Raw genomic sequence first — 111,983 nt, 5'->3', positions numbered from 1 at the left:
CGCGGGCCCCGCGCGGCCGAGGACGTCGCGGCGATGGGCGCGATCTGCAGCGAGCTGGGGGCGCTCGACGTGGCCGTGGCGTCGGACGCCACCGAGTCGGCCATGCTCATGGAGGCCCGCCGGATCGTGCACTTCGCGGTGGAGAAGCTCGGCTCCACGCTCATCGACGACGTGGCCGTGCCGCGCTCCCGGCTGGTCGAGCTGCTGGACGGCATCACCGCGATCGCGCAGGAGCACGGCGTGCTCGTCTCCTGCCCCGGCCACGTGGGTGACGGCAACATGCACCCCACCGTGATCTTCGACCGCGGCGACCCGGCCGCCGTCGACCGGGCCCAGCGCGCCTTCGACGCGATCATGCAGCTAGGCTTGGCGCTGGGCGGCACGATCACCGGCGAGCACGGCGTGGGCGTCCTGAAGCGCGACTGGCTGGCGACGGAACTGGGCGACCTGAGCCTCGATCTGCACCGGAGGATCAAGGAAGCGTTCGACCCGCAGGGCATCCTCAACCCCGGCAAGGTCCTCGCCGCCGGCTGAGGTTCAGGAAAGCCACATCCATGAACCTGCAGGACCTGAATGTGGCTTTCCTGAACTTCTGGAGAGCCTTAGCCCAGCGCCGTCACCAGGGCCTGCGTGACCTCCTGCGTGGTCGCCGTGCCGCCCAGGTCCTTCGTGCGGGTTGACCCGTCGCGCAGGGTCGTCTCCATCGCAGCCACGACGTCCGCGGCGGCGGCCGCGTGGCCCAGGTGCTCCAGCATCAGCGCCGCCGACCACACCGCACCGACGGGGTTGGCGATGCCCTGGCCCGCGATGTCCGGGGCCGAGCCGTGCACCGGCTCGAACATCGAGGGGAACTCCTTGGTCGGGTCCAGGTTGGCCGAGGGGGCGATGCCGATGGAGCCGGCGACCGCGGCGGCCAGGTCGGAGAGGATGTCGCCGAACAGGTTCGAGCCCACCACCACGTCGAACCGCTGCGGCTGCAGCACGAACTTCGCGGCGAGGGCGTCGATGTGCTCGCTGTCGAACCGGACGTCCGGGTGCCGCGCCGCGCGCTCGGCCACGACCTCGTCCCAGAACGGCAGGGTGTGCACGATGCCGTTCGACTTCGTCGCGCTCGTGACGTAGCCGCGGCGCGAGGCGGCCAGCTCGAACGCGAAGTCGGCGATCCGGCTCACCCCGACCCGCGTGAACACCGACTCCTGGACGGCCAGCTCGTCCGGGAACCCGCGGTTCACCCGGCCGCCGACCTCGGAGTACTCGCCCTCGACGTTCTCCCGCACCACCACGAAGTCGACGTCGTCGGCGCCGCGCAGCGGGCTCTGCACGCCCTCGAACACCCGGATCGGGCGCAGGTTGACGTACTGGCGGAAGGTGCGGCGGATCGGGATGAGCAGGCCCCAGAGCGAGACGTGGTCGGGCACGCCCGGCCAGCCGACGGCCCCGAGCAGGATCGCGTCGAAGCCGCGCAACGTCTCGATGCCGTCGGCGGGCATCATCGCGCCCTCGTTCGCGTACCGCTCGCACGACCAGTCGAACTCGGTGTACTCCAACGACACCGAGTGGCGGGCGCACACCGCGTCGAGCACGGCGCGAGCGGAGTCGATCACTTCGGAACCGATCCCGTCCCCGGGGATCACGGCGATTCTCTGCACGGCCGCCAGTGTCCCTCACCGCAGGGCGCCCGACGGCTCCTGCCACAGCCAGGGTCGGCCGCGCCGGTTCCACGAGGCCGCCCTGGGCAGAACTGATGATCAAGGCACCGGCGACACCGGTAGCTTCGGCTCGTGCATTTCACCGAGTACGACACCCGTATCGCCGCCTACGGGCTGCTGGTCAGTGCAGATGGGCACATCCTGCTGACATGGTTCAACGGGAGCGCTCGCGCTGAGCCGTGCTGGACCATGCCGGGCGGGGGAGTCGAGTTCGACGAGTCCATCAGTGACGCAGTTGCCCGTGAGGTGTTCGAAGAGACCGGCTACCGGGTGGACGTGGGCCGGGTGCTCGCGGAGCACCACGTCACCGCTCCACGCGCCGATCATCGTCGCCCGTTCCGTTCCCAGCGCTTCCTCCTCGCTGCCACGATCGTGGGCGGGGAGTTGGGCACCACGGAGGTCGGCGGCACGACCGACTTCGCGCAGTGGATCCCCATCCCCGAGGTCTCACGCCTCGCACCGCGGGCCGCCATCGTCGACGTCGCGATGGGCGTCCTCCCCACCTCTGTCGATCGGGGTCCGTCGGACGCCTGACGGGTCGCGTGCGAGGACCCTGTCTCGCCGTGCCTCAGGCCGCCCCGAACCCCAGCAGCGCCACCATCAGCGGCAGGATCACGATGATGAGGATCGCGCCGAGCACGTCGAACGAGAAGCCGGAGCGGATCATCGTGGTGATCGGCACCGCACCCGAGCCGTAGACCACCGCGTTCTGCGGTGTCGACACCGGCAGCATGAACCCGAACGACGCCGCGAAGGTGGCCGCGATCGCCGGCACGAACGGGTTGACGCCCGCGGCGAGGGCCACCGGGATCACGATCGGCACGACCACCGCGGCCGACGCCGTATTGCTCGTGGTCTCCGACACGACGATCGCGAGCAGCACCGCGAAGATCGTGATCGCGACGATGCTGGTGAGCCCGAGGCCGGCGGAGACCCCGTTGCCGATCGTCTCGGCGAGGCCGGTGGAGGAGAGCAGCGCGCCGAAGATGATGCCGGTGCCGAAGAGCACGATCGTGCCCCAGTCGATGTCCGCGGCATCGCTCCAGCGCAGCGTGAACTCGCGGTTCCGCCAGTCCGTGGGCAGCAGGTAGAGCAGCGAGGCGCCGAGCACGGCGACCATGCCCTCGTCGAGCCGGTCGGTGACGGCGGTGTAGAAGTCGGAGTCGGTGCCCGCGACCAGCGCCACGATGCCGGGGAAGATCCACAGCGCCACGGTGATGCCGAAGGCGATCAGCGTGTTCTTCTCCGCGCGCGACAGCGGCCCCATCTCGGCGCGCTGCCGGGCCACGTAGTCCTCGACGCCGTCGATGCGCCGGATCTCGGGCTTGTTGATCAGCAGCAGCACGACGGCGAGCGCCACGAACATCAGCAGGCAGATCGGCACGGCCATGCCCATCCACGCCGCGAAGCTGATGCGCTCCCCGGTGGCCTGCTCGATCAGGCCGCGCCCGATGAGGTTCGGCGGGCTGCCGACGGGGGTGAGCAGGCCGCCCACGCTCGCGCCGTAGGCCAGCATCAACATGATCGCCGCGCCGACGCGCAGCCGCAGCGGGTCGAAGTCGGACGCCACCAGGCCGCGCTCCTGCAGCAGCTTGGCGATCACGCCGAGGATGCCCAGCGCCGTGGGCAGCAGCATCGCGACGGTCGCGGTGTTCGACACGAACGCCGAGAGCAGCGCGGTGATCGCGCCGAACGCGATGATCACCCCGAACGTGGAGTTCCCCACCCGGGGCAACGCGAGGATCCGGAACGCGAAACGCCGCGCCAGGCCGTGCTTGAGCATCGCCTGGGCGAGGATGAACGCGCCGATGAACGTGAAGACCGTGGACGAGCCGAAGTTCGCGAGCACGTCGTCGGCCGGCTCGACCTGCAGGAACACCACCACTGCCACACCGATGAGGCCGCCGATCGGGATCGGGACGGCCTCGGTGACCCACAGGACGATCACCCCGAGCAGCACCGCGGCGAGGTTCTGCTGCTGCGGTTCGAGGCCCAGCGGGAGGGCGAGGAAGACGATCGTGACGAGCGGCGCGAGGAAGAGCCCGACCGTCCGGCGGCCCTTCTCGAACCGCTCCTCGGCCGGCGAGAGCTGCTGCTCACCCAGGCTGCGGTAGGTGGCGTGGCCGAGCAGGGCCTTGTCGACGTCGGTCCGGGGGCGAGGGCTCTCCGCGGTCATGGAACGAGGGTGACACCCGTCACCGGACCCTGCCCGGCTCGGCGGGCCGGATTCAGACCGGGTCGGGCTCGGAGACCAGATGGACGATCGCGGCCGGGTTGGTGACCCAGTACGCCGAGTCGCCGTCCAGCGGCTCGATCTCGTCGCAGCGGTGCACTCCTGCGGCCGCCAGGTGGCCCGCGGCGGCGGCGGTGTCGGCAGTGGTGACTTGCAGCCACAGCTCGGCCTGGCTCATCCCGGGCACGCGATCGATCCACAACCGGTTGGCCCCGAAGGCGAACCCCACCGACTGCGGGCCGGAGTCGAAGGGGTTGCCCAGCTCGCGAAGGCCGAGGGTGTCCCGGTAGAAGGCCACGGTCTGCGACCACTGGTGCGGCGGAACTTTCATCGCGATGTTCCGCCCACCCTCGTAGGAGGGGTGCTCGGGGTTGTCCATGGAGCTGCTCCTGATCTGGTGGTGAGGCAGGCCAGGGCGGTCGTCACCGGCGCTCCTGACCTGCAACACCAGGATTGCACATCGATGGCTCTTGTGCAATCAGTGCATTGCACCAGCGTCGTCAGAAGTACGTCTCCACGAGGTCCACGACCCGGTCGCCCTCCACGAGCGGCAGGATGCGCCACTTGTCGAACAGCGTGCACGGGTGCGAGATGCCCAGCGCCAGCAGGTCGCCGGGCACGAGGCCGGGCTCGTCGCGCAGGTAGAGGTGCTGGTCGTTGAGCTCGACGCTGCGACCGGCGGCCTGGCGCGGCGTACGACGCCCGTTCGCCCGGGGGTGCACGAGCAACGGCACCGGCAGGTCCTGGTCGAACGGGACGTCGCGGCGTCCCACGCCGACCAGCGCCAGCCCCTGCTCCGGCACCGACAACACCTGCCCCAGCACCTGGACGGCCGGGCGCAGCCGGGCACTGCCCGGGATCCGGGACCACGGGTCGGTGCGGCTGTAGAGGCCGTGGTCGTGCGCGACGTAGGCCCCCGAACGCAGCAGGACGCGCACCGGGGCGCCGCCGGGCAACGGTCCGGGGAGCACGTCGAGCACCACGTCCACGAAGGAGCTGCCACCCGCGGAGATCACGACGGGCGCGGCGGGATCGGCCAGCAGCCCGCCGGTCACCAGCTCGTCGGCGAGCTGCCGCAGCGCAGCGAGGTACTCCCCCACCCGGGCCAGGTCGTCGGGGCGGGTCGTGCCGGTGACGCTGCCCTCGTAGCCGGCCACGCCGAGCACCCGCAGCCCGGCGGCGCGAGCGGCCTGGGCGAGCGCGACGGCGTCGGCCACCGTGCGCACGCCGGTGCGCCTGCCGGGCACCCCGAGCTCGATCAGCACCCCGAGCCGGTCGCCGCGACCCGCGGCCACGCGCGCCAGCAGCTCGACCCCGACCTGCGAGTCGACGTAGCACCACAGCTGCGTGCCCTCGGGCGCGCCGACCACCCGCTCGATCAGGTCGCCCGCGTCGCCCGCGTCGACCAGCTCGTTGGCCAGCAGGACCTGCGGGGTGCCCCAGCTCAGGGCCGTCCTGGCCTGCGCGGGCGTCGCGACGGTGGCCCCCCACGCCCCGGCCGCCAGCTGGGCCTGGAGAACCAGCGGGGCCATCGTGGTCTTCAGGTGGGGGGCGATCTCCACGCCCGCCTCCGCGCACAGCCGCGCGACCGACTCGATGTTGTGCCGGAGGGCAGCGCCGTCGAGGGTGGCCAGCGGCCACGACAACGGGAGGTGGGCGAGGGCGGGCCGGTCGCGGCGGACCCGCTGGGCCGCCAGCGGCTCCGGCACCCGCCAACCCTTGGTGGTCACGGTGACGACGGGATCGGGGAACTGCAGCAGCACGGGGCAGATCATGCCGTGCCCGATCCCGCTCCGCCGGATCACGGCCGGATCAGGCCGGGCCGGGACGCACGGCGCGGCCCGGGGTGGCCCCGGTTTCCCGGCCGTCACGCAGGGCGGCAACCCCGCCGACCCACACGTCGTCGATGCCTTCCGCAGGCCGGCGCGGGTCGGCGTAGGCGGAGCGGTCGCGCACGGCCGCCGGGTCGGCGAGCACGACGTCCGCGACGGCGCCGGGGCTCAGCCGACCCCGCCCGGGCAGCCGGAACAGCGCCGCGGCCCGACCGGACAGGTGCGCGACGACATCGTCGATCGACCAGCCGCCCAGCTCGTGCACGCCGAGCGCGAAGATCCGGGCGAACGCGCCCCAGCCGCGGGGGTGGGGGCGCCCGCCCAGGTAGATCGCGTCGGAGCCGGCCAGGTGGCCGGGGTGCTCCAGCAACCGCCGTACCGAGGCCCCGGAGTTCGTCGGCGGCTGGGCGAACACGGCGCTGACCCGCAGCCCGCTGCGGACGAGCAGCTCGAGCACGGTCTCGGGCACCGGCAGGCCGAGCCGGGCGGCGACCTCGGGCAGTGTCAGTCCCTCCGCCCACGCGAGCGGGCCGGGCACCGACGCGAGGGTGGTGCGCGGCCACAGGTCGGTCAGCCCCGCGAGGTGCTCCAGCACCTCCGCGCGCCGCGGGGAGGCGAGCAGCGCCAGCGCGCGCTCCGGTTCGGCCACCGGCACCCAGCCCGGCAGCGTCAACATCGACAGGATCGTGCAGCCGCGCAGGTAGGGGTAGGAGTCGAAGGTCACGTCCACGCCGGCGGCGGCCGCGTCGGCGAGCGCGGCCTCGACGACGTCGGCCGGGCCGTGCAGGTGCGAGACGTGCGTCGCGACGCCGCTGGACCGCGCGATGTCGACGAGCTCGGCGAGCGCGGCCGGGACCGCCGCCTCGTAACCGCGCATGTGGCTGACGTGCGGCAGCCCCGCCCCGGCGACGACCCGGCACAGCGCCACCAGCTCGTCGCGCTCCGCCGCGCCGCCCGGCAGGTACTCCAGGCCGGTGGACAACCCGCAGGCGCCGTCGGCGACGGCCTGCGCCAGGAGCGCCGCCATCGCCTCGACCTCCGCGCCGGTGGCCGGGCGCAGGTCGCCGCCCACCACGGCGAACCGCAGCGTGCCGTGCGGGGCGAGGTAGGCCACGTTGACGGCGGTCGCGCCGTCGTAGGTGGCCAGCACGTCGGCCACCGAGCCGCCGGTGAAGCCGGGGTGGGCGCCGTTGATCGCGGCGAAGTAGCTCGTGGCGTACGCCGTGGCGTCGTGCGGCCCGCCCACGGGACTCGGTGCCACCGACACGCCGTCCTGGCCCAGCACGACCGTCGTGATCCCCTGGCGCAGCATCGCCAGCTGCACGTCCGGGTCGAACACCGCGGCCTCGCCGTGCACGTGGGCGTCGACGAACCCGGGCAGCGCCCATCGCCCGCCGCCCTCGACGACCTCGGCGGCGCCGGCCTCTCCCGTACCGGCAGGGGTGACGGCGGCGACGCGGCCGTCGCGCAGCAGCAGGTCGGCGGGGCCGGCCTCGGGGACGAGGACGTCGCGAAGCAGCGTGGAGTCGGTCATCCTCCGATGATCTCCAGGACCGCAACCCCGTACGCGTCGAGCACGACCTCCCCGACCGGTTGCCCGTCGAGGGTGTGCAGCGTGCCGTCGGCGACCACCGGCGCCACCGTCACCGGGTCGGCCGACTGGCTCACCAGCCACGCGTAGCGGCGGCCGTCGGCGTGCACGAGCACGTCGGCGCCGACCGCCCGGTGCTCGACGGTCACCTCGCGACGCACGCCTGCGACCTCGGCCAGCGCGCCGTAGAGCCGCACCGTGTCCTCCGGGTTCACCCGGTGGGCCTTCGCCGCCAGGTACTCCACGGGGTAGGTGCTCAGGATCGCCTCGCCTGCGCCGATGCGGTACCGCAGCAGCGCCGGGCGCCCGCGCGCGTCGCGGGCCACGACCTCGGCGCCGTCCGGCTCCACCGGCAGGTACGCGCGCGCGTCCGGGCTGCCGGCCACCGCGAACCGCAGCACCGTGCCCGCGCGCAGGGAGCCGAAGTCCCCCTCGAACCGCATCTCGACGACGTCGTCCTCGATGAGGTCCTGCACCCAGTACGACAGCTGCTGCCGCACGCCGAACAGGCCGTCGAGGTCCTGGAACCACGGGCCACGGGTCGTGCCGGTCTCCCCCGACAGGTACGACAGGTAGACGGTGGCGCCGCCGCGGGCGAGCTCCTCCAGCCGGTTGCGCGTCGGCGCGGTGATCTGGCGGGTCGAGGGCAGCAGGTACAGCCCGGCCGACGGGTCGAGCCCGTCGACCTCGCGCACGAAAGCCAACGGCAGGTCCGCGCCCCGGGCGCTCGTGTAGGCCTGGCGCAGCGCGTCGAACACGACGGGCCGGTCCTCGGGGTAGCCGTAGGGCAGGCCCTTCTCCAGGAACGCCGGCACGAGCAGCGCGGCGTCGGTGTCGACGCGACGGCAACGGGCGACGTCGACCCGGCGCAGGATCTGCGCGAACGCCGCCATCTCGCGCAGCGGCTCCTTCGGCGCACCGGTCGAGTCGGTGATGCCGAAGTGCAGCTCGAAGCCGTGGTGGTCGTACGGCGAGACGTCGGCCAGGTCGTCGAAGTCGGTGTTGTTCCAGGCGATCCAGCCGCGGGCGCCGCCGAGCAGGGAGCCGTGCAGCGCCTGGCGGTAGTAGTGGCCCGCGTTGCGGGCCGATGCGGTGTCGGTGGACAGCCCGAACTCCTCCAGCACCACCGGACGGCCGGCGACGGCGGCGAGCTCGCACTCGAACGCGGCGCGGTGGTGCTGGCGCACCACGTCGTTGTCCACGCGGTAGATGTGCGGGCCGACGAAGTCGACGAACTCGGCGGTGTCGCGCAGCGAGAAGCCGTTGTCCCTGCCTGTGACCTCGATGCCCCACGCGCCGTCGCCGAGCGAGACCGGCTGGTGCCCGCCCCCGGCCCGCACGGCCGCCACCATGAGCTGCGCCCACGCGGTCACCTGTTCGCGCGGGGCGGGCGGCTCGCCGCGCAGCCGCCCGAACACCGGCATCTCGTTGGAGATCAGCCACCCGCACACCGCGTCGTGCGCGGCGAACCGCTCGGTCATGCGCTGCACGAACCACGCCTGCCGCCCGACCATCCACACGTCGGCGTACAGGTCGCGCCCCTGCTGCCAGGACGGGTACCAGTTCTCCCCCGACATGTGCCCGACCAGGAACGTCGGGATGGTCTGCATGCCGGCCTCGCGGTGCGCGTCGAGGAAGTCGGCGTAATGGGCGCACAGCTCGTCGTCGATGCGGTCGGGCGCCGGCATGAAGTCGGGCCAGTAGAAGAACGAGCGCGTCATGGTCAGCCCGTGCTCGGCGAGCACGGCCAGCTCGCGGCGCACGAGGTGCGGGTCGTAGTTCGTCCACATCCGCGGGCCACCTGCGCGGGACCAGAAGTTCGCACCCAACCAGGTGGTCGTATCCAGCTGGGCGCTGTGGCGCTGCATCGCGGGTTCCGTTCCGTGAGGGGAAAACGTTGTAGCACGGTATCCCTGTGAGTCGACGCAACGAACGGCACTCTCATCGGCTAGGTGGCAACGAGAGTGCCGTTCGTTCGCCCGTCGCCGGCTCGTCAGGGCAGAAAACGTTGTAGCTGGGTCGGTTAGGGTCGATCCGATCTCAGCCCGCGCTCCAGGAAGGACCACCGATGACCGAGGCGAAGCGCGCCGTGCGCACCGACGACGCCCCCACCCCCATGCCCGTCTTCTCCCAGGGCGTGGTGAAGGGCGGGATGGTGCAGGTGTCGGGGCAGGGGCCGCAGGACCCGGCCACCGGCGAGTTCGTGCACCCCGGTGACGTCAAGGCCCAGACCACGCGCACCCTGCAGAACGTGCGGGCGATCCTGCGCGCGGCGGGCGCCGATCTCGACGACGTGATCATGCTGCGCGTCTACCTCACCACCCGCGACGACTTCGCGTCGATGAACGAGGCGTACGCGGCCTTCGTCGGTGAGCACTGCCCGTCCGGGGTGCTGCCGGCGCGCACCACGGTGTTCGTCGGGCTGCCGCGCGAGGAGATGCTCGTGGAGATCGACGCGCTGGCCGTGCTCGACCGCTGATCCGCCCGCCGCAACTCGCAGGTTCGGCGGCGCGCCGTCCCGAGCCTCGACGGAGGTGACCACATGACGGTGGCCATCGGCATCGTGGTCCACGCCGACCAGCGTGACGTCTTCACCGAGGCCGCCCGCCCCCTGCGCGGCGCGGAGCTGGAATGGGTCGTCTACCGCCAGGAGCACGAGATCCGGGAGCAGGTGGCGCAGCTGCTGGCCACCGGCCGGGTCGACGGGCTCCTGCTCGGCCCGCTGCCCTACGACGCCTGCGGCGACCTGCTGCCCGCCACGCTGACGACCACGGTCCTGCGCCCGGCCGCGCTCGACCTGTCGCTGGCGCTGTCCCGGGCGCAGGCCCGCCACCCCGACGCGCGGGTGCTCAGCGTCGACACCTTCGACGACGACGAGGTCGCGGAGGTGACGGGCGCGCTCGGCATGGCCGGCATGCGCATCACCACGCTGCCCTACGCCGCGGGGCAGGACCCGGCGTCGATCACGGAACGGCACCTGCGTGCGCTGGGATCCGCGGGCGGTGTGGTCGTCACCGCGCGGATGGCGGTGGCGCGGGCCCTGCGCGGGCGCGTCCCGGTCGTCCAGAGCACCCCGGTGCCCTCCACCGTCCGGGCCGAGCTGCACGGCCTCGCGCTGCGCGCGCAGTCGCACCGCGCCCGTGAGCTGCGGTTCTCCGCCGGGGTCTTCGTGGTCACCCGGCAGCCCGACGGCGTCGACGTCGACCAGGCCCGCGCCGACCTCGCGGGGTTGCTGCACCGGACCCCGGAGCTCGCGGACACCTGGATGGAGAACCGCGGCCGGCGCGGGGTGCTGGTCTTCGCCCACATGGCCCTGCTCGAGCGCGCCACCCGCAACTGGGTCGCCGTGCCCGCGCTCGGCCCGGCCGAGCAGCAGCTCGGTCTCACCGTGGCCGCCGGGTTCGGGATCGGCAGCTCCGCCCGCACGTGCGTGGCGCTCGCCGAACGGGCCGCCGCCCGCGCCGAGGCCGAGGGCCGCGCCGTGGCCTACCTCCTGGAGGACAGCGGCGTGATCATCGGCCCGATGGGGCCCGCGCGCGACGCCGCGGAGCCCGCCCACCCGGGGCACGCCACGCACCTGGAGGGGCTGGCACGCGAGGCGGGGCTCAGCGCCGCCACGCTGTCGCGGCTGCTCGCGGTCGAACGCACGCTGCGCGGCCGTCCGATCTCGCCCAGCGACCTGGCCAACACGCTCGGGATCACCGACCCGAGCGGGCGCAGGCTGGTCCGCAAGCTCGCCGCCCACCACCTCGCGGTGCCCGAGGGCAGCGCCCAGACCCACCGCCGCGGCCGCCCCACCACGCTCTACCGCCTCGCCATCGAGCAGACGCTCACCACTGCGGCCGCCGCCGGCTGATTCGGCCGCCACCCCAAACGAACCTGGATACATAAATAGCATTCTTTCGGCGTGGTGTTGACATCCGGATGGAGCGGGCGGCAGGCTGCCGAGAACGCAGGGCGGGCAATTGCGCTCGAACCGGACCAATGGGGGCGAGATGGATCGGCGGACGTTTCTGCGGGTCGCCGCCGCCGGTGCCGCGCTCCCGGTGCTCGCCTCCTGCGGTGCCGCACGCAGCGGGGTGATCCGGTTCGAGGGCTGGGACTACGAGGCCCAGCTCGTGCAGCAGAACGTCGACCTGTTCACCAGCAGGAACCCGGGCGTCGAGGTCGACTACACGCCCATCACGAGCGCGCAGTTCATCCGCAAGCTCACCGCGGAGTTCCTCGGCGGGGCCGGCCCGGACGTGCTGTACATGTACGACGACTCGCTCGCCGGATCGGTCGAGGCGGAGTACCTGCGGCCGCTCGACGACATTCCCGGCGTCGCCGAGGTGTATGACGCCATTTATCCGACGAACGCCGCGGCGATGGTGTACGGCGGAAAGCGGTACGGATTGCCGTACTACACCGACATGCAGGCCCTGGTGTACAACGAGGCGATCCTGGAGAAGGCCGGCATCAGCGCGCCGCCGCGCACCCTCGACGAGCTCGAGCACCAAGCACTGCGCATCAAGGACGCGGGGATCCTGCCGTTCCCGATCGGCCTGCCCGCACAGCTCGCCGACACCGCGGCGCTGTGGACCTGGGCCATGGTCTACGCCAACGGGCAGGACCTGTTCGACGAGCGGCTCGCGCCCGTGATGAGCGCTCCCGGCTCGGCCACCGTGGGCGTCTTCGAGTGGCTCACGCGCGTGACGCGGCAGTCGGCGGTGCTCGACCCGGCGTGCGTGCAGACGCTGCCCATCCCCATGGACAACGCGGTGATGGCCGGCCAGTACGCCTTCGTGTTCGCCCCCCGGTACGCGCTGCGCAGCTACAACGACCCCGCGAAGTCGACGGTGGCGGGCGCGATCCGGCTGGCCCCCGTCCCCAGCCTCGACGGGACGACCGAGGGCACGGTGAGCAGCACTCGCATGTACTGCCTCGGCCGCGACAGCACCCGCAGCCCGGAGGTCTCCGACGGCGCGGTCCGGCTGCTGCACCACTTCGGCGGGCTCGACGCGAACGGCGTGCCGGCCACGGCGCGGTTCTGGTTCCTCGAGCGCGGCCTGGGATTCCCGTTCCCGCAGCTGGCGCAGGACCCGGAGGTGCTCGCCACGCTGGAGACGTTCGCCGATCCGGCCATGTACTCCCGCCTCGCGGAGACGGCGCGGGCCCGCACCGTCACCGCGGCGCCCTGGTACGCGGAGTTCGAGACGGCGCTGCAGCGCACCACCCAGCAGGTGATCATCGGCGCCACCGGCCCGGCCGAGGCGGCCGCCGGGCTGGACGCGGAGACCAGGCTCCTCGCGGAGCGGTACGCATGACGCCGGGAACGCTCACCGACAGCCGCCGGGCCTGGCTGCTCAACGGCCCCGCGCTGGTCGTGCTGCTGGCGCTCGTGGCCTACCCGATCGGCTACTCGTTCTGGGTGAGCCTGCACCGGCAGAACCTGCGCCGCCCGCGAGCCACCCGCTTCCTCGGCGTGGACAACTACCTGGCCCTGTGGAGCGACCCGCAGTTCCTCGGCTCGCTGCGCACCACGGGGCTGTTCGTGCTGCTCGTGGTGAGCATGACAGTGGTGCTGGCGCTCGCCCTCGCGCTGGTGCTGAACGAGACCTTCCTCGGCCGCGGCGTGCTGCGCAGCCTCGCGCTGCTGCCGTGGGCGATGCCCGGCGTGGTCAACGGGCTGATGTGGCGCACCATCTTCGACGCCCGCACCGGCGCGCTCAACGGGCTGCTCACCCAGCTCGGGATCATCGACGAGTACCAGGCGTGGCTGTCCTCGCCGACGGGAGCCTTCCTGCTGACGGCGTTCGCGCAGGTCTGGAACACGCTCCCGTTCGCGGTGATCCTGCTGCTCGCGGGGCTCTCGACGATCCCGTCCGACCTCTACGACGCCGCGCGCGTCGACCGGGCGGGGGTGTTCTCCCGGTTCCGGGAGGTCACGCTGCCCTGGCTGATGCACCCGCTGCTGATCGTGCTGATCCTCGAGACGATGAACTCCTTCCGGGCGTTCGACACGATCTACGTGCTCACCGGCGGCGGGCCCGGTGACGCCACCGACGTCATCGCCGTGCTGAACGTGCGCACCGCGCTGACCTACACCGACGTGGGCCTGGGCAGCGCCATCTCGTGGGTGATCACCCTGATCACGCTGGCGGTGTCGGTCGTCTACATCGGCGTGCTGTACCGGAGGGGGAACTTCGCGACATGAGCTCCACCGTTCCCAGTACCACGGTCCCGCTGCGCTACCGGGTGCCGTGGAAGAAGATCGTCGTCTACGCCGTGGCCCTGGTCTTCGCGCTGTACCTGGTGCTGCCGTTCTACTGGATCGTCGCGATGAGCTTCATGCACGAGGTCGACGCGGTGGCGGTGCCGCCGCAGTGGAACCCGGCCGATCCCACGCTGGGCAACTACGCGAGCTTCCTCGACCCCGACGCCGGCGAGGCGCTCGTCGGCGGCCGCGCGATCAAGGAAACGCCCTACGCGCTGGTCAACAGCCTGGTGGTGGCCACCGCGACCGCGGCGCTGAACCTGGTGCTCGCCGTGCCCGCGGCGTACGCGTTCTCGCGGCTGAAGTTCCGCGGCTCGACGCTGCTGCTGGTGGGCTACCTGCTCACGCGCATGATCCCGAGCATCGCGATCATCATCCCGTTCTACCTGATGATGCGGTCGTTCGGGCTGCTCGACACCTACGGCGCGCTGATCCTGTCGTACCTGACGTTCTCGCTGCCCGTCACGATCTGGGTGCTGAAGGACTTCTTCCGCGCCGTGCCCACCGAGCTGGAGGACGCGGCGCGCGTCGACCGCTGCGGCTGGTTGCGCACGATGTGGACGGTGTTCCTGCCCGTCGCCGCGCCCGGCCTCGTGGCCGCCGCGGTGTTCTCGTTCATGACGGCGTGGAACGAGTTCATGTTCGCGCTGTTCATGACGTCCACGGCGGCGGCGAAGACGATCCCGGTGGTGGCCGCGAACTTCGCCACCGACATGAACACGCAGTTCACGCTGATGGCCGCGTCCGGGGTGCTCGCCGTGGTGCCCCCGCTGATCCTGGTGCTGATCTTCCAGCGCCTGATCGTCACGGGCATGGCGGCCGGCTCGGTGAAGGGGTAGCGATGGCACAGGTGCGGCTGGAGAACGTCCGCAAGAGCTTCGGCGACGCCGTGGCGGTGCAGGACCTGAGCCTGACCATCGAGGACCGGGAGTTCCTGACGCTCGTCGGGCCGTCGGGCTGCGGGAAGTCCACGACGCTGCGGATGATCTGCGGGCTGGAGCGGGCGAGCGGGGGCGAGGTCTACTTCGACGACCAGCCCGTGGGGTACCTGCCTGCCAACAAGCGCGACGTGTCGATGGTGTTCCAGAGCTACGCGCTCTACCCGCACAAGACGGTGGCCGAGAACATCGGGTTCGCGCTGCGGATGCTGCGGGTGCCGAAGTCCGAGATCGAGTCCCGGGTGCGGGCGACCGCGCGGTCGCTCTCCATCGAGCACCTGCTCGGGCGCAGGCCCAAGGAGCTGTCGGGCGGGCAGCGCCAGCGGGTGGCGCTGGGCCGGGCGATCATCCGCGACGCCGGCGCGTTCCTGCTCGACGAGCCGCTGTCCAACCTCGACGCCCAGCTGCGAGTCGACATGCGCGCCGAGCTCAAGCGCCTGCACGCCGACCTGCGCCGCACGTTCATCTACGTCACCCACGACCAGGTCGAGGCCATGACGATGTCCGACCGCATCGCGGTGCTCAAGGACGGCGTGCTGCAGCAGTGCGCGCCGCCGGAGGAGATCTACCGGCGCCCGGCCACGATGTTCGTGGCCTCGTTCATGGGCAGCCCGGCGATGAACTTCCTGCCCGGCACGGCCGCCGACGACGCCGGCACGCGGATGCTGCGCGGCGCGTCCTTCGAGGTCCCCCTGCCGGCCGACGCCGCGGCCGCCGCCGAGCGGCACCCGACGGGCCGCCTCGTGCTCGGTGTGCGCCCCGAGGACGTGTTGCTCGCGCGCTCCGGCGAGGGGCTGCCCGGCACCGTGTTCGTCACCGAGCCGCTGGGCGCCGACGTCCTCGTCACCGTCGATCTGGGCGCGGGCGCCCTGGTCAAGGCCCGCGTGCCCGCACCGTTCCGGGCCGCGACCGACAGCCCGATCACCGTGACGCTGCGCCCCGACCGCCTGCACCTGTTCGACGAGGAGACCGGGACGGCCGTGCACGCACCCCCCTACGAGGACCCGATGGAGGACCAGCTGTGACCGGCACGCTGCGCGACCCGCGCACGGCGACGATCGAGGTCGACCGGCCCGCCGACTTCGACGACTTCTGGGCCGAGACGCTGCGCCTCACCGAGGCGATCGACCCGCAGCCGCAGCGCGTGGCCCGCCCGGACCTGTCCACGCCCGACGTCGCGGTGTCCGAGCTGTACTACACGAGCTTCCAGGGCGTGCGCGTCGCCGCGTGGTGCGCGCAGCCCACCGGCCCCGCACCCGCGGACGGGTGGCCCGCGGCCGTCCACATCCCCGGCTACATCTCCGATCCGGGCGTGCTGAAGTCGTGGGCCCGGCGCGGCTACGTGACCGTCGACCTCGCCCCGCGCGGCAAGTTGCGCGCCCGCGGCGCCGTCGACCCGGGCTACCCCGGCCTGCTGGTCTCGCACATCGTCGACCGGTTCACCTACACCTACCGCGGCTTCTACGCCGACATCGTGCGCGGCCTGGACGTCGTGGCCGGCCTCGACGAGGTCGACGCGTCCCGGTTCGGGGTCTGGGGCTCCAGCCAGGGCGGCGGGCTCGGGATCGTCGCGGCGGCTCTGCGGCCCGACCTCGTGCGCTGCCTCGCGGCCGGCGCGCCCTACCTCTGCGGGATCATGGACTGCACGCGGCTCACGCGCTCCTACCCGTACGAGGAGATCACCGAGTTCCTCCGGGTGCACCCCGAGCTCGAACCGCAGGTCCGCGAGACCGTCGCCTACTTCGACGGGCTCAACTTCGCCCCGGCCGTGCAGGCGCCCACCCTGCTGCACCTCGGGATGCGCGACGACGTCTGCCCGCCCGAGACCGGCTTCGCCCTGCACGAGCGGCTCGCCTGCCCCACCCGCCTGCGCGCCTTCGACGACTGCGGCCACGACGCAGGTCTGGCCTGGGTCGGCCCGGAGATCGAACGGTTCCTCGACGAACACCTGCGGGAGGCCGCGCGATGAGCACCTGGTGGGACCACCTCGACGCCGAGCTCGCGGGCTTCCCGGCCCGCCCGGTGCTCACCCCGGTGCCGGGGCGCAGCTGCGCCGAGTACACCGGCTACGAGGTGTCGTTCAGCTCGCTGCGCGGGCAGCGCCTCTTCGGCTACCTCAGCGTGCCGACCGGGCCCGGACCGTTCCCCGGCCTGCTGGAGCTGCCCCGCCACGGCAGCGTCAACAACCCGCCCCACCACAACGAGCGCCTGCGCTACGTCGTGTTCACCGCGATGCACCGCGGGCAGCGCCGCGCCGACTCCCCCGCCGAGGCGGCCTACCCCGGCCTGTTCACCAGCGGCATCACCGACCCGGACGGCTACGTCTACCGCGACGTCGTGGCCGACTGCCTGCGCGCCGCCGAGGTCCTCGCCGCCCGTCCGGAGGTCGATCCGGCGCGCGTCGGGGTCACGGGTGACGACCTCGTGCTGCTCACCGCGGCACGCCGCCCGCTGTTCGCCGCCGCGCGGGTCACCGCGCCGCTGCTGCACGCCGCCCTGGCACGGCGGCACGCGTCGGCGGCCTACCCGTGGGAGGAGCTCTCCGACCACCTGCGCCACCACCCTGACGACGAGCCGCGCCTCGCCGCCACCCTCTCCGTCTTCGAGCCGGCGGCGCACGCAGCCGGTGTGCGGGCGCGCACGCTGCTCGTCGAGGGCTCCGGCGGCGGGACCTGGTCGCCCGAGCTGGTCGCGACGCTCGGGGCCGATACCTACCGGCGCACCGACCGCGACGCCACCGACACCGACGCCCTCGACGCCTGGCTCGCGGCGCAGCTCGGGGTGCCGGCGCTGACGCGGTTCTCGTGAGCGGCGCAGCAGGGGGTTACCGCGAGCTGGGCCTGCGTCCGGTGATCAATGCCGCGGCCACCCTCACCCGGCTCGGCGGCTCGCGACTGGCGCCCCCGGTGCCCGCGGCGATGGCGCGCGCGTCCACGGAGTTCGTCGACGTGCCCGAGCTGCAGCGCGCGGTGGGTGCGCGGCTGGCGGAGCGCACCGGCAACACGGCCGGCTACGTCACCTCGGGGGCGGCGGCCGGGCTCTCCCTCGCGGTCGCCGCCTGCCTCGACGTCGACGAGAGGGCCTTCCCGCTGCCGGGGCGCCCCGCCGTGGCGATCTGCCGCGCCCAGCGCAACGGCTACGACTACGCCGTGGAGCTGCTCGGGGTCGAGGTCGTCGAGTTCGACGACGACCCGGCCTCGCTCACCGCGGCCCTGGGCCCGGCCACGGCGTGCGTGCTGTGGTTCGCCGGCGCGCACTACGCGCAGGGGGCACCGGATCTGGTCGACGTCCTCGCCGCCGCCCGCGAGCGGGGCGTCCCGGTGCTCGTCGACGCGGCCGCGCAGATCCCGCCCGTGTCCTCGCTCTGGCACTACACCACCGGACTCGGCGCCGACGCCGTGATCGTCAGCGGCGGGAAGGGGCTGCGCGGGCCGCAGTCCAGCGGGCTGGTGCTGGGCAGCGAGCGGATCGTCGAGGGGTGCCGGCGCCACGGCTCGCCGCACCACGCCGTGGGGCGCGGGATGAAGGTCGGCAAGGAGGAGATCCTCGGCCTGCTCGCCGCCGTCGAGTGGTCCCTGGAGCGCGACGAGGCCGCCGTGCTCGCCGGCTACGAGGCAGGCGTGGCGCGCTGGGTCGAGGGCCTGCGCGACGTCCGCGGCGTCCACGTCGAGCGGGGCTACCCCAGCGAGGCGGGCCAGCCGCACGGCCGCGCACTCGTGACCCCGGCGCCGGGCAGCGGCTGGACCGCCGAGACCCTCGCGGACGCGCTGTGGCAGCGCGACCCGCGGATCGCGGTCCTCGTGCACGGCGACGCGATCGCGCTCAACCCGCAGACCCTGGATCCCGGCGAGGACGAGCTCGTGCTTGACGCCCTGCGCACGCTGCTGGAGGCAACATGATCGACGTGACTGCAGTGCCGCTGTTCCCCGTCCCCCGCTCGCTCGAGTGGCTCGACGCGCCCGGCCCGGCGCCGCGCGCGCCGCTGGCCGTGCAGCACGACCCGGACCTTCCCGAGCAGGGCTACTCCCTGGAGCGCGACGCGTCCGGCACCCGGATCGGCTACCGCGACGAGGCCGGGCTGCGCTACGCCCGCCAGACGCTCGACCAGCTGACCGCCGACCGCGAGCTCGCCGGCCGCGCGGTGCGGGTGCGCGACTGGCCCGACTTCGCCGTGCGCGGCTTCATGCTCGACGTCAGCCGCGACCGCGTGCCCACCCGCCGCACGCTGCGGCGCTACGTGGAGATCCTGGCCGATGCCCGGATGAACCAGCTCGAGCTCTACACCGAGCACACCTTCGCCTTCGCGGGCCAGGAGGCGGTCTGGGCGGCGGCCAGCCCGCTGACGGCCGACGACATGCGCTGGCTCGACGCGCTGTGCGCCGCGCACGGGATCACGCTGGTGGCCAACCAGAACACGCTCGGGCACATGGAGCGCTGGCTGGCCACCGGGCCCCACCGGGACCGCGCCGAGAAGCCGGAAGGATTCTCGATCAACGGCAGGCACCGCCCGCCCAGCACCCTGGAGCCGACCGCGGAGAACGCCGAGTTCGCGGTGGCACTGGTGCGCGAGCTCGCCGCCACGGTGCGGGCTCGCCGGGTGAACATCGGCGCCGACGAGCCGTGGGAGCTGGGCCGGGGCCGCAGCGCCGCCGACGCCGCCGAGCGCGGCGTCGGCCGGGTCTACCTCGACCAGCTGCTGCGGATCGCCACGCCGCTGCTCGAGGACGGCGTCGAGGTCGAGTTCTGGGCCGACGTCCTCGCCGACCACCCGCAGGTGGCGCAGGACCTGCCGACGTCCGGGCTCATCCCCGTGGTCTGGCAGTACGACGGCCCGGAGCACGCCCGCGCCGCGCTCGATCGCGCGAGCGAGGAGCAGCACCGGCAGTGGAAGATCGACGGCTTCGACATGGAGGCCCTCGCCGGGGGCTTCCGGAAGCGGGCCGAGGCGCTCACCGCGGCGGGCCGCCCGTTCTGGGTGGCCCCGGGCACCGGGGCGTGGAAGTCGTTGGTCGGCCGGCTGGACAACGCCGTGGAGAACGTGCTCGACGCCGCCGAGGCCGGCCTCGAGCACGGGGCCACCGGCTACGTGCTGACCTCCTGGGGCGACCACGGCCACCACGAGCCGCCGGCGATCACCTACCCGCCCCTGCTGCTCGCGGCCGCCGCCAGCTGGTGCCTGGACGCCAACCGCGAGATCGACCTCGCGGCCGCGCTGGACCGCGTGGTCTTCGCCGAGGACGCCGGGCTGGGCGCGGTGCTCACCGCGATCGGGTCGGTCGCCGCCGCGCTGGACGCCCCGATCCTGAACTCCTCGGCGCTGTTCACGCTGCTGCTCGAGGGCGGCGACGCCGCGGCCGTCCCCGCCGTGACCCCTGCCGCGCTGGCCGACGCCGAGCGCGTGCTCGCCGACGCCGCCCGCACGCTCGCGTCCGCGCGCACGGCCGGTGCGGACGGCGACATCGCGGTGCGGGAGACCGCGCAAGCCGTCGAGCTGGCCCGCTTCGCCGTCGCGCTGCTCGCCGCGGGCGGGACCGCGGCGCTGACGCCGGACGCGGCCGCGGACCTGATCACCCGCCTCGACGCACTGCTGGTCGAGCAACGGGCCTGCTGGCTTCTCAGCGCCCGTCCCGGCGGCCTGGACGACAGCCTCTCCCGGTTCGCCCCGCTGCGCGCCGTCCTCGCGGGGTGCGCCGCGCGAGCATGATGAGCGGGTGAGCCAGCAGGAACGGGCCGGCGCCGCGCCGCGGCCGACCATCCGCGACGTGGCCGCCCTGGCGGGGGTGTCCAACAGCGCGGTGTCCAAGGCGCTGCACGGCAACGGCCGCATCTCCTCCGAGACCGCCCGGCGCATCCGCGAGGCGTCGGAGGCGCTGGGCTGGACCCCCCACCTCGCGGCCAGCGGGCTGCGCAGCCTGCGCTCCCGCGCCGTCGCGCTCGTGATCTCCCGCCCGGCGGACCTGCTGGGCAGCGACCCGCACTTCACGGCCCTCATCTCGGGCATCGAGGCCGAGCTCGCCCCACGCGGCTACGGCCTGCTGCTGCAGCTCATCGGCGACACCGACCTCGACGAGGCGCAGGTCTACCGCCGGCTGGCCCACGGGCGGTCCGTCGACGGCGTGCTGCTCACCGACGGCCGCGTCGACGACCCCCGCTTCGCCCTCGTCGCGGAGCTCGGGCTGCCCTACGTCCTCATCGGGCAGCCGGCGCGCCCGGACGTCGAGCACGTGTCGGTGCCCGAGCCGGGCGCCGGGTTGCGCGACGCGGTCGCGTTGCTGGTCGACCTCGGCCACCGCCGCATCGCCTCCGTCACCGGGCCGGTCGACCGGGCGCACACCGTGCTGCGGCGCGCCGCCGTGGAGGAGGCGCTGGCCGGGCACGGGCTGGCGCTCACCGACGTGATCGCCACCGACTTCTCCCCCGAGCAGGCCGTGGCCGCCACCGACCGGCTGCTCGCCGCCCACTCCCGCCCCACCGCGGTGTTCTACGCCAACGACTCCATGGCCCTGTGCGGGATGGGCGCGATCCAACGCCGCGGGCTGCGCGTGCCCGAGGACGTCTCCGTGGTCGGGTACGACGACCTGCCGATGTCGCGCTGGCTGCAACCCGGGCTCACCACCGTCGACCAGCACGTCGCCGCCGTGGGGCAGGCCGCGGCCCGCTCGCTGCTGCGCCAGGTGGGCACGGACGCCCCGGAGGCGGTCCTGGACACCCCACCGGTGCTGGTGGTGCGCGGCTCGACGGGCCCACCGGAAGCGCGTTAGGAGGGTCCTGTTCAGGGCGCTCCCTAATAGGCCACCGCCGCGGCCGTGTACTGCTCGGCCGGGCCCTCCTCGCCGTTCGGGTAGGAGATCATGTCGGGGTTGCCGTCGGAGGTGTAGCGGCCCTCCGGGTTCGCGGCGAGCTTGTCCAGCCAGGTCGTCGACCCGAACTCGGCCTCGTCGCCGTCCGCGCCCTGGGAACGGATCCGCGGGATGGCCGCCGGCTCGAAGTCCTCGTCGAACGGCGAGGGCGCCGGGTTCGCGCCCACCAGCAGCGCCCCGGTGTAGTCGTAGCCCGGCCCGGAGACGGCCACCTGGTGGTCGCGGGGGCGCGCACCGAACGGCAGCGCGAGCGTGGTGGGCGTGTGGCCGGGCACGGCCTCGCGGATGAACCGGTCGCCGCGGGCGATGGCCTCCTGCGCGCCCTCGGCGCCGGCCGTGCGCAGGTTGGTGTGGCCGAAGGTGTGGTTGCCGACCTCGAAGCCGTTGTCGTGCAGCCAGCGCAGCGCCGCCGCACCCGCCTCGCCGCCGCCGTAGGGGTCGGCGTTGACGTACATGCTGCCCACCGCCCGGAACTCCGGGTGGGCCGCGGCCACGTCGAGCATGATCCGCACCCCGGTACCGGGGGCGGGCGTGCCGTCCGGACCGAGCGTGAGGACCGTCGGGTCACCGTCGTCGAAGGTCAGCACGACGGGGTGCTTGCCGGCCGGGATGTCGATCCGCCCCGTGGCCAGATCGGCGGTGGTGATCGGTACGTAGTCCTCGCGCGCGAGCCTTTCCAGCTCCGCGCGGAAATCCTCGGGAGTGCGGTCGTACACCGATACCGGATCGGCCACGAAACGGTGGTACATGAGGACCGGGATCTTGCCGAGCTCGTTCGCCTTCACATCTGCGGGCCGGACCGGAGCGGGCGGCGGAAGGGGCTGCGCCGGCGCAGTGCCGGCACCACCGGAATCCGATCCACAACCGGCGACGAAAAGCATGATGATCGACGCAGTGACAATGCGCAACCGAGGCATGACGCGACGCTACCCGCTGTTCGGGGATTTCAACGCTTGATCACACCATGGTGTTGTTCCCGAGCGCAAGAGCCCCGGATCCTGTCACGATGATCAGGCTTCGATCAGACCGACCCGTGCCGAAGGAGTGCCGATGACCCGCCCGGTGGTCGCGCCCAACCGGTTCCTCGTGCCGGCGGCGGTCGCGTTGATCGTTGCAGGTGTGCTGGTGCTGGTCGTGGCCTGGCTGCGACCCGACGTCACCGTCACCGGCCTGGCCGACGGCGGAGCCCTGCCCGCCAGCAAGGTGAACGAGGTCGCGATCACGACGCTCAGCGATCCTTCCCGCGTCGACGTCCTGCTCGACGACCAGCCCGCCACGGTGCGGCGCGACGGCGAGCGCATCGTGCTCGACGGGCCGCCGCTGCCCGAGGGCGAGCACACGCTCCAGATCAACTCCCCCGACGCGGCGATGCCGTTGCCCGGCCTGGGCACCCACATCGAGTTCACGGTCGACGACACGCCCCCGACGCTCCTCGTCGACAAGATCCCGCCGACTCCGATGGACGCGACGGCCGAGGTGCACGGGCGCGTCGACGGCACGGAGGAACTGCTGGTCGGCGGCGTCGCGCAGGAGTTGGAGGACGACGGCAGCTTCACACTGACGGTGCCCGCGGGTGCCGCGGACGTCGACCTGGCCGCCCGCGACGAGGCCGGCAACACGACGGCGCAGAAGGTGCCGATCCCGGTGCAGCACCCCGGGATGCGCGCCGTGCACATGACCGCATCGGCCTGGGCGGCCGGGTCGCTGCGGGAGCCGGTGCTCCAACTGGCCCGCGAGGGCCGCATCGACGCCGTGCAACTCGACATCAAGGACGAGAGCGGCGAGGTCGGCTACGCGAGCCAGGTGCCGCTGGCCGTGGAGATCGGCGCCGCCAAGGGCTACTACGACGCGCGCGCCGCGCTGGACGAGATGCATGCGGCCGGTCTGCGCGTCATCGGGCGGATCGTCGCCTTCCGCGACCCGGTGCTCGGCGCCGCCTCGTGGGAGTCGGGCAAGACCGACTGGCTGGTGCAGACCGCATCCGGGGGCCCCTATTCGGGTGGTTACGGCGAGTACTCGTTCACGAACTTCGCCCATCCGGAGGTGCGCGCCTACAACATCGCGCTCGCCGAGGAGGCGGCCGCGCTCGGCTTCGACGAGATCCTCTACGACTACATCCGCCGGCCCGACGGTGCCATCTCCGGAATGCATTTCGAAGGGCTGACCACCACCCCCGAGCAGTCGATCGCCGATTTCATGGCGGAAACGCGGCCGGAGGTGCGCAAGCACGGCGCCCTGCTCGGTGCGTCGGTGTTCGGGATAGCGGCTACGCGACCCACCCAGATAGCGCAGGACATCGCGCTCATGGCTCCGTACTCCGACTACGTCTCCCCGATGGTGTACCCCTCGCACTGGGGCAGCGGTGAGTACGGCGTGAGCAGCCCGGAGTCGCAGCCCTTCGACATCACCGCGCGCTCGCTCGCCGACTTCAAGAAGCTGACCGACGGGAGCGCCACGGCGGTGATCCCCTGGCTGCAGGCGTTCAGCCTGGGGGTCCACTACGGGCCCGAGGAGCTGCGCGCGCAGATCGACGCGGCCGAGTCCATCGGCATCGACTCGTGGATCCTGTGGGACCCGAGCTGCCGCTACCCGCAGGCCAGCGCGCTGGAGCCGGTGGCGCCGCAGTAGGACGCGCACCGGCCCGAACGCTCAGTCGCCCTTCACGTTGAGGATCTGGCGCAGCGTGTGCTCGACGCTCACCAGGTCCTTCGCGTCCTCCATGATCTGGTCGACGTCCTTGTACGCGCCCGGGATCTCGTCGAGGAACGCCTCGGCGTTCTCGGCGCGCCACTCGATCCCCGCCATGGCCTCGGTCAGCTGGGCCACGGTGAACCGCTCGCGCGCGGCCCGGCGGGAGAAGCTGCGGCCCGCGCCGTGCGGTGCCGAGTGGAACGACGCCGCGTTGCCCAGGCCGCTGACCACGTAGGACCGCGTGCCCATCGAGCCGGGGATCAGGCCGGGCCGGCCGGGCGAGGCGTCGATCGCGCCCTTGCGGGTGAGCCACACCTCGCCGCCGCCGTGCTCCTCGCGCTCGGTGTAGTTGTGGTGGCACTGCACGTCCTCGGCCCGCTCGATCTCGCGGCCCGCCCACCCGGCCAGGCTGCCGACGACCCGGTCGAGCATCTCGGCCCGGTTGAGCAGCGCGAAGCGCTGCGCCCAGCGCAGCTCCCGGATGTAGTGCCAGAACTCGTCGACGCCCTCGGGCAGGTAGGCGAGATCGCGGTGCGGCAGCGGGATCCACCACTTCTCGCACAGCTGCTGGGCCACCCGGATGTGACGCTGCGCGATCCGGTTGCCCACGCCGCGGGAGCCGGAGTGCAGGAACACCCACAGCCGGTCGACCTCGTCCAGGCACACCTCGACGAAGTGGTTTCCGCTCCCGAGCGTGCCCAGCTGCAGCCGCCAGTTGCCGACGTAGGAGGCCGGGTCGAAACCCGCCTTCTCGGCCAGGGTCTCCAGCTCGCGGACGCGCTCGGCCGCGGTGTCGGTCAGGCGCCGGTTGTAGCCGCCCTTCGAGACCGGCACGGCCGCCTCGATCGCCTCCCGCAGCGCCGCGAGCCGCCCGATCCGGGTGACGTCCGCCTTCGTCAGCTGGGTGCGCACCGCCGCCATCCCGCAGCCGATGTCGACGCCCACGCTCGCCGGCATGACCGCACGCACCGTCGGGATCACACTGCCGACGGTGGAGCCCATGCCCAGGTGCGCGTCGGGCATCAACGCGACGTGCGGGCGGACGAACGGCATCCGGACGGTCTGCAGCGCCTGCTCCCGCGTCGCGTCCTCCAGGATCGACGCCCAGCTCAACAGGCCCTTGGCGATCTGCTCCACGAGGCAGGTCTACCAGGCGGGCGCGCCCGGGGGGCCCGAATTCGCGACGCTGCACCGGCACGGCCGGTCGGGTGGTCGGAATATCAGTGGAGTGCGCGAATCTCGGTCGCCGGCCTCTCCTGGCCGGCCGCCCACGACGCCAAAAGAGCTAGACCGTCCACGGTCGCCGTGCCGGCAGGCGCGGTGTAGACGTTCAGGAGCAGGCCGGGTTCGGCAGGCATCTCCATCGACTCGACGTCCAGGTCGAGCCGGCCCACCACCGGATGGTGCACACGCTTGCGTCCGGACCGGTGGAGCCGCACGTCCTGGGATGCCCACCGCTGCCGGAACAGTTCACTGCGTGTTGATAATTCACCGACCAGGGCGATCAGCTCGTCGTCGTGCGGGTTGCGGCCGGCTTCCATGCGTAGCTTCGCAGCCACATCACAGGCGATTCGCTCGTAGTCGACGTAGAATGTTCTTGCCGCTTCGGGATCCAGGTACACGAACCGCGCGGTGTTCGCCGGCCGGCGCGTGTCGGCCAGCAACGGCGAATACAGCGCGCGGGCAAGTTGATTCATGGCAAGCACGTCATAACGGCCGTTGCAGATCCAGGCCGGCGCATCGGTGATGGCGTCGAGCACCTGCTGGAGCGCCGGACGCACCGTCCCAGCGGGTCGCCGGCGGCGTGATCCGCTGGGCACCCTGGACTGCCGCGCAAGGTGGAACAGGTGATCGCGCTCGGCCTCGTCGAGTTGCAAGGCGGAGGCCAACGCGTCGAGCACCCCGTCGGAGGCGCCGGCGAGGCTGCCGCGCTCCATGCGCACGTAGTAGTCGACCGATACCCCTGCGAGCAGAGCCACCTCTTCGCGACGCAGGCCTTTGACCCGACGGTTGCCGCCGTATGCGGGCAATCCGGCACGCTGGGGCGAGATCCGCGCGCGACGCGAGCTCAGGAATTCCTTGACCTCGGTGCGGAGATCGATCGTGGCCACCTCGTCACCGTAGGCCCTGTCCGCGGGCGAAGGGAGGTTCTGCTGGTACCCCCCACCCACGTGCCAAGGAGGCATCGGCAGTACCTGTGCCACCAGGGTCTCCCAGACGTCCAGGACGCCTGTCAACCTTTTCGAGTCAGCACATGCTTCCACGACAGAAGGAACGACGACCAATGGCGGACATCCAGTTCACCACCCACGCAGACCTTTTCGATCTGAGTGGGAAGTACGCACTCGTCACCGGCGGCACCAGGGGTATCGGGATGATGATAGCGCGCGGCCTCCTGCAGGCGGGCGCCCGCGTCGTCATCAGCTCACGCAATGCAGACGCGTGCGCGCAGGCACAGCACCTGCTGTCCGAATTCGGTGACGTCCGGGCAATCCCCGCCGACCTGTCCAGGTACGACGAGTGCCGTCGCCTCGCTGATCTCGTCAAGGTCGACTCGGAACGCCTGGACATCCTCGTCAACAACGCGGGAGCGATGTGGCGCGAGCCGCTGGAGACGTTCCCGGCCGAGGCCTGGGACGCAGTGGTCGACCTCAACCTCAAGTCGCCGTTCTGGCTGGTGCAGGCGCTGCTCCCCGCACTCCGCAGGGCGGGTACCGCCGATGATCCCGCGCGGATCATCAACATCGGCAGTATCGCCGCCATCCACGTGGCCGGTTCGCCCAACTACTCCTACGCCAGCAGCAAAGCGGCACTCCATCAACTCACCCGAGTGCTTGCCCGAGAACTGGGCCCACAGCACGTCACGGTGAACGCGGTAGCCCCAGGACCGTTCCCGTCGCAGATGATGGCGTCCACGCTCGATGCCATCGGCGACACGATCGCGGCGAAGGCCCCTCTGCGCCGGCTCGGCCGCGACGACGACATGGCAGGGATCGCCGTGTTCCTCGCCGGCCGGGCCGGGTCCTACCTCACGGGAACGATCGTCCCGGTCGACGGCGGCATCGCCACGACCGCCTCGGGTACCTAGCGTCCGTGCGAGGCTTTGCCAGCGGCCGAATGGTCCGGCGCTGAGCCGCGCACGGGTCAAGATTCCCACCGTGCGCGCGGCGAGCGCGGGCGTCGGCTGCTCCACGGTGGGGCCTACCAGCCGCGGCATGCAACCCCAGCACCTCATGCGGGTGATCTGATCGCCTGCTCGTCACACGTGCGCGTCAAGCTCTCATCAGCCGGACCCACCCGTGAAGATCCTCGAGGTGCCAGCTGCGGACTATGCGGCCGTTCTCGATCTGGTGGAACTCGTGGATCCTGATCGAACTCGGCCTGCCGGTCGGGGAGACGCCGAGGAACTCTCCGCGGTGGGTGCCGGTCAGCTCGCCTCGCACGGCCACTCGCCCCGACGCGGCGACGACGTCGTGCAGGACGACCCGAGCGTCTGCGAAGCACGCGTGGAAGTCCTCGATGTGCGGCTTGAGGCCCTCCGGCCCCGAAGGCTGACCGGGAACGCTGGGGATGTCCTCCCAGTCCGGTGCGAGTACCTCGTCCAGGAGGTCCAGCTCCCCTCCGATCGCCCGGTAGAGCGTTTCGACGATCCGTCGCTCGTCATCGGTAGCGCCGAAGACCTGGAGGTCGTCGTGTACGCCGGTCACGGTGTGCCTTCCTCAGCCGGATGAGCCTGCGAGTCGAGGCTGGGGTGGTACAGCCCCACGATGGCTTCAGCGGGTTGCGGCGGCGAGAGCATTGCGCACCTTCTCGGCATTGCCGGGGTTGGCGACCTGGATCGTTTCCCCGGCGTAGACGGAGTGGGCCGGGGTACCCGGCTGCCAGCGCCAGCCCTCGGCGAGCGGGCCACCATCCACCGTGTCGAAGCCGATGGCGTCCACGAACCGGGCTGCTTCCGCCTTGACGTCGGGGGCGTCGCCGGCGATCGGCAATGCGGTGCGGTCGGCTGCCCCTCTCGGGCGAGCGAGGGCGCGCAGCGTCTGGAAGAAGATGTTGTTGAAGACCTTGACGACGTGCGACGCATGCAGGTGTTGCTGCACCATCTCGCTGGTGGTGATCGAGGCAGCGTCGAGTTCGGGGATGTGGCCGTGGAGCCGAGGATCGTAGTTGATCGTGTCGAGGACGGTCCTGCCCTTCAACGGCTCGACCGGCACCTCGCGGTAGGCCCGCACCGGCACGGAGATCACGACCAGATCACCGGCCTCAGCTGCTTCGGCCGGGGTGGCCGCCCGAGCTCGTGGACCGAGGTCGGCAACCAGCTCGGTGAGGGTCTCGGGGCCGCGTGAGTTGCTGACGACGACTGAACAGCCGCCCGCGATGGCGAGGCGCGCGACCGTGCCGCCGACTCGCCCGCTTCCGATGATTCCGACATTCCACATTGTCGTCCCTTCCCTTCGTTCGGGACCGGTGCGTCCACTAGAGTGGAGGCACCCCTCCGCGGAGGGGTGCCTCCGAAGCTATCGGAGGGGTGCCTCCGAAAGCAACTGCTCCGTCGAGAGGAAGGCGTCATGGAGACCGACCCCGGCACGGCCGAGACACCCCGGGGCGCCGTGCCTCGACCACTGCGCGCCGGCAGCCGGCAGAAGTTCGACGCACTCATCGCCGCAGCTCGTGACGTGTTCGCCGGCGACGGCGTCCACGGATCGCTGGAGGAGATCGCTCGGCGTGCCGGGGTCGGCATCGGCACGCTCTACCGCAACTTTCCGACACGCCAGGCGCTGCTCGAGGCCGTGTACGTCGACGAGGTCGAGGCGCTCGCCCGGGTCGCGGACGAGCTCGGTGGTCTGGACCCTGGGGAGTCGCTGGCGATCTGGCTGCGCCAGTTCGTCGGGTACGCCACCACCAAGAGGGCTGTTGTCGAGGGCCTCAACCTCGACTCGCCGATGTTCGGCGCGTGCATCGCACTGATCCATCGAGCCGGCGAGCCGCTGCTCAAGGCCGCCCAAGACGCCGGGAAGGCCCGCGACGACGTCGACTTCGAGGACGTACGTCTTCTGATCAACGGCATCGCGAGCTCGAACTTCGCGGACGACGCCCAGCGGGATCGGGTCCTCGGTATGGCGCTGGACGGCATCAAGACTCCGAGCGGACGGTCGCACCTACGAGATGGCAAGCACCACTGAGGTCGTCGGCCCCACGCCCGGGCAAACCCGACGACAAGCGCGCAGGGTCAGGTGGTGTGCCCGACTGCGAAGATCCTCCGGAACGGGAACCAGGTCGTCCCATCCGTCCGCTGGGGGTAGGCCTTCCGGAGGCGGGGGGACAGGTCGGTCTCGAAGGCCGCGTAGTCCTCGGCGGCGAGCGCGTCGCGCACGGGGCGCAGCGCCGTTCCCCTGATCCACTGCAGCACCGGGTCTGCGCCGGTGAGCCGCTGCAGGTAGGTGGTCTCCCAGGCGTCGACGTCCGCCCCGGCGCCGGCGAGCAGCTCGGCGTACTCGACGGGCTGCGCGACCGTCAGCTCCCCGCGCAGCGTGACGGCGCCCCGCCACCGCGGCTCGGCCAGCAGCTCGCGGACCAGTGCGTGCGACGGGGCTTCGAAGTTGCCCGGCACCTGCATCGCGAACCACGCGCCCGGCGCCAGCGCCGCGACCCAGCGCCGCAGCAACTGCGGGTGCGACGGCACCCACTGCAGCACCGCATTGGTGATCACGACGTCGGTGTCGGGCGTCGGCGACCAGTCGACGACGTCGGCGAGCTCGGCCTCGACACCCCGCTCGCGGGCCGCCGCCACCATCTCGGGCGACGAGTCCAGCGCGGTGACAGCGGCGCCGGGCCAGCGCTGCGCGAGCAGCCCGGTGAGGTGCCCCGGCCCGCAGCCCAGGTCGACCACCCGGCGCGGTTCGGCGGCGCCCACCCGCGCGAGCAGGTCGAGGAACGGCCGGGAGCGGTGGTCGTCGAAGCCGAGGTAGAGGGCCGGATCCCAGCTCGTGCGGGTCATGACAGGCCCAGCGATCGCGCCACGTCGGCGGCGACCTGCCGCACCGCGGCCTCGTCGGTGCCCGGATCGGGACGAACCTGCAGCACGACGCCGTCGCGGCCCGGCACCTTGCGCTGCACGAACCAGGCGCCACCCCCGGGTAGCTCACGGTGGTGCCGGCTGCGGATCGAGCCCTCCACGCGCGCCTGCACGGACTCGGGCACGCGCCCGGGCCCGGTGAGCCGCAGCCGCTGCGGCGGCAGGTCGGTGATCAGCACCGCACCGCCGAGCGTCTCGATCTCCTGCGCCTCGACGAGGGTGAGCGTGCCGCCCTGCCAGCCTGCCTTGCTGACCAGGTGCCACCCGAGCAACCGCGGGCCGTCGTCGGCGGGCAGCCACATGCCGAGCGAGGTGACGACGAGGTGCCTTCCCGCGCCGAGCTCCGCGGTGGCGAGCACGCGCTCGTCGGGGGCGAGGCGGCCGGCGACCTCGGCCGGCACCTCCTCCCGCCCCAGCAGCTTGCGCCACAGGCCCCTCATCGCGCCGCCTGCTCCCGCAGCGCGATCCGGTACTGCTCCAGCGGCACGAGGTCACCGAACAGCTCGTGGTAGGCCTCGGGCTCCTCGACGGGGTTGGTGCGCTGCAGCCGGGACTTGAGGTCGGCGACCTGGGCCTCGACGAGCGCCAGCCGCACACCCGCGATCACGCTGGCGACGTAGCGCGCCTCCTCCGTGTTGCGCCGCGGCAGCTCCAGCGGCTCCACCGCGAGCTCGGTGAGCAGCGGACGCGTCTCCTGCGGGCACTCGGCGATCACCGCGTCGAGCCAGACGTGCCCCTCCCTGCCGCCGCACACACCGCCGGCCGCCTGGACGGCCCGGTGCACGGCCGCGAAGGCCGGGTGGGAGAAGACCTGCTCGGGCAGCTCGTCGTAGCTCGGACCGGCGACCGCGGGCACCTGCAGGGCCGCCTTGACCGCCTCGCGCTGCAGGTGCAGGCGCGGGTCGTCCTTCGGCGGCGGTGTGGGCGCCTGCCGCGAGCCGTTGCGGCCACCGCGCGCCGCCTCGGCCGGCGCACCCGCCGCCTCGCGCACGCGCCGGACCACCATCGCGATGTCGTCCCAGCTGGTCCACCCCGCGAGCCTGCGGGCGTACTCGTCGCGCAGCTCCTCGCGCTTGATGCGTGCCACCAGCGGCACCGTGCGCTGCAGCGCCGCGACCCGCCCTTCCGCGGTGTCGAGGTCGTGCTCGCGCAGCATGCTGCGGATCGCGAACTCGAACAGCGGCTCCCGGCGGGCCACCAGGTCGCGCACCGCGGTGTCGCCGTGGCTCTGGCGCAGCTCGCACGGATCCTGCCCGTCGGGCGCCACGGCCACGAACGTCTGGGCCGCGAAGCTCTGCTCCCCCTCGAACGCCTTCAGCGCCGCCGCCTGGCCGGCCGCGTCGCCGTCGAAGGTGTAGATGACCTCGCCGAGATCGAACGAGTCGTCGCCGATCAGCCGGCGGATCACCGAGATGTGGTCGGCGCCGAACGCGGTGCCGCAGGAGGCCACCGCGGTGGGCACGCCGGCCAGGTGCATGGCCATCACGTCGGTGTAACCCTCGACGACCACCACCTGGCGGCGCTTGGCGATCTCGCGCTTGGCCAGGTCGAGCCCGAAGAGCGCCTTGGTCTTGTGGTAGACGGGGGTGTCGGAGGTGTTGAGGTACTTGGCCTCGATGCCGTCGTCGTCGAACAGGCGACGCGCCCCGAAACCGACGACGTCGCCGCCGAGGTCCTTGATCGACCAGAGCAGCCGCCGGTGGAACCGGTCGATCGGCCCGCGGCGCCCCTCCTTGGACAACCCGGCCTTCATCAGCTCGTCGAGGGAGAACCCGGCCGCGAGCAGGTGCTTGGTGAGCAGGTCCCAGCCCGCGGGCGCGAACCCGCAGCCGAACTGCTGGGCCGCGGCGACGTCGAAACCGCGGGTGGTGAGGAACTGGACGGCCGGCGCGGCCTCGGGCGTGTGCAGCTGCGCGGCGTAGAACTCCGCCGCGCGCTTGTTGGCCTCCAGCAGCCGCGTGCGCGTGCCCCGGTCGCGCTGCACCGAGGCGCCGCCGCCCTCGTAGGTGAGCCGGAACCCGACCCGCTCGGCGAGCCGCTCCACGGACTCGATGAACCCGATGTGGTCCATCTTCATGAGGAACGCGATCGCGTCGCCGCCCTCGCCGCAGCCGAAGCAGTGGAACGTGCCGTGGCTGGGCCGGACGTTGAACGACGGTGTCTTCTCGTCGTGGAAGGGGCAGAGCCCCTTCAGCGATCCCGCCCCCGCCCGCCGCAGGGCCACGTACTCGCCGACGACCTCGTCCACTCGGGTGCGGTCGCGAACCTCCGCGATGTCACTGTCCCGGATCCGGCCCGCCACGGCACCGAGTCTAGGCGCGCCCTCCGACGACCTCCGCGCCCTGGCCCGAATGCCTCCCCCACCTCGACTCCGGCCGCCTGTGCCCGCACGCTCGCACACAGGCTCTGCGTGCTGTGCGAGGTCGCGGAGGTGTGTGCGGCGATCACGGATAGACCATCCGGCCGTGATCAGCGGGCTCGCGTCGCGCCCGGGCGGGCAACTCGACGGCCGGGCGCTCGCGTGGGCGGTGGTGGTCGACCAGCAGCGGGACCAGCGCCATCACCAGGAGGACGCCGAGCCCCCCGGCACCGGCCAGCAGGTTCAGGACGTCGACCGTGTTCGTCATGCCCCCACCCTGCGCGCGGAGCACCCCCTGCCGCCTCGGCCGGAGGTACGGGACCCGCGGGCGACCTCGGCCGATCGGCCGAGTGGCGGGGAGCCGCCAGGACGATGGCCCGACGTGCACGGGGCCACAGACCACCCCGCCCACGCACCCCGTCGATGAGGTTCGGGGGCGTGGGCGGGCACCGGGGTGCGTGAGGACTTCCTCGACCGGGCGCCGCGCCGCGTGCCGGCGTTCCCTCCGTGGGCGCTCTGCCTCGTAGGGCGAGTTGCGGTGGGCGCGCCGTTCCCGGCTCGAGAGTTCCTGTCTCACCTGCGTTCGGGTCTCACGCGCAGTCGGTCCGACGCCGAGCCCGACCCCCGCGCCGAGAGCGGCCGGGTTGGGCACAACCACGAATATCGTGGTCGTCCGGGCAGCCGTCCCCGACGCGGGCCCAGGCCTGTTCCGGACGAGACCGTCGCGGCCGGGTGCCGCGCAACTGGCTGTGGTGCCGTTCTCGAACCCCTCCGACAACGGCCTTGATCAGCAGACCAGGGACCTGAGCCGCACCGGAGCGCGTTGCCGAGTCGGAGCCCGCGGACGCGCGATGGTGATCGCTGCGAGAAGCACCTGACGTCGCCGCGACAGCACCCACGCACTGCTCGCACCGATCACCCGGCCCTGATCACTCCGACCCGTACGCCACCGTCGCCGCCCCCGCACCCAGGTACTGCTCGGGCCGATCACCTGGCCGTGATCGCTCCGACGCGTACGCCACGTCGTCGCATCCGCACCCAGGTACTGATCAGATCGATCACCGCGGGCCGCGTCGCGGCCGGCAGCGTCGATCACGGGCGGACGGCCGCGGTTGAAGATCGACCGACCACCATCTGCCCGTGATCGACGCAGCAGCCGCGGTGCGGACCTGACCGATTCGGCAACAGGCTCCCCCTGCAGCCCATGTCCCGATCCCGCCGATCATGAGAGGTGGACGCGCCTCGGACCGGCCCGATGATCTTCGCGAGGGGTGGATCGGGACCACCGCAAGGTGCGCGAGCACGCAGCAGTGACGGGCTCGTCCAGGACAGGCCTGGGCCCGCGCCGGGAACGGCCGCCCACCCAGCCACGATATTCGGCAGTTCTGCCAACCCGGCCACCCCGCCGACAGGCAGCAGCAGGGGAAACCCGGCCGACTACGCCGAAGACCAGGGGCGGGGTGTGAGGCCGTGGTCGCGAGCCGGGAACGGCCCGCCCACAGGAGATTCCACGACGACGTAGACGTGATGGGGGTTGGATCTTCCCTCAAGCCCCATCACGTCTATCTGATCATGGAACGGGCGGTCTTGATCAGCAGAAATGGTGTGAGGGCGACAGATTTGACGCCCTCACACCACTCCTGGCGATCATGACGGCGAGCGGCGCCGAGAAGCACGTGAGCGCGGTCGGGAGAGCCATGGCGTACGACTCGCGCCGCGCCCCACCGCGTGTTCGTCAGGTCGGCAGCCGGCCGAGCGCCAACCGGAACGCCTCCCCCAGCTCGGGTCCGGTCGGCGCCGCGTCGGGGTCGAGCAGCCACTGCACCAGCAGGCCGTCGCAGACGACGATCTGGAACGTGGCGAGCGCGCGGGTCTGCGGGCCGTCCGGGATCCCGAGTGCCTCGGAGATCATCGCGGCGACGGACGCGCGGCTCTGCTCGTAGATCCCGGCGAGCTGGGCGCGCAGGGTGGGTTGGCGCTCCGCCTGCGCCAGCGCCTCGGTGAACGCCACGGCGAGGCCGCGGTACTCGGCGAACGAGGTGAGCATCGCGTCCCACGAGGCAGCGAGCACCGTGGTCGGCTCGCCGCCGGGTTCGACCGCGAGCGCGAGGGCGCGCACCCGCTGCGCCCACTCCTCGAACGACGCGCCGATGGCCTCGTTGAGCAGCGCTTCCTTCGACCCGAAGTGGTAGCCGATCGAGGCGAGGTTGGTGCCGGACTCGGCCACCAGGTCCCGTGCGGTGGTGCGCGCGTAGCCGCGCGTCTCGAGGCAGCGGCGCGCGCCGGCGAGCAGATCTTCCCGGTGTCCCACGCGGTGATCCTAGCCGAGCATCTATACAGACGTTCTATACATACGTACGATCGCCCACATGGACACCGCCCTGCCGCCCGGGTCCCGCCTGCCGACACCCGTCCAGACCGCGTTGCTGTGGGGTGTTCCGCGGTGGTGGTTGGACCGGTGCCACCGCCGCTACGGCGACGTCTTCTCCGTGCGGGCCGCGCCGATGGGAACGCTCGTGTACCTGGCCGATCCGGACGACATCAGAACGGTCTTCGCGGGCGACCCCGCCGTCTACCGGGCAGGCGAGGCCAACTCCGTGCTCAGCGGGATCCTCGGCGACAGCTCCGTGCTCGTGATCGACGGGCAGCGCCACCGCGAGCGGCGCCGCCAGATGCTGCCACCGTTCCACCGCGACGCGGTGCGCCGCCAGGCCGAGCAGATGGCCGCGATCGCCGCCGCGGACGTCGCCACGTGGCCGGTGCACCGCGAGCTCGCCGTGGCGCCGCGGATGTCGGCGATCACGCTCGAAGTCATCCTGCAGGTGGTGATCGGCAGCCGCGACGAGGGCCGCCTCGCCGCGCTGCGCCGCGCGCTGCCGCCCGTCGTGAACATGGGTGCCCTGGCGACCGCCGCCATGGTCCGCCCGTCGCTGCTGGCGCGGCGACCGTGGCGCGGCGTAAGGCGCGTGCGCGCCGAAGCCGACCGCCTGCTGCACGCCGAGATCGCCGCATGCAGGGCCGACCCCGCCCTCGACGAGCGCACCGACGTGCTCGCGATGCTCGTCCGGACGACGGACGAGGACGGCCGGGGCATGACCGACACCGAGCTGCGCGACCAGCTGATGACGCTGTTGCTCGCCGGTCACGAGACCACGGCCACCGGGCTGTCCTGGACGCTGGAGCGCCTCGTCCGGCACCCTGACGTGCTCGCCCGCGCGGTGCGCGCCGCAGACGTCGGCGACGACGAGTACCTGGACGCGATCGTCCGGGAGAGCCTCCGCGTCCGCCCGGTGATCTTCGACGTGGCCCGCCGGCTGGCCGCCCCCGTCGAGCTCGGCGGCCACCGGCTGCCCGCCGGCGTGATCGTGTCACCCGGGATCGGGTTCGTGCAGAGTTCGCCACGCCACTACCCGGACCCGCTGCGCTTCGACCCCGACCGGATGGTCGGGGCCACTCTCACCCCGACCACGTGGCTGCCGTTCGGCGGTGGCGGGCGACGCTGCCTTGGCGCCACGTTCGCGCAGGTGGAGATGCGGGTGGTGCTGCGTGAGGTGCTCCGCAGCGTCGAGCTCGCCACCACCAGCGCGCCGGCGGAGCGCCAGCGGGCCAAGCACATCACCCTCGTCCCCCACCGCGGGGCCCGGATCCGGGTGCGGGCGCGTCGGCCCGACGCGCCCGGCCACGCCGAGACCACGATCGCCGGCGCGGTGCCGTCCCGCAGCAGGGCGTAGGCACGCGGCGGCTACCAGCTCCAGCGCGGGACCTCCTGGCACGGGTGCAGCTGGTCGTCCGCGGTCGCGTAGGAGTTCTGGACCGCGACCTCGGTGCCGAACTCGAGGTAGCCGTGCAGCGCGTCGCGGAACCGGGCGTCGTCGGGCAGGCCCGTCCGGTCGGCGGCCTGCATGAACAGCTCGACGAAGCGCTGCCGCTGATCCTCCCGGATCTGCAGACCCCGGTGCGCCTCGAGCAGGGCCGGGAAGCCGCCGAGCTCGTCGGTGTAGGTGCGCGGCCCGCCGAAGACCTCCACGAAGAACGCCGTGAGGTGACCGACGTGGGTGGGTCGGCCGTCCCCGAACAACGGCTTCAGGAGGGGGTCGGCGAGCACCGTCGGGTACCAGGCCTCGACGGTGCGGTGCAGCCCTTCGTACCCGCCGGCGTGCGCGTAGAGCGAGTCCGTTGTTCCGGTATCGGGATGGGTCATCCTTGACTCCTCCATGGCGGGCTGCCTCGTCGAGAAACACTGTAATCTTGCTTACTCCCGACGGGAGTACCGTCGGTGAACATTCGCCGACGAACGCGGGTGTGCAGGAACGATCTCCCGCGTAGCGTCAGGTGCGTGCCCACCGACGAGCTGGTCTTCGAGGAGCACCGGGCGCACCTCGTGCGCGTGGGGTACCGGATCACCGGGAGCGTCAGCGACGCCGAGGACGCCGTGCAGGAGGCGTGGCTGCGTCTCGCCGGGCTGGACCCGGACGGCCGTGCCGCGATCCGCGACGAACGCGCATGGCTCACCACCGTCGTCGGGCGCCTGTGCCTCGACCGGCTCCGGTCCGCCGCCGCGCGCCGCGAGCGCTACGTGGGGCCGTGGCTGCCCGAGCCGCTGCTCACCGGCGACGACCCGGACGAGCCGCTCAACGCGGTGGTGCGTGACGAGGGCGTGCGGATGGCCGCGATGGTCGTGCTGGAGCGCCTCACGCCGCCCCAGCGGGTGGCGTTCGTGCTGCACGAGGCGCTGGCGCTGCCCTACGCCGACATCGCCGCTGTGCTCGGTTGCCCGGAAGCCACGGCACGCCAGCACGCATCGCGTGCCCGCCGGATCGTGGCCGATGCCGACCCGCCGCAGCGCGCGACCACCGCCGAGCAGCAGGACGCGATCGCGAAGTTCGCCGATGCGATGGCGCGAGCCGACGGCGCGGCGCTGGTCGCGCTCCTGCACCCCGACGCCGTGTGGGTCAGCGACTCCGGCGGGCGGTCCAAGGCCGCCCGCCGCGAGGTCGTGGGCTCCGACAAGGTCTCGCGCCTGCTGCTCGGCCTGCTCGACCGGTACGGCGCGCAGATGCTCGCGGGATGGAGCCCCGTCATGGTCAACGGCGAGCTCGGCATCCGCTCCTCCGCGTTCGCCGACACCGCCGCCGGCGCCGCCGTGTTCTCCCTGCGCGACGGCCGGATCGCCGCGATCTACCAGGTGGTCAACCCCGACAAGCTCCCGGACGGAACACCTCGTTGATCACCCGCGCGCAGGAGCGGGGTCGAGGCGCACCCGGCACGCGGCGTCGAAGCCCTGGTCGCTGACGCCGAGGGCGTGGTTGAACCGGCCGCGCATGTTCTCCAGCGCGATGGCGTGGGTGAGCTCGACGACCCCGGCCCGTCCGAACTCGGCCTCCAGCTCGGCGACCTGCGCGTCGGTCACCGTCATCGGCTGCCCGGTCATCGCGTCGGCGTAGGCGATCGCCAGCCGCTCGGCGGGTTCGTAGAGCGGGCTCGTCGCGTACTCGTCGATGTGCTGCAGGCGCTCCACGTCGAGGCCGTCGAGGCGCTGCAGCATCGTGCCGAAGTCGACGCACCACGAGCAGCCGACCACCGTGGCCGTCCGGTACGCGGCCAGCTCGAGCAGCCGCTTCGGCAGCACCCGTGGAGCCCACTCGTTGACCGACTCGGACAGGAGCGAGCTCCAGAACAACCGCCGGTGGTGACGGATCACCGCGAACGGCTCCGGGACGGCGCCGAAGCGCCACCGCGCGATCCGGTAGGCGAGCCGTCCGGCGAAACCTGCATCGGACTCGGGAACTGCGGGGATGCGGAGCATGTCGTCCTCCTGGATGTCGACCTTCACACCGGGGACGAGACGGCGAGCCGATCCGTGACGCCGCAGCTCAGCGGGCGAGCGCGCGGTGGCGGGCCACGGCCTGCTGGTCGGTGAGGATCGCGACCTGGTCCAGCACCACCCGTAGCCGGGCCGCGTCGTCGGCCGCGGCCGTCCAGTCGCCGGCGAACACCGGGTCGAGCGACTCCGGTGCACCCTCGCGCAGGGCGGTGGCCAGCTCGACGAGCAGTTCGCGCTGCCGGGCCTGCATGGCGAGCCGGCCCGGGTCGCTCATCACGTACCGCACGGCCACCGCCTTGAGCAGGGCCACCTCCGCGGCCGCCGGCGCCGGGACCACGAGGTCGGCCGCGTAGCGCTGCAGCGGGTGCTCGCCGTGGGTGTCGCGGGCGGCGGCCAGGGTGGCGTCCACGGCCGCCAGCACGAACCGGCCCACCAGCTCGCTGGTCAGCCGCTTGAGCGCCACGTGGGCGGACGTGGGCGCGCTGCCGGCGGCGAAACCCCGCACGGCGGCCACCACGGGCAGCGCGAGCAGCGCGTCGGCCGCCTCGCCCAGCGCGCCGGCCTCGCCGCCGAAGTGGCGCACCGCGAGCTCCACCACCGCGGACCGCTCCGCCGGTGAGCCCAGCGCGGCGAGGTCGATGCGGCCGGCGAGGATGCCGTCCTCCACGTCGTGGACGGAGTAGGCGACGTCGTCGGACCAGTCCATCACCTGCGCCTCGATGCAGCGCCGGCCCGGCGGGGCACCCTCGCGGACCCACGCGAACACGTCGGCGTCCTCGGCGTAGGCGCCGTACTTGCGGTCACCGGGCCGCCGGACCCACGGGTACTTGCAGGACGCGTCCAGCGACGCCCGGGTGAGGTTGAGCCCGACGCCGTCGATCTTGGGTTCGAGCCGGGTGAGGATGCGCAACGTCTGAGCGTTGCCCTCGAAGCCGCCGCACGCCGCGCCGAACTCCTCGAGCGCCCGCTCCCCGTTGTGGCCGAACGGCGGGTGCCCGATGTCGTGCGCGAGCCCCGCCGTGTCGACGACGTCGGGGTCGCACCCCAGCTCCTCGGCGATCCCGCGGCCGATCTGCGCGACCTCCAGCGAGTGGGTGAGGCGGGTGCGCGGCACACCGCTGACCTCGGCGCCCTCGCCCGGGCCGACCACCTGGGTCTTGCCGGCGAGGCGGCGCAGCGCGGCCGAGTGCAGCACGCGGGCGCGGTCGCGGGCGAACGGGCTGCGCCGGTCCTGGCCACCACCGCCGGGCGCACCACCCTTCGGACCCTCCGTGGTCGGGCGGGCGCGGTCGTGCGCGGAGTAACCGGCCCGAGTACCCGCCATCAGCCCAGCCCGGAGGACTCGGTGTCGACGGAGGCGTTGGTGAGCCGGTAGTACAGCAGCGCCGCGGTCTCCCTGATGATGTAGCGCAGCTGCGTCTCCCGCGTCTGCACGACCGGGCCGCTCCGGGTGGGCGAGGTCCACGCCTTCAACCCGCTGTCGCGGGCCATGATGCGGGCGCGCAGCGAATGCCACGGGTCGCTCACGACGAGCGCGCTGCGCCACCCGTCCTGCTCCGCGCGCGCGGCCACCGCCTGCATGCTCAGCAGGGTGTCGGACCCCTCCTCGACCGCGATGACGTCCTCGGGCGGCACCCCGCGCTCGATCAGGTACCGGCGCCCGGACTCGGCCTCGGTGTAGGCGTCGCCCACGCGGTTGCCACCGGTGGTGACGATGCGCGGGGCGAGACCGTCCTCGTAGAGGGCCTCGGCGTGCCGCAGCCGGAACGCGAAGATCGAGCTGGGCTCGCCGTCGTACTGGGCCGCGCCGAGCACGATCACGGCGTCGGCGGGCTGCCGCTCGTCGAGCCGCGCCACCTCCCACACCCGGAAGGCGGTGCCGCCCACCAGCAGCACGGCCATGACCAGCGCACCGACGACCAGCCGCAACAGCCAGTTGGGGCGCCGGCGGGGCGTGTACCCGCCATGCATCGGCACGGTGGGGGTGTCGTCGACCCCGGGGCGGACCGTGGTCATCCGCCGATCCGGCCGTCGGTGGCCGCGAGCGCGCTCCCGGCGCGCCCGGAGCGGGCGGCCACCACCTGCGCGACGATCGAGACGGCCGTCTCGGCCGGGGTGCGGGCGCCCAGGTCGAGCCCGACGGGCCCGCGGAGGCGGCCCAGCTCGGCCTCGGTGAGCCCGGCGGCGAGCAGCCGATCCCGGCGGGCGGCCTGCGTACGCCGCGAACCCAGGGCGCCGAGGAACCCGCGGCCGCGGCGCAGCGCGTCGGCGAGCACCACGTCGAACGCGGGGTCGTGATCGAGCAGCACGAGGACGTCGGCGTCGGTGAAGGCGGCGACGGCGGCGTGCACCGGCGCGAGGGCCGTTTCCGTGCGCGCGCTCCAGCCGAGCAGCCGCGCCTGCGCGACCAGCGCCTCACCGATCGCGCCCGCCCCGGCCACCAGCACCGACGGCACCGGCACCCACAGGTCGACCAGCAGTTCGGCCTCCCCCGCGGCCACCCGCTCGGTGGTGGTGGCACCGCGGCGCAGCAGCCCGCGTGCGGCGTCGGCCGCCGCCTCGTCCAGCGCCGGTGCGCCCAGGCTGCCGTGCGCGACGCCCAGCTCGAGCCCGGTGAGCACCAGCGCGCCCGTGCCGTCGGCCACCGAGACCAGCGCGGCCGGCACGCCGCCTTCGAGAGCCTCGCCCAGCGCGGCCGCCGGAGCCGCGGGCAGCGGATGGCCGAGCAGCGTGGCCCCGCCCGCGCAGGCGAGCCCGGCGTCGAGCGCGGTGACCTCCGCCACGTGGGCCTCCTGCGCGCGCGGGCCCGCGACGGCCGCCGCGGCCAGCGGCAGCACCACGTCGTCGAGGGCGCCGCGGTACAGGACGCCGGCCGTGGCACCGCCGGCCGTGCCCGCCACGAGCTGGCCGCTCTCGACGGTGCCGAAGCCGTGGCGGGCGAGCACGCGCACCACGCCGACCCCCTCGGGTGCCCAGCGGCGCAGGGCCGCCCCCAGCTCCCCGAACCCCGACGCAGGCCCCGCATCCGTCACGAGGCCCAGGGTAGCGACCGGCACCGACATCATCGCGGCCCCGAGTGCCGACCATCGTGTGACACGATCCTGCGGCGCTCGCGGAACTTCCCCGCCGCCGCCACCGTTGATCCGGACATCGCGCCCGCAACGGGGCGTCGATCTGCCCGCACCGACGACAGGAACAATGGACCCCGCAGACAGTACCGGCGCCGTCCTCGCAGGACGGCGCACCGCCCGGGCCGGTAGCCCGTGACCGTTCTCGTACTCAACATCCTCCTGGGCGTTCTCGTGGTCGTCGCGATCACCGCCCTCACCGGGTACTTCGTGGCCCAGGAGTTCGGCTACATGGCCGTGGACCGCTCCCGGCTGAAGTCCCGCGCGAACGCAGGCGATGTCGGTGCGCAACGCGCGCTCGGCATCACCCGCCGCACCTCCTTCATGCTCTCCGGTGCGCAGCTGGGCATCACCGTCACCGGCCTGCTGGTCGGTTACGTGGCCGAGCCGCTGATCGGCGAGGGCGTCGCAGGCCTGCTCGGTGGCACCGGCGTCCCCACGGGCCTCGGTGTCGCGGTCGGCGCGGTCGTCGCGCTGCTCGTGGCCACCGTCGTGCAGATGGTGTTCGGCGAGCTGTTCCCGAAGAACCTCGCGATCGCCCGGCCCGAGCCGGTGGCCCGCGCACTCGCGCTGTCCACCTCGGTGTACCTCGCGACGTTCGGCTGGCTCATCCGCATGTTCGACGCCGCCTCGAACCTGCTGCTCAAGGTGCTGCGCATCGAACCGGTGCACGACGTCGAGCACGCGGCGACACCGCGTGACCTGGAAGCGATCATCGACGAGTCCCGCGACAGCGGCGACCTCGACGACGAGATGTCCACCCTGCTCGACCGGGTGCTCGACTTCACCGATCGCACCGCCCGTGCGGCGATGATCCCGCGACCGAAGGTCACGTCCGTCCCGGCGCACGCCACCGTCGCCGAGCTCGTCGAGGTCATGGCCTCGGGCCACTCACGCCTGCCGGTCATCGGGACGAGTCCCGACGACGTCGTGGGCGTCATCTGCCTGCGCGACGTGCTCTCCCTCGACGACCGCACCGACCTCGCGACGCTGCGCGTCGCCGACGTCGCCCGCACCCCCGTCCTCGTCCCCGCGTCGCTCCCGCTGCCCACCGTGCTCGACCGCCTCCGCGACGCCGACGACGAGTTCGCCGTGGTCGTCGACGAGTACGGCGGGCTCGCCGGCGTGATCACCACCGAGGACATCGCGGAGGAGCTCGTCGGCGAGATCACCGACGAGCACGACCCCGCTGGGTCGGACGACACGGCCGTCGGCGACGGGGAGTGGACCGTGCCCGGCACGCTCGCCGTGGAGGAGGCGGAACGCCTGCTCGACGCGGACCTGCCCGACGGCGAGTACCGGACCGTCGGCGGCCTCGTGATCGACGAGCTGCAGCGGCTCCCCCGGCTGGGCGACAGCGTGCGGATCACGCTGTCGAACCCCTCGCTCAGCGAGGAGGGCGAGCCCCCGCGCTCCCTGGCCCTCACGGTGCTCGCCCTCGAACGCCGCGTGCCCTCGTCCGTGCGGATGGCGTGGGCGGACGAGAGCTCGGAGTCCACGTCATGAGCACCGGTGCCGCACTCGGCGTCTCCGCGCTGCTGATCGCGCTGAGCGCGTTCTTCGTCGCGATCGAGTTCGCGCTCGTCGCGGCTCGCCGCTACCGCCTCGAGGAGGCCGCCGCCCGCAGCGCGTCGGCACGCGCGGCGCTCAAGTCCGCGAAGGACCTGTCGCTGCTGCTGGCGGGCTCGCAGCTGGGCATCACGCTGTGCACCCTCGGGCTCGGTGCGATCGGCAAGCCGGCCGTCGAGGAGCTGCTGCACCCGCTGTTCACCGGCCTGGGCGACCCGTGGACGACCATCATCTCGTTCGTCCTCTCGCTGCTGGTCGTGACGTTCCTGCACCTCGTCGTGGGCGAGATGGCCCCCAAGTCCTGGGCCATCGCACACCCCGAGCGCTCGGCCACGCTGCTTGCGCTGCCGATGCGCGGCTTCATGGTCCTCACCCGGCCGATCCTGGTCGGGCTGAACGGCATGGCGAACTGGTGCCTGCACCGGGTGGGCGTCGAGCCCGTCGACGAGCTGGCGAGCGGGCACAACCCCGACGACCTGCGCGAGCTGGTCGAGCACTCCGCCACGGCGGGCGCGCTCGACCCGGAGCGCCGCGACCAGATCGTCACCGCGCTCGAGCTGGACCGGGTGCCGCTGCGCGAGGTCGTCCGGCCGCGCTCGGAGGTGGCGGGGGTGCCCGCCGACGCCGACGCGGCCGCGATCCGCGCCGCGGCGCGCGACAGCGGCCACCTGCGCCTCGTCGTCGGCGACGCGGACGGGCACGCGGTCGGTGTCGTCCACGTGCGGGACGCGCTGGCCGTCCCCGGCGGCACCACGGCGCGCGAGCTGATGCGCCCGGTCCGGACGCTGGCAGCCGACCTCCCGATCCACGACGCGCTAGGCGCGATGCGCGCCGAGCACACCCAGATAGCCCTGGTGGAACACGATGGATCGGTAATAGGCCTGGTAACCCTGCACGACCTGCTGGACCGCCTGCTCCCGGCCCCCGCCTGACGGTCAGCAGCCCAGTAGGCGGGCGCCCAGGTAACTCTCCACCTGGTCCAGCCCCACTCGTTCCTGGCTCATCGAGTCGCGCTCGCGGATCGTCACGGCCTGGTCCGTCAGGGTGTCGAAGTCGACCGTGATGCAGAACGGGGTGCCGATCTCGTCCTGGCGGCGGTAGCGGCGCCCGATCGCGCCGGCGTCGTCGAACTCGACGTTCCAGTGCTTGCGCAGCGCCGTGGCGAGGTCGCGGGCCTTCGGCGAGAGGTCCGAGTTTCGCGACAGCGGCAGCACGGCGGCCTTGACGGGCGCGAGGCGCCGGTCCAGGCGCAGCACCACGCGCTTGTCGACACCGCCCTTGGCGTTGGGCGCCTCGTCCTCGGTGTAGGCCTCCACGAGGAACGCCATCATCGAGCGGCCGACGCCCGCCGCCGGCTCGATGACGTAGGGCTTGTAGCGGGTGCCCGAGGCCTGGTCGTAGAACGACAGGTCCACACCCGAGTGGTTCGAGTGCGTGGTGAGGTCGAAGTCGGTGCGGTTGGCCACGCCCTCCAGCTCACCCCACTCCGAACCCGAGAAGCCGAACCGGTACTCGATGTCGACGGTGCGCTTCGAGTAGTGGGAGAGCTTCTCCTTCGGGTGCTCGTAGTGGCGCAGGTTGTCCGCGTCGATACCGAGGTCGGTGTACCAGCGCGTGCGCTCGTCGATCCAGTACTGGTGCAGCTCCTCGTCGGAGCCCGGCTCGACGAAGTACTCCATCTCCATCTGCTCGAACTCGCGCGTGCGGAAGATGAAGTTGCCCGGCGTGATCTCGTTGCGGAAGCTCTTGCCCATCTGGCCGATGCCGAACGGCGGCTTCTTGCGCGACGTGGTCTGCACGTTGAGGAAGTTGACGAAGATGCCCTGCGCGGTCTCCGGGCGCAGGTAGGCCAGGCCCTCCTCGGACTCCACCGGGCCGAGGTAGGTCTTGAGCATCATGTTGAAGTCGCGCGGCTCGGTGTACTGGCCGCGGTTGCCGCAGTTCGGACAGGGCACGTCGGTCAGGTCGTCCTCGGCGACGTTCTTGCCGGTGCGCTCGCTGTACTCCTCGGCCAGCTGGTCGGCCCGGAAGCGGCGGTGGCAGCTCAGGCACTCGACCAGCGGGTCGGTGAACACGCCGACGTGGCCCGACGCCACCCAGACCTGGCGGGGCAGGATCACCGAGCTGTCGAGGCCGACGACGTCGTCCCGGCTGGTGACCATGTACTTCCACCACTGCCGCTTCAGGTTCTCCTTGAGCTCCACGCCCAAGGGCCCGTAGTCCCAGGCCGAGCGGGTACCGCCGTAGATCTCTCCCGACGCGAAGACGAAGCCGCGGCGCTTGGCGAGCGCGACGATGGTGTCGATCTTTGCGGAAGACGGCTTGCTGGCCACGAGTGACTCCAGGAGGACGGATGGTGAGCGTCCAGCGTATCCGCCGTCCCCCAGCGGATCCCCGAGCCCCGTCGGCGCGGCGGGGCGTCGTCGCGGTGCGGCGCGGCGAAAGCCCGTTCCCGTCGCCCTGCGGATACTTGCCACCGAGGAATCCTTCTTGATACTTTCCCGTCAGGAAGGTTTTCGGAGGGGGTGTGATGGTGGACAGGGAGCAGGCCCAGGACGCGCTCGCGGAGATCCGGGGTCGCCAGGACGAGGTGTCGGCGATCGCCTGGCGGGAGTTCGCCCCGTCCTGGTGGGTCGCGGCGGCCTCGGTACTGCTACTCGGCTCGGCGGCACTCCAGGACGTCCGGATGCAGTTCCCGTCCTGGAACGGCACGGTGCTGCGGTGGGTCGTCCCCCTCCTGGTGCTGCTCGCCCTTGCGCTGCTGGGCGTGCTGGCCCAGCGCCGCATGCGGCTGCGACCCGACCGTTCGACGGGCCGGGCGGCAACCGCGTTCGCGGTGCTCGCCGTGGCGTGCCTGCTGCTGACGATCGGGATCGGGACCTGGCTGCGGAGCAACGACGTGCCGTGGGACCAGACGCTCTCGCTCGGCGCCGCGCTACCGGTCGTGCTGGTCGTCGGATCAGCATGGCGCGCCGTCGAACTGCGACGGGCGGGCCGGTGACCACACCCGCCCACCCCGCGGGCTTCAGCGAGCTGATCCACGCCCCGACCCGGCTGTCGCTCGTCTCGCTGCTCTCGGCGACCCGCTGGATCGAGTTCGGACGCCTGCGCGACACCTTGGCGCTGACCGACTCGGCACTGTCCAAACAGGTCACCACCCTCGAACGGGCCGGGTTCGTCGCGGTGCACCGCAACGGCATCGGCCGCGGCAAGCGGATGCACGTCCGGCTCACCCCGGAGGGCCGTTCGGCGTTCCTCACCCACGTGGCCGCACTGCAGGCGATCGTGGAGCGAGGCAGCGACGACCCCGACGCGGCCGCGGATCCCGACGCAGACCTGCCGGAGATCCCCCCGCTCGACACCGGGCGCCCGACGCACTGACGGCGGGAGCACCCACGGGTGCGCGCAGCCTTAGACAGGCTCGACTTATATAAGCAGACGCTGTACATTGCGATGGTGCACGCGTTCGACGTCCTCGGCGACCCGGTCCGCCGCCGGATCCTGGAGCTGCTGGCCGAGGGCGAGCAGACCTCCGGGGCGGTCACCGCGGTCGTCCGCGCCGAGTTCGGCATCTCCCAGCCCGCGGTGTCGCAGCACCTGAAGGTCCTGCGCGAGAACGGCTTCGCCACCGTGCGCGCCGAGGGCACGCGCCGGCTCTACGAGGTGCGGCACGAACCACTGCAGGACGTCGACGCGTGGCTGACCCCCTTCCGCCGTTACTGGACGCCCCGGCTGGCCGCCCTGGCCACCGAGATCGCGCGCGGCAAGCGGGGGCGCCGCGACCAACCCGAGGAGTGACATGTTCGAGATCGACCCGCAGATCAGCGCCGTACGCCGCCAGGTCGGTACGGCCGAGCGCGACGGCAAGGAGGCCAAGGTCGTCACGATCAGCCAGGCCTACGACACCGACGTCGACGACCTCTGGGAGGCCTGCACCACCCCTGATCGCCTGGCCCGCTGGTTCGCCCCCGTGTCCGGAGACCTGCGCCTGGGCGGGCGCTACCGGATCGAGGGCAACGCCGAAGGCACGGTGCAGCGCTGCGATCCGCCCAAGAGCTTCTCGCTGACCTGGGAGTTCGGCGGCGGGACCAGCTGGGTGGAGGTCCAGCTCTCCCCCGAGCCGGACGGCGGCTCGCGCTTCGAGCTGGCGCACACCGCGTACCCCGAGGAGCACTGGGAGCAGTACGGACCGGGCGCGGTCGGGCTGGGGTACGACATCGCCCTGGCCGCACTGGCCCTGCACCTGCGCACCGCCGCGGCCACCAACGACCAGCAGCACGAGGCCTGGTGGTCCTCGGACGAGGGCAAGCGGTTCCTGGCCGTCGCGGGCGAGCGCTGGTACGAGGCCGACGTGGCCGGCGGCACGCCGCCGGAGACGGCCCGCGGCGCCGCCGACCGCACGATCGCGGCCTACACCGCCTGAACCCGGCACACCGACTCCTGCCGTCGCGCAGAAGTCGGTGTGCCACCGTGCTCTGGCAGTCTCGCCGCGTGCCTCCCCGCCAGATCGACGCCGCCGAACGCCGAGCCCGCCTCGCCGTCCGCCACCGGCTCACCCCCGCCGGGCGCACCGACGACGTCGTCGCGATCGCCGACGACCTGGCCGGCCTGCATTCCACCGACCCCGTCACGGTGCACCTGTCCGCCGCCGCGCGCATGCGCCACCCGCGGCTGCCCGCCGTGGACGAGGCGCTCTACTCCGAGCGCACTCTCCTGCGCCACCACGCGATGCGCCGCACGCTGTGGGTCCTCGGCGCCGGGCTCGCCCGGGCGGCACACCACGCGTCCACCGTCACGCTGCTGGCGCGGCAGCGCACTCTGCTGCGCGACGCCGTCACCGGTGCCGGGCTGGGCCCGGACCCCGACCGCTGGGTCGCCGCCGCTTCCGACGAGATCCTCGCCGTGCTCACCGCCGACGGCCCGCTGAGCGCCCGGGAGCTGGGCACGCGGGTGCCCCACCTCGCGGTGCCGCTCACGATCGGCTCCGGCCGGCAGGTCGCCACCCAGGCCGCGCACACCCGCGTGCTGCTGGTGCTGGGCTTCGAGGGGCGCGTGCTGCGCGCCCGGCCCACCGGCACGTGGATCAACGGGCAGTACCGCTGGGCGGCGGCGAGCGCATGGGCGCCCGAGTTCGCCGCACCGCTCGACGCGCAGGCCGCCGCCGCCACCCTCGCGCGGTCGTGGCTGCGCGCGTTCGGCCCCGGCACCCGCGCCGACCTGGCCTGGTGGGCCGGCTGGACGGTCGCGACCACGAAGCGCGCGCTGGCCGACGTCGGCGCGGTCGAGGTCGCCCTCGACGAGGGCCCGGGTTACGTGCTGCCCGACGACGTCGACGCGGTGGGCCCCGCGGAGCCGTTCGTGGCGCTGCTGCCCGGGCTCGACCCGTCCACGATGGGCTGGAAGCAGCGTGCCTTCCACCTCGAGCCGACCCACGTACCGCTCCTGTTCGACCGCAACGGCAACGGCGGCCCGACCGTCTGGGTCGACGGCCGCATCGTCGGCGGCTGGGTCCAACGCGCCGACGGCACGCTGGCCGTGCGGGTGCTGGAGGACGTGGGCGCCGAGCGGCAGGCCGAGATCGAGAAGTCGGCCCACGCCCTGGAGGCGCTGCTGGGCGAGGTCCGCTTCACACCCCGCTTCCCGGCCCCCCTCCAGACGGAACTACGCCCATGAACCGCGGAGGGGCGCTCAGGCGCGAAGGCTCTCGTGCTGCTCGACGCTGCCGGCCTTCGCCCGCAGCAGCGTCTCGAACGTCGCCGGTTCGTCGGCCAGGGCTTCGGACAGCAGCGGCACCACGTGCTCGCGCACCGGGAACGGCGAGAGCGCCCGGCGGTAGGCGTCCACCGAGGCGAACCGGACGGTGAGCACCCAGCGGTCCGGCTCGTCCACCGAGCGCCCCAGCTCGCCCCCGAGGCACCCGTCCGCCGTGGTGAGCAGCTCCAGCGCCGTGCGGGCGCGGGCGAGGAGATCGGGGGTCGTGGCGAACCGGCAGACGAGAAGCACACCCCCAGCCTTCCAGGACACGCCTACGATGGAGCTGCGGCCCGGACGGACGGAGCACCGGGGAGCGCGGCCGCCGCTCCCGGGGATGGGGACGCCGATGTCGATCGTCGCAGGTACCGGGCCCGCCGGTCCGGCCGCCGCTGGTGGCGAGCTGGCCGCCGACGATCACCTCGAGCACGTCGACGGACACCCCGCTTCCACCCCTGCGCCGGTGCGCACCCCGCGCACCCTGGCCGCCGCGGGGGACCTGCTGCGGGCGCTGGCCGCCCCGGTGCGGATCGCGGTGGTGCTGCAGCTGTTGGAGTCCGACCGTTGCGTGCACGACCTCGTCGACGCGCTGGGGGTCGCCCAGCCGCTGATCAGCCAGCACCTGAGGGTGCTGAAGTCGGCGGGCGTGGTGCGGGGCGAGCGCCGCGGGCGCGAGGTGGTGTACTCCCTGGTGGACGACCACCTCGCGCACATCGTGGTCGACGCGGTCGCACACGTGGAGGAGGGCCGATGAACACGAGCACGGACGGGCAGGCGCCCACCACCCGCGCGCTGCGCGCCACGCGGCAGCGGGCCGCGGTGTCGGCCCTGCTGGACCGGCTGGAGGACTTCCGCTCGGCCCAGGAGATCCACGAGGAGCTGCGCCGCACCGGCGAGGGGATCGGGCTCACCACGGTCTACCGCACCTTGCAGACGCTCTCCGACGGCGGCGAGGTCGACGTGTTGCGCACCGGCTCGGGTGAGGCCGTCTACCGCCGCTGCGCCACCGCCGAGCACCACCACCACCTCGTCTGCCGCCGCTGCGGTCACACCGTGGAGATCGAGGGGCCCGCCGTGGAGACCTGGGCCCAGCGCGTGGCCGAGGCGCACGGGTTCGTGGAGCTGAGCCACACGGCCGAGGTGTTCGGTCTCTGCAAGGAGTGCGGCACAGCCCGCTGACTCCTCCCGATCGGGGAACCGGGATTCGCATGACGAACGGCACTCTCGTCGGCCAGGTGCCCGCGAGCTGCCTCCACGGTTGAGCGGAACACCAGGGTCGTCCACGCATGATCGAACTGCGCTGGTGTCCCGCATTCCCGCGCGGACCGCGCTCCGGGCGGGTCGAGCTGCGCGTCCAGGTCCGCGGTAGCCGATGGGAGGAAGGGGCGGAAACAACCTGGACCCGACCGGCCGGCTGCGGGAGCATCGGAGGCAGCCGAATCGGAGGAAGGGGATGACCTACCGATGGAGGCACGAACGGGAGACCGCATCGTGGTGGAGGGCACCGTCGTCGACCAGGCGCGGCGCGAGGGCGAGGTCCTCGAGGTGATCGGCTCCGGCGACCGCACGTGCTATCGCGTGCGGTGGCAGGACGGGCACGAATCGATCTTCCAACCCGGCCCCGGCGCGCACGTCGCGCCGGGTGGATGACAAGCCGTGATCCGCAGTGTCGGTTGTCCACCGTCGCGCGGACAGCGATGAGCAACCGATTCCGCAGATCTTGAGGCCCATCGGGCCGATGCGTACGTGGGCTTCCGGTCAGTGCCGGACGGAGCCGCCCTCGGCAGCCGGTTGACGGGTGAGCGCCCCGATCGCGTCGTGGCCGCCACCCACCGCGCCGAGCACGGCCCGGACGAGCAGGTCGACCCGCGCTCCGACCTCACCCGCGACACCCGAGCAGTTCAGGGTCGGGGAGTCCGCCGGCAGGTCGTGGACCTCGTGGAGCAGCGCCAGGTACACCCGACGACACCAGGCCGGATCCGCCGACTCCCCGCGCTCGTCGAAGCGAGGGGCGCCGTGGTGAACATCAGCTCCGAGAGCGCCCGCCGCCCGTGGACGGCACCGCTGCCCTACTCGAGCGCCAAGGCCGCCCCCATGATGGTGGGCGAGGACGGGTTCGGCGCGAAGCTGGCGGCGAACCTGGGCATCGACCACGACACCTTCGTGGCGGCCATGCCCGAGCAGAACGGGATGCTCACCATGACCCTGATCGACCCCGACGAGATCGCCCGGGCCGTGCTGCTGCTGGCCTCCCCGACCATGCCGAGCGCGATCGGTCAGAAAACTGGGCCGTCGACGCGGGGGCCACCAAGGTCGTGTGAGGCGTCCTCAGTCCTCGACCAACGCGGCCCGCAGGGTCGAGGCGCCGCTCACCACGAGCATCAGCAGGGTGCCCATCGCCTTCTCGTCGAGCCCCATGGCAGGGAAGGCGTAGCGCCAGGTGACGTCCCAGCCGGCCTCGCCGCGGATCACCCGCGGCGTGCCGAACAGGCCCTCACCCACGCCCGTCGCCACCCGCATGGGCACGTCGGACTCCGCGGGCAGGTCCCAGGCCACCACGCACGACAGGTTGAGGACCGGGAGGCCCTCCTCCAGTTCCATGCCCTGCAGCGCGCACACGACGCCACCGTGGGCGAAGGTCAGCGCACCGTCCTCGTCGGCGGTGACGTCGTGGAAGCGCTCCAGCGCCGCCTTCGCGACGGCGAGCATCTCCGGGATGATCTCGGTCATGATGCGGCTCCTGGGGTATCGAGTGCGGCCCCGAAGCGACGGTCGCGCCGAGCGTAGATGTCGACGGCCTCCCACAGGTGGCGGCGGTCGAAGTCGGGGAAGAGCGTGTCGAGGAACACCATCTCGGCGTAGGCCGACTGCCAGAGCAGGAAGTTCGAGGTGCGCTGCTCGCCCGACGAGCGTACGAACAGGTCGACGTCGGGCATGTCCGGCTCGTCGAGGTAGCGGGCGATCGTCCGCTCGTCGATCTTGTCGGGCTTGATGCGGCCCTCGGCGACGAGCCGGGCGACCTGCTTGACCGCGTCGGCGATCTCGGCCCGCCCGCCGTAGTTGACGCACAGGGTGACGGTCAGTCCCGGGTTGTCCTTCGTCCGCTCCTCGGCGACCTCGAGCTCCTTGATCACCGAGCGCCACAGCCGCGGGCGTCGCCCGGCCCAGCGCACACGCACGCCCATGGCGTCCATCTCGTCGACGCGGCGGCGGATCACGTCGCGGTTGAAGCCCATGAGGAAGCGCACCTCGTCGGGGCTGCGCTTCCAGTTCTCCGTGGAGAAGGCGTAGACCGAGAGCCACCGGACCCCGATGTCGATCGATCCGCGCACCACGTCCATGAACGCGGCCTCGCCGCGGCGGTGCCCCTCCACGCGGGGCAGGCCGCGGGCGTTGGCCCAGCGGCCGTTGCCGTCCATCACCAGCGCGACGTGCTGCGGCACCAGTTCGCGCGGGATCGCCGGCGGTCGCGCGCCGGACGGGTGCGGCGACGGGGGCTGGAACCGGGTCACGGTGGTCACCCTAAGGGCCGGGGTGGGGGAAACCTCAGGGCGCCTGCGGCGATCACCCCACTCCGGGCATACCGCCCAGGCCATTAGCGTGGAGGCATGACCGCCACCGCCCCACAGCTGGACGGGATCGTCGGTTGGGTCGTCGACCTCATGGAGGCGCTCGGCGCCCCAGGCGTCGGCCTCGCGATCGCACTCGAGAACGTGTTCCCCCCATTGCCCAGCGAGGTCTTCCTGCCGTTGGCGGGCTTCGCCGCCGCGCGCGGCGACCTGAGCCTGGTCGCCGCCATCGTCTGGACGACGATCGGCTCCGTCGTCGGCGCACTCGCGCTGTACGGGCTGGGCGCCGCGCTCGGCCGGGACCGGCTGCGCGCGATCGTCGACCGGATGCCGCTGGTCGATCTGAAGGACGTCGACAAGGCCGAGCAGTGGTTCGCCCGGCACGGCGCGAAGGCGGTGTTCTTCGGCCGGATGGTGCCGCTCGTGCGGAGCATGATCTCGGTGCCCGCGGGCGTGGAACGCATGAACTTCGCGCTGTTCCTCGCCCTCACCGCGGCCGGCAGCCTCATCTGGAACTCCGCGTTCGTCCTCGCCGGCTACGTGCTCGGCGACAACTGGCACGTCGTCGAGCAGTACGCGGGCATCGCCTCGAAGCTGGTGCTCGTGGCGGTCGTGGTCGCCGTCGTCGTGTTCGTGGCGCGCCGGATCCGCGCGCGCAAGCGCCGGCCCGAGCCTGTCGACGACGCCCCGACGGAGCGGATCCCGGTGGTGCCCGCGCAGGGCCGGCCGCCCACGACGGGGGTGGGCGACGTCACCGAGCGGATGTCGGCGGTGCCGCCGGACGCGGCTCGGCCGCCGCGGCCCGGTCCTCCCCGCCAGTAGCCTCCGAGCGTGACGAGCGTGCGGACCGGGGCCGGACTCGTCCTCGGCACCGTCTCCGCGGCGGCGCACCTGCTGCTCGCGCTCCCCCTCGCCGTCGCCCTGCTGGTGCCGGCGCTGCGTCCCGCCGCCGGACGGCTCGGTGGCCGGCTCGCGGCGCTCGAACGCCGCCGCGTCACGGCGCTGCTGGGCGGCACCGGCGGGAGCCCCGCCGCGTCACAGGGGCGGGCCCTGCGCTACCTCGCGTCCCGGATCCCCGCCGGGCTGCTCGGTGGCGCGGTTCTGGCCCTGCTCGGCCTCGGGGCGTGGTACGCGGTGACGATCCTCTGGTCGTGGGCCACCGGCACGCGCTGGCTCGGCGAGGACACCGAAGAGGTGATCACCGGCACGGTCGTCGCCTACTACAGCGTCCCCGGCGCCGTACTGCTCTACCTCGCCCTGGCCGGCGCGGGCGGGGTCGCGCGGTGGGAACGCCTGCTGCTGGCCCGGCTGCTCGCGCCGTCGCGGGAGGAACGGCTCGCGCAGCGCGTCGAGGAGCTCGCCCGCACGCGGGACGCGGTGGTCGCCGCCGTCGACGACGAGCGCCGCCGCATCGAGCGTGACCTGCACGACGGCGTCCAGCAGCGGCTGGTGGCGCTGGGCATGCTGCTCGGCCGGGCGCGCCGCCACCCCGACCGCGCCGACGAGCTCGTCGCGCAGGCCCACGACGCGGCCCAACGCGCGCTCGTCGAGCTGCGGGACGTGTCGTGGCGGGTCTACCCCGCGGCCCTGGACACCGGCGGCCTGGCCACCGCGCTGGAGTCCGTGGCCGAGCGCGCGCCACTGCCGGTCCGCATCCACTGCGAGATGGCCGGCGAACCGCCTGCCGACGTCCGCACGGTCGCGTGGTTCGTGGTCAGCGAGGCGGTGACGAACGCGGCAAAGCACTCAGGCGCGAGCGACGTCGACGTGTCCGTGCGGACAGCGGACGGCCTGCTGCGGGTGACCGTCCGCGACGACGGGCGCGGCGGCGCCGACCCGTCCGGCGGCGGGCTGGCGGGGCTCGCCCGCCGGGTCGAGGCCGCCGACGGCACCTTCCGCGTCCAGAGCCCGCCGGGCGGGCCCACCACCGTCGAGACGGAGCTGCCGTGCGCGTGACCATCGCCGAGGACTCGGCCCTGCTGCGCGAGGGGCTGGTCCGGCTGCTCGTCGACGAGGGCCACGAGGTGCTCGCCGCCGTCGGTGACGCGCGCGCCCTGCTCGGGGCCGTCGAGCGGGAGCAGCCCGACGTCGTCGTCGCCGACGTCCGGATGCCGCCCGGCCACAGCGACGAGGGCGTCGTCGCCGCGCTGGAGATCCGGCGGCGCTGGCCGCAGGTGGGCGTGCTCGTGCTGTCGCAGTACGTGGAGCGACGGCACACCGCGCAGCTGATCGGCGGCGACGGCGGCCGCGTCGGCTACCTGCTCAAGGACCGGGTCGCGCAGGTCGGGGAGTTCCTGGACGCGCTGGAGCGGGTCGGGGCGGGCGGCGCGGCGTTCGACCCCGAGGTGGTGCGCCAACTGCTCGCCGCCGGCACCCACGCCGACCCGCTCTCCCGGCTCACCCCGCGCGAGCGCGACGTGCTCGACGCCATGGCCGAGGGGCTGACCAACATCGGTACCGCCGAGCGGCTGCGGATGTCGGTCAGCGCGGTGGAGAAGCACGTGGCGTCGATCCTCGGGAAGCTGGGCATCCCGGAGACGGCCGGCTACAGCCGCCGCGTGCTGGCGGTGCTGCGGTACCTGGGTTCGTGACCGCTCAGCTCGGCGCCGGGGGTGAGTGCGCGCGGTCGACGGTAGCCCGGCGTTCCACCAGCGGCAGGGACCGCAGCTGCCGCTCCAGGTGCCACTGCAGGTGCGCCGCCACCAGGCCGCTGGTGTCGCGGCGGGTGGCGGGAACGGCGGCGTCGGCGGTCTCCCAGTCCCCGTGCAGCAGGGCGTCGAGCAGCGCGAACGTCTCCCGGGACGGCACCACCGATCCCGGCGGGCGGCAGCGCGGGCACACGGCTCCCCCGGCGGCGATGTTGAACGCCGGGTGCGGGCCGGGCTCGGCGCAGCGCGCGCACTCGCTGATCGCGGGCGCCCAGCCTGCGTGGGTCATCGCGCGCAGCAGGAACGCGTCCAGCACGAGCGAGGCGTCGCGCTCTCCGTCGGCCAGGGCTCGGATCGCGCCGACCAGCAGCAGGTAGACGCGCAGCGCGGGCTCGCCCTCCTCGGAGACGAGCCGGTCGGCGGTCTCCAGGATCGCGCAACCGGACGTGTAGCGGGGGTAGTCGCCGAGGATTCCGGCGCCGAAGGCGTCGACGGTCTCGGCCTGGGTGATGATGTCCAACGACCTGCCCGTGTAGCACTGCACGTCGACGTGGTTGAACGGCTCCAGCCGGGCACCCCAGCGCGACCGCGTGCGCCGCACCCCCTTGGCCACGGCACGCACCTTCCCGCGGCGGCGGGTGAGCAGCGTGACGATGCGGTCGGCCTCGCCGAGCTTCTGTACCCGCAGCACCAGCCCGGTGTCGCGGTAGAGGCTCACCGCACGCCCTCGCTGACGCGAGGTCGGCGCTTCGCGCGGGCGCTGTGCCGATGGTTCGCTCGCTGACGCTCGCTCACCCGCGCAGCCTACGGCGCAGTGTCGCGGTCCGGGTCACGGCGCGGCGCCCGTCGCCACGGAGTGGCAGGCGCCCCGCCCGTCGGCCCGGGCGACGACCCGCCCGCCCGCCACGCGCACCGCAGCCTCGGTGCCGTCGCTGACCGCGCGCTCCCCCGCCGCGGCGGCCACCGCGCCGGTCGGGTCGACGACGACCTGCAACCGCGGCCAGGCGGCGACGGGCACGGCGGCGCGCAGGTCGCGGCACAGTTCGGCGATCACGAGCCGGGCGAGCGGCAGCAGCTCCGCGGGTTCGCTGCTGACCAGCACGGCGGTGACGGCGGCGCCCCGCGGCGCGGCCCGCACCGCCTCCTCGACGGCCGCAGCCCGGTGCAGGCCGAGGACGGTCACCACACCGTCTGCGGCGAGATCGGCTGGAGCGCCGCGCAGCGCGTCGGTGGCGGCAGGCGGCGCCCACGGCACGTCGTCGGGACGCGCCTTCGCGGCGTAGGGCAGGTGCGGGGGCGCCCAGGTGTCGTCCAGGTCCAGGTCGGCGAGCTGCGCGCAGACGGCCGTGAGGTCGAACGGGTCGGCGAAGCCGGGCGCGACCACGGCGAGCTGCCCAGCTCCGTGCAGGGCCGTCAGCGCCGCCCGGGCGACGCGGACCCGGCGCGCCCCCGGCTCCAGCCCTTCGAGCGCGAGGCCCAGCAGTACCGCGGCCAGCTCCGTCAGCTGCGCGTACGGCTCGCGCGTCCGCTCGTCGGCGAGCACCTCCGACACGAGGTCGGCGCCCAGCCGGTCCACGCCGTCGACCTCGGCGACGAGCGGGAGCCGGGCGAGCCGGGCCCGCGCGAACGCGCCCAGCGCGGCCCGCACGGTCGCGGCCTCGGCCGGGGACGAGGCCGGCGCGCGCTCGGACAGGTCGGCCAGCACCGCGAAGAACAGGGCGCGTTTGCCCGGGAAGTTGGAGTAGACGGCCCCGCGCGTGAGCTCGGCGGCCTCGGCGATCACGTCGATCTTCGCGTCCCGGAAGCCGCGCTCGGCGAACTCCTGGCGGGCGGCGGCCAGCACCCGGGCACGGTTGTGCTCCTGCATCTCGGCTCTCGTCCGCCGCGCCATCGGTGACCTCCCCCGCCTTGCCCTTCACGCCGGACGGACGATACCGTCACCATCCAGATGATGTGACCATCTGTTATGAACATCTGAAAGGGATCGCGCCATGCTGCCCGAGATCGACCTCGCCGACCCCGTCGTGCTGCACGACCCGTTCCCCGCCTACGACCGCGCCCGGGAAGCAGGCCCCGTCGCGCGGCTGCTCGTGCCCGGGTTCCCGATGTGGGCCGTCACCCGCCACACCGAGGCCCGGGCGGTGCTCACCGACCCGCGGTTCGCACTCGGGCCCGACAGCTACGCGCTGCGTCCCGACATCCCCGAGCGCTGCCGGCCCTACCTGCGCTCGATGGGCGAGATGGAGGGGCCGGAGCACACGCGGCTGCGGAAGCTCGTGGCGCCCGCGTTCACCGCCCGACGCGCGGCCACGCTCCGGCCGCGGATCGGGCGGATCGTCCACTCCCTGCTCGACGACCTGGAGCAGAAGGCCGCCGCCGGGCCGGTGGACCTGGTCACCACCGTCGCCCGGCCGCTACCGATCGAGGTGATCTGCGAGCTGGTCGGTGTCCCGGAGGCCGGCCGGCCCCGTTGGCGGGAGTTCGGCGCGGTCATCGCGGCCGGCAACGGTCCCGCGTTCGCCGAGGCCGTGCCCGGCATCGTGGACGGTGCGATCGCGGCCGTCGCGGCCCGGCGCGCCGAGCCCGGGGACGACCTGATCTCCGAGCTGGTCCGGGCGCAGGCCGAGGACGGCGACCGGCTGTCGGACACCGAGCTCGTGTCGCTCGTGTGGCAGCTGGTGCTGGGCGGCCAGACCCCGGCCAACCTCGTCGCCAACGCCGTGGAGGCGCTGCTGGCCCACCCCGACCAGCTCGCCGCGCTACGCGTCGACCCCACCCTCGCACCCGGGGCCGTCGAGGAGCTGATGCGCTGGTGCGGCCCACAGTTGCTGACGGTCCCCCGGTTCCCCTCCGAGGACGTGGAGGTCGGCGGCACGCGGATCCCCGCGGGCGAACCGGTGACCGTCGCGATCGCCGCGGCGAACCGCGACCCGCGCGTGTTCGCCGACCCGGACGTGCTGGACCTGCGCCGCACCCCAGGCCCGGCCGGGCACCTCGGCTTCGCCCACGGGGCGCACTTCTGCCTCGGCGCAGGCCTCGCCCGGGTGCAGACGCAGGTAGCCCTCACCGCCCTGCTGGAACGCTTCCCGGAACTGGCGCCGGCAGGCCCGGCGCAGCGGGCCCCGGACGGCGGCACCTGGCGCCTGGCAGACCTCCCGGTCACGCTCTGAGAACGCCGCCCCGCAACGAACGGCACTTCCGTCGCTACCTAGCCGACGAAAGTGCCGTTCGTTCGGGATGGGGCCCTCAGAAGCCCAGTTTGCGCAGTTGTCTCGGGTCGCGTTGCCAGTCTTTTGCGATCTTCACGTGCAGGTCCAGGAAGACCTTCGTGCCCAGTAGGGCCTCGATCTGCCTACGCGAGTCGCCGCCCACCTGGCGCAGCCGCTCCCCGCCCTTGCCGATCACGATGCCCTTCTGGCTGGAGCGTTCGACGTAGATGTTGGCCATGATGTTGAGCATCGGCTCGGCCTTCGGGTGGCGGCCCTCGCGGGGAGCCATCTCCTCGATCACCACGGCGATCGAGTGCGGCAGCTCGTCGCGCACGCCCTCCAGCGCCGCCTCGCGGATCAGCTCCGCCACGAGCGTCTCCTCCGGCTCGTCGGTGAGCTCGCCGTCCGGGTAGAGCGGCGGGCCCTCCGGCAGCCGGGCCACGAGCAGGTCGGCGAGCACGTCGACCTGGAACCCGTTGACGGCCGAGCAGGGCACGACCTCTGCGAACTCCATGAGCGCGCTGAGCTGGGTGAGCCGCTCGGCGATCTGCTCGGGCCGCGCCTTGTCGGTCTTCGTGACCACGCCCAGCACCGGCGTGCGGTGGGCCACCGAGCGCAGCTCGTTGACGATGAACTCGTCGCCGCGGCCCACCGGCTGGTCGGCCGGCACGCAGAAGCCGATCACGTCGACCTCGGCCCAGGTCTCGCGGACCACGTCGTTGAGCCGGCTGCCGAGCAGCGTGCGCGGCTTGTGCAGGCCCGGCGTGTCGACGACGACGAGCTGCGCGTCCGGCCGGTGCACGATCCCGCGGATCGCGTGCCGCGTGGTCTGCGGCCGGCTGGAGGTGATCGCGATCTTCTGGCCGATGAGGGCGTTGGTCAGCGTGGACTTGCCCGCGTTGGGCCGGCCCACGAAGCAGGCGAACCCGGACCGGAAGCCCTCCGGGACGGACGCGAACCCGGTCACGACGCCGTCAACGGGGCGAGCTTCTCGCCGGTCAGCTTCTCCACGATCTCCCGGCCGATCGGCAGCGCCGCGGTGGCCGCGGGAGACGGGGCGTTCAGCACGTGCAGCACGGAGCCGGGGGCGCCCAGGCCACCGGAACCGGACTGCTCGACGAACAGGAAGTCGTCGACGAGCGTGCCGTCGGCCTTCACCGCCTGCGCACGCACACCGGCGCCGGCCGGATGCAGGTCCTCCGCGCGCACGTCGGGCAGCATCCGCTGGATCTGCTTCACCATCGCACCCCGCGACAGCGACCGGTGCATCTCGCCGAAGCCGTACTTCCAGTGCTTCTGCGCGACCTTGAGCATGCCCGGGTAGGTGATCGTGGCCAGGAACTCCTTGGGCTTGATCGTGCCCCACGAGTAGCCCTCGCGCGCGAGCGCGAGCACCGCGTTCGGACCGGCGTGCACGCTCCCGTCGACGCCGCGGGTGGCGTGCACCCCCAGGAACGGGAACGCCGGGTCGGGCACCGGGTAGATCAGGCCCTTGACCATCTCGGCGGCGCGGTTGCTGAAGCCGGAGTACTCCCCGCGGAACGGGATGATCCGCACGCCGGGATCGACGCCGGCCGCCTTGGCGACCTCGTCGCAGCGCAGGCCCGCGCACACGACGACCTGCTTCCCGAGCAGCTCACCGTCGTCGGTGCGCACCACGACGTCGGACGCGCGCGGCAGGATCTGGCGCACCGCCCGGCCCAGGTGGATCTCCCCACCCTCCTTGCCCACGAGCTCGCCGATCTTCTCCGCGACCGCCCGGTAGTCGGTGACCCCGGTGGAGGGCACGTAGAGGGCCGCGATGCCGCGCACGTGCGGCTCGTGCTCGCGCATGCCGGCCTGGTCCAGCTCGTGGTTCTCCACGCCGTTGGCGTCACCGCGGCGCTTGAGCTCCGCCATCCGCGGGAGCTCATCGGTCTCGGTGGCCACGACCAGCTTGCCGGTGCGCTCGTGCGGGAGGTCGTGCTCGCGGCAGAACGCGATCGTCTCGGCGCACCCGGCCACCGCGAGGCGGGCCTTGTAGCCGCCCGGCGCGTAGTACAGCCCGGAGTGGATGACGTTGGAGTTGTTGCCGGTCTGGTGCGAGGCGAGGCGCGGCTCGCGCTCGACGACGGCCACCGAACGGCCGGTGCGGGCCACGGCGTGCGCGGTGGCGAGGCCGACGATGCCGCCGCCGACCACGACGACGTCGAAGGACGGGGTGCTGGACGAGGGGGAGCTGGAGGTCATGAAGCGGTCTCCGAGGTGTGGATCTGGACGACGGCGCCCGAGGTGTCGGCGCGGAGGACGGGGGCGGCGGGCGCGAGGTCGAACACCGCGTTGAGCGAGCCGCTGTCGATCATCGCGGCGTCGGTGACCACGGCGGCCGCCTCGAACCCGGGCGCCCCGCTGGACACGGCGGCCGCCACGGCCGCCTGCAGGGCTGTGAGCTGCAACGACGGCAACGCGACGGAGGCGGCGGCGTACGTGCGACCGTCGGCGTCGCGCACCGCGGCGCCCTCGGCCGCGCCGGTGCGGGCGCGCGCCGACCGCGCCAACGTGACGAGCTTGGCGTTCTCGGGGTCGAGCCCCTCGGGCTCAGCCGGAACGGACATGGTCACTGCCTCCGCTTCGCTTCGGCGAGCTCGCGGGCCCCGTGAGGCGCTCCGCGCTCTCCTCCCGCTGGTCGGCCCGCTCGACCGGCGCCTCGTCCGAGACGGCCGGTTCGACGGGCTCCACCAGCACCGTGTTGATCCGCACGCGGCCGCGGGCGTCCTTGCCGCCCTCGGCCAGCATCCGCAGGCCCGCGACCTCGGCCTCCGCACCCGGCAGCGGCACCCGGCCGAGCTGCTGGGCGAGCAGGCCGCCGACGGTGTCGACGTCGGCGGCCTCCAGCACCTCGGCGAGGTCGTCCTCCCGGCCGTTCTCGCCGTCCGGCCCGCCGAACAGCTCCGCGAGGTCGCTGACCGGCAGCCGTGCGGAGAGCCGGAGCCGCCCGCCGTCGAGCTCCTCGACGTCGGGCACCTCCCCGGAGTCGTACTCGTCGGTGATCTCGCCGACGATCTCCTCGAGGATGTCCTCGATCGTCGCCACGCCCGCGGTGCCGCCGTACTCGTCCACCACGATCGCCAGGTGGTTGCGGTCGGCCTGCATCTCCTTGAGCAGCTCGTCCACGCGCTTGGTGTCGGGCACCAGCACCGCGGGGCGCATCACCTCGACGAGCGGGGCCTCGGGCGTCTCGACCTGCGCGCGGACGAGGTCCTTGAGGTAGGCCACGCCGATGATGTCGTCGATGTTCTCGCCGAGCACCGGGATGCGGGAGTAGCCGCTCTTCAGCGCCAGGCGCAGCACCTTGTCGACGGGTGTGCCCCGGTCGGTCCACACGACGTCCGGGCGCGGCACCATCACGCCGCGCACCAGGGTGTCGCCCAGCTCGAAGACCGAGTGGATCATCTGCCGCTCGTCCTCGTCGACGACGCCGCTGGTGCTGGCCATGTCGACGAGCTCGCGCAGCTCGACCTCGGAGGAGAACGGGCCCTGCCGGAAGCCCTGGCCCGGGGTGATCGCGTTGCCGACCAGGATCAGCAGCTCGGTGAGCGGGCCGAGCAGGATGGCGAGCGCCCGCACCGGGGCCGCGACGAGCATGCCGACGCGGTAGGGGTGCTGGCGGCCGAGGGTGCGCGGACCCACCCCGATGAGCACGTAGCTGACCACCAGCATGATCGCGCCCGCCGTGAGGCCGCCGGCCCAATCGCGATCGAAGATCTGGATGAGCGCGATCGCCAGCAGCACGGTGGCGGCCGTCTCCGCGGCCAGCCGCAGCAGCAGGAGCAGGTTGACGTGGCGCGGCCGGTCGGCGGCCACCGTGGCGAGCGCGCGCGCCCCCGGCCGGCCGGCGCGGACCAGCGCGTCGACCCGGGCGCGCGACACCGAGTTCAGGGCGGCGTCGGCGGCGGCGAACAGCCCGGCCAGCGGCACCAGCAGGACCGCGATGACGATCAGCGGGATGGTGCCCGACAATGCGGAGGACACGGTTCAGCCGTCCTCGAGCCCGGCCGTGCCGAGCACGGCGGCGTCGCTGCGCTGCTGCGCCGCCCGGGCCGCCGCCTCCCGGCGTGCGGTGCGCCAGTCGGCGAGCAGCTTGTTCTGGAGCGCGAACATCTCCCGCTCCGCGTCGGGCTCTGCGTGGTCGTAGCCCAGCAGGTGCAGCACGCCGTGCACCGTGAGCAGGTGCAGCTCGTCGGCGAGGCCGTGGCCCGCCTTGCGCGCCTGCGCCTTGGCGAACTCGGGGCAGAGCACGATGTCGCCCAGCAGCGCCGGACCGGTCTCGGGCGCGTCCGGACGCCGCGACTCCTCGGCCAGCTCGTCCATCGGGAACGACAGGACGTCGGTGGGGCCCGGCTCGTCCATCCAGCGCTCGTGCAGCTCGCTCATGACCTCCTCGGTCACGACGAGGATGGACAGCTCCGCGGCGGGGTTGACGCGCATGGCGTCGAGCGCCGAGCGCGCCACGGAGGCGATCAGCGACTCGTCCACGGGTACGCCGGACTCGTTGCAGACCTCGATCGACACGCGTTTCCCCTGCTCATTCACACCGACGACAGCACACCTGACGCCAGGACCAGAGTAGACCGTGACACCCGGTGGGTAGGTTCGCGGCCATGGTCACCGCGAACTGGGCAGGCAACGTCGTCTTCTCCTCCCGGGCGACCCACCACCCGACGTCGGTCGCCCAGGTGCAGGAACTGGTGGCCGGCAGCGACCGGGTGCGGGCATTGGGCTCCGGGCACTCGTTCAGCCGCATCGCCGACACCACCGGTGATCACGTCTCGCTCGCCGGGCTCCCGCCGGTGTGCGAGATCGACCGCGATGCCGCCACGGTCACCGTCTCCGGCGGGCTGCGCTACGGGGAGATCACCTCGCAGCTGCACGAGGCCGGGTTCGCGCTGCCCAACCTGGGTTCGCTGCCCCACATCGCGGTGGCCGGGGCGTGCGCCACGGGCACGCACGGCTCGGGGCAGGCCAACGGGTCGCTCGCCACGGCCGTGTCGGCCGTCGAGCTGGTGGGCGCCGACGGCGAGCTGCGCACGGTGCGCCGCGGTGACCCCGACTTCGCGGGCTCCGTCGTGGCGCTCGGCGCGGTCGGCGTCGTCACGGCGCTCACGCTGGACCTGCGGCCCACGTTCGACGTCCGGCAGTACGTGTACGAAGGCCTGGCCCTCGACGACGCCGAGGAGGCCCTCGCCGCGGCCTACAGCGTCAGCCTGCTCACCCGATGGAAGGGCGCGGGGTTCGAGCAGGTGTGGCTCAAGCAGCTCTCCGGCGAGCCCGAGCCGGCCGTGCGCCTGCTCGGCGCCACCCGCGCGCCCGCCCCCGTGCACATGGTGCCCGGGGTCGACCCGCGGCACTGCACGCCGCAGCTCGGCGAGCCCGGCCCCTGGCACGAGCGCCTGCCGCACTTCCGGCTCGCGTTCACCCCGAGCAGCGGCGACGAGCTGCAGTCGGAGTACTTCGTGCCGCGCGCGGCCCTGCCCGACGCCCTGCGCGCCGTCGACGCCGTCCGCGAGAAGGTCGCCCCGGTGCTGCAGGTGTCGGAGATCCGCACCGTGGCCGCCGACGACCAGTGGCTCTCCCCCGCCGAGGGCCGCGACTCCGCCGCGCTGCACTTCACCTGGGTGCCCGACACCGCCGCCGTGCTGCCCGCCGTGGCCGCGCTGGAGAACGCGCTGGAGCCGCTGCGCACCCGGCCGCACTGGGGCAAGGTCTTCGGCACCGCACCGGCACGCGTCGCCGCGCTGTGGCCGCGGATGGCCGACTTCAGCGCCCTCGCCCGCCGCCAGGACCCCACGGGCAAGTTCCGCAACGCGATGCTGGACACCTACGTGCCGCTCTGACCGTTCGTTCCCGAACCGGTCCGCGGTGATCGATCTGATCAGCACCTGGGTGCGGGTGCTTCGACGGTGGCGTACTTGTCGGGGTGATCAGGGCCGGGTGATCGGTCCGAGACGTACGTTCCGGCGCCGATCACCGCACTGGCGCACGCCTCGCCGCGATCACGTGTCGGTGATCGCCGCGGGGCGCACGTCAGCGTCGTGTCGGCGGCGCTCCTGTGCTTCTCGGAAGGATCAGCCCGCTCAGCGGCGGCTGCGGCGCCGCTGGTCCTGCGGCGGGCCGTTGCGCGGCGCCGCCGACCTCAGGTTGGGCCGCTCGTTGTCGGCGTCCCAGCGGGCGTAGGCGTCGACGATGTCGGCCACCAGGCGGTGGCGCACCACATCACTGCTCGACAGCTGGGAGAAGTGCACGTCGTCGACCCCGCCGAGGATGTCGCGCACGACGTTGAGCCCCGAGCGGGTACCGCCGGGCAGGTCGACCTGCGTGATGTCACCGGTCACCACGATCTTCGAGCCGAAGCCGAGGCGGGTGAGGAACATCTTCATCTGCTCGGGCGTGGTGTTCTGGGCCTCGTCGAGGATGATGAACGCATCATTCAACGTCCTGCCGCGCATGTACGCCAGCGGCGCGATCTCGATCGTTCCCGCGGAGATCAGCTTCGGGATCGACTCCGGGTCGATCATGTCGTGCAGCGCGTCGTACAACGGCCGCAGGTAGGGGTCGATCTTCTCGAAGAGCGTGCCGGGCAGGTAGCCCAGCCGCTCCCCCGCCTCGACGGCCGGGCGCGTGAGGATGATGCGGTTGACCATCTTCGCCTGCAGCGCCTGCACGGCCTTGGCCATGGCGAGGTAGGTCTTGCCGGTGCCGGCGGGCCCGATCCCGAAGACGATGGTGTGCGCGTCGATCGCGTCGACGTAGCGCTTCTGGTTGAGGGTCTTCGGGCGGATGGTCTTGCCGCGCCGCGACAGGATGTCGAGCGAGAGCACCTCGGCCGGAGACTCCCCGATGCGGGCGCGCTCGTCGGCCTCGCCGTCGCCGAGCATCTCGACGGTGCGCCGCACGGCGTCGCTGGACACCTGCTGGCCGCGCTCGGCGAGCATGATCAGCTCGGTGAACACGCGCTCGGCGAAGGCCACGTCAGCCGGGGCGCCGGTGAGGGTGAGCTCGTTGCCGCGCACGTGGACGTCGGCCTCGAGCATGTCCTCCGCGGTGCGCAGGCTCTCGTCGCGCGAACCCAGCAGCGCGAGCAGAGCGGCGTCCGGAACGGCCATGCGGGACTGGACGGGATCCGGATGGGTCAAGGGGTGTGCCGCCTGCTTCCTGTCTCTGCTGGTGGGACCCCTCGATGCTACCGCCTCCCCCCGACAGCACGCCGCCCGTTTCGGGCCACACCCTTGACAGAGCATTTAGTCCACCGATTGGATTAAAACGTGCATGACGACTCGAACCTGGTCCTCCAACGGGTCGCGCGGTTCGTCCGCGAACGGCTCCACCCCGCCCTGTACCGGGAGCGCGTCCCGGTCGAGGTCACGGCCTGGACGGCGCCCGGCGAACCGGTGCCGTTCGCCGAGGCGGTGCGGCAGGAGTTCACGCCGTTCGCCGTCGGCTCGCCGTGGGGACGGCCATGGGGCACGGTGTGGTTCCGCGTCACCGGCACCGTGCCGGCCGGCTGGACCGCCCCCGGCACCCGCCCCGAACTCGTCCTCGACCTCGGGTTCGCCGGCGCGCAGCCCGGCTTCCAGTCCGAGGGGCTCGCCTACACCCCCGACGGGCACGTGGTGGCGGCCGTCGAGCCGCTGAACTCCCACGTGCCGCTGGCCGGTGGGGCGGGCTCGGCCGTCGACCTGTACGTCGAGGCCGCGTCCAACCCGGGCGTCGCCAAGAACTGGACCTACGCGCCCACCCCGATGGGCGACCTCGCCACCGCGGGGGAGGACCCGATCTACCGGTTCGAGAGCGCCGACATCGCGCTGCTCGACACGGTGGTCTGGGAGCTGAACCAGGACTTCTGGACCCTCTCCGGCCTCGTCGCCGAACTGCCCGCGGACCTGCCGCGGCGCGCCGAGGTGCTGCGCGCGCTGGAACGGGCCGTCGACGCCGTCGACCCCGAGGACGTGACCGGTACCGCGGCCGCCGGCCGGGCCGAGCTGGCCGTCGTGCTGGCCTCCCCCGCCTGGCCCAGCGCGCACCGCCTGCACGCGGTCGGGCACGCCCACATCGACTCGGCCTGGCTGTGGCCGGTGCGCGAGACCGTCCGCAAGGTGGCCCGCACCTTCGCCAACGTGCTGGACCTGATGGACGTCGACGACGAGTTCGTCTTCGCCGCGTCCTCGGCCCAGCAGTACGCGTGGCTGCAGGAACACCAGCCGGAGCTGTTCGAGCGCGTCAAGCAGCGCGTGGCCGAGGGCCGGTTCGTGCCGGTCGGCGGTATGTGGGTGGAGTCGGACACCAACATGCCCGGCGGCGAGGCGCTCGCCCGCCAGTTCGTGGCCGGCAAGCGGTTCTTCATCGAGCAGCTGGGGGTCGAGCCGGAGGAGGTGTGGCTCCCCGACTCGTTCGGCTACTCGGCCGCCCTGCCGCAGCTGATCAAGGCAGCCGGTTCCCGCTGGTTCCTCACGCAGAAGATCTCGTGGAACGAGACGAACGTGATGCCCCACCACACGTTCCGCTGGGAGGGCATCGACGGCACCCAGATCTTCACCCACTTCCCGCCCGTCGACACCTACAACTCGGAGCTCTCGCAGCACGAGCTGCACCGCGCGCAGCGCCAGTACGCGGAGAAGGGACGCGCCAACACCTCGCTCGTGCCGTTCGGCTGGGGCGACGGCGGCGGCGGGCCGACCCGGGAGATGCTGGCCGCGGCGGCGCGGACGAGGTCGCTCGAGGGCTCGCCGTCGGTGCGGGTCACCACGCCCGCAGAGTTCTTCTCCACCGCCGAGACCGAGTACCCGCGCCCGCCGATCTGGTCGGGCGAGCTGTACCTGGAGTTCCACCGCGGCACCTACACCTCGCAGGCGCGCACCAAGCGCGGCAACCGGCGCAGCGAGCACCTGCTGCGCGAGGCCGAGCTGTGGGCCGCCACCGCCGCCGTCCGGGCCGGGCTCGCCTACCCGGCCGACGTGCTCCAGCGCTGCTGGCACACCGTGCTTCTGCAGCAGTTCCACGACATCCTGCCCGGCACCTCGATCGCCTGGGTGCACCAGGAGGCCGAGCGCAACTACGGACGCGTCGCCGAGGAGCTGGAGGGCGTCATCGCGCGCTCGCTCGCGGCGCTGGCCGGTGACGGCGCAGGCGAGGTCGCGGTGAACGCGGGCCCGTACGCGCGGCACGGCGTTCCCGCGCTCGGCGGTGGGGCGAGTGCCGCCCCGGCCGACGAGGTCCGCGTCTCCGAGGCCGCGGGCGCCACGGTGCTGGAGAACGCGCAGGTCCGCGCCGTCGTCGACGATCGCGGCCTGCTCACGTCGGTGCGCGACCTCGGCGCCGACCGCGAGATCGTGCCGCCCGGCGCGGCGGCCAACCTGCTGCAGCTGCACCGCGACACCCCCACGAAGTGGGACGCCTGGGACATCGACGAGCACTACCGCCGCCACGGCCGCGACCTCACCGAGGTCGCGGAGCTGGCGGTCGTCGAGCGCGGGCCGCAGCACGCCGCCGTGCGGATCGTGCGCAAGCTCGGCGCGTCGACGATCACGCAGGTCGTGTCGCTCGACGCCGGTTCCGCGTCGATCGACATCGACACCCACGTCGACTGGCACGAGCGGCAGAAGCTGCTCAAGCTCGCCTTCCCGCTCGACGTGCACGCCGAGCGGGCCAGCTCGGAGATCCAGTTCGGGCACCTGCACCGCCCGATCCACACCAACACCTCGTGGGACGCGGCACGGTTCGAGACCGTGGCGCACCGCTGGGTGCACGTGGGCGAGCCCGGCTACGGGGTGGCCGTGGCCAACGACGCCACCTACGGCCACGATGTCGGCCGCTCCACCCGCGCGGACGGCGGGACCACCACCGTCGTGCGGCTGTCGCTGCTGCGCGCGCCGGTGTTCCCGGACCCCGAGGCCGACCAGGGCGAGCACCGGCTGCGCGTGTCGCTGCGGGCGGGCGCCACGATCGCGGACGCGGTGGCGGAGGGCTACCGGGTGAACCTGCCGCTGCGCACCGTGCCCGGCACGGCGGAGATCGCCCCGCTGGTGTCGGTGGACTCCCCCGCCGTCGTCGTCGAGGCCGTCAAGCTCGCCGAGGACGGCAGCGGCGATGTGGTCGTGCGGCTCTACGAGGCGCACGGCGGCCGTGCGTCCGCGCGGGTGACAGCGGGCTTCGAGCACACGGGGGTGGTCGAGACCGACCTGCTGGAGCGCCCGCTGGCAGAAGCGGCGAGCCTGTCGGCCGACGGCACGCGACTGGACCTGCGCCCGTTCCGGATCGCCACGCTGCGCTACCGCCGGAGCTGACCTGCAAGATCGTCGGTATCGGTTGCCCATTGCTGTGATCACGACAATGGGCAACCGATACCCAGCGGTAGCTCCATCGGGTGATGGTCGACGGAGGGAGTGGTCACCGCGGGTGGAAGAGTGTCCCCCCGTGATCGCTGCAAGGTCGACGTCGAGCATCGCCGCCCTCGTCGCGCTGTTCGCCGTCCTGTGCGTACTGCCGGCCGCTCCCACCGCGCACGGGCAGGAAGGACCCGACCGCCTCGAGCTGGCGCCGACCATGCTCGTCCTCGACGCCTCCGGCTCGATGACCGGCGCGGACCCGGCGGGCGGCACCAAGATCGACGCTGCGAAACGCGCGGTGAACGCGCTCGTGGACGCCGCGCCGGACGGTGCGCCGGTCGGCCTCGCCGCGTACGGCACGCAGACCGGCAACTCGGACGCCGAACGCGACCGGGGCTGCCAGGACGTCGAGGTGCTGCAGCAGCCGGACCCGATCGACAAGGCGGGCATGCGCGCGGCGGTGGACGCTCTCACGCCGCGCGGGTACACGCCGATCGGCCGTTCGCTGCAGGTGGCGGCGGAGCAGCTGCCGCAGGAGGGGCCCCGCTCGGTCGTCCTCGTCTCCGACGGTGAGGACACCTGCGCGCCGCCGGAGCCGTGCGAGGTCGTGCGCACCCTCGCCGGGCAGGGCGTGGACCTCGTCGTCCACGCCGTCGGGTTCGGCGTCGACGCCCCGGCCCGTGAGCAGCTGTCCTGCATCGCGCAGGAGACCGGGGGCACCTACACCGACGCGCCCGACGCCGACGCGCTGCACCGGGTGCTGCCCCGGGTCACATCGGCGGCGCTGCGCAACTACGAACCGGCCGGCACGCCGATCACCGGCACCGCGACCCCGGCCACCGCGCCGATGGCGGCTCCCGGCCAGCACCTGGACACGATCGGCCAGAAGGAGAAGCGCTACTACGCGGTGGACGTGCCGCAGGGCGCCACGGCGTACTTCAGCGCCACCGTCTCCTTCCCGCGCCTGTCGGGCATCAACGTGCTCGACGACTTCAACGGCCTGCAGTTGCGCACCTACGGGGAGGCGGACGACGACTGCAACGAGTTCGAGAGCGCGCAGACCAACAACTCGAGCGACGGCGCCGCGCTCACCGTGTCCACCACGTGGGACGGCGCCACCGAGGAGGACACGGGCAGCGCGTCCGGCGACCGGTGCAAGGGCGCGGGCCGCTACACCTTCGCCCTGGAGTGGACGCGGGTGTCGGCCGGGGTCCCGGAGCGCCTGCCCGTCGAGCTGCTGGTGGGTGTCGAACCCGGCGTCGTCGACGGCGGGCCCGTCGCGGTGCTGCCCGAGGCCGAGCTCACCGAGTCGACGTCGCCGCCCCGCGCGGTCACCGGCGGCGGCTCGTTCAACGTGGCCGGCACGCTGGAGGGCTCCGGCAGCTACACCGACACGCTGCAGCGCGCCGAGTTCGTCTTCTACCGCGTCCGGCTGGACTGGGGGCAGGGACTGGCCTACCGCGTCCGCTTCGGTGAGACCCCGGGCCGCGGGGTGGACAACATCTCGGCGGTCGAGACCCACCTCTACACACCCACCCGCGAGGAGATCGAGTCGGGCTTCACGTCCTACACCGGCACCAGCCAGGTGCTGCCCTCCAACGACCCGGCCCTCGCCACCGTCCCGGTGCGGTACGGCAACCGCGATGCCGACGTCGTCGCGGTCCGGCCCCAGAGCCTTCCCGGCTGGTACACGATCGCCGTCCACCTCGGTGCGACGGTCGGCGGCCGCGGTGCGGCCCCGGTGCCGATCCAGATCGACCTGTCCGTGACCGGCTCCCCCGAGCCCGGTCCGCGCTACGCCGACGGGACGGCGACCTTCGGCGGCGGGCGGGCCCCCGCTGCGGAGCCGGACGGCGCAGCGGCGCCCGACGCCGTGGCCGCCCCGGACGCGGCCGCGACCACCACGTCGGTCGCCCCGGCCGTCTGGGCGATCGCCGGCGCCGCGATCGCGCTCGTGGTCGTGGGTATCGTCCTCGCCCTCCGGGCCCGGCGCCGCTCGTAGGGCGCAGCCCGCCGCACCGGCGGACGTGGTCGACTGCGCGTCCGATCACCGCCAGCACCCGACCGTCGCCGACACGCACGATGACCGGGTGACGACCACGACTGATGCCCTGACCGTGCTCAAGGGCATGTACGCCGCCGAACAGCAGTACCTCGACGCCGGCGGGCCGGGGAGCGCGAGTTTCGCCCCGCTCGCCCCGTTCTTCGCCCCTGACGTGGTGCTGCACCAGGCCGCGGGACTGCCCTTCGGCGGTACCTGGCGCGGCCACGACGGGATGGAGCGGTTCTTCGTCGCGATGAGCGCGGCGTGGGAGTCGTTCACGATGTTGGAGCAGGAGTTCCACCCCGCGGGCGACGTGGTCGTGGTGCGCACGCAGGTGCGCGCCACCGTCCGTGGGTCCGGGAGGGAGCTGGAGTTCCCGATCCTGCAGTCCGTCCGGGTCGTGGACGGCCGGATCACCGAGGTGTGGCCGTTCTACTGGGACACCGCGGAGATCGCCGCAGCGGCCGCCACCGCATGATCGCGAGCATCGGTCGCGGTCCTCAGTGGCCGCGGAACGCCTCCGCCAGCCACCATGCGCCGCCGTCGGAGGCGACGCGGGCGTGCACCAGCAGCGGGTTCGTGCGCGGGCCGGCCAGCCAGCGCGACACCCCCTCGAGGTCGGCGGGCGCGTTCACGGTGACGGCCTCGAAGCCGTAGCCGCGGCCGATGGCGGCGATGTCGGTGTCCGGGAAGACCACGGTGGCGTGGTCCCCGCCCTCGAAGTGGTGCACCTCGGCGCCGTAGGCGCGGTCGTCGTAGACGACCACGACCATCGCCAGCCCGAGCCGCACCACCGTCTCCAGCTCGGCGGCGGCCATCAGGGCGCCGCCGTCACCGAGCGCGGCGACGGCGAGCCGGTCCGGGCGGGCGCAGGCGGCCCCGATCGCCGTGGCCAGCCCGAGCCCGATCGACTGGAAGCCCTGCGTGAGGCAGTAGCCCTGCTCGTCGGGAACGCGCAGGTAGGCGCTCGGGTAGCCCATGAAGTTGCCGGAGTCGACGGCCACGGTGCGCTCGGCGGGCAGCAGGTCGTCCAGCGCGGCCGAGAGCGTGCGCGGGTCGATGCCGTCCGGCCCGGTCAGGTCCTCGTAGGACTCGGTACGCCAACGGGCGCGCTCGGCGATCGCGGCGGCCACCTCCGGCGTGCGGTAGCCGGTGCGCTGTCCCCCCAGCGCGGCGCGCACGTCCACCGCGGTCGCCGCGACGTCGCCCAGCACGCCCAGGTCGACGGGGCGGTGCGCGCCGATCGCGTCGGCGTCCAGGTCGACCTGCACGACCGCGGCGTCCGGACCGATGAGCGCGCCGTGGCGCATCGTCCACATGTTCAGCGCGCAGCCCCAGCCGACGACGAGGTCGGCGCCGGAGATCAGCTCGGCGGCCAGCGGCGAGGCGAAGCCGCCGGAGATCCCGAGCGACCACTCGTCGCCCTCGAACAGCCCCGCCGCGACGGCCGAGGTGGCGAGCAGCGCCCCGGACGCCGCGGCGAGCGCGCGCAGCTCCTCCCGCGCGCCGCGGGCGCCGCGACCGGCCACGAACACCGGGCGCTGCGCCGCGGCGATCCGGGTGGCGAGCGCGTCCACGGCCGCCGTACCGGGCCGTACCGGCGCGAGCGCCGGCAGCGCGGGCACCGGCCCGGCCTCCGCGGGGGATTCCTGCACGTCCAGGGGCAGGTTGAGCACCACGGTCCGGCGCTGCTCCACGGCGGTGCGGTACGCGCGCACGACGTCGGCCTGCGCGGTGGCCGGGGTGTGCACCCGCTCGGGGACCGCGCCCACCGCACGCGCCAGCGCGTCCTGGTCGATGTGAAAGTTCGAGCGCACGGCCCCCGCACCGGTGTCGGCGGCGAGCACGAGCAGCGGGCTGCGGCTCTTCGCGGCCTCGGTGATCCCGGTCAGCGCGTTGGTCAGGCCGCAGCCCTGGTGCAGGGTGACCACGCCGACGCGCCCGCTCGTGCGGGCGTAGGCGTCGGCCATCGTCGCGGCGCCGCCCTCGTGCCGCGCCGCCACGTAGGGCACGCCCGCCGCGCGCAGCGCGTTCGTGACGTGGAAGTTGCCACTGCCGACCACCCCGAACGCGTGCCCCACGCCGAGGTCGGCGAGCGTGCGCCCGACGAGCTCGGCGACCGTGCCTCCGCTCACCTCTCCACCAGCGCCAGGACCCGCGCCGGGCTCCCGGACCCGCCGACGATCGGCAGGGGTCCTGCGACGACCACGGCGCCGGTCGGCGGCAGCTGCGCGAGGTTCTGCAGCTGGGTGAGGCCGTACTTGCCGGCGCCGAGCAGGAAGCTGTGGCAGGGGAACGGCGGGTCGAAGCCGGGGGCGGCCCCCGCGTCGGTGCCGACGGTCTCCACGCCGATCCCCAGCACCGGCGACTCCTCGGCGAGCCACTTGGCGCACTCGACCGAGATGCCCGGGGTCGCGCCCGCGTTGGCGAAGGCCTCCGCGTCGGTGCTGCGGGCGTCCCAGCCGGTGCGGTAGAGCAGCCACCCGCCCTCGGGCAGCGGGCCGTGCTCGGCCTCCCACGCGCGGACGTCGTCGACCTCGAGCAGGAAGTTCGCGTCCTCGGCGCAGCGCTGCGACACGTCGATCACCGCGGCGGGCGCGAGCAGCTTGTGCGCCGGGACCTGCGCGATGTCCTCCCCGTCCTTGCCGCTGACCCAGTGCACGGGCGCGTCGAAGTGGGTGCCCGTGTGCTCGGAGGTCGTGATGTCGTTCCAGTACCAGGCCGGGCCGCGCTCGTCGTAGCGGCTGATCTCGGTGAGCCCGAACGCCGACGCGTTGGCGAACGGCGCCGGCAACTCCAGTACGGGTGTGCCGCTGTGCAGCGGCGCGGTGAGGTCGACAACCGTGACGGTGCGCTCCCGGAGCGCGGAGAGCAGGTCGGACAGCACGGACACGGGGCCTCCCGGCGATGGACGAACGGCACGTCGGTACCAACCTATGGGACGAAAGGGCCGCTCGTACCACCTTCCGCGGCGTTCCGTGCCCACTCCCGCAGCGTCGCCGCGCGGATCTTGGTCCCGTTCGTGCCCGTCGTCGTCGGCATCTCCGCCACCACGTGCACCGCGTCGGGCACCTTGAACCGTGCTAGCGCCGCTCCGCACCAGGCGCGCAGCTCCTCCGGATCGGGTGCGGCGTCCGGCTCCCCGACGACGAAGGCGATCGCCCGGGTGGCGCCGTCGGCGCCGTCGATGCCCACGACCTTGGCGGTGTGGACGTCCGCGTGCGCCGCGAGCCGGAACTCGATCTCCGCCGGGTCGACGAGGAATCCGCGCAGCCGCAGCGCGTCGCCCATCCGGCAGACGTAGGTGAACGCGCCGTCGTCGACGAGCACGCCGAGGTCGCCGCTGCGGAACCAGCCGTCGCCGGTGAACGCCCGGCCCGCCGCGTCCGGGTCGCCCAGGTACGCGTCGACCACGTTCGGGCCGCGGAACTGCAGCTCACCCTCCGCGCCGGGGGCGAGCACCTCCTCGGTGACGGGGTCGGCCACCCGTACCTCGATTCCGGGGTGCACGACCCGGCCACCGCCGTCCCAGCGCCCGGGCTCGGGCTCGTCGGCCGGCCAGAAGGAGGTGAGCGCGAACACCTCGGACGAGCCGTAGACACCGGTCGTGGCGGTGCCGAAGGCGTCGCGCGCCCAGACCGCCAGCTCCCGGGAGCGGCCCTGGAAGTCGGCCACACCGCACCACCGCCACGCCGACAGGTCACGGGTGCGGGCGCGCCACCCCTCGTGCAGCCGCAGCAGCAGATCGTCGCCACCCACCACGTGCGTGACGCGGTGCGCGGCCATGTCGTCGAGCACCGCGTCGGCGTCGAACACCGGCTCCAGGACGCACACCGCGCCGGCGGCGAGCGCGGCCATCGCGGTGTTGTAGCCGAACACGCCGGACAGGGGCAGCGCGCAGAGCACGGCGTCGGGCCCGGTGATCCCGATGGCCGCGGCGTCGGCGACGGCGTGCGCGAGCACACCGGCACCGCGGTGCGCGGCGAGCTTGGGCATCCCCGTGGATCCCGAGGTGGTGAACGCCACCGCGAGCGCGTCCGGGTCGGACGGGTCCGGCTCGGCAGCCTCACCCGGCTTCACCGCCCAGGCCCCGCCACCGACGTCGACCGCCGCCGGATCGCCGGTCGGCCCGCCCGGACCCGGCACCGGGACGACGACCGGCGGCGCGACCTCGGCGAGGGCCACGGCCGCGCGCAGCCGGTCGTGCAGGTCGAGCCCGTGGAAGCCGTGGGCGAGCGCCACGATGCGGGGCCGGGCGCGCCGCAGCACGTGCGCGACCTCCTCCACGTTGTAGCGGGTGTTCACGCCGATGACGTGCGCGTTCCGCGCGGCCACCGCGAACTGCCACACGAGCGCGTCGCTCCAGTTCGGCAGCCAGACCGCCACGCAGTCGCCGCGCCCGACCCCGACGTCGGCCAACTGCGCGGCCAGCGACGCGACGCGCACGACCAGCTCGCCACGGGTGACCGGCAGGTCCGCCCCCTCGGGCCCCTTGTCGATCGCGACGACCGCGGTGGGGTCCACCCGCGCGAGCCGGAGCACGAGGTCGGGCAGGTCGCGCGGGGCCGGACCGGTGGCGACGGGGTGCGGGGGCACGGTGCGCGGCGCGTTCATCGCACCGCCAGCTCGCGCAGCCAACCGTCGAGCACGGCCGCGAAGTCGGGGATCTCCTCCATCGGGTAGTGCCCGACGCCGTCCAGAACGCCGGCCCGGGCGCCCGGGATCCGGTCCGCGGCCCACCGCACGGCGTCCGGGTCGAGCCACAGGTCGTCCGCACCGACGACGAGATACGCCGGGCAGTCGATGCGCGGCAGGGCCTCGCGCAGGTCGTGCGTGGTCCAGCCGATCAGGTCGGAGGTGGACACCGCGGGGTCCTCCCGCCGGTGCATGGTGGCGATCAGGTCGGCGCGCGCGGCCGGCACCGAGCTCCCGAGGACGGCGAGCGTGCCCAGGTGCGTGCGGTCGGTGCGGCTGGGCGCGGCGACGTCGGCGAGCTCGCGGCGCAGCCCGGAGACGCTCGGCCGCCCGCCCGTCCACGCGTCGGCCGCCATCGCGACGACGCCGGCGAGCCGGTCGCCGAGCCGCGCCGCCACGTCGAGCGCGATCTTGCCGCCGATCGAGCAGCCGACCACGACGGGCCGCTCGAGGCCGAGCCGCTCGATCAGCGTGACGCACCAGGCGGCGTAGTCCCCGAGGTCGGTGACCGGGCCGCCGGGCGCGGGCTCGGAGCGCCCGTGCCCGGGCAGGTCCGGCACGACCACGCGGTACCCGCGGCGCGCGAGCGGCCCGGTGACGTGGCGCCACTGCACGCCACTCTGCCCCGCGGTGTGCAGGCACAGCACGGGGGTGCCGGTGCCCGCCCGCTCGACGAAGGCGTTGCAGCCGCCGATCTCGACGTACCCCGCCTCGACCGTCTCCTCGATCATGCGGCGGTCTCCTCCCCCGCCCGGGCGAGCGCCCGCGCGGCGTCGACGAGCAGGCTCAGCGGGCGCGTGAGCCGCAGGTACTCGTACCCGTTGCCGCGTACGGCGAACGCGCCCGTCATCGCGCGGCGCACGAAGTCGTTCGTCCCGGACTCGACCAGCTCGGTCCAGGTGAGTTCGTCCGCCTCCACCGTGAACGTCGCCCCGAGCGCCGAGCGCCCGGACACCTCGATCACCGCGCCGCGGTAGATCCGCAGGTGCACCTCGTGGTCACCGGCGCGCAGCCCGATCGTGCCGTCCCACCCGGCGAGCGCCTCGGCGAACACCGGGCCCAGCCGCGCGGCGAGCGCCTCGCCCCAGGCGAGGGTGCCGAAGTCGCGCGCGACCGGGTCCGGCCCGGCGCCCCGCGCGGCGAGCAGCACCGCGGTGGTGCCTTCCTGGACCACCGCGCCCTCGTCGTCGACGAGGCGCATGTACCGGGTGACGACGCCGCGGTCACCGCGGCGGGTGCGCCGGCAGCGCACCACGGTCATCTGCAGGCGCAGCACGTCGCCGACGTGGATCGGGCGGCGGTAGTGCCAGTGGGTGTCCAGCAGGCCGAGCACGGAGTCGCCGGCGAGCCCGAGGCCCTGCAGCAGGCCCATCGCGACGGCGGGCCCGAACGGCCCTTGCAGCACCGGCGGCCCGCCGCCCCGGTAGCCCGGGTCGGTGTGGATCGGGTGGTCGTCACCGCTGAGGCGCGTGAAGTCGGCCAGGTCGGCGGTGGTGACGGTGCGCGCGCCGCTCGTGAAGCGCTGACCGACGGCGAAGTCCTCGAAGTACCGGTCCGTCACCCGCGACTCCTCCGACATCGACGAACGAACGTTCTTGTCATCGACACAACCACCGCTGCGCCCGCGGCGTCAACCCCGGTAGCCTGGCCGGCATGAACGATCGTTCCCCGCCCGCGCTCATCGTCGACACCGGGCGGCGCAACGAGGCGGCGATCCTCAACGCGGCGCTCGCCGCGTTCGGGGACAAGGGGTTCAACGGCGCGTCGATGCGCGACGTGGCCCGCGGGGCCGGCACCAGCCTGTCCAACCTCTACAACTACTTCCCCTCGAAGTCCGGCCTGCTCGCGGAGGTGCTGCGCCGCGCCAACGAGGAGCTCTACGCGCGCGTGCGGCAGGCGGTGGCCGACGCCGGCGACGCCGCGGGGCCACGGCTGCGCGACGCCGTGCGCGCCTACGTCGGCTTCGTCGTCGACCACCAGGTCGCCGCGGTCGTGGCGATCAGCGAGGTGCGCTACCTGACGGGGCCCGACCGGGAACGCCTGGTCGCGGCGCGCGACAGCACGGAGGGGGTGTTCGCCGAGATCGTCGCCCAGGGCGCGGACGACGGCGAGTTCCGCACGCCCTACCCCGCCGACGCCGCGCGCAGCATCGTGTCGCTGTGCTCGTCGGTGTCCACCTGGTACCGGGCCGACGGCAGGCTCTCCCGCGGGCAGGTCGCCGAGCAGCACGCCCGCTACGCGCTGGCGCTGGTCGAGGCGCCGCTCGCCGGCACCGCCTGACCGACCTCCCTTGTGACACGCACCGGCCCCGGCTAGCGTAGGAACGATCGTTCGTACCTGACCCGGGGGATCGCCGATGATCCAGCAGAACGCCGCTCCACATCGTCCGCCGACGCGGATGGGACGGCTCGCCGCGGCCGCCGTGTTCGCCACTGCGCTCGAGTGGTTCGACTTCCTCATCTACGCCACCGCGGCCGCACTCGTGCTCGGTCCGCTGTTCTTCCCCACGGCCAGCCCGGTGGCGGGCACCCTGGCCTCGTTCGCGACCTTCGCCGTCGGGTTCATCGCCCGGCCGCTCGGCGGGATCATCGCCGGGCACGTCGGCGACCGGTTCGGGCGCAAGCCCCCGCTCGTCGCCTCGATGCTGGTGATGGGAGTGTCCACGTCCGCCATCGGCCTGCTGCCCGGCTACGCGACCATCGGCGTCTGGGCGCCGGTGCTGCTGGTCGTCGCGCGGCTGGTGCAGGGGCTGGGCGTCGGCGCGCAGTGGGGCGGCGCGGCGTTGCTGCTCACCGAGCACGCCCCGGTGGAGCGGCGCGGCTTCTACGGAAGCCTCGTCCAGACCGGCGCGATCTTCGGAGCCGTGGCGGGCAACCTGCTGTTCCTGCTGCTCACCGCGAACCTGTCGGAGCAGCAGTTCGTGGCCTGGGGCTGGCGGGTGCCGTTCCTCACCGGCCTGCTGCTCGTGGTGATCGGCATCTACGTCCAGCTCAAGATCGAGGACACGCCGGTGTTCCGGGCGATGCAGGCGCAGTCGGCGGCCTCGAAGCAGGCGGCCGGGCTGCGCAAGGCCCCGCTGCGCGAGGCCGTCCGCACGCACTGGCGCGAGATCCTGCAGGCCGCAGGCGCGTTCTTCGTGGTCAACGCCGTGTTCTACATCCTCATCAGCGGCCTGCTCGACTACGGCACCACCGAGGTCGGGCTCAGCCGCACCGAGATGCTGCTGTGCGTGATGGCCGCCGGAGCGACGCAGGTGGTCACCATCCCGCTGTTCGGCGCGCTGAGCGACCGGTGCGGGCGCCGCAGGCTCTACCTCGTCGGCACGGTGCTGATGGCGGTCTACGCGTTCCCGATGTTCTGGCTCATCGACACCGGCTCGGTGCCGCTGGTGCTGCTCGCCCTGCTGATCGGGTTCACCATCCACGCCACGATGTACGGGCCGCAGGCCGCGCTGTACGCCGAGATGTTCCCCGCCGACGTCCGCTACTCCGGCGCCTCCCTCGGCTACCAGTTCGCCTCGGTGTTCGCCGGTGGGCTCGCCCCGTTCCTCATGACGGCGCTGCTGGCCGCGACGGGCGCCGCGTGGTCGGTCTCGCTCTACATCGTGGCGGCCTCCGCGGTCACCTTCGTGGCGGTGTGGTCCATCCGCGAGGTGTTCCGCCGGGACCTGTACGCGACGTCGCGCTGAGCGCCCTGTTCGTCATGCCAGGAGGCGCTCCACCCCGTCCCGGCAGGCCCGCCACGCCTCCGTGTCCGGGTCGATCACGGCGAAGTGGTCGGCGCCGGGCAGCGTCACCAGTTCCGCGGCGTCGCCCGCCGCCGCCACGAACCGCTCGCTCTGCCGGATCGGCACGTTGGCGTCGGCGGTGCCGTGCACGCACACCACGGGCACGCCGAGCGGGAGCCGGGCGATCGGCGAGGCGAGGGCGTAGCGGTCCGGCAGCTCGTCCGGGCCCCCGCCGAGCAGGTCCGACGCCGCGCCGCTGCCGACGCCGCGCTGCTCGGCGTCCACCAGGTCGAGCACGCCCGCCTGGCTCACCACGCCCCGCAGCCGCACGGCCGGTCCCGCGCCGGGGGCGCCCTCGGGGAGTCCCGGGCGGGCGGCGAGCCAGGTGCCCAGGTGCCCGCCCGCCGAGTGCCCGACGGCGACGACGCGGTCCAGCGGCAGCCGCCCGCCCGCCGCCTCCTGGACGGGCCCGGCGAGCAGGTCGACCGCGGTGGCGACGTCCTCGAACGTCGCCGGCCAGCCGCCGTCGCCGCCGACCCGGCGGTACTCGACGTTCCACGCGGCGAGCCCGGCGTCCGCGAGGTCCGCCGCGAGCGGGCGCCCCAGTTCCAGACCGCGGGCCTGCCGCCAGAACCCGCCGTGCACCACGACGGCCACCCCGCGCGGCGTACCGGCGGGCAGGGTCAGCTCGCCGAACTGGCTGGGGTGCTCGCCGTAGGCGATGCGCCGGGCCCCGGGGCCCGACGGTGACCCGAGCGAGCAGGCGCCGAGGACGGCGGGCAGCGCGAGAGCGGCGGCGATCCGGAGCAGGGCGTGGCGACGCGGCACGGGGGCGAGCATGACAGGTGTTCGGCGCGCGGCGGGTCATCGGTTGCCGTCGTCGGGTCACCACGCCGCGGTGAACGTGGGGGGGACACCCACCGCGGCGTGGCTCCGCCGGGCGAGGGGGACTCTCCGACGGCCCCGTGGGTGCGAACACCCGCGGTACGAGGCGGGCCGCCCATGGCCCGACCACGGGGAACGGTACTCGCGCGCAGTGCCCCACAACCCCGTTCTCACCCGGATGACGACGGGGAGGAGCCCAGTCCGACCGGTCCGGACGACGTGCGTGCCCGATCGGACGCCGGTCCCGGCGCTACCCAGGAGCAGCGATCATGGTCGGCCCCAGCGACCGGTCAGCACCCCCAGCGCACCCAACGCCACGGCGGCCGCCGTGGAGGCCCGCACGACCTCCGGGCCCAGACGCACGGTGCGCGCGCCCGCTGCGACCAGCACGTCGATCTCCTCGTCGGTGACCCCGCCCTCCGGTCCGACCACGAGCAGCAGTTCGCCGTCCGCCGGGAGCGCGACGTCCGCGAGCCGCTCGGAGGCGGCCTCGTGCAGCACCAGTGCGGCGCCGGTGGTCCCCACCCGGCGGGCGAGCGCGGCGGTCGTGACGGGCTCCTCGACGACCGGCAGCCACGGCCTGCGGGCCTGCTTCGCGGCCTCGCGCGCGGTGGTGCGCCAGCGGGTGAGCGCCTTCTCCCCGCGCGGGCCCGCCTCCCAGCGGGCGACGCAGCGCGCCGCGCGCCACGGCAGGACCGCGTCCACGCCCGCCTCGGTGGCGAGCTCGACCGCCAGCTCGCCGCGGTCGCCCTTCACCAGGGCCTGGGCCAGCAGCACCCGCGGTGCGGGCGGCGCGGCGTCGGCGCGCTCGGTGATCGTGAGTTCGACGGTGTCGCGGCCCGCGGCCTCGACCACGGCGTGCGCGAGCCCGCCCCGGCCGTCCGACAGCAGGACGACCTCGCCCGGCCGCAACCGCTTGACGGTGGCGGCGTGGCGGCCCTCGGCGCCGTCGAGCCTGGCCGGACCCGCACCGGGCAGCGGGTCGAGCAGGAACAGGGGCGCGGTGCTCACGACCGCGCGGTCATCGGCCGAACGAGTCGCGCAGCCGGGAGAAGATGCCGTGCCCGTTGCGGTTGCCGCCGGCCAGGTCGGGCTGCTCCTCGCCGCGCAGCTCGGCGAGCTGGCGCAGCAGCTCGGTCTGCTTGGCGTCGAGCTTGGTGGGGACGGCGACGTCCACGTGCACCATGAGGTCGCCGTGGCCGTCGACCCGGCCGGTGGAACGCAGCCGCGGCATCCCCTTGCCGCGCAGCGTGCGCACGGTGCCGGCCTGCGTGCCCGCGTCCAGGTGCAGTTCCTCGGTGCCGTCGAGCGTGGGCAACGGCAGGGTGGTGCCCAGTGCCGCGGCGGTCATCGGCAGCTGCACCGTGCAGTGCAGGTCGGCGCCGTCGCGCGTGAACAGCTCGTGCGGCTCCTCCTCCACCTCGACGTACAGGTCGCCCGCCGGGCCACCGCCGGGCCCGACCTCGCCCTGCCCGGCCAGTCGCACGCGCATCCCGTCGGCCACACCGGCCGGGATCCGGACGCTGACGGTGCGCCGCGAGCGCACCCGACCGTCGCCGCCGCACTGGCGGCACGGCTCGGGGATGACCTCCCCGAACCCACGGCAGTTGGGGCAGGGCCGCGAGGTGACGACCTGGCCGAGGAAGGAGCGCTGCACGCTCTGCACCTCGCCGCGGCCGTTGCAGATGTCGCACATCGTGGGCGTGCTGCCCGGCGCGCACCCCGAACCCGTGCACTCCGAACAGAGCGCGGCGGTGTCGACCGTGAGGTCGCGGGTGACGCCGGTGGCGCACTCCTCGAGCGTGAGCTGCATCCGGATCAGGGCGTCGGCGCCCGGCTGGATGCGGCTGCGCGGGCCACGGCCGCGACCACCGCCCTGGCCGCCGAAGAAGGCGTCCATGATGTCGCCGAAGCCGAACGCGCTGAAGGGGTCGGCCCCGCCCGCGCCACCGCCGCCACCGCCGCCGTTGCCCAGCGGATCGCCGCCCAGGTCGACGATGCGTCGCTTCTCCGGGTCGGTCAGCACCTCGTAGGCCGCGCTCACCTCGCGGAAGCGCTCCTGCGCCGCCGCGTCCGGATTCACGTCGGGGTGCAGCTCACGCGCGAGCCTGCGGTAGGCCCGCTTGATCTCGTCGGGACCGGCGTCGCTGTCGACGCCCAGTATCCCGTAGTAGTCGCGTACCACGTGCGCGTTCCCCATGGTCCTTCTCGCTCGGTCGTGCTCTTCCGCTCGGTCTGCCGCGGCTCCTACCGCCCGGCCAGGATCTCACCCACGTACCGGGCCACCGCGTGCACCGCCGCGATCGAGCCCGGGTAGTCCATTCGCGTGGGGCCGACCACGCCCATGCCGCCCAGCACCGTGCCGGGCCCGTAGCCGATCGTCACCACGGAGGTGTCGCGCATCTCCTCGGCCTCGTTCTCCTCGCCGATGCGGATCGTCACCAGACCCGGGTCCTGCGAGGACGCCAGCAGCCGCAGCACCACGACCTGCTCCTCCAACGCCTCGAGCACCTGCCGCAGCGAGTGCGGGAAGTCGGCGACGTTGCGGGTGAGGTTGGCGGTGCCGCCCAGCAGCATCCGCTCCTCGGGGTGCTCCACGAGCGTCTCGATGAGCACGGTGGACACCGAGACGACGATGTCGCGCAGCTCCGCGGGCGCGCTGGTGGGCAGCTCGGCCACGGCGGCCGAGGCCGCCGCGAGGGGCCGGCCCACCAAGGCGCCGTTGACCAGCCTGCGCAGCTGCGCGACCGAGTCGTCGGACACCACGTCACCGAGGTCGACGACGCGCTGCTCGACCCGACCGCTGTCGGTGATGAGCACCAGCATCAGCCGGGCCGGCGTGAGCACCACGATCTCGCAGTGGCGCACGGTGGAGCGCGTGAGCGTGGGGTACTGCACGACGGCCACCTGGCGGGTGAGCTGCGCGAGCAGCCGCACGCTGCGGCGCAGCACGTCGTCCAGGTCCACCGCCCCGTCGAGGAAGGCCTGCACGGCGCGGCGCTCGGCTCCCGACAACGGCTTGACCTGCGCCAGCCGGTCGACGAACAGCCGGTAGCCCTTGTCGGTGGGCACCCGGCCGGCGCTGGTGTGCGGCTGGGCGATGAGCCCGTCCTCCTCCAGCACCGCCATGTCGTTGCGGACCGTGGCGCTCGAGACGCCGAGGTTGTGCCGATCGACGATCATCTTCGAGCCGACCGGCTCGTGCGTGTTGACGTAGTCGGCGACGATGGCCCGCAGCACGGCGAAGCGGCGCTCGTCAGCGTTCACGGCAGCGCTCCTCCCGGTGGATGTGTGCGGACTTCCCCCAGTCTATGTGTTCGGGCCGCGCGGGCGGGCCGACGTCGCCCAAGGCCCGCTCCCCCGCCGGAGCGATCGAACACGAGGCACGATGTGCGTGTGCAGATCCGCCGCCCCGTGCTCGATGCCATCGCCGCAGGCACCGTGACGCTGGCCTTCCGGCGCTGGGACCGCCCGCGCGTGCGTCCGGGCGGTACGCAACGCACGCCGGTGGGCGTGCTGGAGTTCACCGCCGTCGATCCCGTGGACGAGGCGGATCTCACCGCTGAGGACGCCCGCGCCGCCGGGTTCGCCGATCTGGCCGCCCTGCGGTCGGCCCAGAGGGGATCGACGCAGCGGGGTGAGGGGCAGCTCTACCGGATCACCGTCCGGCCGGCCGGGCCGGACCCGCGCGTGGCGTTGCGCGCGAAGCGGCGGCTGTCGCAGGCCGAACGCGCCGAGCTCGACGTCCGGCTCGCGCGCATGGACCGCGCCTCGGCCCACGGCCCGTGGACGGCGGCGGTGCTGGGCCTGATCGCGGACAACCCCGGCGTGCGGGCGCCGGACCTCGCGGCGCGGATGGGCCGCGAGACCCTGCCGTTCAAGCGCGACGTGCGCAAGCTCAAGGAACTGGGCCTGACCGAGAGCCTCGAGGTCGGCTACCGGATCTCGCCGCGCGGCCGGGCCTACCGGCGGGGGTGAGCAGGTACTGCTGCGTCAACTCGAGTACCTCAGCGCCCTCGCGCGCGAGGGCCACTTCGCCCGGGCGGCGGCGACCTGCCACGTGTCGCAGCCCGCGCTGTCGGCCGCCCTGCGCCGGTTGGAGTCCGACCTGGGCGTGCAGATCGTGCGCCGCGGGCGCCGCTTCGGTGGCTTCACCCCCGAGGGCGAGCGGGTGGTGGTGTGGGCGCACCGGATGCTGGCCGACCGCGACGCGATGCGCCAGGACCTGGACCGGATGGCGGGCGGGCTGACCGGGGTGCTGCGCATCGGGGCGATCCCGACGGCCCTGACCGTCGCGCCCCTGCTGACGGCACCGTTCTGCGAACGCCACCCCGACACCCGGGTCACGCTGGAGTCGCTGTCGTCGCGGGCGATCGTGCAGCGGCTCGCCGAGTTCGACCTCGACGTGGGCATGACCTACATCGACGGCGAACCTCTCGGCGCCGTGCGCACCGTTCCCCTGTACGAGGAGCGCTACCTGCTGCTGACGCCCGCAGGCTCGCCGCTGGCCGAGCGCGACTCGGCGGGCTGGGCCGAGGTGGCCGACGAGCCGCTGTGCCTGCTCCCACCCGTGATGCAGAACCGGCGCATCCTCGACCGCAACTTCGCAGAGGCCGGGGTCACGGTGGTGCCGCGGATCGAGGCCGACGCGGTGTCGGTGCTCTACGGGCACGTCGCCACGCACCGGTGGTCCACCGTGGTGGCGCACGGGTGGCTGCACATGTTCGGCGTGCCCGACGGGATGCGGGTGGTGCCGATGGAGCCCCCGGCCCGCAGCCACCAGATCGGGCTCGTGCTCGCCGACCGCGACCCGGTGTCGCTGCTCGCGCGGGCCCTGCTCGACGTCGCGGGCGACGTGGACCTGCGTGCCGTGCTCGACGCCCTGCGCCGCCGCCACCTGCGGCCGAACCCCTGACGCGCCGTCGTCAGGCTCGACCGCTGATGCGGTCCACCGCTTCCTTGGCCTCCCGCAGCCCCGCGCCGGTCGCCTCGCGGTAGCTCTTGATCGCCTCGATCTGCCTGCCCCGCCGCAGCAGCGCCTCCACCTGCTCGAGGTGCGGTTCGGAGACCTCGACACCGAGGTGCTCGAGCAGCGCGTCCAGCTTGCGCTCGACGAGTGCCAGCCGAACCTGGTGCCGTCTCGCCTCCTGCCGGTTCGTCGACGCGCTCACTGCCGCCAGCACCAGCATGACGGTGACCGCCAAGCCCAAGATCGTGTAATCCACGGCCGGGGACCCTAGTGCCGCCTGGTGACGGCCTCATGATCCGAGGTATCGGGTGTCCTTTGCTGTCGCGACAACCATGAGCACCCGATACTGCGGATCTTGCCTGCGGTCGACTGCCGGCGGCTCAGGCCAGCACCGCGAGGTTCTCCGGGGTCGCGGCGGGGACGGCGGCGAGGACCACCGAGCAGTCGAAGGTGATGAACCGCCCTCCGTGCCGCACGGCGAGGGCCAGCAGGTAGGTGTCGGTCACCTGTCGCGGGCCGTGGAGCTTGTTCCGGTCGATGACCGCGTCGTCCAGGAGGCTGACGTCGCACGGCCAGAACTCGTGGTGAGGGGTGGCACAGGCGCGCTGCAGCAGGCGGACGGCCTGCGCCGGGGGTACCGGGCTCGGGTAGCGCGGCTGGCTGACGATCCGGACGAAGCCGTTCTGCGTGATCGCGCACGACGCCCATCCCGAGTCGATCTCCTCGTCGAGCCAGGCGCGAGCCCGCCGATGATCGACGTGATCGCTGTCGAGGAGCGCCAGCAGGACATTGATGTCAAGGAGGGCCCGCATCACTCCGGTTCGTCCTCACGGAGCCGATCGATCAGAGCGTTCGACACCGCCTTCCCCCGCGGCGGCAGCGGGTCGAAACCGTGGGCTCCCGAGGTGCGCTGCTCCGGGATCCCCTCGGTCAGGGCCTGCCGCGCCAGTTCGGAGAGGACCTCGCCGGCGCTCCGGTTCTCCCGCTGGGCCCGCTCGCGGACCGCGTGCAGCACGTCCTCGTCGATGTTCAGTGTGGTGCGCACGCATCAGATGCTACTGCATCACCGCGGTCATAACCCCTGCCTATCGGCGGATCACCAACTTTGCTTTGACCTGACCTAGGTCAGATCGGGACAGTGCTCCCATGACAACGACGTCCGTCGGGGAGCGCGTGGAGCGGGTGCGCGCGATCGCGACCGAACTGCGCGGCCTCCGCGGCCCCCTGCTGCCGATCCTGCACGCGGTCCAGCACGAGCTGGGTCACGTCGACGCCACCGATGTGCCGGTGATCGCCGACGTGCTCAACCTGTCCGTGGCCGAGGTGCACGGGGTGGTCACGTTCTACCGCGACTTCCGCCGCTCCCCCGCCGGCCGGGTCGCCGTCCGCGTCTGCCGGGCCGAGGCCTGCCGGTCTGTCGGGTCCGAGGCGCTCGCCGCGCACGCGCAGCGCCGCCTCGGTGTCGGGTTCGGGGAGACCACGTCCGACGGCGCGGTCACGCTCGACGAGGTCTTCTGCCTCGGCAACTGCGCCCTCGGGCCCGCGGCGCAGGTCGACGGCCGGTTGCACGGGCGCGTCACGCCCACCCGGTTCGACGCGCTGCTCGGGGAGACCCGGTGACGGCGCGCGTGTTCGTCCCGCGCGATGCCGCCGCCTGCTCCGTGGGCGCCGACGCGGTGGCCGAGCGGCTCGCCGCCCGCGACGCCGAGGTGGTGCGCACCGGCTCGCGCGGCATGCTCTGGCTCGAGCCGCTGGTCGAGGTCGAGACGCCGGCCGGACGCGTCGGGTACGGGCCGGTCGCGCCCGAGGACGTGGACGGGCTGCTCGCCGCGGGCATGCTCGAGGGGGCCGGCGAGAGCCTGGGCGTCGTCGAGGACCTGCCCTGGATGCGACGCCAGCAACGGGTCACGTTCGCCCGCGTCGGGATCATCGACCCGCGCTCGCCCGAGGACCACGAGGCCCACGGCGGGAACGCCGGGCTGCGGGCGGCGCTCGCACTCGCCCCGGCCGACGTGGTCGAGGCGGTGGTGGAGTCCGGGCTGCGGGGCCGCGGCGGGGCCGGGTTCCCGACCGGGATCAAGTGGCGCACCGTGCTCGGGGCGCAGGCCGACCTCAAGTTCGTCTGCTGCAACGCCGACGAGGGCGACTCGGGCACCTTCGCCGACCGGATGCTGATCGAGGGCGACCCGTTCACGCTGATCGAGGGCATGACGATCGCCGCGCACGCCGTCGGCGCCGCCGAGGGCTACGTCTACGTGCGCTCGGAGTACCCGGAGGCGGTCGAGGCGCTGAGCGCGGCCATCGAGGTGGCCCGGGAGCGCGGCTGGCTCGGCGATCGGGTGCTGGGCTCGGACCTGGCGTTCGACCTGCACGTGCGGGTGGGCGCGGGCGCCTACATCTGCGGCGAGGAGACCTCGATGCTGGAGAGCCTCGAGGGCAAGCGCGGCGAGGTGCGCGCGAAACCGCCCATCCCCGCGCTGGAGGGCCTGTTCGGCCGCCCGACCGTGGTGAACAACGTGCTGTCGCTCGCCTCGGTGCCCGCGATCCTCGCCCACGGCGCGCCGGCCTATGCCGCGCTCGGCACCGGGCGCTCCCGCGGCACGAGCGTCTTCCAGCTCGGCGGCAACGTCGCCCGCGGCGGCGTGTTCGAGACCCCCTTCGGGATCACGCTCGGCGAGCTGGTCGAGGAGTTCGGCGGCGGCACCGCGTCCGGCAGGCCGGTGCGCGCGGTGCAGGTCGGCGGGCCGCTCGGGGCCTACCTCCCGGCGTCGCGGTTCGACCTGCCGATGGCCTACGAGGAGTTCGCGGCGGCGGGCGCGATGCTCGGCCACGGCGGCGTGGTCGTGTTCGACGACTCCGTCGACATGGCCGCGATGGCCCGGTTCGCGTTCTCCTTCTGCGCCGAGGAGTCCTGCGGCAAGTGCACGCCGTGCCGGGTGGGCGCCGTCCGCGGCGTGGAGACGATCGACCGCATCACCGCAGGTCAGGAGCGCGAGAAGAACCTCGTGCTGCTCGACGACCTGTGCGAGCTCATGACCGACGGGTCGCTCTGCGCGATGGGCGGACTCACCCCGATGCCCGTGCGCAGCGCGATGCGGCACTTCGGAGAGGACTTCACACGATGAGCCTGCTGAAGGAACCTGATTTCGGCACCCCCGCCCGCGAGGGCGCCGCCACCGTCGGGGTGACGATCGACGGGGTCGCCGTCACGGTGCCGCCCGGGACGTCGGTGATGCGCGCGGCCAAGGAGGCCGGCCTCGACATCCCCAAGCTCTGCGCCACCGACTCCCTGGAGGCGTTCGGGTCGTGCCGGCTGTGCGTCGTCGAGATCGACGGCGCCCGCGGCACGCCCGCGTCGTGCACCACGCCCGTGGCGCCCGGGATGGTGGTGCGCACCCAGACCGAGAAGCTGGGCAAGCTGCGCCGCGGCGTCATGGAGCTCTACATCTCCGACCACCCGCTCGACTGCCTCACCTGCTCGGCCAACGGCGACTGCGAGCTGCAGGACATGGCCGGGGTCACCGGGCTGCGCGAGGTGCGCTACGGCTCGGGCGTCGACGCCGGTGCCAACCACATGGACCTGCTCACCGACACCTCCAACCCGTACTTCGACTTCGAGGCCTCCAAGTGCATCGCCTGCTCGCGTTGCGTGCGGGCCTGCGACGAGGTGCAGGGCACCCTCGCACTGACCATCGAGGGCCGCGGGTTCGACTCGAAGGTCGCTGTGGGCGCGGGCGTGCCGTTCATGGAGTCCGACTGCGTGTCGTGCGGCGCCTGCGTGCAGGCCTGCCCCACGGCCACGCTGCAGGAGAAGAGCGTCGTCGAGCTGGGGATGCCCAACCGCAGCGTGATCACCACCTGCGCCTACTGCGGTGTGGGCTGCTCGTTCAAGGCCGAGATGCGCGGCGACGAGCTGGTGCGGATGGTGCCCTACAAGGACGGGGGCGCGAACGAGGGCCACTCGTGCGTCAAGGGTCGGTTCGCGTTCGGCTACGCGAGCCACCCGGACCGGGTCATGGCCCCGATGCTGCGCGAGTCGATCGCCGACGAGTGGCGCGAGGTCTCCTGGGAGGAGGCGATCGGGTTCACCGCGCGGCGGTTGCGCGAGATCCAGGCCGAGCACGGCGCCGGCTCGATCGGGGCCATCACCTCCTCGCGCACCACGAACGAGGAGGTCTACGCGGTCCAGAAGATGGTGCGGGCGGTGTTCGGCAACAACAACGTCGACACCTGCGCGCGGGTCTGCCACTCCCCCACCGGCTACGGGCTCAAGCAGACCTTCGGCACGTCCGCGGGCACGCAGGACTTCAAGTCCGTCGCGAAGGCCGACGTCATCCTGCTGATCGGGGCCAACCCGACCGACGCGCACCCGGTGTTCGCCTCGCGCATGAAGCAGCGTCTGCGCAAGGGCGCCAAGCTGATCGTGCTCGATCCGCGGCGTATCGACCTGGTCCGGACCCCGCACATCGAGGCCGCCCACCACCTGTCGCTCGCGCCCGGCACGAACGTCGCGGTGATCAACGCGATGTCGCACGTGATCGTCACCGAAGGCCTCGTCGACCGCGAGTTCGTGCAGGAACGATGCGAGGACGTGGCGGGCTGGGAGGAGTTCATCTCCCGCCCGGAACACAGCCCGGAAGCGGTGGAGGCGATCACCGGGGTGGCCGCGGACGAGCTGCGCGCCGCGGCCCGGTTGTACGCGACCGGTGGCAACGGCGCGATCTACTACGGCCTCGGGGTCACCGAGCACAGCCAGGGCTCCACGACGGTGATGGGGATGGCCAACCTCGCGATGGCCACCGGCAACATCGGCCGCGAGGGCGTCGGGGTGAACCCGCTGCGCGGGCAGAACAACGTGCAGGGCTCCTGCGACATGGGCTCGTTCCCGCACGAGCTGCCCGGCTACCGCCACGTGGCCGACGACGACGTCCGCGACATCTACGAGCAGCTGTGGGGCACGCCGATCCTGTCCGAGCCGGGCCTGCGCATCCCGAACATGTTCGACTCGGCGATCGACGGCTCGTTCCGGGCGTTGTTCGTGCAGGGCGAGGACATCGCCCAGTCCGACCCGAACACGCAGCACGTGCACGCCGCGTTGGCCGCACTCGACCTCGTCGTGGTGCAGGACCTGTTCCTCAACGAGACGGCGAAGTTCGCGCACGTGCTGCTGCCCGGCACCTCGTTCCTGGAGAAGGACGGCACCTTCACCAACGCCGAGCGCCGCATCAATCGGGTCCGGCCGGTGATGGCGCCGAAGACCGGCAAGCACGAGTGGGAGATCGTCTGCGAGATCGCGCAGGCGATGGGCTACCCGATGCATTACGACTCGTCGAGCCAGATCATGGACGAGATCGCGCTCACGACGCCGACGTTCGCCGGGGTCTCGTTCGCCCACCTCGACCAGGTCGGCAGCGTCCAGTGGCCGTGCAACGAGGCCGCTCCCGACGGCACGCCGATCATGCACGCGGACGGGTTCGTCCGCGGCAAGGGCCGGTTCATGGAGACCGTCTACGTGCCCACGAGCGAGCGCAGCACGCGGAAGTACCCGCTGATCCTCACCACCGGCCGAATCCTGTCGCAGTACAACGTCGGGGCGCAGACCCGCCGCACCGCCAACGTCGCCTGGCACCCGGAGGACCTGCTGGAGGTGCACCCGCACGACGCCGAGGTGCGCGGCATCACCGACGGCGACATGGTCAGCCTGGCCAGCCGGGTCGGGCGGACGACGCTGCGGGCGCTGGTCTCCGAGCGGATGCCGGTAGGCGTCGTCTACACGACGTTCCACCACCCCGTCACCGGGGCGAACGTCGTCACCACCGACAACTCCGACTGGGCCACCAACTGCCCGGAGTACAAGGTCACCGCGGTGCAGGTGGCGCTGTCACCCGCGCAGGCGGCGGTGCGCGACGAGCAGGCCGCGCAGCCGGTCGCGACGGCGGGGCAGTGATGGGCACGACGACCGTTCCGCCGCACGTCCGGCTGGTCAACGAGATCGCGGTGCAGTTCGCGCACCGCCCTGCCGAGGAGGCCGCGGCCGCGATCGCCGTGCACCTGCGGGCGTTCTGGGAGCCGCGGATGACCGCGGCCCTGCTGGCGCACGTCGACGCCGGTGGTCCGGGGCTCGAACCGGTGGCGTCGCGGGCGGCCGAACTGCTGCGAGCTCAACCATGACAGCAACGGGCCTCGTCCCCTCGGCCGTGAGTGGATACGAGTGCTCCAGCACCCGTATCCACTCACGGCCTTGGGATGCGGCGCGCGAGCGGGCCCACGCGGCCGCGGCGCCGCTCCCGCCGGTGCTCCTCCCACTCGCGGAGGCCGCCGGCGCCGTGCTCGCCGAGCCGCTGGTCGCGGAGGGTGACCTGCCACCGGTGGACCGGTCGGCGATGGACGGCTACGCCGTGCGCGGGCCGGGGCCGTGGACGGTCCTGGGCGCGGTCGGCGCGGGCGCACCGGCACCGGCAGGGCTGCTCGAGGGCGAGGCGCGGGCGGTGGTCACCGGCTCCGCCATCCCCGCCGCCACGGACGCGGTGCTGCCCGACGAGGACGCCGTGCGCACCGGCGACCGGCTCACCGGCGCGGTGGCCCCGGGGCGGCACGTCCGGCGGGCCGGCGAGGAGTGCGCGGCCCGCGAGGAGCTGGTGCCCGCGGGCGCCGTCGTGCGCGCGGCGGTGCTCGGGCTGGCGGCGGCGCTCGGCGAGGACGTGCTGCGGGTGAACCCGCAGCCGCGCGTCGCCGCGCTGGTCACGGGCGACGAGCTCGTCGGTTGCGGTCGGCCCGGGCCGGGGCGGGTACGCGATGCGATCGGGCCGATGCTGCCCGGGCTCGTGGCGCAGGCGGGCGGCCACGCGGAGACCGTCGTCGGGCTGCCGGACGAGCGGGCCGCGCTCGTCACCGCGCTGGCCGGCACGGACGCGGACCTGCTGCTCGTCTCCGGGTCCTCCGCGGCGGGGCCGGCCGACCACCTGCGCGCGGCGCTGGCGGAGCTGGGCGCCGAGCTCCTCGTCGACGGCGTGGCCTGCCGGCCGGGGCACCCCCAGTCGCTCGCGCGGCTGCGCGACGGCCGGCTGGTCGTGGGCCTGCCCGGCAACCCGCTCGCCGCGCTCGCCGCGTTCCTCACGCTCGCCGGGCCGGTGCTCGCCGGGCTGCGGGGCGCGCCGCTGCCCGCCCTCGTCGCGGCACCCGTCCCGGGTGGGCTGGCCCGCCACGCCACCAGCACCCGGCTGGTTCCGGTGCGGGTCCGGCACGGCGGCGTCGAGACGGTCGGCCACGGCGGCGCCGCCATGCTCCGCGGCGCCGCCGTCGCCGACGCCCTGGCCGTCGTCGATCCGGGCCCGGCCGCGGCGATCGCCGCCCGGCTGCTGCCCCTCGATCCGGGAGCGAACCCGTGGGCCGGCTGATCGCGCGCCGGTCCGTCCGGCGGATCGGGCCCGAGGGCAGCTCCCGCCGCGTCGACGCCCTCGCGGTCGAGGAGCCGCTCGAGCTGCGCGTGGGCGGGCGCGCCCTCGCCGTGACCATGCGGACGCCGGGGCACGACGTGGAGCTCGCGCACGGGTTCCTGCTCACCGAAGGGGTGATCGGCAGCGGCGCCGACGTCCGCGACGCGCGCTACTGCGATTCCCAGGACGCGGACGGCCGCAACACCTACAACGTGCTCGACGTCGGGCTGGCGTCCGGCGTCCCCGCCCCGGACCCCGGGGTGGAGCGCAACTTCTACACCACGTCCTCGTGCGGCGTGTGCGGCAAGGCGTCGCTGGACGCGGTGCGGCTGCGCACGCGGCACTCACCTGCCGACGACCCGGTACGGGTGGCGCCCGCGCTCCTCGCGACCCTGCCCGACGTGCTGCGTGACCAGCAGCGGGTGTTCGACCGCACCGGCGGCCTGCACGCGGCGGGCCTGTTCACCGCCGAGGGCGAGCCGCTGGTGGTGCGCGAGGACGTCGGACGGCACAACGCGGTGGACAAGGTGCTCGGCTGGGCGCTGCTGCAGGGCCGGGTGCCCGCCCACGGGCACGTGCTGGTGGTGTCCGGCCGAGCGTCGTTCGAGCTCGTGCAGAAGGCCGTGATGGCCGGGGTACCGGTCCTGGCAGCGGTCTCGGCACCGTCCTCGCTGGCGGCGGACCTGGCGCAGGAATGCGGCCTGACCCTGGCAGCCTTCGTGAGGAACGGAAGGATGAACGTGTACTCCCACGGCTCCCGGGTGCTCGCGCCCGCGAAGCGCGACTCCACACAGCCAGCCCCCACTTCACACACCGTCGGCATTGTGTGAAGTGACCGCTGGGTGTGTGGAGTGGCCTCAGGGGTCGCGGCGCCAGCGCTCGGCGTAGCGCTGCTCGCGTGCGGCTCGGCCTTCCGCGTCGCCGTCCTCACGCGTCCGTGCCGCCGTGCCGCGCGGGTAGCCGGCCTTCATCGCCCGGTGCTCGGCCGACTCGTACATGTAGGCCAGCGAGTAGAACAGGCCGATCAGCGCCCCGCCGAGCACCGCGGAGGCCCGTACCCACACCGGGCCCGGCAGCAGCAGGTAGATCACCACCAGCAGCGGCAGGAGCTGCACCACGGCGCGCAGGAGGTGCCGCAGCTGCCAGGTGCGGGCGGTGACGTCGTGCAGCACCCACTCGCGGTGTGCCGCCGGGAGGCCGGCGCCGTAGGAGTAGGCCAGCCAGCGCAGCGGGCCGGGACGGCGGACGGTCACGATCAGCACCCCAATGGTTGGCGTCCCAAGTATCGTACCCTGTCCCCGTGCCCCTCGACTCGACGAGTGACCTGCTCCGCCTGGACCGCCAGGTCTGCTTCGCACTGTCCGTGGCGGCGCGCAACGTGGTGGCGCTCTACCGGCCGCTGCTCGAGCCGATGGGCCTGACGCACCCGCAGTACCTCGTGATGCTCGCCCTCTGGGAACGCTCGCCCCGCTCGCTCTCCGACCTCGCGAGCGTGCTCTCCCTCGACCCCGGCACCCTGTCGCCGCTGCTCAAGCGACTGGAGAGCGCCGAGCTCGTGGTCCGGCGGCGGGTGCAGGGCGACGAGCGCACCCTGGCCATCGGCCTCACCGAGCGCGGGCAGGCCCTGCGGTGCGAGGCCGAGCGGATCCCGCCCGCCGTGGTGGAACGGCTCGGCATGCCGCTGGCCGACCTGGAGCGCCTGCGCGAGGTGCTGGGCGACGTGATCGCGGCGACGCGCGCCGGATCAGGGGCCGGATCAGGGACAGGGCGCGGTGATGTCCCCGGGTGAGGTGCCGTCCACCGCCTGGGCCGCGGTGACGCTGTTGCCGCAGAACGCTCCCTGCGGGGCGTCGGTGCCGATGCGCACCGGCTCGGCCGCGGATCCGGAGAGGGTGTTGTCCTCCAGGGAGTTCCCGCCGTTGTCGTAGTCGTCCTCGTCGTCGCTCTGGATCTTGACGTTCCACCCGGCGCTGTCGGCGATCACGTTGCCGCGCACCACGTTGTCGTGGCCGCGCAGCTCGATGTTGCTGCCGTTGAACTCTCGGGGCTCCGTGTTGGCCGAGCACTCGTTGTCCTCGAACACGTTGTGGTGTGCGTTCTCCTTGACGTCGAGGCACTCGGCACCGAACGTCCGGATGATGTTGCCCGTGACGACGTTGTTCGAGCTGGTGTCGTTCTCGTGCATCGGCTGGTTGTCCGATGCCGGGCTCGTGCCGATGTAGACGCCCTCGCCGTTGCGGTAGGGGAACCGGTCGTCGTCCTCGTCCTCGTCGTCCCCCTCGTCCCTGCTGCCGAGCAGGCCGCAGTACTGGATCACCGAGTCGGTGATCGTGTTGCCGTTCGCGTTGTTGCGCAGGCGCACGCACTCGGTGCCGGCCTCGGTGAGGAACATGTTGCGGATCGCGGTGCCGGTGACGTCGCGGGTCGTGTCCGACGAGCCGATGTAGATCAGCTTGCTGTCCTCGACCTGCGCCTGAACGCCGTCCTTGAACGCACCGATCGAGGCGAGATCGGTGGGCAGCTGCGTGCCGTCGAGCCGCTCCTGCCCGTCGATCGTGAAGCCTTCGAGCGTGTAGTGGTTGTGGTCGATGTTGACGATGCGCCCCGTGCCGTACAGCACGGCCTGGTGGCGCCCGGCCGCATCCGTGCCGGTCTCCGGGCCCCTGATGGTGATCGGTGCTTCGGCGGTGCCGTCCCGCATGGTGGTCAGCGTCTCGCGGTACTCGCCCGGCGCGAGGTTGATGACGGTGCCGGCCTCGGCCTCGTCCAGCGCGGCCTGGATGGTCGACAGCGGCGCGGCCTGCGACCCGTCCCCGGTGTCGTCGTTGCCCGTGGGGCTCGCGTACAGCTGCCGGAGCTCGACGCCCGACCCTGGCGGCGGGGCCGGTGGCGCGCTGCTCAGCGAGACGAAGAGGAACACGGCCAGGGCGACGATCGCGGCGACCGCGACCGCGGCGATCACGACCGGCCGGCTCACGGTGATCGGGGGCACGGCACGAGTCTTGCGGGCGCACGTTGATGCCGGTGTGAAGAGGCCGCCGCCGTGAGGTACGCCTGCTAATGTATGTGCATGTTGGAGCGACGCCTGCAGATCCTTCTCGACGAGGGCCGCTACCAGCGCATCTCATCCTTGGCGAAGGCGCGTGGGGTGTCGGTGGCCACCGTCGTGCGGGAGGCGATCGACCACGGGCTGCCCGCCGAGCCGGCGCGGCGTAGAGCTGCCGCCCGGCTGCTGCTCTCCGCCGAGCCGATGCCCGTACCCCGGCCCGAGGCCCTGCGCGGCGAGCTGGACGAGCTGCGGGGACGCCACGAGTGATCGTTCTCGACACCACGGTGCTCGTGTACGCGGTGGGCGATGCGCACGAGTACCGCGAACCGTGCCGGCGTCTGATCGCAGCGATCGAATCCGGCGTGGTCGACGCCACGACCACGCACCAGGCGGTGCAGGAGTTCGCGCACGTCCGCGCCCGGCGCCGCAGCCGTGCCGATGCCGTCGAGCTCGCGACCGCCTACATCGACCTCCTCTCGCCGCTGCTGACGGTCGACGAGGCCGACCTCGCCGGCGGCCTGCAGCTCTTCGGCGGGCACGAGCGGCTCGGTGCGTTCGACGCCGTCCTCTGCGCGAGCGCGCTGGCCGCGGACGCCGCCGTGATCTCCGCGGATCGCGCCTTTGCCGGGATACCGGGCCTGCGTCACGTCGTACCCGACGCAGACGGCGTGGGGTCCCTGCTGGACAGCGATGCTCGTTCGACCGGGGCCGAGAGCCGCCGCGCGGTTCCCCGGCCGCGCTCACATCGTCGTCGGTGACGCTCCGGCCGTGGCCGGCGCCAGCAGCGCGTGCACGACGCCGTCGGCGAGCAGGCGGCCCCGGCGGGTGAGCACCGCACGGCCACCGGCCAGTGCCGCCTGGTCGAGCAGGCCGTCGTCGGCGGCACGGGCGGCGGCCGTGGCCCCGGCCTCGTCGAGCAGCTCCAGCGGGAGCCCGCTCGCCAGCCGCAGCCTCAGCATCACGCGCTCGGTGTGCCGCTCGTCGTCGGTGAGCAGCTCGCGGTCCGCCTCCGGGGACCCGCCCTCGGCCAGCAGCGCCGCGTACCGCGCCGGGTGCTTGACGTTCCACCAGCGCGCGCCCGCGAGGTGCGAGTGCGCTCCCGGACCGAGACCCCACCAGTCGCCGTCGAGCCAGTAGCCGAGGTTGTGCCGGCACGCGGCGTCCTCGTCCCGCGCCCAGTTCGACACCTCGTACCACGCCATCCCGGCCGCGGTGAGCCGCTCGTCGATCAGCTCGTAGCGGGCGGCGGCCACGTCGTCGTCGGGCGCGGGGAGCTCGCCGCGGTTCACCCGCCGGGCAAGTGCGGTGCCGTCCTCCACGATGAGCGAGTACGCCGAGACGTGGTCGACGCCGGCGTCGAGCACGGCGTCGAGCGAGGCGCGCAGGTCGTCGTCGGTCTCGCCGGGCGTGGCGTAGATCAGGTCCAGGTTGACGTGCGCGAGCCCCGCGGCCCGCGCCTCCCGCGCGGCGGCCACCGCCCGGCCGGGAGTGTGCCGGCGCTCCAGCACCCGCAGCACGTGCGGCGCGGCCGACTGCATGCCCAGCGACACGCGGGTGAACCCGGCCTCGGCCAGGCCGGTGAAGAACTCCGGCGAGGTCGACTCCGGGTTCGACTCGGTGCTGACCTCCGCACCCGGCGCCAGCCCGAAGGCCTGCCGGACCGCGTCCAGCACCTCACCGAGCCGGGCCGCGCCCAGCAGCGACGGCGTGCCGCCCCCGACGAACACCGTGTCGACCGGCCGCGGCCCGACCGTGGCGACCGCGAGGTCCAGCTCCCGGCGGACGGCGTCCAGCCACCCGTCCGGAGAGGCGCCGGAGCCGTCCAGCTCGGAGGCGGTGTAGGTGTTGAAGTCGCAGTAGCCGCAGCGCGCCGCGCAGAACGGCACGTGGACATAGATCCCGAAGGGCGGCACGAGAGTCCAGTCTAGCCCCGACCCCACCCCGCACCTTGGAGCCATAGCGCTGCTCAGAGGGCGTGAGAACAGCAGTGAGGCTCCAAGGTGGGGTATCGGGGCGTGTGACACCGCTCCCAGCATGCGGACGCCCATGGCTCGTGGACCGGACACGTGGCAACCTGGTCACGTGCATGCGCTCACCCTGCGACTCGTGGCCCGCCGCCACGTGGATCTGCGCCGGGTGTGCAGCGCGCTCTGTCGGTCCCGCTGATCTCGCGTCCCCGACCCCACCACCTCAGCACCAGCCCGCCCGTCCGGTAGCCCGGGCGGTCCGGCCGTGCTGTGATCCGGAGGCACCGCCTTGCCCCCCACCACCCCTGTCAAGCGCAAGCGCGGCGAAGGCCAGTGGAAGCTGGGCCATCGCGAGCCGCTGAACCCCAACGAGCGCACCAAGCGCGACGACGACGGTCTCAACGTCCGCGCGCGGATCGAGAACATCTACGCCAAGGGCGGGTTCGACTCGATCGACCCCGCCGACCTGCGCGGCCGCATGCGCTGGTGGGGCCTGTACACCCAGCGCAGGCCCGGCATCGAGGGCGGCCGCACCGCCGCGCTCGAGCCCGAGGAGCTCGACGACCGCTTCTTCATGCTGCGGGTCCGCATCGACGGTGGGGCCCTGTCCACCGACCAGCTCCGGGTGGTCGGTGAGATCAGCCAGGAGTACGCGCGCGACACCGCCGACGTCACCGACCGGCAGAACATCCAGTACCACTGGATCCAGATCGAGGACATGCCGACGATCTGGCAGAAGCTCGAGGACGTCGGCCTGCTCACCACCGAGGCCTGCGGGGACACCCCGCGCGTGATCCTCGGCTCCCCGGTCGCCGGCATCTCGGTGGACGAGAAGGTCGACGGCACGCCGGCCGTGCGCGCCATCCTCGACCGCTACATCGGCAGCCCCGAGTTCTCCAACCTGCCGCGCAAGTTCAAGACCGCCATCTCGGGGCAGCAGGACATCGTGCACGAGACCAACGATGTCTCCTTCGTCGGAGTCGACCACCCCGAGCACGGGCCCGGCTTCGACCTGTGGGTGGGCGGCGGGCTGTCCACCAACCCGAAGCTCGCGCAGCGGCTGGGCGCCTGGGTGCCGCTGGAGGACGTCCCGGAGGTGTGGAAGGGCGTCGTCTCGATCTTCCGGGACTACGGCTACCGCAGGCTGCGCAACCGCGCGCGGCTGAAGTTCCTGATGGCCGACTGGGGCCCCGAGGAGTTCCGCCGGGTGCTGGAGCAGGAGTACCTGGGCCGCGAGCTCGTGGACGGCCCCGCGCCGGAGATCCCCGCGTTCCCGATCGACCACGTCGGCGTGCACAGGCAGAAGGACGGCCGCAACTACGTCGGCGCCGCCACCGCGTCCGGCCGCGTCTCGGGCTCCACGCTGGTCGCGCTCGCGAAGGCCGCCCAGGCGGCGGGCTCGCAGCGGGTGCGCCTCACGCCGTACCAGAAGATCGTGGTGCTCGACGTCGCCGACGCGCAGGTCGACTCCCTCAAGGCCGAGCTCGCGACGCTGGGCCTGCACGCCGACCCGTCGCCGTGGCGGCGCTCCACGATGGCGTGCACGGGCATCGAGTTCTGCAAGCTCGCGATCGTCGAGACCAAGGAACGGGCGATCCGCCTGGTCGAGGACCTGGAGAAGCGCCTCGCCGACGTGCACCCCGACGTGCCGATCTCGATCCACCTCAACGGCTGCCCGAACGCCTGCGCCCGCACCCAGGTGGCCGACATCGGGCTCAAGGGCATGATCGTCGCGGACGCCGACGGCAACCAGGTCGAGGGCTTCCAGGTCCACCTGGGCGGAGGCCTCGGCCTCGACTCCGGGTTCGGCCGCAAGCTGCGCGGCCTCAAGGTCACCAGCGCCGAGCTGGGCGAGTACGTCGAGCGCCTCGTGCGCCGGTTCGGCGAGCAGCGGGCCGACGGCGAGCGCTTCGCGCAGTGGGTGCTGCGGGCCGAGGAAGCGGATCTCAAATGACCGCCGACGTGCTTACTCCCGCGGAGGCGGCGTCATGAGTGAGCGAGCGGTTCCCTTCTACTGCCCCTACTGCGGCGAGGAGGACCTGCGTCCCGCCGAGGCGTCCCACGGCGCCTGGTACTGCGCGGCCTGCCTGCGCACCTTCACCCTGAAGATGATCGGCATCGGAGTTCCGGAGGTAGCGCGATGAGCGTGGCTACAGAAACCGATCTGCGTGCGGTCGCCGAGCGTGGCGCGGCCGAACTCGGCCCGGACGCCACCGCGCAGCAGGTACTCACCTGGGCCGCGGAGACGTTCGGCCACCGCATGATCGTCGCGTCCAACATGCAGGACGCGGCGCTGGTCGAGCTCGCCGCGAAGGCGCGGCCCGGCGTCGACGTGCTGTTCCTCGACACCGGCTACCACTTCGCCGAGACGATCGGCACCCGCGACGCGGTCGAGACCGTCTACGACGTGCGGATCGTCAACGCGACGCCGGAGCACACCGTCGCGGAGCAGGACCAACTGCTGGGCAAGGACCTGTTCGCCCGGGAGCCCAACCAGTGCTGCGCGCTGCGCAAGGTGGCCCCGCTGCAGAACACCCTCGCCGGCTACGACGCGTGGGTCACCGGCGTCCGCCGCGTCGAGGCGCCGACCCGGGCCGGCACGCCGCTGGTGACCTACGACGAGAAGTTCGGGCTGGTGAAGATCAACCCGATCGCCGCCTGGAGTGACGAGGAGATGGATGCCTACATCGACGAGCACGGGATCCTGGTGAACCCACTGGTCGCCGAGGGCTACCCGTCGATCGGCTGTGCGCCGTGCACGGCCAAGCCGGCACCGGGCGCCGACAAGCGCTCCGGGCGCTGGGCGGGCACCGGCAAGATCGAGTGCGGGCTGCACGTCTCATGACCGCCACCCTGCCGATGACGCCCGCGGCCCCGGCGCTCGACGCGCTGGACGCCCTGGAGAGCGAATCCATCCACATCTTCCGCGAGGTCGCCGGCGAGTTCGACCGCCCGGTGATCCTCTTCTCCGGCGGCAAGGACTCCACGCTGCTGGTGCACCTGGCCGTCAAGGCGTTCGCGCCCGCGCCGGTGCCGTTCGCCCTGCTGCACGTCGACACCGGGCACAACTACCCGGAGGTCATCGACTTCCGGGACCGGCTCGTCGCGCGGCTGGGCCTGCGGCTGGAAGTCGCCCACGTCCAGGACTGGATCGACGACGGGCGCCTCACCGAGCGCCCCGACGGCACCCGCAACCCGCTGCAGACCGTTCCGCTGCTCGACTCGATCGTCGAGCACCGGTTCGACGCGGTGTTCGGGGGCGCACGCCGCGACGAGGAGCGCGCGCGGGCCAAGGAACGGATCATGTCGCTGCGCGACGGGTTCGGCCGCTGGGACCCCCGCAAGCAGCGGCCCGAGCTGTGGAACCTCTACAACGGCCGGCACGCCCCCGGCGAGCACGTGCGGGTGTTCCCGATCTCGAACTGGACCGAGCTGGACGTCTGGCGCTATATCCAGCGCGAGGGCATCGAGCTGCCGCAGATCTACTTCGCGCACGAGCGCGAGGTGTTCCAGCGCGACGGCATGTGGCTGGCCGAGGGACCGTGGGGCGGCCCGCGCGGCACCGAGACGCTCGAGAAGCGCTCGGTGCGCTACCGCACCGTGGGCGACGGCTCGTGCACCGGCGCCGTCGAGTCCACCGCCGGCACGCTCGACGAGGTCATCGCCGAGGTCACGGCCTCCCGGCTCACCGAGCGCGGGGCCACCCGCGCCGACGACCGGATGTCGGAGGCCGCCATGGAGGACCGCAAGCGTGAGGGGTACTTCTGATGGCCGGTGCTGCGAAGGACCTCCTGCGGTTCGCGACGGCGGGCAGCGTGGACGACGGCAAGTCCACGCTGGTCGGGCGGCTGCTGTATGACACCAAGTCGGTGCTCGCCGACCAGATCGAGGCCGTCCAGCGCGCCTCGGTGGACAAGGGCCTGGCCACCCCCGACCTGTCGCTGCTGGTGGACGGCCTGCGCGCCGAGCGCGAGCAGGGCATCACGATCGACGTCGCCTACCGCTACTTCGGCACGCCGACTCGCGAGTTCGTGCTCGCCGACACGCCCGGCCACGTGCAGTACACGCGCAACACGGTCACCGGCGCGTCCACCGCGGAGCTGGCCGTGCTGCTCGTCGACGCGCGCAACGGCGTGGTCGAGCAGACCCGCCGGCACGCGGCGGTGCTCGCGCTGCTGCGCGTCCCGCGGCTGGTGCTCGCGATCAACAAGATCGACCTCGTCGACTACGACGAGGGCGTGCTGAACGCGATCGCGAAGGACTTCGGCGGGCTGGCCCGCTCGCTCGGGTTCGCCGACGACGCCGTCGTCACGATCCCGGTCTCGGCGCTGGTCGGGGACAACGTGGTGGAGCGCTCCACCCGCACCCCCTGGTACGACGGGCCGACGCTGCTGGGGCACCTGGAGTCCGTGCCGGTGGTCGGTCCCGAGATCGGCGCGCCGTTCCGGATGCCCGTGCAGTACGTCATCCGTCCCCGCAGCGCCGATGTGCGCTCCGCCGGCGCTCCGCGCAGCGACGAACTGCACGACTACCGCGGCTACGCGGGCCAGGTGGCGGCCGGCACGGTGGCCCCCGGGGACGAGGTCGTCGTGTTGCCCGGCGGCGCGCGCACGAGGGTGACGGCGGTCGAGACCGCCGACGGGCCGCTCGCGTCGGCGACGGCGGGCCGCAGCGTCACGGTGCGCCTCGACGACGACATCGACATCTCCCGCGGTGACGTGCTCGCCGCGGCGGCCGCCCCGCCGCGGGTCACCGACGAGCTGGACACCACGCTGTGCTGGCTCGCCGAGAAGCCGCTGCGCCCCGGTGCGCGGCTGCTGCTCAAGCACGGCACCCGCACCACCCAGGTGATCGTCGGCGTGGTCGGCGAGCGGCTGTCGTTCGACTCCGACGTGCCGGCCTGGGCCGCCGCGCCCGAGCAGCTGGAGATCAACGACATCGCTCACGCCACGCTGCGCACGGCCGACCCGCTGCCCGTCGACGACTACGCCGACATCCGCGCCACCGGCAGCTTCCTGCTGATCGACCCGCCGACCGGCAACACGCTCGCCGCCGGTCTGGTCGGGACGCCGATCACGGTGACCCCGTAGGTCGTGGCCCCCGTGGAACCCGCACCGGCCCTCGTCGCCGTCGCGCACGGGAGCCGCGACCCGCGCTCGGCGGCCACGGTGTCCACACTCGTCGACGAGGTGCGCCGGCAGCGGCCGGAGCTGGACGTGCGCCTGTCGTTCCTCGACCTCTCCGCGCCGCGGCTGCCGGACGTCCTCGACGCGGTCGCCACGGGAGGACACGCGCGCGCCGTGGTGGTGCCGCTGCTGCTCGGGCACGCCTTCCACGCCCGGGTCGACGTGCCGGGCGCCGTGGCGACGGCCGCCGCGCGCCTGCCGGGGCTGGAGATCGGGGTCAGCCCGGTCCTGGGCAGCCGACCCGCTGGCGGGGTCGGCCATCGGAGCAGCCGACCCGGCCGCGGAGCCGGCCACCGGGACGGTCACGCCGGTCTGTCCGCCGCCGCGCTGCGCCGCCTCGCGGCCGTCGCGGGGCCGCTGCACGACCCCGGCCTCGGGGTGGTGCTCGCCGCCATCGGCTCCTCGCACGCTCCGGCGAACGCCGCGGTCGCCGACGTCGTGGCCGGCTGGACGCGCCGCTTCGGCTGGTCGGGCGGCAGTGCCGCGTTCGCGACGGCGGCCACCCCGACCGTCCGGGACGCGGTCGCCGCCCTGCGTGCGGGCGGGGCGCGACGGGTCGCCGTCGCCCAGTGGATCCTCGCACCGGGCCTGCTGCCCGACCGCATCGAGCGCGACGCGGCGGCGGCCGGCGCCCCGGTGGCCGCGCCGCTGGGCCCCGATCCCGACATCGCCCGCGCGGTGCTCGCCCGCTACGACGCGGTGGCCCTCGCCGAGGCGCTACCCCGCCACCTCATCGCCTGACTGCGCCGTTCGGGGCGACCTGGGTCACGTCGTCGCTCGCTACTGCTCTCACACCGCTCTGACCAGCACGTTCGCGGACGTCCGGACATTTCCCGAGCGGTCCCGCAGCGCGGACACCGGGTTGTACTCGATCAGGTGGCCACGCACGATGGTGGGGTGTCCTCGACCGCGCGCCCCGCGCCCCTCACCCGCCGCGCGGGTGGGGCGTCGATGACCGCCAATCTCCTGCCGGACCTCGAACGGTTCTGGCCCTCCCGGCGCTGCCACGCGTTCGACGAGCTCTGTCGCTGAGCTCCCGGCCCCCGGCCCACGCCGCGGGGCTACCGGGCTGGTCGCCCGTCGCGCTCGACGCCGTCGTTCCCCTCCTCGTCAGGAGTCTGCTCCCGCATGCGCACCCTCATCGTCTTCGCCCTCGTGGGCTTCGGCGCCCAGCTCGTCGACGGGGCCCTCGGCATGGCCTACGGCGTCACGTCCACGTCGCTGCTGCTGCTCGTCGGCACGAACCCGGCCACCGCCAGCGCGTCGGTGCACCTCGCCGAGGTCGGCACCACGATCGCCGCCGGCCTCTCGCACTGGCGCTTCGGCAACGTGGACTGGCGGCTCGTCCTGCGCCTCGGTGTCCCCGGCGCGATCGGCGCGTTCCTCGGCGCCACCCTGCTGTCGGCGCTGTCCACCGATGACGCCGCCCCGTACATGTCGGGCATCCTGCTCGCGCTCGGCGTCTACATCCTGGTGCGGTTCTCGGTGCGCCCCCCGCGGGTGTCCACGGCGCGGGTCTCGCCGCACCGCTCGAGGTTCCTGTCACCGCTCGGGCTGGTCGCCGGCTTCGTCGACGCCTCCGGCGGCGGCGGGTGGGGCCCGGTCGCCACCCCGGCCCTGCTGACCGCGGGCCGCACCGCACCGCGCACGGTGGTCGGCTCGGTGGACACCTCGGAGTTCCTCGTCGCCCTCGCCGCGAGCATCGGTTTCCTGCTCGGCCTCGGGACCGAGGTGCTCGATCCATGGACGATCGGCGGGCTGCTGCTGGGCGGCGTGCTGGCCGCCCCGCTCGCGGCGTGGCTGGTCACCAAGGTCCCCGCCGCGGTGCTCGGCACCGCAGTGGGCGGGATCATCGTGCTCACCAACGCCCGCACGATCCTGCGCGCGCTCGACGCGGGCGGCGCCACCACCACCGCGGTCTACCTCGTGATCGTCGTGCTCTGGATCGCCGCGGTGGCCACGGCCGTGGCGAAGCTGCGCCAGCAGGCCGCCGTCGCACCCGACGCCGCCACCGACGCCGAACCGGCCGCCGCCGCGGCCCGGGACTAGGGCGTCGCGGTGCTGACCCGGCGACGGGACCGGGACCACGGGCGGGACGCGAGCGACCGCTGTCGCGCGGCGCGCCCCGCCCCGTCCGGCCCGATCCCGCCCAGGAGGCACCCGTGTCCAGCCCGATCCGCGATTCCGCCCGCAAGTCCCTCGCCGACCGCCTGCTGACCTCCCTGGAGGAGCTGGTGCGCCGCCATCGGGGCCTCGGCCCGCAGGCGAGCGAGGATTCGGCCCTGCACGCCGAGCTGATCGCGGCGGAGGTGGCCCACGAGCTGGCGATGGCCCGGAGCGCCCTGCACCGCCACTGACCGCCGCGCCGCCCCAGCCAAGCAATTGTTCACAGCATCCCCGCCAGCTTGTACGCCACGAGCGAGCCCGCCACCGCGACGTTGAGGCTCAGGCCGGTACCGATCATCGGGATCTCCACGACCTCGTCCACGAGCGCGAGCGCCTCGGGCGGGACGCCGTCGCGTTCGTGGCCGAGCAGCACGACGGTGCGCTGCCGCGCGGCGGCCAGATCGCCCAGCCGCACGGCCTCGTCGGCGAGCTCGACCGCGACCAGCCTGCTCCCGGCGCGGCGCTGGGCGTCGAGCCAGCGCAGCGGCTCCGACACCCGGTGCACGCAGCTGCGGCGCCGCAGCGTGTTCCCCTTCTCCAGCGCCCGCTGGATCCACGCCTCGCGGGGCACCGCCAGGCACGCGCCCACGGCGTCGCAGGTGCGCAGCAGGGTGCCGAGGTTCGCGTCGTGCAGGGGCCAGAGCGGGGCGAGCAGGAGGTGGTCCCAGCAGCGATGGCTGTCGGGTCTGCGCTGCCGGCGCAGCTCGGAGCGGCTGCGTGCCCGCGGTGATCCGGGGCGGGTCACCGGCGGATGCGGCACTCCGCAGGGATCAGACTCATGATCATCATTGGACGGCGCTTCGCGGTGCACCGGAACCATCAACGGGGGAAGTCGACGAGCAGAGGCTACTCCCGTGCGACGCGCCGGGCCCACGAATCTCTTTCGAGTGAATCGTGACTTCCGGCCACGCTGATCGTTGGACGGGGTGCGAGCGCCGGCGGCGTCGTCAGCCGGGCGGAGGATGCGTCGATCGGGTGGAGCATGACGGTACGCGGTACCTCCGTGGCACGTGCCGTCCTCGCCACCGCCGCGATCTGCGCGATCGCCCTCGCGCTCAGCGGCCCCGCTTCGGCCGCTGCCTCGGACGAGCCGTCCGGCGAGTGTTCCTCCCCCGGGCCGCTCGGTGCGCTCCTCGGTGTCGGATCGTGCGAGGACCGGGCGCCGCTCCCCGACCTGCCACCGCTCCTCGACCCCGGCGACCTGCTCGATCCCGACCTCCCCGACCTGCCGGACCTCCCCGACGGTGAGGAGTCCGATGAGGACGACGAGGAGTCCGGGGACGAGGACACGGACTCCGACGACGACGCGGACGAGGGCTCCGCGGACGAGGACTCCGGGGACGGGAACGACGCCGACACCGGCTCCCGCGACGACGAGGACGACACCAGCGAGGACACCGACGAGAGCGACACGGACGAGGGCGACACCGACGAGGGCGACACCGCACTCGCTGCGGCCGTGGACGCGGCGAGCGACGAGGGGCGGTCGGGGGAACGGGGGCGGGCGGGCGAGGCCGCAGGCGACGCGGGCGCGGGTGCGGCCGTCGGCCGCGCGATCCTGCCCGGTGTCGGGGACGCGGTCGACGGTGCGGAGTCCGGTCTGGACTGGACCGGCGCACTCGCCGCGCCGTGGCCGGCGGAGCCGCCCGACCCACCTGCCGGCCCGCCGCCGGCAGCCGCCGACCCTCCCCTGCGTGAGGCGCCGGCCGCCACGCCGCCGGTCACCGACGAGCGCGGCACCGACGAGGGTGACGACGCCGCCGCCGTGTTCGTCGACGCGCTGCCGTCCCCGGCCGACGTGCGCTGGGATCTCGGCGCGGTCCTGCCGAGCCTGGCGCTGACCCTGGTGCTGCTCGCGGCGCTCGCGCTGCCCGCAGGCCTGGTCAACCGGGCGGCGGCCGCACGCACCGACCGCGTCGAGGCGATGCTGGCCCGGTTGCGGGTGCCGCCCGCGGCCGGGCGCGACGCCGCGGGGACGTTCGCCGTCACGGTGGCGGTGACCGTCGTCGCCGGGGCCGTCATGGTCGGGTTCCTCGAGCCCGCCTTCCCGTTCGACGGCTCGGCGCCCGCGTTGCTCGTGGGGTTGGCGGTCGCACTCGTCGTCGTGACGCTCGCGCAGCAGGGTTCCCAGCTGCTCTACGTGGCGCGCTGGTGGGGCGTGCGCTGCCACGTCACGCCGTTCCCGGGGTTCCTGCTGCTCGCCGCCGTCGGGGTGGTGCTGTCGCGGGCGGTGGGGCTGGAGCCGGGGCTCGTGCTGGGCACGCTCGTCGCGTTCGGGACGGCGCGGCCGCTGCGCACCGACGAGGCCGGGCCCGCCGTCGCGCTCGCCGCCACGGCGTTGACCGCCGCGGGCGGCGTGGCGTGGGCGCTGCGCGAGCCGCTGGTGACCGCGTCCGGTGCGCCGGGCTCGTTCGGTGCGGCCGTGGTCGGCACGGCCCTGACCGCCGTCACTGTGGCCGCCACGGCCAACCTCGTGTTCGCGCTCGTGCCGCTCTCGTTCCTGCCCGGCGTCGCGCTGCTGCGCTGGTCGCCCGCGCTGTGGGCGGTGTTCGCCTGCCTCGGCGGGTTCGCGTTCGTGCACGTCGTCGCCCGCCCCGCGGACGGGGCGCTCGCCGGCCGGGCCGGGCTGCTCGCGGTCGTGCTCGGCCTCTACCTGCTCGGCGCGGCCGCGTTGTGGGCGTGGCTGCGGTACGGGTTCTCCTGGACGGCGCCCGCGCGGCTCAACCCGGCGCCCCGGCGCTGACGGCGTCGATCAGCCGCACCAGCGCCGCCACGACGTCCTCGCCACCCGCGCCGATCGGGCCTGCGGGCTCGGCCAGGTAGGCGTCCCGGCGGATCTCCAGCATCAGCGAGAGCACGCGCGGTTCGCGGCCGTGGTGCGCGAGCGGCACGTAGGTACCCGCGAACGGCGCGTCCAGCGCGGTGGTGCCCACGGCGGCGAACGCGGCGCGGGCGGCCGCCACCAGCCACGACGGCGTGTGTGCGGGATCGGTGCCCAGGCAGACCCGCGGTCGGGCGCGGTCGGCGTGCAGCTCGTAGGGCAGCGCCCGCGACGGGTAGGAGTGCACGTCGAGCAGCACCGCTGCGCCCGTGGCCGCGAGCCGGTCCTCGACGGCGAGCCGCACCGCGTCCGCCCACGGCCGGTAGTAGGCCGCCAGCAGCGCGTCCCGGTGGGCCGGGTCGTCGGCGCGGATGCGCTGGCCGAGCGTGCCGTGCGTGTACACCGCCGCCATCCCGGCCGCGGCCATCTCCTCCCGCTCGTCGGGGAACCGCTCCGGGTCGACGACGAACCGCGAGACCCGGTTCACCAGGACGGCGGGTCGCACTCGCGCGCGTTCGGCGGCCGCAGCGGCGAGCACGTCGGTGTGGTGGTCGGTCAGCGCCGCCAGTTCGACGGCCAGCGCGGCGTCGTCGAGCAGGAGGTGCGGGCGCGTCCAGCCCGGGATCTCGGTGCCGGCGTGCGGGACGTGCAGCAACACCGGGCTGCGCGGATCACCTGGGGAGAGGGACGGCATGCCGTCAGGATCGCCGACTCCGCCGGGCCTACCGCAGCACCGCCTGCGTCTGCGTCACGCGCGCGGTCAGCCGGCCGTCGGCGTCGCGCAGCTCGGTGTCCACCACGATCACTGTGCGCCCCAGGTTCAGCGGGCGCGCCACGGCCTCGACGTGGCCGCGGGTCACCGGGCGCAGGAAGTTCGTCGCCGAGGTCACCGTGGCGGTGCCGGTGGCCCCCTCGGGGAGGTTGAGGTAGGCGCACCAGCCCCCGGCGGAGTCGGCGAGCGCCATCACCGCCCCGCCGTGCAGCAGCCCGCCCGAGGTGCAGCGGCCCTCGTCCCAGTCCAGCCGCAACGCCACCTCGCCCGGGGCCACGCGCAGCGCCGTGGCACCGAGCACGGCGGTGAACGGCATGGCGGCGTGCAGCGCAGCGGTGAGCTCGTCGGTCATTGACCACACACTGCCGTCGCGCCCGGCGCCGGTCCATTACCCCTCAGGTCATCGAGCGGCGCCACGGCACCCGCTAGCGTCGCGGTCATGACCGCCGCGACCCTCACCGGGACCTCCTTCGGGTCCCTGCTCCGGGACTGGCGCCAGCGGCGCCGGCTCACCCAGCTGGACCTCGGCCTCCAGGCCGACGTGTCGGCGCGGCACCTGAGCTTCCTGGAGACCGGCCGGTCGCGCCCCAGTCGGGAGATGGTGCTGCTACTCGCGGAGGAGCTGGACGTGCCGCTACGCGGACGCAACGAGCTGATGACGGCGGCGGGGTTCGCCCCGGCCTACACCCAGCACGGCCTCGACGACGCCGAGCTCACCGACGTGCGGAGCTCGCTGCAGCGGGTACTGGGCGGCCACGAGCCCTACCCCGCCGTCCTGGTGGACGGGCAGTGGAACATGCTCGGCGCGAACCGGGCGGTCGCACTGCTCACCGACCTCGTCGACCCCGCGCTGCTCGCCCCGCCGGTCAACGTCCTGCGCGTGAGCCTGCACCCGCGCGGCCTCGCCCCGCACGTGCTGGACCTGCCCGAGTACGCGGCGCACCTCGTGTCGCGGCTGCGCAGGCAGGCCGAACGCGCGGCGTCCACCGGGCTGCGCGCGCTGCTCGCCGAGCTCACCGGCTACTGCCGCGACGCGGGCCTCGACCCGGCGGCCCACCCGCGCGACCGGATCGTGCTGCCGTTGCGGCTGCGCCACCCGGACCAGGAGCTGACGATGTTCAGCACCGTCGCGGTGCTCGGCGCCCCGCTGGACGTGACGCTCGACGAGATCGCGATCGAGAGCTTCTACCCCGCCGACGCCGCCACGTCCGACTACCTGCGCCGCCGGTTCGGCTGATCCGGTTGCCTGTGGCGGATACCGTGCGGGCATGACCGAGCTGGTGCACCTCGACGTCGCCGACGGCGTCGCGACGATCACGCTGGACTCCCCCCACAACCGCAACGCGCTGTCGGCGCAGCTGCGCGGCGAGCTGCTGGGGCACCTGGACACCGCGATCGCCGACGACGCGGCCCGCGTGATCGTGCTGACCCACACCGAGCGGGTCTTCTGCTCCGGGATGGACCTCACCGAGGCGCGCGGCGCGGCGGCGTCCGACCAGGGCGTGGCGGAGTTCCCGGCGATCCTGGAGCGGATCTGGAGCTCCCCGACACCGGTGCTGGCCCGTGTCGCGGGCCCGGCGCGCGCGGGCGGGGTGGGGCTGGTGGCCGCCTGCGACGTCGCGGTCGTCGCCGAGGACGCCACGTTCGCGTTCAGCGAGGTGCGGATCGGCGTGGTCCCGGCCGTCATCTCGGTCACCGTGCTGCCGCGGCTGCTGCCGCGCGCGGCCCACGAGCTGTTCCTCACCGGCGAGACGTTCGACGGGCACCGCGCGGCCCGGATCGGGCTGGTGAACAGCGCGGTGCCGGGCTTCGACCTCGACGCCGAGGTCACCCGCTACGCCGAGATGCTGCGCCTGGGCGCTCCCGGGGCACTGGCCGCCACGAAGGAGCTGCTGCGCGGCGACGCGCCCCTGGATGCCCGGTTCGCCGAGATGCAGCAGCTGTCGGCGCGGTTCTTCGCCGGCGAGGAGGGCCAGGAAGGCATTCGCGCGTTCGCCGAGAAGCGCAAGCCGCGATGGGCGCAGTGACCGCTGGGACGCGGCGCGCGGTGATCGATCCGATCAGTACCTGGAAGCGGACGCCGCGACGTGGCGTACCTGCCGGAGTGATCACGGCCCGGTGATCGGTCCCAGCAGTGCGTGGGCGCGGTCGGGGCGACGGTCAGGTGCTTCTCGCAGCGATCACGGTCTGGCATCCGTGTGCACCGAACCGCCGCTCACCTCATCCGCGGAGGTCGAACTCCCCGGCGCGGATCCCGGACAGGAACGCCGTCCAGTCGGCTGCCGCGTAGCGGTGCGGGGTGAGGGAGCGGTCCTTCGTGTCGCGGACGGCGACACCGCCCCCGGGCACGATCGCCACCTCGACGCAGTTCGCGTTGCCTCCGCTGAAGCTGCTGGTGAACCAGCGGAGTTCGTCGTCACGCATGGCATCCCCCACGGTCGCCGGTTCACGCCCCGGCGAGCCGCCGGATCAGCTCCACCGACGCGGCCGGGTCGAGCGCGTCGGACTGCACACACTCGAAGGTGAGCCTAGCGCGCGTGACGTCGCCGTCCTTGTCCAAGCTCAGCGCGCCGAGGGTGTGCTCGACGTACGCCATGTCCGGCTCGCCGAGATCCCCGAAGTTGAGGATGGTGAACTCGGACGCCAGCGCGGCGTGCGCGCCCACCTCCGTCGGCAGCACCCGCAGGTCCACGGTGTCCAGCCCGGCGAGCTCGACGAGCCGGTCGAGCTGCCGGTGCCACACATGGGTGCCGCCGATGGGCCGGCGCAACGCCCCCTCATCGATCACCGTCACCAGCTCCAGCGGGTTCTCCCTCGACGTCAGGCGGGCCTGGCGATGGAGTCGGGCAGCGACCTCGCTCTCCAACTGCTCGGCGGTACGGCGCACCGGGACCGCGCGCATCAACGCCCGTGCGTACTCGGCGATCTGCAGCACCCCGGGCACGTAGCCGAGGCTGAAGGACTGGGCACGTCGCGCCTCCGTCTCGAACGCGATGTAGCTGCTGTTCCCCAGCCCGTAGGCCTTCCACCACCCGGGCTGCATGGCCTCCTGGGCGATCTCCATCAGCTCGGTCCAGCGGGACCCGCCCACGTCGTAGAGATCGAGCATGCTCTTCACCCAGTGGATGTCGATCACGACCTGGGCGTTCTCGATCCGGCAGAGCTTGCTGACCGAGAAGTGCAGCTTCGGCGCCGCCTCCTCCAGCGTCAGCCCCGCTCCCTCGCGCAGGAGCCGCAGCTGCCGCGCCAGGATCCGCCGGCGGATCATCGACCCCTCGTAGCCCGCCACGTGACCCCCCGTTCCGCGTCGCTCACGGATAGTGGCACGTGGGATCGGCCAAGCGGGAATTCCACATCGGGATCTCGCGGGCGCCGCGGTCAGCGCAGCACGGTCAGCGCAGCGCCACGACCGGGATGGTGCGGGTGGTCGCGGCCTCGTGGTCGGCGAAGAACGGGTAGGTGGCCTTCAGCATCTCCCACAGGGCGGTGCGTTCGTCGCCCTCGACGGTCACCGCCGTGGCCTGGCGCGGCGCTCCGCCCGGCTCGTCGCCCACCTCGATCGTGACCTGCGGGTCCACGGCCAGGTTGAGGTACCAGTCGGGGTGCCCGGCCGCGCCGGCGTTCGACGCGACGACGAGCACCCGCTCGCCGTCGCGGTGGAA

Annotated in this window: 116 protein-coding genes (2 of these 116 running past the window's edge); 60 read left to right on the top strand and 56 right to left on the bottom strand. The window is 73.3% G+C overall.

Annotated elements, in window-relative coordinates; genetic code table 11:
- Nucleotides 1–534, top strand: the end of a protein-coding gene (locus CFP66_RS27805; protein WP_094928129.1) for an FAD-binding oxidoreductase. Its footprint begins 840 nt before the window's first position; only the last 534 of its 1,374 coding nucleotides appear in the window; the start codon falls outside the window, past its left edge; the stop codon is at nt 532–534.
- Nucleotides 535–602: 68 nt separating this feature from the next.
- Here the strand turns inward: CFP66_RS27805 and CFP66_RS27800 are convergent, their stop codons facing one another.
- On the bottom strand, nt 603–1,658 hold the full coding sequence (locus CFP66_RS27800; RefSeq protein WP_198961709.1) for a tartrate dehydrogenase: 1,056 nt from the start codon (nt 1,656–1,658) through the stop codon (nt 603–605).
- A gap of 123 nt (nt 1,659–1,781) precedes the next feature.
- Between CFP66_RS27800 and CFP66_RS27795 the strand changes: the two genes are divergently transcribed.
- On the top strand, nt 1,782–2,243 hold the full coding sequence (locus tag CFP66_RS27795; RefSeq protein WP_094928127.1) for an NUDIX hydrolase: 462 nt from the start codon (nt 1,782–1,784) through the stop codon (nt 2,241–2,243).
- 34 nt (nt 2,244–2,277) lie between these two features.
- Here CFP66_RS27795 and CFP66_RS27790 read toward each other — a convergent pair whose 3' ends face one another.
- The 5 genes from CFP66_RS27790 to CFP66_RS27770 all read right to left on the bottom strand — a co-directional run bounded on the left by CFP66_RS27790 (nt 2,278) and on the right by CFP66_RS27770 (nt 9,233).
- Nucleotides 2,278–3,885, bottom strand: a complete 1,608-nt coding sequence (locus tag CFP66_RS27790) for a DASS family sodium-coupled anion symporter (protein ID WP_094928126.1) — start codon at nt 3,883–3,885, stop codon at nt 2,278–2,280.
- Between the two features lie 52 nt (nt 3,886–3,937).
- On the bottom strand, nt 3,938–4,321 hold the full coding sequence (locus CFP66_RS27785) for a hypothetical protein (RefSeq protein ID WP_094928125.1): 384 nt from the start codon (nt 4,319–4,321) through the stop codon (nt 3,938–3,940).
- Between the two features lie 121 nt (nt 4,322–4,442).
- A complete protein-coding gene (locus CFP66_RS27780) occupies nt 4,443–5,747 on the bottom strand; it encodes an alanine racemase (RefSeq protein ID WP_198961702.1) in 1,305 nt (434 codons plus the stop codon).
- Nucleotides 5,748–5,754: 7 nt separating this feature from the next.
- On the bottom strand, nt 5,755–7,308 hold the full coding sequence (locus tag CFP66_RS27775) for an amidohydrolase family protein (protein ID WP_094928124.1): 1,554 nt from the start codon (nt 7,306–7,308) through the stop codon (nt 5,755–5,757).
- Complete coding sequence (locus CFP66_RS27770; protein WP_094928123.1) at nt 7,305–9,233, bottom strand: cellulase family glycosylhydrolase; 1,929 nt, start codon at nt 9,231–9,233, stop codon at nt 7,305–7,307. Before CFP66_RS27770 ends, CFP66_RS27775 begins: the two co-directional genes overlap by 4 nt.
- A 200-nt stretch (nt 9,234–9,433) precedes the next feature.
- Here CFP66_RS27770 and CFP66_RS27765 point away from each other — a divergent pair, with 200 nt between their 5' ends.
- From CFP66_RS27765 to CFP66_RS27715, 11 genes are all read left to right on the top strand, one after another.
- Nucleotides 9,434–9,844 carry a RidA family protein gene (locus CFP66_RS27765; RefSeq protein WP_094928122.1) on the top strand — a complete coding sequence of 137 codons (411 nt, stop codon included), beginning with the start codon at nt 9,434–9,436 and terminating at the stop codon, nt 9,842–9,844.
- 63 nt (nt 9,845–9,907) lie between these two features.
- Nucleotides 9,908–11,221 carry a MarR family transcriptional regulator gene (locus CFP66_RS27760; protein WP_094928121.1) on the top strand — a complete coding sequence of 438 codons (1,314 nt, stop codon included), beginning with the start codon at nt 9,908–9,910 and terminating at the stop codon, nt 11,219–11,221.
- Between the two features lie 139 nt (nt 11,222–11,360).
- The gene (locus CFP66_RS27755; RefSeq protein WP_094928120.1) at nt 11,361–12,671 is read left to right on the top strand and encodes an extracellular solute-binding protein; all 1,311 of its coding nucleotides are present in this window, start codon (nt 11,361–11,363) and stop codon (nt 12,669–12,671) included.
- Nucleotides 12,668–13,561: a carbohydrate ABC transporter permease gene (locus CFP66_RS27750; RefSeq protein ID WP_094928119.1), complete on the top strand. Its 894-nt coding sequence runs from the start codon at nt 12,668–12,670 to the stop codon at nt 13,559–13,561. The genes CFP66_RS27755 and CFP66_RS27750 overlap by 4 nt, the downstream gene beginning before the upstream one ends.
- Entirely contained in the window at nt 13,558–14,460 is a 903-nt protein-coding gene (locus CFP66_RS27745; RefSeq protein WP_094928118.1) for a carbohydrate ABC transporter permease, read from the top strand. Before CFP66_RS27750 ends, CFP66_RS27745 begins: the two co-directional genes overlap by 4 nt.
- A gap of 2 nt (nt 14,461–14,462) precedes the next feature.
- The gene (locus CFP66_RS27740) at nt 14,463–15,584 is read left to right on the top strand and encodes an ABC transporter ATP-binding protein (protein ID WP_094928117.1); all 1,122 of its coding nucleotides are present in this window, start codon (nt 14,463–14,465) and stop codon (nt 15,582–15,584) included.
- Nucleotides 15,581–16,528, top strand: coding sequence for an acetylxylan esterase (locus CFP66_RS27735; RefSeq protein ID WP_094928116.1), 948 nt, complete (start codon nt 15,581–15,583; stop codon nt 16,526–16,528). Before CFP66_RS27740 ends, CFP66_RS27735 begins: the two co-directional genes overlap by 4 nt.
- Complete coding sequence (locus tag CFP66_RS27730) at nt 16,525–17,367, top strand: acetylxylan esterase (protein WP_094928115.1); 843 nt, start codon at nt 16,525–16,527, stop codon at nt 17,365–17,367. Before CFP66_RS27735 ends, CFP66_RS27730 begins: the two co-directional genes overlap by 4 nt.
- On the top strand, nt 17,364–18,458 hold the full coding sequence (locus CFP66_RS27725; RefSeq protein WP_094928114.1) for a hypothetical protein: 1,095 nt from the start codon (nt 17,364–17,366) through the stop codon (nt 18,456–18,458). Before CFP66_RS27730 ends, CFP66_RS27725 begins: the two co-directional genes overlap by 4 nt.
- 5 nt (nt 18,459–18,463) lie before the next feature.
- Nucleotides 18,464–20,263, top strand: coding sequence for a family 20 glycosylhydrolase (locus CFP66_RS27720; protein WP_094928199.1), 1,800 nt, complete (start codon nt 18,464–18,466; stop codon nt 20,261–20,263).
- Between the two features lie 7 nt (nt 20,264–20,270).
- Nucleotides 20,271–21,320 (top strand): LacI family DNA-binding transcriptional regulator, encoded by a 1,050-nt coding sequence (locus CFP66_RS27715; protein ID WP_198961701.1) that lies wholly within the window; start codon nt 20,271–20,273, stop codon nt 21,318–21,320.
- 23 nt (nt 21,321–21,343) lie between these two features.
- Here CFP66_RS27715 and CFP66_RS27710 read toward each other — a convergent pair whose 3' ends face one another.
- Nucleotides 21,344–22,300 (bottom strand): polysaccharide deacetylase family protein, encoded by a 957-nt coding sequence (locus tag CFP66_RS27710; RefSeq protein ID WP_233159774.1) that lies wholly within the window; start codon nt 22,298–22,300, stop codon nt 21,344–21,346.
- Nucleotides 22,301–22,469: 169 nt separating this feature from the next.
- Between CFP66_RS27710 and CFP66_RS27705 the strand changes: the two genes are divergently transcribed.
- Nucleotides 22,470–24,047 (top strand): putative glycoside hydrolase, encoded by a 1,578-nt coding sequence (locus CFP66_RS27705; protein WP_094928112.1) that lies wholly within the window; start codon nt 22,470–22,472, stop codon nt 24,045–24,047.
- Nucleotides 24,048–24,068: 21 nt separating this feature from the next.
- Here the strand turns inward: CFP66_RS27705 and CFP66_RS27700 are convergent, their stop codons facing one another.
- Complete coding sequence (locus tag CFP66_RS27700) at nt 24,069–25,247, bottom strand: RtcB family protein (RefSeq protein ID WP_094928111.1); 1,179 nt, start codon at nt 25,245–25,247, stop codon at nt 24,069–24,071.
- A gap of 83 nt (nt 25,248–25,330) precedes the next feature.
- Nucleotides 25,331–26,221 carry a helix-turn-helix transcriptional regulator gene (locus CFP66_RS27695; protein ID WP_094928197.1) on the bottom strand — a complete coding sequence of 297 codons (891 nt, stop codon included), beginning with the start codon at nt 26,219–26,221 and terminating at the stop codon, nt 25,331–25,333.
- Between the two features lie 173 nt (nt 26,222–26,394).
- On the opposite strand from CFP66_RS27695, the gene CFP66_RS27690 reads away from it, so the two are divergent.
- A complete protein-coding gene (locus CFP66_RS27690) occupies nt 26,395–27,198 on the top strand; it encodes an SDR family oxidoreductase (RefSeq protein ID WP_094928110.1) in 804 nt (267 codons plus the stop codon).
- Nucleotides 27,199–27,382: 184 nt separating this feature from the next.
- On the opposite strand, the gene CFP66_RS27685 is transcribed toward CFP66_RS27690, so the two are convergent.
- Both CFP66_RS27685 and CFP66_RS27680 read right to left on the bottom strand, forming a co-directional pair.
- A complete protein-coding gene (locus CFP66_RS27685) occupies nt 27,383–27,817 on the bottom strand; it encodes an ester cyclase (protein WP_094928109.1) in 435 nt (144 codons plus the stop codon).
- A gap of 66 nt (nt 27,818–27,883) precedes the next feature.
- Entirely contained in the window at nt 27,884–28,549 is a 666-nt protein-coding gene (locus CFP66_RS27680; RefSeq protein WP_094928108.1) for an NADPH-dependent F420 reductase, read from the bottom strand.
- Between the two features lie 129 nt (nt 28,550–28,678).
- Between CFP66_RS27680 and CFP66_RS27675 the strand changes: the two genes are divergently transcribed.
- The gene (locus tag CFP66_RS27675) at nt 28,679–29,293 is read left to right on the top strand and encodes a TetR/AcrR family transcriptional regulator (RefSeq protein ID WP_094928107.1); all 615 of its coding nucleotides are present in this window, start codon (nt 28,679–28,681) and stop codon (nt 29,291–29,293) included.
- Between the two features lie 47 nt (nt 29,294–29,340).
- Here CFP66_RS27675 and CFP66_RS27670 read toward each other — a convergent pair whose 3' ends face one another.
- The 5 genes from CFP66_RS27670 to CFP66_RS27650 form a co-directional block, all read right to left on the bottom strand.
- Complete coding sequence (locus CFP66_RS27670; protein ID WP_094928106.1) at nt 29,341–30,108, bottom strand: trans-aconitate 2-methyltransferase; 768 nt, start codon at nt 30,106–30,108, stop codon at nt 29,341–29,343.
- On the bottom strand, nt 30,105–30,626 hold the full coding sequence (locus CFP66_RS27665) for a hypothetical protein (RefSeq protein ID WP_094928105.1): 522 nt from the start codon (nt 30,624–30,626) through the stop codon (nt 30,105–30,107). The genes CFP66_RS27670 and CFP66_RS27665 overlap by 4 nt, the downstream gene beginning before the upstream one ends.
- A complete protein-coding gene (dnaG, locus tag CFP66_RS27660) occupies nt 30,623–32,488 on the bottom strand; it encodes a DNA primase (protein ID WP_094928104.1) in 1,866 nt (621 codons plus the stop codon). Before dnaG ends, CFP66_RS27665 begins: the two co-directional genes overlap by 4 nt.
- Before the next feature lie 142 nt (nt 32,489–32,630).
- Nucleotides 32,631–32,813, bottom strand: a complete 183-nt coding sequence (locus CFP66_RS27655) for a hypothetical protein (protein ID WP_094928103.1) — start codon at nt 32,811–32,813, stop codon at nt 32,631–32,633.
- Between the two features lie 1,467 nt (nt 32,814–34,280).
- Nucleotides 34,281–34,856 carry a TetR/AcrR family transcriptional regulator gene (locus CFP66_RS27650; RefSeq protein WP_094928102.1) on the bottom strand — a complete coding sequence of 192 codons (576 nt, stop codon included), beginning with the start codon at nt 34,854–34,856 and terminating at the stop codon, nt 34,281–34,283.
- A 58-nt stretch (nt 34,857–34,914) separates the two neighbouring features.
- On the opposite strand from CFP66_RS27650, the gene CFP66_RS27645 reads away from it, so the two are divergent.
- Nucleotides 34,915–36,276, top strand: coding sequence for a cytochrome P450 (locus CFP66_RS27645; protein ID WP_094928101.1), 1,362 nt, complete (start codon nt 34,915–34,917; stop codon nt 36,274–36,276).
- Between the two features lie 11 nt (nt 36,277–36,287).
- Here the strand turns inward: CFP66_RS27645 and CFP66_RS27640 are convergent, their stop codons facing one another.
- Entirely contained in the window at nt 36,288–36,746 is a 459-nt protein-coding gene (locus CFP66_RS27640) for a group II truncated hemoglobin (protein ID WP_094928100.1), read from the bottom strand.
- A 135-nt stretch (nt 36,747–36,881) separates the two neighbouring features.
- Here CFP66_RS27640 and sigJ point away from each other — a divergent pair, with 135 nt between their 5' ends.
- On the top strand, nt 36,882–37,772 hold the full coding sequence (gene sigJ, locus CFP66_RS27635; protein WP_094928099.1) for an RNA polymerase sigma factor SigJ: 891 nt from the start codon (nt 36,882–36,884) through the stop codon (nt 37,770–37,772).
- Here the strand turns inward: sigJ and CFP66_RS27630 are convergent, their stop codons facing one another.
- The 4 genes from CFP66_RS27630 to CFP66_RS27615 form a co-directional block, all read right to left on the bottom strand.
- Entirely contained in the window at nt 37,773–38,351 is a 579-nt protein-coding gene (locus CFP66_RS27630) for a carboxymuconolactone decarboxylase family protein (RefSeq protein ID WP_094928196.1), read from the bottom strand.
- A gap of 67 nt (nt 38,352–38,418) precedes the next feature.
- The gene (locus CFP66_RS27625; protein WP_094928098.1) at nt 38,419–39,693 is read right to left on the bottom strand and encodes a deoxyguanosinetriphosphate triphosphohydrolase; all 1,275 of its coding nucleotides are present in this window, start codon (nt 39,691–39,693) and stop codon (nt 38,419–38,421) included.
- The gene (locus tag CFP66_RS27620; RefSeq protein WP_094928195.1) at nt 39,693–40,340 is read right to left on the bottom strand and encodes a YdcF family protein; all 648 of its coding nucleotides are present in this window, start codon (nt 40,338–40,340) and stop codon (nt 39,693–39,695) included. Before CFP66_RS27620 ends, CFP66_RS27625 begins: the two co-directional genes overlap by 1 nt.
- 41 nt (nt 40,341–40,381) lie before the next feature.
- Nucleotides 40,382–41,401 carry an XdhC family protein gene (locus CFP66_RS27615; RefSeq protein WP_233159764.1) on the bottom strand — a complete coding sequence of 340 codons (1,020 nt, stop codon included), beginning with the start codon at nt 41,399–41,401 and terminating at the stop codon, nt 40,382–40,384.
- A gap of 231 nt (nt 41,402–41,632) precedes the next feature.
- Between CFP66_RS27615 and CFP66_RS27610 the strand changes: the two genes are divergently transcribed.
- Together CFP66_RS27610 and CFP66_RS27605 are read left to right on the top strand one after the other, a co-directional pair.
- On the top strand, nt 41,633–43,003 hold the full coding sequence (locus CFP66_RS27610; RefSeq protein WP_094928097.1) for a hemolysin family protein: 1,371 nt from the start codon (nt 41,633–41,635) through the stop codon (nt 43,001–43,003).
- Nucleotides 43,000–43,998: a hemolysin family protein gene (locus CFP66_RS27605; RefSeq protein WP_094928096.1), complete on the top strand. Its 999-nt coding sequence runs from the start codon at nt 43,000–43,002 to the stop codon at nt 43,996–43,998. The genes CFP66_RS27610 and CFP66_RS27605 overlap by 4 nt, the downstream gene beginning before the upstream one ends.
- A gap of 3 nt (nt 43,999–44,001) precedes the next feature.
- Here CFP66_RS27605 and CFP66_RS27600 read toward each other — a convergent pair whose 3' ends face one another.
- Complete coding sequence (locus CFP66_RS27600; RefSeq protein WP_094928095.1) at nt 44,002–45,399, bottom strand: glycine--tRNA ligase; 1,398 nt, start codon at nt 45,397–45,399, stop codon at nt 44,002–44,004.
- 197 nt (nt 45,400–45,596) lie between these two features.
- On the opposite strand from CFP66_RS27600, the gene CFP66_RS27595 reads away from it, so the two are divergent.
- From CFP66_RS27595 to CFP66_RS27575, 5 genes are all read left to right on the top strand, one after another.
- Nucleotides 45,597–46,067 (top strand): hypothetical protein, encoded by a 471-nt coding sequence (locus CFP66_RS27595; protein ID WP_094928094.1) that lies wholly within the window; start codon nt 45,597–45,599, stop codon nt 46,065–46,067.
- A complete protein-coding gene (locus tag CFP66_RS27590; RefSeq protein ID WP_233159762.1) occupies nt 46,064–46,447 on the top strand; it encodes a transcriptional regulator in 384 nt (127 codons plus the stop codon). The genes CFP66_RS27595 and CFP66_RS27590 overlap by 4 nt, the downstream gene beginning before the upstream one ends.
- Before the next feature lie 75 nt (nt 46,448–46,522).
- Nucleotides 46,523–46,864 carry a helix-turn-helix transcriptional regulator gene (locus CFP66_RS27585; protein WP_094928193.1) on the top strand — a complete coding sequence of 114 codons (342 nt, stop codon included), beginning with the start codon at nt 46,523–46,525 and terminating at the stop codon, nt 46,862–46,864.
- A gap of 1 nt (nt 46,865) precedes the next feature.
- Entirely contained in the window at nt 46,866–47,489 is a 624-nt protein-coding gene (locus CFP66_RS27580) for an SRPBCC family protein (RefSeq protein ID WP_094928092.1), read from the top strand.
- A 68-nt stretch (nt 47,490–47,557) separates the two neighbouring features.
- Complete coding sequence (locus tag CFP66_RS27575; protein ID WP_158228236.1) at nt 47,558–48,739, top strand: winged helix DNA-binding domain-containing protein; 1,182 nt, start codon at nt 47,558–47,560, stop codon at nt 48,737–48,739.
- Between the two features lie 15 nt (nt 48,740–48,754).
- On the opposite strand, the gene CFP66_RS27570 is transcribed toward CFP66_RS27575, so the two are convergent.
- On the bottom strand, nt 48,755–49,069 hold the full coding sequence (locus CFP66_RS27570; protein ID WP_094928090.1) for an antibiotic biosynthesis monooxygenase: 315 nt from the start codon (nt 49,067–49,069) through the stop codon (nt 48,755–48,757).
- A 97-nt stretch (nt 49,070–49,166) separates the two neighbouring features.
- Between CFP66_RS27570 and CFP66_RS27565 the strand changes: the two genes are divergently transcribed.
- From CFP66_RS27565 to CFP66_RS27555, 3 genes are all read left to right on the top strand, one after another.
- Nucleotides 49,167–49,571 (top strand): helix-turn-helix transcriptional regulator, encoded by a 405-nt coding sequence (locus CFP66_RS27565; protein ID WP_094928192.1) that lies wholly within the window; start codon nt 49,167–49,169, stop codon nt 49,569–49,571.
- Nucleotides 49,568–49,996, top strand: coding sequence for a Fur family transcriptional regulator (locus tag CFP66_RS27560; protein WP_094928089.1), 429 nt, complete (start codon nt 49,568–49,570; stop codon nt 49,994–49,996). Before CFP66_RS27565 ends, CFP66_RS27560 begins: the two co-directional genes overlap by 4 nt.
- Nucleotides 49,997–50,281: 285 nt before the next feature.
- Nucleotides 50,282–50,467 carry a DUF1918 domain-containing protein gene (locus CFP66_RS27555; RefSeq protein WP_094928088.1) on the top strand — a complete coding sequence of 62 codons (186 nt, stop codon included), beginning with the start codon at nt 50,282–50,284 and terminating at the stop codon, nt 50,465–50,467.
- A 108-nt stretch (nt 50,468–50,575) separates the two neighbouring features.
- On the opposite strand, the gene CFP66_RS27550 is transcribed toward CFP66_RS27555, so the two are convergent.
- The 4 genes from CFP66_RS27550 to CFP66_RS27535 form a co-directional block, all read right to left on the bottom strand.
- On the bottom strand, nt 50,576–50,776 hold the full coding sequence (locus CFP66_RS27550; protein ID WP_094928087.1) for a hypothetical protein: 201 nt from the start codon (nt 50,774–50,776) through the stop codon (nt 50,576–50,578).
- Between the two features lie 110 nt (nt 50,777–50,886).
- Complete coding sequence (locus tag CFP66_RS27545) at nt 50,887–51,078, bottom strand: hypothetical protein (RefSeq protein ID WP_094928086.1); 192 nt, start codon at nt 51,076–51,078, stop codon at nt 50,887–50,889.
- A 67-nt stretch (nt 51,079–51,145) separates the two neighbouring features.
- On the bottom strand, nt 51,146–51,547 hold the full coding sequence (locus CFP66_RS27540; RefSeq protein WP_094928085.1) for a hypothetical protein: 402 nt from the start codon (nt 51,545–51,547) through the stop codon (nt 51,146–51,148).
- Nucleotides 51,544–52,329, bottom strand: coding sequence for an isoprenyl transferase (locus tag CFP66_RS27535; RefSeq protein WP_233159761.1), 786 nt, complete (start codon nt 52,327–52,329; stop codon nt 51,544–51,546). Before CFP66_RS27535 ends, CFP66_RS27540 begins: the two co-directional genes overlap by 4 nt.
- A gap of 96 nt (nt 52,330–52,425) precedes the next feature.
- Between CFP66_RS27535 and CFP66_RS27530 the strand changes: the two genes are divergently transcribed.
- Genes CFP66_RS27530 through CFP66_RS27520 form a run of 3 tightly spaced genes read left to right on the top strand, consistent with a single transcriptional unit; the run spans nt 52,426 to nt 54,977 of the window.
- The gene (locus CFP66_RS27530) at nt 52,426–53,208 is read left to right on the top strand and encodes a DedA family protein (RefSeq protein WP_094928083.1); all 783 of its coding nucleotides are present in this window, start codon (nt 52,426–52,428) and stop codon (nt 53,206–53,208) included.
- A 9-nt stretch (nt 53,209–53,217) separates the two neighbouring features.
- Entirely contained in the window at nt 53,218–54,342 is a 1,125-nt protein-coding gene (locus CFP66_RS27525; protein ID WP_094928082.1) for a sensor histidine kinase, read from the top strand.
- The gene (locus CFP66_RS27520) at nt 54,333–54,977 is read left to right on the top strand and encodes a response regulator transcription factor (RefSeq protein WP_094928081.1); all 645 of its coding nucleotides are present in this window, start codon (nt 54,333–54,335) and stop codon (nt 54,975–54,977) included. Before CFP66_RS27525 ends, CFP66_RS27520 begins: the two co-directional genes overlap by 10 nt.
- A 4-nt stretch (nt 54,978–54,981) precedes the next feature.
- On the opposite strand, the gene recO is transcribed toward CFP66_RS27520, so the two are convergent.
- Together recO and CFP66_RS27510 are read right to left on the bottom strand one after the other, a co-directional pair.
- On the bottom strand, nt 54,982–55,752 hold the full coding sequence (gene recO, locus CFP66_RS27515) for a DNA repair protein RecO (RefSeq protein WP_094928080.1): 771 nt from the start codon (nt 55,750–55,752) through the stop codon (nt 54,982–54,984).
- A gap of 111 nt (nt 55,753–55,863) precedes the next feature.
- Entirely contained in the window at nt 55,864–56,925 is a 1,062-nt protein-coding gene (locus CFP66_RS27510) for a TetR/AcrR family transcriptional regulator (protein ID WP_094928079.1), read from the bottom strand.
- Nucleotides 56,926–57,025: 100 nt separating this feature from the next.
- On the opposite strand from CFP66_RS27510, the gene CFP66_RS27505 reads away from it, so the two are divergent.
- Nucleotides 57,026–58,204 carry a cytochrome P450 gene (locus CFP66_RS27505; RefSeq protein WP_094928078.1) on the top strand — a complete coding sequence of 393 codons (1,179 nt, stop codon included), beginning with the start codon at nt 57,026–57,028 and terminating at the stop codon, nt 58,202–58,204.
- 76 nt (nt 58,205–58,280) lie between these two features.
- On the opposite strand, the gene era is transcribed toward CFP66_RS27505, so the two are convergent.
- From era to ybeY, 5 genes are read right to left on the bottom strand one after another with little or no spacing between them, the layout of a single operon-like run.
- A complete protein-coding gene (gene era / locus CFP66_RS27500) occupies nt 58,281–59,210 on the bottom strand; it encodes a GTPase Era (protein WP_094928077.1) in 930 nt (309 codons plus the stop codon).
- Nucleotides 59,207–60,472: an L-2-hydroxyglutarate oxidase gene (gene lhgO, locus CFP66_RS27495; RefSeq protein WP_094928076.1), complete on the bottom strand. Its 1,266-nt coding sequence runs from the start codon at nt 60,470–60,472 to the stop codon at nt 59,207–59,209. The genes era and lhgO overlap by 4 nt, the downstream gene beginning before the upstream one ends.
- A complete protein-coding gene (locus tag CFP66_RS27490; protein ID WP_094928075.1) occupies nt 60,469–60,837 on the bottom strand; it encodes a cytidine deaminase in 369 nt (122 codons plus the stop codon). Before CFP66_RS27490 ends, lhgO begins: the two co-directional genes overlap by 4 nt.
- The gene (locus CFP66_RS27485) at nt 60,821–62,254 is read right to left on the bottom strand and encodes a hemolysin family protein (protein WP_233159760.1); all 1,434 of its coding nucleotides are present in this window, start codon (nt 62,252–62,254) and stop codon (nt 60,821–60,823) included. The genes CFP66_RS27490 and CFP66_RS27485 overlap by 17 nt, the downstream gene beginning before the upstream one ends.
- A 3-nt stretch (nt 62,255–62,257) precedes the next feature.
- Complete coding sequence (ybeY, locus tag CFP66_RS27480; RefSeq protein ID WP_094928073.1) at nt 62,258–62,794, bottom strand: rRNA maturation RNase YbeY; 537 nt, start codon at nt 62,792–62,794, stop codon at nt 62,258–62,260.
- A gap of 89 nt (nt 62,795–62,883) precedes the next feature.
- On the opposite strand from ybeY, the gene CFP66_RS27475 reads away from it, so the two are divergent.
- Nucleotides 62,884–64,116 (top strand): D-arabinono-1,4-lactone oxidase, encoded by a 1,233-nt coding sequence (locus CFP66_RS27475; protein WP_094928072.1) that lies wholly within the window; start codon nt 62,884–62,886, stop codon nt 64,114–64,116.
- Nucleotides 64,117–64,356: 240 nt separating this feature from the next.
- On the opposite strand, the gene CFP66_RS27470 is transcribed toward CFP66_RS27475, so the two are convergent.
- On the bottom strand, nt 64,357–65,520 hold the full coding sequence (locus CFP66_RS27470; protein ID WP_094928071.1) for a PhoH family protein: 1,164 nt from the start codon (nt 65,518–65,520) through the stop codon (nt 64,357–64,359).
- Between the two features lie 24 nt (nt 65,521–65,544).
- Here CFP66_RS27470 and CFP66_RS27465 point away from each other — a divergent pair, with 24 nt between their 5' ends.
- From CFP66_RS27465 to CFP66_RS27455, 3 genes are all read left to right on the top strand, one after another.
- Nucleotides 65,545–68,562, top strand: a complete 3,018-nt coding sequence (locus CFP66_RS27465) for a glycoside hydrolase family 38 C-terminal domain-containing protein (RefSeq protein WP_094928070.1) — start codon at nt 65,545–65,547, stop codon at nt 68,560–68,562.
- Between the two features lie 130 nt (nt 68,563–68,692).
- Nucleotides 68,693–70,606: a VWA domain-containing protein gene (locus tag CFP66_RS27460; protein ID WP_158228235.1), complete on the top strand. Its 1,914-nt coding sequence runs from the start codon at nt 68,693–68,695 to the stop codon at nt 70,604–70,606.
- Between the two features lie 88 nt (nt 70,607–70,694).
- Nucleotides 70,695–71,126: a nuclear transport factor 2 family protein gene (locus CFP66_RS27455; protein WP_369805177.1), complete on the top strand. Its 432-nt coding sequence runs from the start codon at nt 70,695–70,697 to the stop codon at nt 71,124–71,126.
- A 22-nt stretch (nt 71,127–71,148) separates the two neighbouring features.
- Here the strand turns inward: CFP66_RS27455 and CFP66_RS27450 are convergent, their stop codons facing one another.
- Genes CFP66_RS27450 through CFP66_RS27430 form a run of 5 tightly spaced genes read right to left on the bottom strand, consistent with a single transcriptional unit; the run spans nt 71,149 to nt 76,904 of the window.
- A complete protein-coding gene (locus CFP66_RS27450) occupies nt 71,149–72,783 on the bottom strand; it encodes a thiamine pyrophosphate-binding protein (RefSeq protein ID WP_094928069.1) in 1,635 nt (544 codons plus the stop codon).
- Nucleotides 72,780–73,541 carry a cyclase family protein gene (locus CFP66_RS27445; RefSeq protein ID WP_094928068.1) on the bottom strand — a complete coding sequence of 254 codons (762 nt, stop codon included), beginning with the start codon at nt 73,539–73,541 and terminating at the stop codon, nt 72,780–72,782. The genes CFP66_RS27450 and CFP66_RS27445 overlap by 4 nt, the downstream gene beginning before the upstream one ends.
- Before the next feature lie 41 nt (nt 73,542–73,582).
- Nucleotides 73,583–75,262, bottom strand: a complete 1,680-nt coding sequence (locus tag CFP66_RS27440; protein WP_094928067.1) for an AMP-binding protein — start codon at nt 75,260–75,262, stop codon at nt 73,583–73,585.
- Nucleotides 75,259–76,074, bottom strand: a complete 816-nt coding sequence (locus tag CFP66_RS27435; RefSeq protein ID WP_094928066.1) for an alpha/beta fold hydrolase — start codon at nt 76,072–76,074, stop codon at nt 75,259–75,261. Before CFP66_RS27435 ends, CFP66_RS27440 begins: the two co-directional genes overlap by 4 nt.
- A complete protein-coding gene (locus tag CFP66_RS27430) occupies nt 76,071–76,904 on the bottom strand; it encodes a MaoC/PaaZ C-terminal domain-containing protein (protein ID WP_158228234.1) in 834 nt (277 codons plus the stop codon). Before CFP66_RS27430 ends, CFP66_RS27435 begins: the two co-directional genes overlap by 4 nt.
- Before the next feature lie 92 nt (nt 76,905–76,996).
- On the opposite strand from CFP66_RS27430, the gene CFP66_RS27425 reads away from it, so the two are divergent.
- Entirely contained in the window at nt 76,997–77,623 is a 627-nt protein-coding gene (locus CFP66_RS27425) for a TetR/AcrR family transcriptional regulator (protein WP_094928064.1), read from the top strand.
- Between the two features lie 76 nt (nt 77,624–77,699).
- The gene (locus tag CFP66_RS27420) at nt 77,700–79,031 is read left to right on the top strand and encodes an MFS transporter (RefSeq protein ID WP_094928063.1); all 1,332 of its coding nucleotides are present in this window, start codon (nt 77,700–77,702) and stop codon (nt 79,029–79,031) included.
- A 12-nt stretch (nt 79,032–79,043) separates the two neighbouring features.
- Here CFP66_RS27420 and CFP66_RS27415 read toward each other — a convergent pair whose 3' ends face one another.
- From CFP66_RS27415 to hrcA, 4 genes are all read right to left on the bottom strand, one after another.
- Nucleotides 79,044–79,898: a S9 family peptidase gene (locus CFP66_RS27415; RefSeq protein ID WP_233159759.1), complete on the bottom strand. Its 855-nt coding sequence runs from the start codon at nt 79,896–79,898 to the stop codon at nt 79,044–79,046.
- 324 nt (nt 79,899–80,222) lie between these two features.
- On the bottom strand, nt 80,223–80,966 hold the full coding sequence (locus CFP66_RS27410) for a 16S rRNA (uracil(1498)-N(3))-methyltransferase (protein ID WP_094928061.1): 744 nt from the start codon (nt 80,964–80,966) through the stop codon (nt 80,223–80,225).
- A 10-nt stretch (nt 80,967–80,976) separates the two neighbouring features.
- Entirely contained in the window at nt 80,977–82,140 is a 1,164-nt protein-coding gene (dnaJ, locus tag CFP66_RS27405; protein ID WP_094928189.1) for a molecular chaperone DnaJ, read from the bottom strand.
- A 62-nt stretch (nt 82,141–82,202) separates the two neighbouring features.
- Entirely contained in the window at nt 82,203–83,222 is a 1,020-nt protein-coding gene (gene hrcA, locus CFP66_RS27400) for a heat-inducible transcriptional repressor HrcA (protein WP_094928060.1), read from the bottom strand.
- Nucleotides 83,223–83,351: 129 nt separating this feature from the next.
- Here hrcA and CFP66_RS27395 point away from each other — a divergent pair, with 129 nt between their 5' ends.
- Nucleotides 83,352–83,933 carry an ASCH domain-containing protein gene (locus CFP66_RS27395; protein WP_094928059.1) on the top strand — a complete coding sequence of 194 codons (582 nt, stop codon included), beginning with the start codon at nt 83,352–83,354 and terminating at the stop codon, nt 83,931–83,933.
- A 7-nt stretch (nt 83,934–83,940) separates the two neighbouring features.
- Nucleotides 83,941–84,870 (top strand): LysR family transcriptional regulator, encoded by a 930-nt coding sequence (locus CFP66_RS27390; protein ID WP_198961708.1) that lies wholly within the window; start codon nt 83,941–83,943, stop codon nt 84,868–84,870.
- A 10-nt stretch (nt 84,871–84,880) separates the two neighbouring features.
- On the opposite strand, the gene CFP66_RS27385 is transcribed toward CFP66_RS27390, so the two are convergent.
- The 3 genes from CFP66_RS27385 to CFP66_RS27375 all read right to left on the bottom strand — a co-directional run bounded on the left by CFP66_RS27385 (nt 84,881) and on the right by CFP66_RS27375 (nt 85,969).
- Nucleotides 84,881–85,180 (bottom strand): hypothetical protein, encoded by a 300-nt coding sequence (locus tag CFP66_RS27385; protein ID WP_198961700.1) that lies wholly within the window; start codon nt 85,178–85,180, stop codon nt 84,881–84,883.
- 124 nt (nt 85,181–85,304) lie between these two features.
- Nucleotides 85,305–85,736, bottom strand: a complete 432-nt coding sequence (locus CFP66_RS27380; RefSeq protein WP_094928187.1) for a TA system VapC family ribonuclease toxin — start codon at nt 85,734–85,736, stop codon at nt 85,305–85,307.
- On the bottom strand, nt 85,736–85,969 hold the full coding sequence (locus CFP66_RS27375; protein ID WP_094928057.1) for a ribbon-helix-helix protein, CopG family: 234 nt from the start codon (nt 85,967–85,969) through the stop codon (nt 85,736–85,738). Before CFP66_RS27375 ends, CFP66_RS27380 begins: the two co-directional genes overlap by 1 nt.
- Before the next feature lie 101 nt (nt 85,970–86,070).
- Between CFP66_RS27375 and CFP66_RS27370 the strand changes: the two genes are divergently transcribed.
- Genes CFP66_RS27370 through fdhD form a run of 6 tightly spaced genes read left to right on the top strand, consistent with a single transcriptional unit; the run spans nt 86,071 to nt 93,190 of the window.
- A complete protein-coding gene (locus CFP66_RS27370) occupies nt 86,071–86,544 on the top strand; it encodes a formate dehydrogenase subunit gamma (RefSeq protein WP_094928056.1) in 474 nt (157 codons plus the stop codon).
- Entirely contained in the window at nt 86,541–88,049 is a 1,509-nt protein-coding gene (locus tag CFP66_RS27365) for an NADH-quinone oxidoreductase subunit NuoF (protein ID WP_094928055.1), read from the top strand. The genes CFP66_RS27370 and CFP66_RS27365 overlap by 4 nt, the downstream gene beginning before the upstream one ends.
- Complete coding sequence (gene fdhF / locus CFP66_RS27360; protein WP_094928054.1) at nt 88,046–90,871, top strand: formate dehydrogenase subunit alpha; 2,826 nt, start codon at nt 88,046–88,048, stop codon at nt 90,869–90,871. The genes CFP66_RS27365 and fdhF overlap by 4 nt, the downstream gene beginning before the upstream one ends.
- Nucleotides 90,871–91,095: a formate dehydrogenase subunit delta gene (locus CFP66_RS27355; protein WP_094928186.1), complete on the top strand. Its 225-nt coding sequence runs from the start codon at nt 90,871–90,873 to the stop codon at nt 91,093–91,095. Before fdhF ends, CFP66_RS27355 begins: the two co-directional genes overlap by 1 nt.
- On the top strand, nt 91,092–92,321 hold the full coding sequence (locus tag CFP66_RS27350) for a molybdopterin molybdotransferase MoeA (RefSeq protein ID WP_094928053.1): 1,230 nt from the start codon (nt 91,092–91,094) through the stop codon (nt 92,319–92,321). The genes CFP66_RS27355 and CFP66_RS27350 overlap by 4 nt, the downstream gene beginning before the upstream one ends.
- Complete coding sequence (fdhD, locus tag CFP66_RS27345) at nt 92,309–93,190, top strand: formate dehydrogenase accessory sulfurtransferase FdhD (protein WP_094928052.1); 882 nt, start codon at nt 92,309–92,311, stop codon at nt 93,188–93,190. Before CFP66_RS27350 ends, fdhD begins: the two co-directional genes overlap by 13 nt.
- 27 nt (nt 93,191–93,217) lie before the next feature.
- Here the strand turns inward: fdhD and CFP66_RS27340 are convergent, their stop codons facing one another.
- Entirely contained in the window at nt 93,218–93,613 is a 396-nt protein-coding gene (locus CFP66_RS27340; protein ID WP_369805176.1) for a DUF5313 family protein, read from the bottom strand.
- Nucleotides 93,614–93,660: 47 nt separating this feature from the next.
- Here CFP66_RS27340 and CFP66_RS27335 point away from each other — a divergent pair, with 47 nt between their 5' ends.
- Nucleotides 93,661–94,149, top strand: a complete 489-nt coding sequence (locus tag CFP66_RS27335) for a MarR family winged helix-turn-helix transcriptional regulator (protein ID WP_233159757.1) — start codon at nt 93,661–93,663, stop codon at nt 94,147–94,149.
- Here the strand turns inward: CFP66_RS27335 and CFP66_RS27330 are convergent.
- Entirely contained in the window at nt 94,117–95,352 is a 1,236-nt protein-coding gene (locus tag CFP66_RS27330) for a right-handed parallel beta-helix repeat-containing protein (protein ID WP_094928051.1), read from the bottom strand. The genes CFP66_RS27335 and CFP66_RS27330 overlap by 33 nt on opposite strands.
- Before the next feature lie 78 nt (nt 95,353–95,430).
- Here CFP66_RS27330 and CFP66_RS27325 point away from each other — a divergent pair, with 78 nt between their 5' ends.
- Together CFP66_RS27325 and CFP66_RS27320 are read left to right on the top strand one after the other, a co-directional pair.
- On the top strand, nt 95,431–95,676 hold the full coding sequence (locus CFP66_RS27325) for a hypothetical protein (RefSeq protein WP_198961699.1): 246 nt from the start codon (nt 95,431–95,433) through the stop codon (nt 95,674–95,676).
- Nucleotides 95,673–96,167, top strand: a complete 495-nt coding sequence (locus CFP66_RS27320) for a PIN domain-containing protein (protein ID WP_094928049.1) — start codon at nt 95,673–95,675, stop codon at nt 96,165–96,167. Before CFP66_RS27325 ends, CFP66_RS27320 begins: the two co-directional genes overlap by 4 nt.
- Here the strand turns inward: CFP66_RS27320 and hemW are convergent.
- Nucleotides 96,150–97,367 (bottom strand): radical SAM family heme chaperone HemW, encoded by a 1,218-nt coding sequence (hemW, locus tag CFP66_RS27315; RefSeq protein ID WP_094928048.1) that lies wholly within the window; start codon nt 97,365–97,367, stop codon nt 96,150–96,152. The genes CFP66_RS27320 and hemW overlap by 18 nt on opposite strands.
- Before the next feature lie 298 nt (nt 97,368–97,665).
- Between hemW and CFP66_RS27310 the strand changes: the two genes are divergently transcribed.
- The 8 genes from CFP66_RS27310 (at nt 97,666) to CFP66_RS27275 (ending at nt 104,919) form a co-directional block, all read left to right on the top strand.
- Nucleotides 97,666–99,330 carry a nitrite/sulfite reductase gene (locus tag CFP66_RS27310; RefSeq protein WP_094928047.1) on the top strand — a complete coding sequence of 555 codons (1,665 nt, stop codon included), beginning with the start codon at nt 97,666–97,668 and terminating at the stop codon, nt 99,328–99,330.
- 34 nt (nt 99,331–99,364) lie between these two features.
- Complete coding sequence (locus tag CFP66_RS27305; RefSeq protein WP_094928046.1) at nt 99,365–99,520, top strand: Insertion element protein; 156 nt, start codon at nt 99,365–99,367, stop codon at nt 99,518–99,520.
- Nucleotides 99,517–100,221, top strand: coding sequence for a phosphoadenylyl-sulfate reductase (locus tag CFP66_RS27300; RefSeq protein ID WP_094928045.1), 705 nt, complete (start codon nt 99,517–99,519; stop codon nt 100,219–100,221). Before CFP66_RS27305 ends, CFP66_RS27300 begins: the two co-directional genes overlap by 4 nt.
- Before the next feature lie 14 nt (nt 100,222–100,235).
- On the top strand, nt 100,236–101,144 hold the full coding sequence (gene cysD, locus CFP66_RS27295; protein ID WP_094928183.1) for a sulfate adenylyltransferase subunit CysD: 909 nt from the start codon (nt 100,236–100,238) through the stop codon (nt 101,142–101,144).
- A complete protein-coding gene (locus CFP66_RS27290; RefSeq protein ID WP_094928044.1) occupies nt 101,144–102,466 on the top strand; it encodes a sulfate adenylyltransferase subunit 1 in 1,323 nt (440 codons plus the stop codon). The genes cysD and CFP66_RS27290 overlap by 1 nt, the downstream gene beginning before the upstream one ends.
- Before the next feature lie 12 nt (nt 102,467–102,478).
- Complete coding sequence (locus tag CFP66_RS27285; protein ID WP_094928043.1) at nt 102,479–103,303, top strand: sirohydrochlorin chelatase; 825 nt, start codon at nt 102,479–102,481, stop codon at nt 103,301–103,303.
- A gap of 387 nt (nt 103,304–103,690) precedes the next feature.
- On the top strand, nt 103,691–104,611 hold the full coding sequence (locus CFP66_RS27280; protein ID WP_094928042.1) for a sulfite exporter TauE/SafE family protein: 921 nt from the start codon (nt 103,691–103,693) through the stop codon (nt 104,609–104,611).
- A 113-nt stretch (nt 104,612–104,724) separates the two neighbouring features.
- Nucleotides 104,725–104,919: a hypothetical protein gene (locus tag CFP66_RS27275; RefSeq protein ID WP_094928041.1), complete on the top strand. Its 195-nt coding sequence runs from the start codon at nt 104,725–104,727 to the stop codon at nt 104,917–104,919.
- Nucleotides 104,920–104,948: 29 nt separating this feature from the next.
- Here CFP66_RS27275 and CFP66_RS27270 read toward each other — a convergent pair whose 3' ends face one another.
- Nucleotides 104,949–105,473 carry a TrmH family RNA methyltransferase gene (locus tag CFP66_RS27270; RefSeq protein WP_233159755.1) on the bottom strand — a complete coding sequence of 175 codons (525 nt, stop codon included), beginning with the start codon at nt 105,471–105,473 and terminating at the stop codon, nt 104,949–104,951.
- Between the two features lie 258 nt (nt 105,474–105,731).
- On the opposite strand from CFP66_RS27270, the gene CFP66_RS27265 reads away from it, so the two are divergent.
- Nucleotides 105,732–107,471: a hypothetical protein gene (locus CFP66_RS27265; protein ID WP_143517401.1), complete on the top strand. Its 1,740-nt coding sequence runs from the start codon at nt 105,732–105,734 to the stop codon at nt 107,469–107,471.
- Here CFP66_RS27265 and CFP66_RS27260 read toward each other — a convergent pair.
- Together CFP66_RS27260 and CFP66_RS27255 are read right to left on the bottom strand one after the other, a co-directional pair.
- Nucleotides 107,449–108,243 carry an N-formylglutamate amidohydrolase gene (locus tag CFP66_RS27260; protein WP_094928038.1) on the bottom strand — a complete coding sequence of 265 codons (795 nt, stop codon included), beginning with the start codon at nt 108,241–108,243 and terminating at the stop codon, nt 107,449–107,451. The genes CFP66_RS27265 and CFP66_RS27260 overlap by 23 nt on opposite strands.
- A 28-nt stretch (nt 108,244–108,271) precedes the next feature.
- Complete coding sequence (locus CFP66_RS27255) at nt 108,272–108,673, bottom strand: PaaI family thioesterase (protein ID WP_094928037.1); 402 nt, start codon at nt 108,671–108,673, stop codon at nt 108,272–108,274.
- A gap of 87 nt (nt 108,674–108,760) precedes the next feature.
- Between CFP66_RS27255 and CFP66_RS27250 the strand changes: the two genes are divergently transcribed.
- Both CFP66_RS27250 and CFP66_RS27245 read left to right on the top strand, forming a co-directional pair.
- Entirely contained in the window at nt 108,761–109,558 is a 798-nt protein-coding gene (locus tag CFP66_RS27250; RefSeq protein WP_094928036.1) for a helix-turn-helix domain-containing protein, read from the top strand.
- A gap of 31 nt (nt 109,559–109,589) precedes the next feature.
- Nucleotides 109,590–110,348: an enoyl-CoA hydratase-related protein gene (locus tag CFP66_RS27245; RefSeq protein ID WP_094928035.1), complete on the top strand. Its 759-nt coding sequence runs from the start codon at nt 109,590–109,592 to the stop codon at nt 110,346–110,348.
- A 193-nt stretch (nt 110,349–110,541) separates the two neighbouring features.
- Here the strand turns inward: CFP66_RS27245 and CFP66_RS27240 are convergent, their stop codons facing one another.
- The 3 genes from CFP66_RS27240 to CFP66_RS27230 form a co-directional block, all read right to left on the bottom strand.
- Nucleotides 110,542–110,745: a DUF397 domain-containing protein gene (locus CFP66_RS27240; RefSeq protein WP_094928034.1), complete on the bottom strand. Its 204-nt coding sequence runs from the start codon at nt 110,743–110,745 to the stop codon at nt 110,542–110,544.
- Between the two features lie 22 nt (nt 110,746–110,767).
- Nucleotides 110,768–111,610 carry a helix-turn-helix transcriptional regulator gene (locus CFP66_RS27235; protein WP_094928033.1) on the bottom strand — a complete coding sequence of 281 codons (843 nt, stop codon included), beginning with the start codon at nt 111,608–111,610 and terminating at the stop codon, nt 110,768–110,770.
- A gap of 103 nt (nt 111,611–111,713) precedes the next feature.
- Nucleotides 111,714–111,983 carry the 3' portion of a nitroreductase/quinone reductase family protein gene (locus CFP66_RS27230; RefSeq protein WP_233159753.1) on the bottom strand. It continues 162 nt past the right edge of the window, so the window shows 270 of its 432 coding nt (coding positions 163–432); the start codon falls outside the window, past its right edge; the stop codon is at nt 111,714–111,716.

It is taken from the genome of Pseudonocardia sp. MH-G8 (genome assembly GCF_002262885.1).
Classification (GTDB): Bacteria; Actinomycetota; Actinomycetes; order Mycobacteriales; family Pseudonocardiaceae; genus Pseudonocardia.
This window is presented reverse-complemented; position numbering and strand designations above follow the sequence as displayed.

Excerpts from the sequence above, each read along its gene's own strand:
- CFP66_RS27490 (WP_094928075.1), bottom strand. The coding sequence starts at position 60,837 with ATGTCCGTTCCGGCTGAGCCCGAGGGGCTCGACCCCGAGAACGCCAAG.
- CFP66_RS27605 (WP_094928096.1), top strand. The coding sequence starts at position 43,000 with ATGAGCACCGGTGCCGCACTCGGCGTCTCCGCGCTGCTGATCGCGCTG.
- CFP66_RS27435 (WP_094928066.1), bottom strand. The coding sequence starts at position 76,074 with ATGATCGAGGAGACGGTCGAGGCGGGGTACGTCGAGATCGGCGGCTGC.
- CFP66_RS27670 (WP_094928106.1), bottom strand. The coding sequence starts at position 30,108 with ATGACCCGCACGAGCTGGGATCCGGCCCTCTACCTCGGCTTCGACGAC.
- CFP66_RS27305 (WP_094928046.1), top strand. The coding sequence starts at position 99,365 with ATGAGTGAGCGAGCGGTTCCCTTCTACTGCCCCTACTGCGGCGAGGAG.
- CFP66_RS27475 (WP_094928072.1), top strand. The coding sequence starts at position 62,884 with ATGGTCACCGCGAACTGGGCAGGCAACGTCGTCTTCTCCTCCCGGGCG.
- hemW (WP_094928048.1), bottom strand. The coding sequence starts at position 97,367 with ATGGCTCCAAGGTGCGGGGTGGGGTCGGGGCTAGACTGGACTCTCGTG.
- CFP66_RS27325 (WP_198961699.1), top strand. The coding sequence starts at position 95,431 with ATGTTGGAGCGACGCCTGCAGATCCTTCTCGACGAGGGCCGCTACCAG.
- CFP66_RS27630 (WP_094928196.1), bottom strand. The coding sequence starts at position 38,351 with ATGCTCCGCATCCCCGCAGTTCCCGAGTCCGATGCAGGTTTCGCCGGA.
- CFP66_RS27545 (WP_094928086.1), bottom strand. The coding sequence starts at position 51,078 with ATGGTCGGGGAGGCCAGCAGCAGCACGGCCCGGGCGATCTCGTCGGGG.
- CFP66_RS27280 (WP_094928042.1), top strand. The coding sequence starts at position 103,691 with ATGCGCACCCTCATCGTCTTCGCCCTCGTGGGCTTCGGCGCCCAGCTC.
- CFP66_RS27665 (WP_094928105.1), bottom strand. The coding sequence starts at position 30,626 with ATGAGGGGCCTGTGGCGCAAGCTGCTGGGGCGGGAGGAGGTGCCGGCC.
- CFP66_RS27255 (WP_094928037.1), bottom strand. The coding sequence starts at position 108,673 with ATGACCGACGAGCTCACCGCTGCGCTGCACGCCGCCATGCCGTTCACC.
- CFP66_RS27730 (WP_094928115.1), top strand. The coding sequence starts at position 16,525 with ATGAGCACCTGGTGGGACCACCTCGACGCCGAGCTCGCGGGCTTCCCG.
- fdhF (WP_094928054.1), top strand. The coding sequence starts at position 88,046 with ATGAGCCTGCTGAAGGAACCTGATTTCGGCACCCCCGCCCGCGAGGGC.
- CFP66_RS27505 (WP_094928078.1), top strand. The coding sequence starts at position 57,026 with ATGCTGCCCGAGATCGACCTCGCCGACCCCGTCGTGCTGCACGACCCG.
- CFP66_RS27640 (WP_094928100.1), bottom strand. The coding sequence starts at position 36,746 with ATGACCCATCCCGATACCGGAACAACGGACTCGCTCTACGCGCACGCC.
- lhgO (WP_094928076.1), bottom strand. The coding sequence starts at position 60,472 with ATGACCTCCAGCTCCCCCTCGTCCAGCACCCCGTCCTTCGACGTCGTC.
- CFP66_RS27625 (WP_094928098.1), bottom strand. The coding sequence starts at position 39,693 with ATGGCGGGTACTCGGGCCGGTTACTCCGCGCACGACCGCGCCCGCCCG.
- CFP66_RS27755 (WP_094928120.1), top strand. The coding sequence starts at position 11,361 with ATGGATCGGCGGACGTTTCTGCGGGTCGCCGCCGCCGGTGCCGCGCTC.
- CFP66_RS27710 (WP_233159774.1), bottom strand. The coding sequence starts at position 22,300 with ATGCTTTTCGTCGCCGGTTGTGGATCGGATTCCGGTGGTGCCGGCACT.
- cysD (WP_094928183.1), top strand. The coding sequence starts at position 100,236 with ATGACGCCCGCGGCCCCGGCGCTCGACGCGCTGGACGCCCTGGAGAGC.
- CFP66_RS27690 (WP_094928110.1), top strand. The coding sequence starts at position 26,395 with ATGGCGGACATCCAGTTCACCACCCACGCAGACCTTTTCGATCTGAGT.
- CFP66_RS27510 (WP_094928079.1), bottom strand. The coding sequence starts at position 56,925 with ATGGCGCGGCGGACGAGAGCCGAGATGCAGGAGCACAACCGTGCCCGG.
- CFP66_RS27745 (WP_094928118.1), top strand. The coding sequence starts at position 13,558 with ATGAGCTCCACCGTTCCCAGTACCACGGTCCCGCTGCGCTACCGGGTG.
- CFP66_RS27750 (WP_094928119.1), top strand. The coding sequence starts at position 12,668 with ATGACGCCGGGAACGCTCACCGACAGCCGCCGGGCCTGGCTGCTCAAC.
- CFP66_RS27740 (WP_094928117.1), top strand. The coding sequence starts at position 14,463 with ATGGCACAGGTGCGGCTGGAGAACGTCCGCAAGAGCTTCGGCGACGCC.
- CFP66_RS27775 (WP_094928124.1), bottom strand. The coding sequence starts at position 7,308 with ATGACCGACTCCACGCTGCTTCGCGACGTCCTCGTCCCCGAGGCCGGC.
- CFP66_RS27540 (WP_094928085.1), bottom strand. The coding sequence starts at position 51,547 with ATGACCGAGATCATCCCGGAGATGCTCGCCGTCGCGAAGGCGGCGCTG.
- CFP66_RS27300 (WP_094928045.1), top strand. The coding sequence starts at position 99,517 with ATGAGCGTGGCTACAGAAACCGATCTGCGTGCGGTCGCCGAGCGTGGC.
- CFP66_RS27555 (WP_094928088.1), top strand. The coding sequence starts at position 50,282 with ATGGAGGCACGAACGGGAGACCGCATCGTGGTGGAGGGCACCGTCGTC.
- CFP66_RS27355 (WP_094928186.1), top strand. The coding sequence starts at position 90,871 with ATGGGCACGACGACCGTTCCGCCGCACGTCCGGCTGGTCAACGAGATC.
- CFP66_RS27240 (WP_094928034.1), bottom strand. The coding sequence starts at position 110,745 with ATGCGTGACGACGAACTCCGCTGGTTCACCAGCAGCTTCAGCGGAGGC.
- CFP66_RS27785 (WP_094928125.1), bottom strand. The coding sequence starts at position 4,321 with ATGGACAACCCCGAGCACCCCTCCTACGAGGGTGGGCGGAACATCGCG.
- CFP66_RS27560 (WP_094928089.1), top strand. The coding sequence starts at position 49,568 with ATGAACACGAGCACGGACGGGCAGGCGCCCACCACCCGCGCGCTGCGC.
- CFP66_RS27565 (WP_094928192.1), top strand. The coding sequence starts at position 49,167 with ATGTCGATCGTCGCAGGTACCGGGCCCGCCGGTCCGGCCGCCGCTGGT.
- CFP66_RS27350 (WP_094928053.1), top strand. The coding sequence starts at position 91,092 with ATGACAGCAACGGGCCTCGTCCCCTCGGCCGTGAGTGGATACGAGTGC.
- CFP66_RS27595 (WP_094928094.1), top strand. The coding sequence starts at position 45,597 with ATGGTGGACAGGGAGCAGGCCCAGGACGCGCTCGCGGAGATCCGGGGT.
- CFP66_RS27790 (WP_094928126.1), bottom strand. The coding sequence starts at position 3,885 with ATGACCGCGGAGAGCCCTCGCCCCCGGACCGACGTCGACAAGGCCCTG.
- CFP66_RS27420 (WP_094928063.1), top strand. The coding sequence starts at position 77,700 with ATGATCCAGCAGAACGCCGCTCCACATCGTCCGCCGACGCGGATGGGA.
- CFP66_RS27645 (WP_094928101.1), top strand. The coding sequence starts at position 34,915 with ATGGACACCGCCCTGCCGCCCGGGTCCCGCCTGCCGACACCCGTCCAG.
- CFP66_RS27705 (WP_094928112.1), top strand. The coding sequence starts at position 22,470 with ATGACCCGCCCGGTGGTCGCGCCCAACCGGTTCCTCGTGCCGGCGGCG.
- CFP66_RS27760 (WP_094928121.1), top strand. The coding sequence starts at position 9,908 with ATGACGGTGGCCATCGGCATCGTGGTCCACGCCGACCAGCGTGACGTC.
- CFP66_RS27675 (WP_094928107.1), top strand. The coding sequence starts at position 28,679 with ATGGAGACCGACCCCGGCACGGCCGAGACACCCCGGGGCGCCGTGCCT.
- CFP66_RS27245 (WP_094928035.1), top strand. The coding sequence starts at position 109,590 with ATGACCGAGCTGGTGCACCTCGACGTCGCCGACGGCGTCGCGACGATC.
- CFP66_RS27770 (WP_094928123.1), bottom strand. The coding sequence starts at position 9,233 with ATGCAGCGCCACAGCGCCCAGCTGGATACGACCACCTGGTTGGGTGCG.
- CFP66_RS27370 (WP_094928056.1), top strand. The coding sequence starts at position 86,071 with ATGACAACGACGTCCGTCGGGGAGCGCGTGGAGCGGGTGCGCGCGATC.
- CFP66_RS27620 (WP_094928195.1), bottom strand. The coding sequence starts at position 40,340 with ATGCATGGCGGGTACACGCCCCGCCGGCGCCCCAACTGGCTGTTGCGG.
- CFP66_RS27470 (WP_094928071.1), bottom strand. The coding sequence starts at position 65,520 with ATGCTCTGTCAAGGGTGTGGCCCGAAACGGGCGGCGTGCTGTCGGGGG.
- CFP66_RS27655 (WP_094928103.1), bottom strand. The coding sequence starts at position 32,813 with ATGACGAACACGGTCGACGTCCTGAACCTGCTGGCCGGTGCCGGGGGG.
- CFP66_RS27380 (WP_094928187.1), bottom strand. The coding sequence starts at position 85,736 with ATGCGGGCCCTCCTTGACATCAATGTCCTGCTGGCGCTCCTCGACAGC.
- CFP66_RS27580 (WP_094928092.1), top strand. The coding sequence starts at position 46,866 with ATGTTCGAGATCGACCCGCAGATCAGCGCCGTACGCCGCCAGGTCGGT.
- CFP66_RS27425 (WP_094928064.1), top strand. The coding sequence starts at position 76,997 with ATGAACGATCGTTCCCCGCCCGCGCTCATCGTCGACACCGGGCGGCGC.
- CFP66_RS27440 (WP_094928067.1), bottom strand. The coding sequence starts at position 75,262 with ATGAACGCGCCGCGCACCGTGCCCCCGCACCCCGTCGCCACCGGTCCG.
- CFP66_RS27765 (WP_094928122.1), top strand. The coding sequence starts at position 9,434 with ATGACCGAGGCGAAGCGCGCCGTGCGCACCGACGACGCCCCCACCCCC.
- CFP66_RS27260 (WP_094928038.1), bottom strand. The coding sequence starts at position 108,243 with ATGCCGTCCCTCTCCCCAGGTGATCCGCGCAGCCCGGTGTTGCTGCAC.
- CFP66_RS27250 (WP_094928036.1), top strand. The coding sequence starts at position 108,761 with ATGACCGCCGCGACCCTCACCGGGACCTCCTTCGGGTCCCTGCTCCGG.
- CFP66_RS27290 (WP_094928044.1), top strand. The coding sequence starts at position 101,144 with ATGGCCGGTGCTGCGAAGGACCTCCTGCGGTTCGCGACGGCGGGCAGC.
- CFP66_RS27530 (WP_094928083.1), top strand. The coding sequence starts at position 52,426 with ATGACCGCCACCGCCCCACAGCTGGACGGGATCGTCGGTTGGGTCGTC.
- CFP66_RS27680 (WP_094928108.1), bottom strand. The coding sequence starts at position 28,549 with ATGTGGAATGTCGGAATCATCGGAAGCGGGCGAGTCGGCGGCACGGTC.